The 115,343-nt window shown below is 30.5% G+C and carries 98 protein-coding genes, 10 pseudogenes and 1 riboswitch (2 of these 109 cut by a window edge); of the genes and pseudogenes, 87 read left to right on the forward strand and 21 right to left on the reverse strand.

Annotation, left to right across the window (positions count from 1 at the left end; all coding sequences use genetic code 11):
• Positions 1-843, forward strand: partial view of a sigma 54-interacting transcriptional regulator gene (locus RCG18_RS12665; RefSeq protein ID WP_308041630.1) — the 3' portion only. It extends 579 nt beyond the left edge of the window; the window shows 843 of its 1,422 coding nt (coding positions 580-1,422); its start codon lies beyond the left edge, outside the window; the stop codon is at positions 841-843.
• 89 nt (positions 844-932) lie between these two features.
• Positions 933-1,586 (forward strand): pentapeptide repeat-containing protein, encoded by a 654-nt coding sequence (locus tag RCG18_RS12670; protein ID WP_308041631.1) that lies wholly within the window; start codon positions 933-935, stop codon positions 1,584-1,586.
• A 72-nt stretch (positions 1,587-1,658) separates the two neighbouring features.
• On the opposite strand, the gene RCG18_RS12675 is transcribed toward RCG18_RS12670, so the two are convergent.
• Positions 1,659-2,228, reverse strand: a complete 570-nt coding sequence (locus RCG18_RS12675) for a flavin reductase family protein (RefSeq protein WP_308041632.1) — start codon at positions 2,226-2,228, stop codon at positions 1,659-1,661.
• Positions 2,229-2,493: 265 nt separating this feature from the next.
• Here RCG18_RS12675 and RCG18_RS12680 point away from each other — a divergent pair, with 265 nt between their 5' ends.
• Entirely contained in the window at positions 2,494-2,826 is a 333-nt protein-coding gene (locus tag RCG18_RS12680; RefSeq protein WP_308041633.1) for a cyclic-di-AMP receptor, read from the forward strand.
• A 71-nt stretch (positions 2,827-2,897) separates the two neighbouring features.
• On the opposite strand, the gene RCG18_RS12685 is transcribed toward RCG18_RS12680, so the two are convergent.
• The 5 genes and pseudogenes from RCG18_RS12685 to RCG18_RS12710 all read right to left on the reverse strand — a co-directional run bounded on the left by RCG18_RS12685 (position 2,898) and on the right by RCG18_RS12710 (position 8,914).
• Entirely contained in the window at positions 2,898-4,019 is a 1,122-nt protein-coding gene (locus RCG18_RS12685) for a Ger(x)C family spore germination protein (protein WP_308041634.1), read from the reverse strand.
• Positions 4,000-5,113: pseudogene (locus RCG18_RS12690) on the reverse strand (endospore germination permease). Before RCG18_RS12690 ends, RCG18_RS12685 begins: the two are co-directional and overlap by 20 nt.
• A gap of 95 nt (positions 5,114-5,208) precedes the next feature.
• Positions 5,209-6,348 (reverse strand): Ger(x)C family spore germination protein, encoded by a 1,140-nt coding sequence (locus RCG18_RS12700; protein WP_308041636.1) that lies wholly within the window; start codon positions 6,346-6,348, stop codon positions 5,209-5,211.
• Complete coding sequence (locus RCG18_RS12705) at positions 6,332-7,429, reverse strand: GerAB/ArcD/ProY family transporter (RefSeq protein WP_308041637.1); 1,098 nt, start codon at positions 7,427-7,429, stop codon at positions 6,332-6,334. The genes RCG18_RS12700 and RCG18_RS12705 overlap by 17 nt, the downstream gene beginning before the upstream one ends.
• A pseudogene (locus tag RCG18_RS12710) lies at positions 7,422-8,914 on the reverse strand (spore germination protein). Before RCG18_RS12710 ends, RCG18_RS12705 begins: the two are co-directional and overlap by 8 nt.
• Before the next feature lie 270 nt (positions 8,915-9,184).
• Between RCG18_RS12710 and RCG18_RS12715 the strand changes: the two are divergent.
• The 10 genes and pseudogenes from RCG18_RS12715 (at position 9,185) to RCG18_RS12760 (ending at position 22,536) form a co-directional block, all read left to right on the forward strand.
• Positions 9,185-9,943 (forward strand): SagB/ThcOx family dehydrogenase, encoded by a 759-nt coding sequence (locus RCG18_RS12715; protein WP_308041638.1) that lies wholly within the window; start codon positions 9,185-9,187, stop codon positions 9,941-9,943.
• A 123-nt stretch (positions 9,944-10,066) separates the two neighbouring features.
• Positions 10,067-10,401, forward strand: a pseudogene (locus tag RCG18_RS12720) (cyclic-di-AMP receptor).
• Positions 10,402-10,556: 155 nt separating this feature from the next.
• Positions 10,557-11,606 (forward strand): LCP family protein, encoded by a 1,050-nt coding sequence (locus RCG18_RS12725; protein WP_308041639.1) that lies wholly within the window; start codon positions 10,557-10,559, stop codon positions 11,604-11,606.
• A gap of 164 nt (positions 11,607-11,770) precedes the next feature.
• Positions 11,771-12,286 (forward strand): GNAT family N-acetyltransferase, encoded by a 516-nt coding sequence (locus tag RCG18_RS12730; RefSeq protein WP_308041640.1) that lies wholly within the window; start codon positions 11,771-11,773, stop codon positions 12,284-12,286.
• Between the two features lie 24 nt (positions 12,287-12,310).
• Positions 12,311-14,074 (forward strand): bifunctional 3'-5' exonuclease/DNA polymerase, encoded by a 1,764-nt coding sequence (locus RCG18_RS12735; RefSeq protein ID WP_308041641.1) that lies wholly within the window; start codon positions 12,311-12,313, stop codon positions 14,072-14,074.
• A 391-nt stretch (positions 14,075-14,465) separates the two neighbouring features.
• Positions 14,466-15,878, forward strand: a complete 1,413-nt coding sequence (locus RCG18_RS12740; protein ID WP_308041642.1) for an aspartate ammonia-lyase — start codon at positions 14,466-14,468, stop codon at positions 15,876-15,878.
• A gap of 18 nt (positions 15,879-15,896) precedes the next feature.
• On the forward strand, positions 15,897-17,129 hold the full coding sequence (locus RCG18_RS12745) for a malic enzyme-like NAD(P)-binding protein (RefSeq protein ID WP_308041643.1): 1,233 nt from the start codon (positions 15,897-15,899) through the stop codon (positions 17,127-17,129).
• Positions 17,130-17,234: 105 nt separating this feature from the next.
• Positions 17,235-19,331: a WG repeat-containing protein gene (locus RCG18_RS12750; protein ID WP_308041644.1), complete on the forward strand. Its 2,097-nt coding sequence runs from the start codon at positions 17,235-17,237 to the stop codon at positions 19,329-19,331.
• A gap of 222 nt (positions 19,332-19,553) precedes the next feature.
• Positions 19,554-21,123: pseudogene (locus RCG18_RS12755) on the forward strand (FAD-dependent oxidoreductase).
• A 411-nt stretch (positions 21,124-21,534) separates the two neighbouring features.
• Positions 21,535-22,536, forward strand: coding sequence for a sodium:calcium antiporter (locus RCG18_RS12760; RefSeq protein ID WP_308041645.1), 1,002 nt, complete (start codon positions 21,535-21,537; stop codon positions 22,534-22,536).
• A 111-nt stretch (positions 22,537-22,647) separates the two neighbouring features.
• On the opposite strand, the gene RCG18_RS12765 is transcribed toward RCG18_RS12760, so the two are convergent.
• Both RCG18_RS12765 and RCG18_RS12770 read right to left on the reverse strand, forming a co-directional pair.
• Entirely contained in the window at positions 22,648-22,986 is a 339-nt protein-coding gene (locus tag RCG18_RS12765; RefSeq protein WP_308041646.1) for a hypothetical protein, read from the reverse strand.
• Between the two features lie 78 nt (positions 22,987-23,064).
• Positions 23,065-23,385, reverse strand: coding sequence for a hypothetical protein (locus tag RCG18_RS12770; protein ID WP_308041647.1), 321 nt, complete (start codon positions 23,383-23,385; stop codon positions 23,065-23,067).
• Between the two features lie 375 nt (positions 23,386-23,760).
• Between RCG18_RS12770 and RCG18_RS12775 the strand changes: the two genes are divergently transcribed.
• The 3 genes from RCG18_RS12775 to RCG18_RS12785 all read left to right on the forward strand — a co-directional run bounded on the left by RCG18_RS12775 (position 23,761) and on the right by RCG18_RS12785 (position 27,290).
• Positions 23,761-25,248, forward strand: a complete 1,488-nt coding sequence (locus RCG18_RS12775) for an FTR1 family protein (protein ID WP_308041648.1) — start codon at positions 23,761-23,763, stop codon at positions 25,246-25,248.
• 42 nt (positions 25,249-25,290) lie between these two features.
• Positions 25,291-26,022, forward strand: a complete 732-nt coding sequence (locus tag RCG18_RS12780) for a hypothetical protein (protein WP_308041649.1) — start codon at positions 25,291-25,293, stop codon at positions 26,020-26,022.
• Positions 26,023-26,312: 290 nt separating this feature from the next.
• Positions 26,313-27,290, forward strand: a complete 978-nt coding sequence (locus RCG18_RS12785; protein WP_308041650.1) for a DUF1259 domain-containing protein — start codon at positions 26,313-26,315, stop codon at positions 27,288-27,290.
• Positions 27,291-27,422: 132 nt separating this feature from the next.
• Here RCG18_RS12785 and RCG18_RS12790 read toward each other — a convergent pair.
• Positions 27,423-27,730: pseudogene (locus RCG18_RS12790) on the reverse strand (HAD-IC family P-type ATPase); the annotation flags it as partial.
• Between the two features lie 322 nt (positions 27,731-28,052).
• Between RCG18_RS12790 and RCG18_RS12795 the strand changes: the two are divergent.
• The 9 genes and pseudogenes from RCG18_RS12795 (at position 28,053) to RCG18_RS12830 (ending at position 39,220) form a co-directional block, all read left to right on the forward strand.
• Positions 28,053-29,003: an ROK family protein gene (locus RCG18_RS12795; RefSeq protein ID WP_308041651.1), complete on the forward strand. Its 951-nt coding sequence runs from the start codon at positions 28,053-28,055 to the stop codon at positions 29,001-29,003.
• 138 nt (positions 29,004-29,141) lie between these two features.
• Complete coding sequence (locus tag RCG18_RS12800; RefSeq protein ID WP_308041652.1) at positions 29,142-29,672, forward strand: sigma-70 family RNA polymerase sigma factor; 531 nt, start codon at positions 29,142-29,144, stop codon at positions 29,670-29,672.
• Positions 29,673-29,683: 11 nt separating this feature from the next.
• A complete protein-coding gene (locus tag RCG18_RS12805; RefSeq protein WP_308041653.1) occupies positions 29,684-30,697 on the forward strand; it encodes a DUF4179 domain-containing protein in 1,014 nt (337 codons plus the stop codon).
• Between the two features lie 167 nt (positions 30,698-30,864).
• Entirely contained in the window at positions 30,865-31,080 is a 216-nt protein-coding gene (locus RCG18_RS12810; RefSeq protein ID WP_308041654.1) for a hypothetical protein, read from the forward strand.
• A gap of 518 nt (positions 31,081-31,598) precedes the next feature.
• A pseudogene (locus tag RCG18_RS29040) lies at positions 31,599-31,939 on the forward strand (hypothetical protein); the annotation flags it as partial.
• Positions 31,940-31,990: 51 nt separating this feature from the next.
• The gene (locus RCG18_RS12815; RefSeq protein ID WP_374119138.1) at positions 31,991-33,742 is read left to right on the forward strand and encodes a GxGYxYP domain-containing protein; all 1,752 of its coding nucleotides are present in this window, start codon (positions 31,991-31,993) and stop codon (positions 33,740-33,742) included.
• 289 nt (positions 33,743-34,031) lie between these two features.
• Positions 34,032-34,194, forward strand: a riboswitch (M-box (ykoK) riboswitch).
• 404 nt (positions 34,195-34,598) lie between these two features.
• Positions 34,599-34,904, forward strand: coding sequence for an MgtC/SapB family protein (locus RCG18_RS12820; protein ID WP_308041655.1), 306 nt, complete (start codon positions 34,599-34,601; stop codon positions 34,902-34,904).
• A gap of 390 nt (positions 34,905-35,294) precedes the next feature.
• Positions 35,295-37,831: pseudogene (locus RCG18_RS12825) on the forward strand (HAD-IC family P-type ATPase); the annotation flags it as partial.
• Positions 37,832-38,044: 213 nt separating this feature from the next.
• Complete coding sequence (locus tag RCG18_RS12830) at positions 38,045-39,220, forward strand: FtsW/RodA/SpoVE family cell cycle protein (RefSeq protein ID WP_308041656.1); 1,176 nt, start codon at positions 38,045-38,047, stop codon at positions 39,218-39,220.
• A 64-nt stretch (positions 39,221-39,284) separates the two neighbouring features.
• Here RCG18_RS12830 and RCG18_RS12835 read toward each other — a convergent pair whose 3' ends face one another.
• From RCG18_RS12835 to RCG18_RS12845, 3 genes are all read right to left on the reverse strand, one after another.
• Positions 39,285-39,842, reverse strand: a complete 558-nt coding sequence (locus RCG18_RS12835; protein ID WP_308041657.1) for a phosphatase PAP2 family protein — start codon at positions 39,840-39,842, stop codon at positions 39,285-39,287.
• Between the two features lie 242 nt (positions 39,843-40,084).
• On the reverse strand, positions 40,085-40,966 hold the full coding sequence (locus RCG18_RS12840) for a Cof-type HAD-IIB family hydrolase (RefSeq protein WP_308041658.1): 882 nt from the start codon (positions 40,964-40,966) through the stop codon (positions 40,085-40,087).
• Between the two features lie 15 nt (positions 40,967-40,981).
• Positions 40,982-41,740, reverse strand: a complete 759-nt coding sequence (locus RCG18_RS12845) for a DeoR/GlpR family DNA-binding transcription regulator (protein ID WP_308041659.1) — start codon at positions 41,738-41,740, stop codon at positions 40,982-40,984.
• A 163-nt stretch (positions 41,741-41,903) separates the two neighbouring features.
• Here RCG18_RS12845 and RCG18_RS12850 point away from each other — a divergent pair, with 163 nt between their 5' ends.
• From RCG18_RS12850 to RCG18_RS12890, 9 genes are all read left to right on the forward strand, one after another.
• Positions 41,904-42,746 carry an MBL fold metallo-hydrolase gene (locus RCG18_RS12850; protein WP_308041660.1) on the forward strand — a complete coding sequence of 281 codons (843 nt, stop codon included), beginning with the start codon at positions 41,904-41,906 and terminating at the stop codon, positions 42,744-42,746.
• 62 nt (positions 42,747-42,808) lie between these two features.
• Positions 42,809-44,518, forward strand: coding sequence for a sigma 54-interacting transcriptional regulator (locus tag RCG18_RS12855; RefSeq protein ID WP_308041661.1), 1,710 nt, complete (start codon positions 42,809-42,811; stop codon positions 44,516-44,518).
• Between the two features lie 265 nt (positions 44,519-44,783).
• On the forward strand, positions 44,784-46,490 hold the full coding sequence (locus tag RCG18_RS12860; RefSeq protein WP_308041662.1) for a urocanate hydratase: 1,707 nt from the start codon (positions 44,784-44,786) through the stop codon (positions 46,488-46,490).
• Between the two features lie 41 nt (positions 46,491-46,531).
• A complete protein-coding gene (gene hutH, locus RCG18_RS12865) occupies positions 46,532-48,061 on the forward strand; it encodes a histidine ammonia-lyase (RefSeq protein ID WP_308041663.1) in 1,530 nt (509 codons plus the stop codon).
• A gap of 90 nt (positions 48,062-48,151) precedes the next feature.
• Positions 48,152-49,420, forward strand: coding sequence for an imidazolonepropionase (hutI, locus tag RCG18_RS12870; RefSeq protein ID WP_308041664.1), 1,269 nt, complete (start codon positions 48,152-48,154; stop codon positions 49,418-49,420).
• Positions 49,398-49,985, forward strand: a complete 588-nt coding sequence (locus tag RCG18_RS12875; protein WP_308041665.1) for a cyclodeaminase/cyclohydrolase family protein — start codon at positions 49,398-49,400, stop codon at positions 49,983-49,985. Before hutI ends, RCG18_RS12875 begins: the two co-directional genes overlap by 23 nt.
• Positions 49,986-50,011: 26 nt before the next feature.
• Positions 50,012-50,899, forward strand: a complete 888-nt coding sequence (ftcD, locus tag RCG18_RS12880) for a glutamate formimidoyltransferase (RefSeq protein ID WP_308041666.1) — start codon at positions 50,012-50,014, stop codon at positions 50,897-50,899.
• 255 nt (positions 50,900-51,154) lie between these two features.
• Positions 51,155-51,460 (forward strand): hypothetical protein, encoded by a 306-nt coding sequence (locus tag RCG18_RS12885; protein WP_308041667.1) that lies wholly within the window; start codon positions 51,155-51,157, stop codon positions 51,458-51,460.
• 35 nt (positions 51,461-51,495) lie between these two features.
• Complete coding sequence (locus RCG18_RS12890; RefSeq protein WP_308041668.1) at positions 51,496-52,794, forward strand: B12-binding domain-containing radical SAM protein; 1,299 nt, start codon at positions 51,496-51,498, stop codon at positions 52,792-52,794.
• A 111-nt stretch (positions 52,795-52,905) separates the two neighbouring features.
• Here the strand turns inward: RCG18_RS12890 and RCG18_RS12895 are convergent, their stop codons facing one another.
• Positions 52,906-54,099, reverse strand: a complete 1,194-nt coding sequence (locus RCG18_RS12895) for an MFS transporter (RefSeq protein WP_308041669.1) — start codon at positions 54,097-54,099, stop codon at positions 52,906-52,908.
• Positions 54,100-54,269: 170 nt separating this feature from the next.
• Here RCG18_RS12895 and RCG18_RS12900 point away from each other — a divergent pair, with 170 nt between their 5' ends.
• From RCG18_RS12900 to RCG18_RS13025, 26 genes are all read left to right on the forward strand, one after another.
• On the forward strand, positions 54,270-54,851 hold the full coding sequence (locus tag RCG18_RS12900; RefSeq protein WP_308041670.1) for a class I SAM-dependent methyltransferase: 582 nt from the start codon (positions 54,270-54,272) through the stop codon (positions 54,849-54,851).
• A gap of 65 nt (positions 54,852-54,916) precedes the next feature.
• Positions 54,917-55,378 (forward strand): GyrI-like domain-containing protein, encoded by a 462-nt coding sequence (locus RCG18_RS12905; protein ID WP_308041671.1) that lies wholly within the window; start codon positions 54,917-54,919, stop codon positions 55,376-55,378.
• Positions 55,379-56,144: 766 nt separating this feature from the next.
• Positions 56,145-58,055 (forward strand): ribosomal protection-like ABC-F family protein, encoded by a 1,911-nt coding sequence (abc-f, locus tag RCG18_RS12910; RefSeq protein WP_308041672.1) that lies wholly within the window; start codon positions 56,145-56,147, stop codon positions 58,053-58,055.
• A 323-nt stretch (positions 58,056-58,378) separates the two neighbouring features.
• On the forward strand, positions 58,379-60,406 hold the full coding sequence (locus RCG18_RS12915; RefSeq protein WP_308041673.1) for an exo-beta-N-acetylmuramidase NamZ domain-containing protein: 2,028 nt from the start codon (positions 58,379-58,381) through the stop codon (positions 60,404-60,406).
• A gap of 29 nt (positions 60,407-60,435) precedes the next feature.
• Complete coding sequence (locus RCG18_RS12920; protein ID WP_308041674.1) at positions 60,436-60,711, forward strand: DUF4491 family protein; 276 nt, start codon at positions 60,436-60,438, stop codon at positions 60,709-60,711.
• 83 nt (positions 60,712-60,794) lie between these two features.
• Positions 60,795-61,652, forward strand: coding sequence for a DUF4037 domain-containing protein (locus tag RCG18_RS12925; protein ID WP_308041675.1), 858 nt, complete (start codon positions 60,795-60,797; stop codon positions 61,650-61,652).
• Between the two features lie 61 nt (positions 61,653-61,713).
• Entirely contained in the window at positions 61,714-62,394 is a 681-nt protein-coding gene (locus tag RCG18_RS12930) for a response regulator transcription factor (protein ID WP_308041676.1), read from the forward strand.
• Positions 62,369-63,385, forward strand: coding sequence for a sensor histidine kinase (locus tag RCG18_RS12935; protein WP_308041677.1), 1,017 nt, complete (start codon positions 62,369-62,371; stop codon positions 63,383-63,385). Before RCG18_RS12930 ends, RCG18_RS12935 begins: the two co-directional genes overlap by 26 nt.
• 69 nt (positions 63,386-63,454) lie before the next feature.
• On the forward strand, positions 63,455-64,210 hold the full coding sequence (locus tag RCG18_RS12940; RefSeq protein WP_308041678.1) for an ABC transporter ATP-binding protein: 756 nt from the start codon (positions 63,455-63,457) through the stop codon (positions 64,208-64,210).
• Positions 64,210-65,775 carry an ABC transporter permease gene (locus tag RCG18_RS12945; RefSeq protein ID WP_308041679.1) on the forward strand — a complete coding sequence of 522 codons (1,566 nt, stop codon included), beginning with the start codon at positions 64,210-64,212 and terminating at the stop codon, positions 65,773-65,775. The genes RCG18_RS12940 and RCG18_RS12945 overlap by 1 nt, the downstream gene beginning before the upstream one ends.
• Positions 65,776-65,897: 122 nt before the next feature.
• Positions 65,898-66,248, forward strand: coding sequence for an FtsX-like permease family protein (locus tag RCG18_RS12950; RefSeq protein ID WP_308041680.1), 351 nt, complete (start codon positions 65,898-65,900; stop codon positions 66,246-66,248).
• Between the two features lie 174 nt (positions 66,249-66,422).
• On the forward strand, positions 66,423-67,646 hold the full coding sequence (locus RCG18_RS12955) for a DUF438 domain-containing protein (RefSeq protein WP_308041681.1): 1,224 nt from the start codon (positions 66,423-66,425) through the stop codon (positions 67,644-67,646).
• Between the two features lie 513 nt (positions 67,647-68,159).
• Positions 68,160-68,810, forward strand: a complete 651-nt coding sequence (locus tag RCG18_RS12960; RefSeq protein ID WP_308041682.1) for a hypothetical protein — start codon at positions 68,160-68,162, stop codon at positions 68,808-68,810.
• A 97-nt stretch (positions 68,811-68,907) separates the two neighbouring features.
• Entirely contained in the window at positions 68,908-69,675 is a 768-nt protein-coding gene (locus RCG18_RS12965; protein ID WP_308041683.1) for a VanW family protein, read from the forward strand.
• Positions 69,676-69,838: 163 nt separating this feature from the next.
• Complete coding sequence (locus RCG18_RS12970; protein ID WP_308041684.1) at positions 69,839-71,923, forward strand: sigma 54-interacting transcriptional regulator; 2,085 nt, start codon at positions 69,839-69,841, stop codon at positions 71,921-71,923.
• 281 nt (positions 71,924-72,204) lie between these two features.
• Entirely contained in the window at positions 72,205-73,203 is a 999-nt protein-coding gene (dhaK, locus tag RCG18_RS12975; RefSeq protein ID WP_308041685.1) for a dihydroxyacetone kinase subunit DhaK, read from the forward strand.
• 50 nt (positions 73,204-73,253) lie between these two features.
• Positions 73,254-73,889 (forward strand): dihydroxyacetone kinase subunit DhaL, encoded by a 636-nt coding sequence (dhaL, locus tag RCG18_RS12980; protein WP_308041686.1) that lies wholly within the window; start codon positions 73,254-73,256, stop codon positions 73,887-73,889.
• Positions 73,890-73,919: 30 nt separating this feature from the next.
• Positions 73,920-74,309, forward strand: coding sequence for a dihydroxyacetone kinase phosphoryl donor subunit DhaM (dhaM, locus tag RCG18_RS12985; RefSeq protein ID WP_308041687.1), 390 nt, complete (start codon positions 73,920-73,922; stop codon positions 74,307-74,309).
• Positions 74,310-74,766: 457 nt separating this feature from the next.
• Entirely contained in the window at positions 74,767-75,666 is a 900-nt protein-coding gene (locus tag RCG18_RS12990) for a phosphatidylglycerol lysyltransferase domain-containing protein (protein WP_308042023.1), read from the forward strand.
• A 147-nt stretch (positions 75,667-75,813) separates the two neighbouring features.
• Positions 75,814-76,248, forward strand: a complete 435-nt coding sequence (locus tag RCG18_RS12995) for a MarR family transcriptional regulator (RefSeq protein ID WP_308041688.1) — start codon at positions 75,814-75,816, stop codon at positions 76,246-76,248.
• A gap of 104 nt (positions 76,249-76,352) precedes the next feature.
• The gene (locus RCG18_RS13000; RefSeq protein ID WP_308041689.1) at positions 76,353-76,640 is read left to right on the forward strand and encodes a putative quinol monooxygenase; all 288 of its coding nucleotides are present in this window, start codon (positions 76,353-76,355) and stop codon (positions 76,638-76,640) included.
• 402 nt (positions 76,641-77,042) lie between these two features.
• Complete coding sequence (locus RCG18_RS13005) at positions 77,043-77,645, forward strand: response regulator (RefSeq protein WP_308041690.1); 603 nt, start codon at positions 77,043-77,045, stop codon at positions 77,643-77,645.
• A gap of 65 nt (positions 77,646-77,710) precedes the next feature.
• Positions 77,711-78,082 carry an HD-GYP domain-containing protein gene (locus RCG18_RS13010; RefSeq protein ID WP_374119139.1) on the forward strand — a complete coding sequence of 124 codons (372 nt, stop codon included), beginning with the start codon at positions 77,711-77,713 and terminating at the stop codon, positions 78,080-78,082.
• A 55-nt stretch (positions 78,083-78,137) separates the two neighbouring features.
• Positions 78,138-79,970 (forward strand): PAS domain S-box protein, encoded by a 1,833-nt coding sequence (locus tag RCG18_RS13015; protein WP_308041691.1) that lies wholly within the window; start codon positions 78,138-78,140, stop codon positions 79,968-79,970.
• A gap of 75 nt (positions 79,971-80,045) precedes the next feature.
• Positions 80,046-81,167 (forward strand): ABC transporter substrate-binding protein, encoded by a 1,122-nt coding sequence (locus RCG18_RS13020; RefSeq protein ID WP_308041692.1) that lies wholly within the window; start codon positions 80,046-80,048, stop codon positions 81,165-81,167.
• Positions 81,164-83,506: an EAL domain-containing protein gene (locus tag RCG18_RS13025; protein ID WP_308041693.1), complete on the forward strand. Its 2,343-nt coding sequence runs from the start codon at positions 81,164-81,166 to the stop codon at positions 83,504-83,506. The genes RCG18_RS13020 and RCG18_RS13025 overlap by 4 nt, the downstream gene beginning before the upstream one ends.
• A 107-nt stretch (positions 83,507-83,613) precedes the next feature.
• Here the strand turns inward: RCG18_RS13025 and RCG18_RS13030 are convergent, their stop codons facing one another.
• Complete coding sequence (locus RCG18_RS13030; protein ID WP_308041694.1) at positions 83,614-83,970, reverse strand: RidA family protein; 357 nt, start codon at positions 83,968-83,970, stop codon at positions 83,614-83,616.
• Between the two features lie 194 nt (positions 83,971-84,164).
• Between RCG18_RS13030 and RCG18_RS13035 the strand changes: the two genes are divergently transcribed.
• Positions 84,165-84,575, forward strand: a complete 411-nt coding sequence (locus RCG18_RS13035) for a hypothetical protein (protein ID WP_308041695.1) — start codon at positions 84,165-84,167, stop codon at positions 84,573-84,575.
• A 134-nt stretch (positions 84,576-84,709) separates the two neighbouring features.
• On the opposite strand, the gene RCG18_RS13040 is transcribed toward RCG18_RS13035, so the two are convergent.
• The 3 genes and pseudogenes from RCG18_RS13040 to RCG18_RS13050 form a co-directional block, all read right to left on the reverse strand.
• Complete coding sequence (locus RCG18_RS13040; RefSeq protein ID WP_308041696.1) at positions 84,710-86,431, reverse strand: methyl-accepting chemotaxis protein; 1,722 nt, start codon at positions 86,429-86,431, stop codon at positions 84,710-84,712.
• 147 nt (positions 86,432-86,578) lie between these two features.
• On the reverse strand, positions 86,579-86,983 hold the full coding sequence (locus tag RCG18_RS13045) for a YsnF/AvaK domain-containing protein (RefSeq protein ID WP_308041697.1): 405 nt from the start codon (positions 86,981-86,983) through the stop codon (positions 86,579-86,581).
• A gap of 128 nt (positions 86,984-87,111) precedes the next feature.
• Positions 87,112-87,596: pseudogene (locus tag RCG18_RS13050) on the reverse strand (YsnF/AvaK domain-containing protein).
• Positions 87,597-87,972: 376 nt separating this feature from the next.
• On the opposite strand from RCG18_RS13050, the gene RCG18_RS13055 reads away from it, so the two are divergent.
• The 8 genes from RCG18_RS13055 to RCG18_RS13090 all read left to right on the forward strand — a co-directional run bounded on the left by RCG18_RS13055 (position 87,973) and on the right by RCG18_RS13090 (position 95,130).
• The gene (locus RCG18_RS13055; protein WP_308042025.1) at positions 87,973-88,476 is read left to right on the forward strand and encodes a nitroreductase family protein; all 504 of its coding nucleotides are present in this window, start codon (positions 87,973-87,975) and stop codon (positions 88,474-88,476) included.
• A 6-nt stretch (positions 88,477-88,482) separates the two neighbouring features.
• A complete protein-coding gene (locus tag RCG18_RS13060; protein WP_308041698.1) occupies positions 88,483-89,457 on the forward strand; it encodes a YafY family protein in 975 nt (324 codons plus the stop codon).
• A gap of 41 nt (positions 89,458-89,498) precedes the next feature.
• Positions 89,499-90,038: a nitroreductase family protein gene (locus RCG18_RS13065; RefSeq protein WP_308041699.1), complete on the forward strand. Its 540-nt coding sequence runs from the start codon at positions 89,499-89,501 to the stop codon at positions 90,036-90,038.
• 238 nt (positions 90,039-90,276) lie between these two features.
• Positions 90,277-91,320, forward strand: a complete 1,044-nt coding sequence (locus RCG18_RS13070; RefSeq protein ID WP_308041700.1) for an ABC transporter substrate-binding protein — start codon at positions 90,277-90,279, stop codon at positions 91,318-91,320.
• Positions 91,307-92,965, forward strand: coding sequence for an iron ABC transporter permease (locus RCG18_RS13075; RefSeq protein WP_308041701.1), 1,659 nt, complete (start codon positions 91,307-91,309; stop codon positions 92,963-92,965). The genes RCG18_RS13070 and RCG18_RS13075 overlap by 14 nt, the downstream gene beginning before the upstream one ends.
• Entirely contained in the window at positions 92,937-93,887 is a 951-nt protein-coding gene (locus tag RCG18_RS13080) for an ABC transporter ATP-binding protein (protein WP_308041702.1), read from the forward strand. Before RCG18_RS13075 ends, RCG18_RS13080 begins: the two co-directional genes overlap by 29 nt.
• A 234-nt stretch (positions 93,888-94,121) precedes the next feature.
• Positions 94,122-94,283: a hypothetical protein gene (locus RCG18_RS13085; protein WP_308041703.1), complete on the forward strand. Its 162-nt coding sequence runs from the start codon at positions 94,122-94,124 to the stop codon at positions 94,281-94,283.
• Between the two features lie 115 nt (positions 94,284-94,398).
• Positions 94,399-95,130: a site-specific integrase gene (locus RCG18_RS13090; RefSeq protein ID WP_308041704.1), complete on the forward strand. Its 732-nt coding sequence runs from the start codon at positions 94,399-94,401 to the stop codon at positions 95,128-95,130.
• A 708-nt stretch (positions 95,131-95,838) separates the two neighbouring features.
• Here the strand turns inward: RCG18_RS13090 and RCG18_RS13095 are convergent.
• Together RCG18_RS13095 and RCG18_RS13100 are read right to left on the reverse strand one after the other, a co-directional pair.
• Positions 95,839-96,018 (reverse strand): hypothetical protein, encoded by a 180-nt coding sequence (locus RCG18_RS13095; protein WP_308041705.1) that lies wholly within the window; start codon positions 96,016-96,018, stop codon positions 95,839-95,841.
• A 616-nt stretch (positions 96,019-96,634) separates the two neighbouring features.
• Positions 96,635-97,612: a DUF4145 domain-containing protein gene (locus RCG18_RS13100; protein WP_308041706.1), complete on the reverse strand. Its 978-nt coding sequence runs from the start codon at positions 97,610-97,612 to the stop codon at positions 96,635-96,637.
• 707 nt (positions 97,613-98,319) lie between these two features.
• Here RCG18_RS13100 and RCG18_RS13105 point away from each other — a divergent pair.
• Positions 98,320-99,381, forward strand: coding sequence for a hypothetical protein (locus RCG18_RS13105; protein WP_308041707.1), 1,062 nt, complete (start codon positions 98,320-98,322; stop codon positions 99,379-99,381).
• A 245-nt stretch (positions 99,382-99,626) separates the two neighbouring features.
• Here the strand turns inward: RCG18_RS13105 and RCG18_RS13110 are convergent, their stop codons facing one another.
• Positions 99,627-100,559: a ComEC/Rec2 family competence protein gene (locus RCG18_RS13110; protein WP_308041708.1), complete on the reverse strand. Its 933-nt coding sequence runs from the start codon at positions 100,557-100,559 to the stop codon at positions 99,627-99,629.
• 491 nt (positions 100,560-101,050) lie between these two features.
• On the opposite strand from RCG18_RS13110, the gene RCG18_RS13115 reads away from it, so the two are divergent.
• Complete coding sequence (locus RCG18_RS13115) at positions 101,051-101,254, forward strand: hypothetical protein (protein WP_308041709.1); 204 nt, start codon at positions 101,051-101,053, stop codon at positions 101,252-101,254.
• 390 nt (positions 101,255-101,644) lie between these two features.
• Here the strand turns inward: RCG18_RS13115 and RCG18_RS13120 are convergent, their stop codons facing one another.
• Positions 101,645-103,342, reverse strand: a complete 1,698-nt coding sequence (locus RCG18_RS13120; protein ID WP_308041710.1) for a hypothetical protein — start codon at positions 103,340-103,342, stop codon at positions 101,645-101,647.
• 222 nt (positions 103,343-103,564) lie between these two features.
• Between RCG18_RS13120 and RCG18_RS13125 the strand changes: the two are divergent.
• The 16 genes and pseudogenes from RCG18_RS13125 to RCG18_RS13200 form a co-directional block, all read left to right on the forward strand.
• Positions 103,565-103,720, forward strand: a pseudogene (locus RCG18_RS13125) (hypothetical protein); the annotation flags it as partial.
• Between the two features lie 392 nt (positions 103,721-104,112).
• Positions 104,113-104,502 (forward strand): annotated as a pseudogene (locus tag RCG18_RS13130) (YjdF family protein); the annotation flags it as partial.
• A 186-nt stretch (positions 104,503-104,688) separates the two neighbouring features.
• A complete protein-coding gene (locus RCG18_RS13135; RefSeq protein WP_308041711.1) occupies positions 104,689-105,330 on the forward strand; it encodes a VTT domain-containing protein in 642 nt (213 codons plus the stop codon).
• A 238-nt stretch (positions 105,331-105,568) separates the two neighbouring features.
• Positions 105,569-106,129 (forward strand): rRNA adenine N-6-methyltransferase family protein, encoded by a 561-nt coding sequence (locus RCG18_RS13140; RefSeq protein ID WP_308041712.1) that lies wholly within the window; start codon positions 105,569-105,571, stop codon positions 106,127-106,129.
• 18 nt (positions 106,130-106,147) lie between these two features.
• Complete coding sequence (locus tag RCG18_RS13145) at positions 106,148-106,834, forward strand: response regulator transcription factor (protein WP_308041713.1); 687 nt, start codon at positions 106,148-106,150, stop codon at positions 106,832-106,834.
• Positions 106,831-107,916 (forward strand): ATP-binding protein, encoded by a 1,086-nt coding sequence (locus tag RCG18_RS13150; RefSeq protein ID WP_308041714.1) that lies wholly within the window; start codon positions 106,831-106,833, stop codon positions 107,914-107,916. The genes RCG18_RS13145 and RCG18_RS13150 overlap by 4 nt, the downstream gene beginning before the upstream one ends.
• 92 nt (positions 107,917-108,008) lie before the next feature.
• Positions 108,009-108,521 (forward strand): GNAT family N-acetyltransferase, encoded by a 513-nt coding sequence (locus tag RCG18_RS13155; RefSeq protein WP_308041715.1) that lies wholly within the window; start codon positions 108,009-108,011, stop codon positions 108,519-108,521.
• 305 nt (positions 108,522-108,826) lie between these two features.
• A complete protein-coding gene (locus RCG18_RS13160) occupies positions 108,827-109,369 on the forward strand; it encodes a GNAT family protein (RefSeq protein WP_308041716.1) in 543 nt (180 codons plus the stop codon).
• A 212-nt stretch (positions 109,370-109,581) separates the two neighbouring features.
• Positions 109,582-110,637, forward strand: coding sequence for an HD-GYP domain-containing protein (locus tag RCG18_RS13165; RefSeq protein WP_308041717.1), 1,056 nt, complete (start codon positions 109,582-109,584; stop codon positions 110,635-110,637).
• A gap of 121 nt (positions 110,638-110,758) precedes the next feature.
• Entirely contained in the window at positions 110,759-111,424 is a 666-nt protein-coding gene (locus RCG18_RS13170; RefSeq protein ID WP_308041718.1) for a DUF3786 domain-containing protein, read from the forward strand.
• 96 nt (positions 111,425-111,520) lie between these two features.
• On the forward strand, positions 111,521-112,075 hold the full coding sequence (locus tag RCG18_RS13175) for a hypothetical protein (protein ID WP_308041719.1): 555 nt from the start codon (positions 111,521-111,523) through the stop codon (positions 112,073-112,075).
• A 191-nt stretch (positions 112,076-112,266) separates the two neighbouring features.
• The gene (locus RCG18_RS13180; protein WP_308041720.1) at positions 112,267-113,172 is read left to right on the forward strand and encodes an MBL fold metallo-hydrolase; all 906 of its coding nucleotides are present in this window, start codon (positions 112,267-112,269) and stop codon (positions 113,170-113,172) included.
• 30 nt (positions 113,173-113,202) lie between these two features.
• On the forward strand, positions 113,203-113,337 hold the full coding sequence (locus RCG18_RS13185) for a hypothetical protein (RefSeq protein WP_308042137.1): 135 nt from the start codon (positions 113,203-113,205) through the stop codon (positions 113,335-113,337).
• A gap of 66 nt (positions 113,338-113,403) precedes the next feature.
• Complete coding sequence (locus RCG18_RS13190; protein WP_308041721.1) at positions 113,404-113,823, forward strand: pyridoxamine 5'-phosphate oxidase family protein; 420 nt, start codon at positions 113,404-113,406, stop codon at positions 113,821-113,823.
• Between the two features lie 268 nt (positions 113,824-114,091).
• Positions 114,092-114,889 carry a lipid II flippase Amj family protein gene (locus tag RCG18_RS13195; protein ID WP_308041722.1) on the forward strand — a complete coding sequence of 266 codons (798 nt, stop codon included), beginning with the start codon at positions 114,092-114,094 and terminating at the stop codon, positions 114,887-114,889.
• A 401-nt stretch (positions 114,890-115,290) separates the two neighbouring features.
• Positions 115,291-115,343, forward strand: the 5' portion of a protein-coding gene (locus RCG18_RS13200; protein ID WP_308041723.1) for a GNAT family N-acetyltransferase. Its footprint extends 454 nt past the window's final position; only the first 53 of its 507 coding nucleotides appear in the window; it begins with the start codon at positions 115,291-115,293; its stop codon lies beyond the right edge, outside the window.

The raw sequence follows: 115,343 nt of genomic DNA on the forward strand, positions 1-115,343 counted from the left end.
TTTCACTCAGAGAATATGACCTCATTTACTCCTTTTATAAAGATTAATTGTACGGCTATACCTGACGATCTGTTGGAGTCAGAATTATTTGGACATGAAAAGGGAGCTTTTACTGGTGCGGTGTCTGCTAAAAAAGGAAAATTCGAATTAGCTGCTGGTGGAGCCATTCTTTTAGATGAAATAGGTGATATGAACTTGAGATTACAAAGCAAATTACTTAGGGTTTTAGAGGAGAAGGAATATGAGCGGATTGGAGGAACTAAGCTGCTCCCGCTAAATGCTCGAGTGATTGCTTCTACCAATCGGAACCTCAAAGAACTTTGTAGACAAGGTAAGTTTCGTGAAGATTTGTACTACAGACTAAATACAATAGAAATCAAGGTACCAGCTCTGCGAGCTAGAAAAGAAGATATTCCGCTTCTGGTTGAGCATTTTATTCGTAAAAACCAATTAGATATAACTTTCTCAGAGGATGCTTTAGAAATATTAACTGAGTATAACTGGCCTGGAAATGTACGTGAGCTGCGTAATATAATTAATCGTCTTAGTATCAATTATGACGAAAAAACCATTAGAGGAGAACATGTACTACAAGTAATTAATCATAGTTTAGATTTAACATGTGATAAAGTTAATAATACGTTGCTTCAATACCAAGATAATATTATCCCCATGGAGAGTACAATTAAAGATCAAGAAAAGAATATAATCGTAAATGCCTTAAGGCATTGCAACTATAATGTTTCTCATGCAGCTAAACAACTTAAGATTTGCCGAGCTACACTTTACAACAAAATAAAAAAATATAATATTACCTTAAATAAGGACATACGAATTCAGTAAAATAGCACTATAAGTTATGATACTATAAAAAAGAGATTATTTATTAAACAGCGTGTTACCTCAGAAAAAAGTTATAAAGGAGAGAAAAAATGGCTGAAAATAAAAATGCTACAAAGGTACTAAAGCCAAAGATTCAAAGTGATCTGCCTGAATTTAATTTAACAGGAGGCATATCCGATTATGATTCAATTTCCTCAGTATTGGTGAAGGAAAGCTTGTTGGAAGATTTTAATACAAAAGGAGTGTCTTTCGATGGAGTAATATTTAGAAATGTTAAATTTGTAAATATATCCTTTGAACAGACAGAACTTTTAGATGTAAGATTTGAAAATTGTGACCTATCTAATATTAATCTAAGTGGGTCTTCAATACATAGAGTAGAGTTTATAAACTGTAAGCTTACAGGAAGCAATTTTACAGAAGCAGCTTTTAAAAATGTTATGTTTCATCAGTGCAGTGGACAATATGCATCTTTTCGATTTGTAGATTGCAAACAAATAATCTTCAGCGGTTGTCAGCTTCCTTATATTGACTTTTATGAGAGTAAGTTTTCTAAAGTGGAATTTAAAGATACGGATATTACACGGAGTCAATTCTATAATACTAAGCTGAAAGATATAGATTTTACCAGTTGCAACATTGACGGACTTGCGGCAGGTGTAGAGGATATTCATGGCGCAATAATCTTACATACTCAGGCTCTTTCAATTGTTGGCTTACTTGGAGTTGTATTGAAAGAGTAGAAGGGGATAATCTAAATAATTTTAGTATAAAAGTATATGTGACACTAAAATTAAAGTGTCACATATATTTTTTTAAATAAAAGATCCAGAGTTATCTGACTTATATTTTTCGGTATATCTATATGTCTTATTTGCAGTATCGCCTACGTATAAAACCGGGTCAAGTAATGAGTATATTAAATGATCTTCATCATCTAATAAATCTGTAGAAATACATCTGCCTTTTATAGTTGCAAATATAGTAGTAATGCCTTTAAAATCTTCTAGTTCAGTAACATTAGTTAAGCTGCACTCTATAGAAATAGGACATTCCTTAATCATAGGTGCTTTAATTATGCTTGATTGAACTGGAGTTAAACCAGTCAATTCAAATTTTCTGCTTTTATTACCGGACAAGTATCCACAAATGTCCATTTCCTTCATAAGATCTCTATCAGGAATATTAACAACAAAGTCTTTTACTTTTTTTATTTGATTTAGCGCATAGCTGTTATTTCCAATTCCAAGGCATATCATATTTGTTAATGTAAAAGAAGATGATAGAGTTGTGATGTTAGGAACACCATTTTCATCATAATAGCTTATTAATATGACGGGAAACCCATAATATAGTTTTTTAAAATTAACACTTTTTTTCTCCATTGTTATCACCTCGTAATTAATTGTAATTTTAATCTAAAATGAAGGATGTGATATAAATCACAAAATCCATATAAAAATAAAAGTACTATAACTATGATTTTGTAGTAAATTATGACTAGCATCGAACATAGTATAAAGTAAGAGGAATTATTCCAATATTTAGAAAATTATGAGAAAGTAATACTGTAAGATGAATTTTGTAATTATAGGAGACGGGCATGACTTAAGTTTCGTAGTTAAAGCCTTATAAAGAGGAGGGAGTTATATGAAACTAATCATAGCCATTGTTCAGGACAGAGATGCCAATAAACTGGTGAAAGTATTAATTAAAGAAAATTTTAAAATGACAAAGTTGGCATCTAGTGGAGGCTTTTTAAAATCCGGGAATACTACACTTATGATAGGTATAAATGAAGAATATGTTGATAGGGTAATTTCAATAATAGGAAATACCTGTAAGACAAGAGAGGAAACATTGGTAGCATATTCTACTACAGAAGCTACAGGTATATATATGCCTTATCTTAGTGATTCTAAGGTTGAAGTAGGTGGAGCAACTATATTTACAGTAGACGTTGAAAAATATGTAAAGATTTAAAATTACCCGATTATAAGTTTTTAGGTGTACAGGGTTTTAAACCTATGCACCTATTATTTTTCTGTACTTTGTTAATAATTTCCTCTACCTTCATCATCAACTTTAACTTTAACATTTACTTCTATGATAGATTCGGTTACTACTTTATCCCAATCTATACCTTTTCCTCTTCCATATTTTCCAGCAGCAAATTTTCCTAAACCTAAAACATCAGTTTTATATTCTCCTTTAATTTTACTATTAACAAAATCCTCACAGGTTTCTTTTAAATTTTTTTCAATATCTTTTGCAACTTCTTTTAGAAGCTTTGGATCACTTTTTAAGTTTGCATATAAGGTATTGCTTACAATTGTTCCATTTAAGGATAAGTCTATAACAAATCTAAATTTATTATCTTCTTTATAGCATTTAACTTTTTTCTTAGATTCTGCATAGAAGTTTATATATTTTTTAGAGCTATCTTGTATGGTTAACATACCTTTTACTTTATTGTGCTTCAATATATTTATAATTTTAGCTTCTTCAATGTTTGTTTTTGCTATCATTTTATCAACTTTAAAAAGGGCAAGACCTGTTATTTTGATATTCTCATCTTTTAATTCTATATAAGGTAGTATGAGACTTCTTCCTTCAGCATCTATTCTTACAAGTGTATCCATAAGAGTGTAATCATGCTCAGGAAAAAAATTAAATTGTTTAGCGCTTTTTATTAGACCTTGAATAAATTCTGATGAGCTTGAATAACCTTTAACCTTATGTTTAAAAATATCCTCTGATTTTTCTTTACATATAATGACAAATGCCATATCGTTTATCTGAGGATTATTCAGTAATATATCAATCTCGTTTCTTATACCATATTCAGCATATCCTTCACTTAATAAAACAATTGATTCTAGTCCTAATAAAAAGGATTTAGGAGACCTTAATTGCCGTTTTTCTCTGGTTTCTCCTATACTTTTAGCAACACCAGTCAATACAGTACTATCTATCTTACGCTCTTGAAATAAATATGATGAAATATGAGAACTATAAGATATATCATTTTCACTTTTTTTTTCTAAGTCAATTCCCACACCAATGGGAATTTCTAAGTTTTCTACTAATTCACCCTTTGGGCCTATAAAGGAATATAAAAGAATTAAGGATATAACTAAATATAGAATAATTATTTTATTGCGTTTGTTGGTCATTTTTATCACCTTTTTTAATATATAATATTAGTGATATTATAGAAACATAGATTAAGTTAAATATTACATAAATTGGTATTGCTTTATCTATAAAGTCTCTTCTAATGGTTGGGTTACCATATAGAGAAGAAATATAAAAAAGTATGGGATATATTAAAAAGACAAAGGTTTTTCTTTTAGCCATACTTATTAATTCGCTTAAGCCATAAGTTATGGAATAATAATTATTAGCTATGCTTTTTAGCATTATAAGAGACCACAAAACCATAAATATATATCTAAAATTATTTAGTATAGGAATTTTTACAGCTTCACTTATTACAACTGTGGGCCATAAGAATTTTGGAATAATATCTACTCCTAAATAATATATAACTGCAAAAGTAAACCAAGTGTAAATAATCATTATTATAATTACACTTTTTAAAGCCGCTTTTTTAAGGCATTTACTATCTTGCAAATAAGGGTATATTAAAAACAACATTTCCATTCCACAATAAGCATAGGCTGTTTCTTTAGTAGATTTTATTATGTTTAATACTCCAGAACCAAACACAGGCATTATATTGACTATTAGGCCGTATTTTAGTACAGCTATTGGAATAAAGTAGAGCATAACAGTTAAATAAAAAATTAATTCGTTTATCTTTCCTAATGTCTTAATTCCCTTATAAGCAATAAATGCTGGTGCTAAAAATAACACTGATAAGAGTTTATAATTTGTTATAAAGGTAACCATGTATATTCTAAGGACGTTGCTTACTCCAGAGGCTATTTCTGTAGCGAGGAAACAAAAAAGATATAAATATTATATTTAAGATAGTTCCTAAAAATTTTCCAAGACATTTTTTACTTAGTTTTAATATATTGTCTTTAGGAAATTTTTTGCACATATAGTCAGCTATAAAAATCATATATATAGGATATACTGCACCTAGTATACAGGGGATCCACCCATCTTGTTTAGCATATTTTATAACGCTATTAGGCAGAGTTAATAATGATATACCCATTAGATTAGTCAGCAATGTAAATGTTAATTGCGATGGGCTTAAAAGACTATCAGTATCCTTATCCATTTTATTCCTCCACATTTTATGGACTAAATTATTTTGCTTTACAGCTATATTATGTAGTTCAGATTTAGTACTATGATTTAAATATCAGCTATAAGAAGGATAAAATTAAACTATTTCTTGGTAGGTAATTGATAATTTCCTCTACCTTCAGTATCAACCTTAACTTTAACATTTACTTCTATAATGGATTGAGGTATTACTTTATTCCAATCTATATTTTTTCCTCTTCCATATTTAGCAGCAGCTACTCTTCCTAAATCTAAAACATCAACTTTATATTCCCCTTTAATCTTATTGTTAATAAAGTTCTGGCAGGTTTCTTTTAAATTTTCTTCCATATCTTTTGTAAACTTCTTTAGAACTTTTGGATCATTTATAAGGTTTAGATACAAAGTATTGTTTACAATTGGACCATTTAGAGATAAATCTATTACAAATTTTAATTTATCATTTTCCTTATAACATTTAACTTTTCTTTTGGATTCTGCATAGTAATTTATATAGTTTTTAGAGTTATCCTGTATAGTTAGGATACCTTTGACTTTATTTTCTTTTAATATATTTATAATTTTAGCTTCTTCTATGTTAGTTTTTAACACCATTTTATCGCCTTTAAAAATAGCATAACCTGTAAGCTCAATATTTTTATCTTTTAATTCTATATAAGGCAATAAGGTATTTCTACCTTCTGCATCTACTCTTACAAATACATCCATAAGGCTACTTTGATGATCAGGGAAAAAATTAAACTGCTTGGAATTTTTTATTAGACCTTCAATAAATTCTGCGGAATTTGCATAACCTTTAATTTTATGTCTTAAAATATCTTCTGCTTTATCCTTACAGACCAATGTAAAGGCTCTATCATTAATTTGTGGATTGCTAAGTAGTATATCGATGGCAGTTCCTATACCATACTCGGCATATTGTTCACTAAATAAAAAAATTCTTTCAATTCCTAGCAAAAAGCTTTTGCTAGATTCTAACTGACGGGATTCTCTAGTTTCTCCTATGCTGCTAGCTTTACCAACCATAATTTCACTATCTACTTCTTCAGTTTCAAATAAGTATGCTGCAATAGGAGCACTATAGGTCACAGTATTTCCTACATCTGTCTTTAAGTCATATCCTATGCCAATAGGAATTTCTAAGTTTTCTACTAGCTCACCCTTTGGTCCTAAAAAAGCATACAGAAAAATTACAACTATGATTAAATATATGAAAATTTTATTGTTAAGCTTTTTGTTCATTTTTATCACCTTTTTTTATGTATAATACTAGTGATATTATAGAAACATATGCTAAATTAAAGATTACATATACTGGAACAGTTTTGCTTAAAAAGTTTGCTCTTGTGTTTGGATCACCATATTTAGAAGAAATATAAAAAAGCAAGGGATATATTAAATAAACAAAGGTTTTTCTTTTAGCTATGCTCGTTAACTGGCTCAATATATATGAAGCTGAATAATAATAGTTAGCCATAGTTTTAAGCATTATAAGAGACCATAAAACCATAAATATGTATCTAAAATTATTTATTATAGGTATCACTATAGCTTCACTCATTACAACTGTGGACCAGGCAAACTTAGGAACAATATCTACTCCTAAATAATATATAACTGAGAAAACCACCCAAGTATAAATAATCATTGTAATAAGTATGCTTTTTAAAGCGGATTTTTTTAGGTCTTTACTATTTTGTAAATATGGATATATTAAAAATAAAATTTCTATACCAGAATAAGCAAAAGCTGTTTCTTTACTGCCTTTCACTATGTTTATCAATCCTGAACCAAATACTGGCATCACATTTAAAAAGCTTCCAGATTTTAATACTGCTATCGGAATGAAGAATATTAAAATAGATAAATAAAAAATTAACTCGTTTACTCTTCCTAATGTTTTAATTCCCTTATAAGCAATAAAAGCTGGTGCTAAAAAAGCTACCAATAAAAGCTGATTATTTTTTAAAAAGGAAACCATATATATTTTAAGTACGTTGCTTATTCCAGAAGCAACTTCTGTAACCAATAAAATAAAATATGATAAAAATATTATATTTGCTATAGTTCCTAAAAATTTTCCAAGAAACTTTTTACTTAATTTTAATATGTTATTTTTAGGGAATTTCTTGCACATATAGTTAGCTATATAAGCCATATATAGAGGATATGCTGAACCTAATATACAGGATATCCATCCATCTTGCTTGGCGTATTTTACAACATCATTAGATAGATTTAATATTCCTATTCCAAGCATGCTGCCTACTAGAATTAATGTTAACTGAGATGGACTTATGAGGCTGTCAGTATCTTTATCCATTTTTCTTCCTCCTGAATTTCCACTTGAAATTACTTTGTCTAACAGGATTATTATTTGGTGTAGTTTCAGGATTATTGTTTAGCATCCAAATAGGTGCTCTTATAATAGCAGTTTTTAGATTGCTCTTTTTAAATGATAAATAAGGTACTCCATAGCTATCCAAGGAGCAAAGGTAAGCTAATAAAAAAAATATAGATACTGTTACTCCGAGCATTCCTAGCCAATTGGCCATTATTAGATTTATAAAGCCTATAAGTCTTATTGAAAGTGCCATTTCGTAGTTAGGTATTAAAAAGGTAGCTATTGTTGTAGTTCCTGCTATAAGTAGTGTAAGAGAACTTACTACTTTAGCCTTAAGTGCTGCATCGCCTATAATGATACCGCCTACGACACTTAGAGTCTGACCTATTTTACCAGGAAGTCTAAGTCCACCCTCTCTTAAGAATTCAACTATTAGATTCATTGAGAGTATCGACATAAATGGAGTTAATGCTATACCTTTTCTTGATTCAACAATGGATTTTATAAATTCCGCAGGTATTAATTCTGCATTAAATTTTATCAATGTAATATAGATAGAAGGCAGAGTTAGCACAATAAAAGCAGCCAAATACCTTATTATTCTGGTAAAGCTTGATACTATTGTTCTAAAATAATAATCTTCTACTGTTTGGAAAAACTCAAAAAAGCAGTAGGAAAAGTTACAATAAAAGGGGTTTCGTCAATTATTAATGCTATTTTTCCTTCAGCTAATTTTCCCTGTACTTTATCTGGTCTCTCTGTAGCAATAGTTTGAGGAAAAAGACTAAAAGTATGTTTCTCTATGAGTTGATCAATGATAGTAGTACCTATAGCATTATCTATGTCAATAGCATATATTCTAGTTTTTATTTCTTTTAGTAGTTCTTTATCTACTACATCGTCTATGTAAATAAGTGCTGCATCTGTCTGAGATCTTCTTCCTAAAGAGAATTTTTCTATTACCAAGTCTTTATCTTTAAGTCTTCTTTTTATTATACTTATATTTATTTCTAAGTTTTCCACAAAACTATCTCTAGGCCCTTTTATAGAGGTTTCATTTTCAGGATCAGATATGGTTCTATATACTCCTCCAATAGTATCAACCATTATAAAATTACTGCAATTCTGAATTAATATTGCACATCTGCCTCTTTGGATGTCACCTACAGCTTTATTTATATCTGTTTCAATATAGCTGTTGCTCATAGTTATGTATTTTTTGTTTAGAAAATATTCTATATTTTGTATAGCTGATAAATCTTCTTGTACATACAGCATTAGAGGTTTTAGTATATCTCTATCTATTAATTCTTTGTTGGATAATCCATTTATATAAATAATTGCCCCTTCTATAGAAGATTTTTTCCCTATGTCGAAATTTTTTATAACTAATTCATTTTTAATTCCTAATAAGTTTCTAAATTCATCTATTTTTTGTTGTAGAACATTATTGTTATCATTCATAAAGATCACCTAATACATTTTTTTTTAGTATTCCTCTAATAGCCTAAATTATTAGAGAAAGTGGAATTTATTCCAATAATCATTGTTTCTAGCATTTATTTTTCAGTTCCTTTAATTAAAATTTAAAGTACATATGCAGCATTATGCTATCTTTTTTATTTTGCACAATACTTTTGTGATATTAATCACATTTTTTTATTAACTAGTTTTATAAAATATTATTGTATAACTTGTACATAATGTTATTCTTCAAGAAGGAAGTGTGGAAAGATGAATGAAAGATTTAAAATAAACAGAGAATTTCTAAAGGCCAATTTTCAAGTTTTAGACGATATTAAAACTGATATACAAAAAGGTATTCCTGGTATTTCACCTCAAAAGAAATATGATAAAGCTTTAAAAGCTATAGAATTGCCAGAAGTAAAGAAAGACATAATTTCAAAAAACAATGTATTTGATTGCTTAAAAGATAGAAGGAGTGTAAGAAAATATTCTTGCGAAAACCTAACTTTAGAGGAACTTTCATTTTTACTTTGGGCTACTCAAGGAGTGCATAAGATTATAGGCAATGGGCCGGCTTCGCTGAGAACTGTTCCTTCTGGAGGAGCTTCACACACATTTGAAACATATTTATTTATAAATAGAGTGGATTCTCTAGAACAAGGTGTTTATAGGTATCTTCCTTTTGAACATAAACTTATATTTATAGATAAACTTAATGATATGGAAAATAAAGTTAATCTAGCTACGCCAAGACAACCTTTTGTTCCTAATTTTGCATCAAAAGGAGCTGTAATTTTTGCCTGGAGTTCTATACCTTATAGAGCGGAATGGAAATTTGATATTACTGCTCATAAAAAAATATTGATAGATATAGGTCATGTTTGTCAAAATCTTTATATAGCTTGTGAAGCAATAAAATGTGGAACCTGTGCTATTGGAATCTATAATCAAGAATTTATAGATAAAATGCTAGGTTTGGATGGAGAAAATGAATTTGTAATTTATATGGCTTCAGTTGGAAAATAGAAAACCTTGAAATTTTTCATAAATCAATATATAATTATTATAATATTCAGAAAGTTTTTAGCATTTATAGGTAAATTAAGAGTCTGTTATCACCAAATCTCAAATTTAAAGGAGATGGTTTGAATGAAGTTAATTATTGCAATTGTTCAGTATAAAGATTCTAGCGGACTAGTAAATGCATTAACTGAAAAGCATTTTAGGGTTACAAAACTTGCATCAACAGGAGGATTTTTGAGATCAGGAAACGTTACTCTTTTAGTAGGAGTTGAAGAAGAAAAAGTAGACAATGTTATAGAAATAATAAAAGATACTTGCAAAAAAGGGAAACGACTGTAATATCTCCTTATCCAGTAGCAGAAACGACAGGTATGTACATTCCTTACACTTATGAAATTGAAGTGGAAGTGGGAGGAGCAACTATATTTGTTGTTGATGTAGATAACTTTATCAAAGTTTAATTTTTATAAGCATATTAAGTAATATTCCACCAATTAGCCATAAGCATGACTATTGGTGGTTTTTTGTTGAAAAAAAGTGGTCTAAATTGTTAAAATAAATTTTTTTAAGGATACAAATAATAAAAGTATCAAAATGGTACTAGGAGCTGAAAACTATGGGGAGAAATGAGAAAGGTAGAGGAATAATTAAAAGAATACTACTTTGCATCTTAGTTATCATATTTATTTCAGGAATAAGCTTTATATATTATATAAATAAGCAGCTCAATAATGTCACAATAACTCCATTACCAAAAACAGATACAGAATTAGGTATCAAACCTAAATTAAGTGAAAACAGAGCAAGTGAAAATGAAACAATACAAGGTGAAGTAAAGCAAGAAGATAATATATTGAATATCGCACTTTTCGGAATAGACAGTAGAAACTCTAAAGTTGATATACCTCATTCAGATTGCATAATTGTAGCCACTGTAGATAATAAACATAATAAAATAAAGTTATCTTCCGTAATGAGAGACACATATGTAGAAGTTAAAGATCATAGTAAGACAAAAATTACAGAAGCTTACTTTTATGGTGGTCCAAAGTTGGCAGTTAGAACTCTTAATGAAAATTTTAATCTAGATATTAAAGATTATGTAGCAGTAGACTTTGCTGGGCTTGCAAATATTGTTGATAGTTTAGGCGGAATAACTGTTGATATAAAAGAATATGAAATAAGAGAGATTAATAAGTGGATAGCAGAATTAGCAGAATTACAGCATGTAAGATATACACCTATTTATAGATCAGGAGCTCAAAAACTAAATGGAATTCAAGCTGTTGCCTACTGTAGAATAAGGAAAGTTGGAGATGGAGATTTTGAACGTACTAGCAGACAGAGAATAGTCTTAAGTGAAATTTTAAATAAGCTTAAAAACATGGACATTACAAAATACCCTTATATAGCAGCAGAGATTTTGCCTTATGTTGAAACTAGTATATCTAAATCTAATATTATCACACTAGGTGGTAAGATTATGGTGTCTGGTATTTCAAATTTGGATCAGCAGAGATTCCCTGTTGATGGTTACTGCAAAGGAGAGATTATAAATAAAATATGGTACCTGGTACCTGAACCTGATATAGATACTCTTTCAGAACAAATTCATAGATATATATACGATGATGTAAAACCTGTTCCAAAAGAACCACTGTTTTAAGCATAGTAGTTTAGGAAGTAGTTAATAGCTACTTCTATTTTTTTGAAGATGCCTTAAGTAGAGAGTTAACTTGACATTATAAAATTCGAATGAGATATTAATTATAAAATGGATAAATTATAATATTCATATTTTATAAGTGTGTAATTTGGGGAGGGTTTGAAATGAGTGATTTTAAGGATTGTGAGATTTGTACTGAAAGACTTTATATGAGGAAGTTAAGGGCTGATGACATCGATAGCTATTATGAAATTATGAAAAAAGATGAAGTTGGTATGTGGTTGGCAACTTCTAGAGGAAAAACTTATGATGAAACAAAACTATTAATTGAAAAATTTTCAAGGCATTGGACAGAAAAGGGATATGGAGTATTTGCGGTTATAGATAAGAACTCAGAAGAATTAATGGGACATTGTGGTTTGAATTTTCTCAGTGAAACATCAGAGGTTGAAGTATTGTATGCTTTTGATCCTAAATTTTGGGGAAATGGATACGCAACAGAAGCTGCTACCAAGGTTCTTGAATATGGATTTAAAGAAGCTAAGTTAAATAGGATAATAGCATTAGCAAAACCTGATAATATAAGATCAAGAAGAGTAATAGAAAAGATCGGACTTAAACTTATTGGAATAAAAGAATACTTTGGATTAAAATGTGCATGTTACGAGGTAAATAGATAAAGTAAAAAAGATTGGATGTATTTTATGAATATAGATTTAGAAAATAGCGCTGAATATTTATATATAGATGATGATGATAAGCTTAAAAGATATATTTCTATAGTACAAGACTCTAAGATTATGGCAGTGGATGTTGAAACCACAGGTCTTGATCCTATAAAGGAGAAAATAAGACTTTTGCAAATTGCTGTTCCTAATAAACCTTCACTGATTATTGATATATGGAAAATATCTAAAGATGTCCATTCTTTAATTAGAAAAGTGCTTTCAAATAGTTCGATAAAGGTGCTTCAAAATGCTAAGTTTGACTTAAAGTTTTTGACTAAGGCAGGTATGTCAATAAAAGGACAGTTATTTGATACATATATTGGGGCAAGGTTATTAGAATCTTTTGATAGGCTAGAAAAATATTCATTGGACAGCCTTGTATGGCATTATCTTAAGATAAATCTTTCAAAGGAACAGCAAAGAAGTGATTGGAGTAAGGAACTTTCACCTTTACAGCTTGAGTATGCTGCGAAGGATGCACTTATACTTTTACCTTTAAGGGAAGCTTTAATAAAAAGACTTAGAGAAGAGAGATTAATAGAGGTTGCAAAGATTGAATTTGATTGCATATATGCAGTAGCAGAAATGGAACTAAGTGGGGTTTTATTTGACAAAGAAAAATGTGAAAAGTTAAATAATCAATTAGAGAAAATAAGAGATAAATATGCAGAATATCTAAAGGAATGTTTTAGTGGAACTGCCCAGCAAATCAGTATATTTGGTTACAAAGATATTAATGAGATAAATTTGGATAGTCATAAGCAGGTACTAAAATGCTTAAACAATCTTGGGATAAATGTAAAAAATACATCAAAGGATGAACTTGCTAATCTATCAAGAGAATATCCTGTTGTACAGGCATTAATGGAATATAGAAAGGCAGCTAAACTAATTCAGACCTTTACAGTGAGTTTAATAGAGCAAATCAATCCTATAACGAGAAGGATACATTCGAATTACTACCAAATGGGAACTTCTACGGGGAGGTTTTCTTGTGGTAATCCAAATTTGCAGCAAATTCCAAGAGACAAAAGATTTAGAGATTGTTTTATAGCAAGTAAAAACTGCAAGTTGGTTATTGCAGATTATTCACAAATAGAACTTAGAGTAATTGCTGAAATATCAAGGGATGAGACAATGATAAATGCTTTTAGAAATAATCAGGATTTGCATAGATTAACTGCATCTCTTCTTTTAAATAAAGCTTTTGATAAAGTTACTAAGGAGGAAAGGCAGTCAGCTAAAGCGGTTAATTTTGGGCTTGTTTATGCCATGGGAGCAAAAGGTCTTCAAGCTTATTCATTAACTAATTATGGAGTAGAAATGACAGAGAAACAAGCAGAAACTTTCAGAAATAAATTTTTTAAAGTCTATAAAGGTGTTGCAAAGTGGCATGAAAGTGTTAAGAGAAGAAGTTCTAAAGAAAGCTGTACTTTGTGTGGAAGAAGAGTATTGTGGAAAGAGAATTTAGGAGCAGCAGCACTTAATACTCCTGTACAAGGAACAGCTGCAGATATAGTTAAAAATGCTTTGGGAATTCTTGTAAAAGAATTAGAAGAAACGGAAGCAAAAATAATAGGAACTGTTCATGATGAAATAATTTTAGAAGCTCCTGAAGCAAAGGCAGAAAAAGTAGCGGATATTCTAAAGTCCACTATGGAGAAGGCAGGAGAAAAATATGTGAAACAAGTTCCGCTAATGGCAGAGGTTTTCATCGGGAGCAGCTGGGCAGAAAAGTAACTTTTTAGGAAGAAGCTTATAATATAGATATTAAATGAAATAGATATTAATTGAAAATAAACAAATAATTACATAATTTGAAATATAATTATTTAAATATAAATATTTACTTTGGAGATGAATTATAAAAAATTATTCAAATGTTTATAGATTGCAAAGATAAAAATGATGGTAAAAGGGGTTTGCCATCATTTTTATGTTTTTTGAATTGAATCAAACTTAAAAGAAAACTTGCAAAAATACATCCTAAAACAAAAAAATGTAGGAAATTATGCAAAATCTATTGCATTTATTTTATGCTGGTAATATAATAAAGAAAATAAATGATTTGATTCATTTTGCAGAAAAAAACTACACACAAAGAAATTTTTATTTCAATGGGGGGAAAATTATGAATTTTAGAATTGAAAGTGATTCGATAGGTACTAAGGAGGTTCCAAAGGAAGCCTACTATGGTGTACAAACGTTAAGAGCGGCAGAGAATTTTAAAATAACAAGACTTAAAATGCATGAGGATTTTATTAAAAGTCTTGCACAAATAAAAAAAGCATCCGCTACAACTAATTGTGAAATCGGTTTACTAGAAAAAAATATAGAAAGAGCAATTGTACAAGCATGTAATGAGATAATATGTGGCAAACTACATGAAGAGTTTATTATAGATCCTATTCAAGGAGGAGCAGGTACATCTGCTAATATGAATGCTAATGAAGTAATCTCTAATAGAGCTATAGAAATTTTAGGTGGCGAAAAGGGAGATTACAGTATTGTGCATCCTAATGACCATGTAAACATGGGGCAGTCAACTAATGATGTTATCCCAACAGCGGGTAAAATGACTATATTAAAGCTTATTCCAAAAGCACTAAAGCAATTAAAGAGATTATATGATGCTCTACAAGAAAAAGCTATAGAATTTGATGATATTATAAAAATGGGAAGGACTCAAATGCAGGACGCAGTACCTATAAGATTGGGTCAAGAATTTAAAGCATATAGTTCGGTAATAAAAAGAGATATATTAAGACTTGAAAAAGTACAGGAAGAAGTAAGAGTTGTAAATATGGGAGGTACTGCAGTAGGAACAGGAATAAATGCAGATGAGCAGTATCTAAGTAAAATAGTATGTAATTTATCTAATGTTGCAGAGATGGAGCTAAAACAGGCTGAAGATTTAATAGATGCAACACAAAACTTAGATGGTTTTGTAGCAGTATCTGCAGCTGTTAAAACTTGTGCTGTTAACTTATCAAAGATTTCAAATGACTTAAGACTTATGTCATCAGGACCAAGAACAGGTTTTGGTGAAATAAATCTTCCTCCAAAACAAAATGGTTCTTCAATAATGCCAGGTAAAATTAACCCTGTAATACCTGAAGTAATGAGTCAAGTAGCATTCAATATAATAGGAAATGATATAACAATAACTATGGCTGCAGAAGCTGGACAATTAGAATTAAATGCATTTGAACCGGTTATCTTCTACAATTTATTTGAGTCTATAGAAACATTAGGTAATGGTGTAGAAACTTTTGTTGATAACTGTATTTGTGGAATAACTGCAAATAGAGAAAGATGTAAGAGCCTAGTAGAGAATAGTGTAGGTATTATTACTGCCATATGCCCACACGTAGGATATAAAAAAGCAGCAGGAGTAGCAAAAACAGCTATAAAAACTGGTGAATCAGTAAGAGAGCTTATATTAAAACAAGGACTTTTGAAAGAAGCTGAACTTAATGATATACTAGATACTGTAGCAATGACAGAGCCTGGCATATCAGGGAAACAGATGCTAGTTAAATAATACTTAGGAGGTTTACAAATGAGCGATTTAAGAGAAAGAGCATTAAAATTTCACAAAGACAATGAAGGTAAGATTGCACTACACTGCAAAGTACCAGTAAAAAACAAAGAAGATTTAACTATGGCATACACTCCAGGTGTTGCAGAACCATGCCTAGAAATCAACAAAAATTTTGATACAATCTATGATTACACTTCAAAAGGAAACTGGGTAGCTGTAGTAACAAATGGTACAGCAGTATTAGGTCTTGGAGATATAGGAGCAGGAGCAGGTCTTCCAGTTATGGAAGGTAAAGCAGTTTTATTTAAGGCTTTTGGTGGAGTAGACGCTTTTCCAATATGCTTAGATACAAAAGATGTAGATAAGATAGTTGAGACAGTAAAGCTTATGGAGCCAACTTTTGGAGGAATAAACTTAGAAGATATAAAAGGTCCAGAGTGTTTTGAAATTGAGAAAAAACTTAAAGAAGTTAGTAATATACCAATATTCCATGATGATCAACATGGAACAGCTGTAGTATCAACGGCTTGTTTAATAAATGCATTAAAACTTACTAATAAGAAGTTTGAAGATATAAGAGTAGTTGTTAATGGAGCAGGTGCAGCAGGAATAGCTATAACTAAACTTTTATTAAAAATGGGTGCAAAAGATATAATTCTTTGTGATACTAAAGGAGCTATCTACAAGGGAAGAACAGCTGGTATGAATGAGTACAAAGAAGAAATAGCAGGAATAACAAATCCTAACTTATTACAAGGAGACCTTGCTAATGTACTAAAGGGAGCAGACGTATTTTTAGGAGTATCTGTTGCTAATTGCGTAACTCAGGAAATGGTAAAATCCATGAATAAGGATGCAATAATAATGGCAATGGCAAATCCAAATCCAGAAATACTTCCACACTTAGCTGTAGAAGCTGGAGCAAAAGTAGTATGTACAGGAAGATCAGACTTCCCAAATCAAGTTAATAACGTCGTTGCATTCCCAGGAATATTCAGAGGAGCTCTAGATGTTCAAGCAAAAGATATAAATGATGAAATGAAAATGGCTGCAGCTTATGCAATAGCAGAACTTGTAAGCGAAGAAGAATTAAATGCTGAGTATGTTATACCTCAAGCTTTTGATTTAAGAATAGCACCAAAAGTAGCTGCATACGTGGCAAAAGCAGCTATAGATACGGGAGTTGCTAGAAGAACTGATGTTACACCAGAAATGGTTGCAGAGCACACAAAAAAATTATTAGGAATTTAAACTATGCAAATCCGCAGAACTAGATAATAGTTCTGCGTTTTTTTTGCACTTATATTGATTTTTTATCATAAAATATATAGATATCGATAATACGGAGTGAGTTTTGTGAATTCAAAAAATTCAAAGATAGAAAAGTTTTTTTCTATACTTTTACCTCTAGGAGCAGAGATTATCACATATTTAAAACAATCAGTAAGACTTGGAGATTTGGATGGAGACGGTAGACTTGAGGCTGTAGTAGCATATAAGTTTATGGGAAAACAGTATTTAGGAGTCTTCAAAAAACGAGGTTACAATTGGTATAACCTTGGACATATTCCAGGTAAAAGTCATGATATATATGATTTTTATTTAGAGGATTATACTGGTGATGGGAGAAAGGATATTGTTGTAAAATGGAAACTAGATAATGAATGGTGTGAGCTAAATATATGGACATGGAGCAATGGAATCTTAATAAAAATTGTGAAGGAAAGAAAACCGATAAATTCCTTAAGAAAAAAAATAGAACTATATCCAGCATCCCGTCGAGAATTAGAAGGAGTAAAATATGGATATATCGATTCAAGCGGAAAATTAATAATTCCAATTAAATTCGATAATGCAGAAGACTTTCAAGAAAATGGATTAGCTATCATAAGAATAGGTGACAAAGAGGGAATAATAGATGAAAATGGTAATTATGTTATACAGCCTAAATACTCATATATAAATGGATTTAAAGAAGGAAGAGCTATTGCTACAGAAGATCAAAAATACAAGGTTATCGATGAAAGTGGGAAAGAGTTATTTGAAAGTGATACTTATATAGGTGAGTTTAGTAATGGGAGGGCACCTTTTGCAGTAGTACCACAAGATGGCCTATGGAGGTATGGATATATTAATCTACAGGGAAAAGTAGTAGTTCCTCCACAGTTTTTATCTGCTGAAAGCTTTAATAATGGGAAAGCATTAGTACAAATAGACGATAAAAAATATGCAATTATTGATTTAAGAGGAAATGTTTTAAATACCTTCCCTTATGAGGTTGTAGGTGATATGAATGAAGGAAGGTTATTTTTTAAAGAAAAGTTGAATGGAAAGTTTGGATTAATGGATGAAAATGGAAAGGTAATAGTTGCGCCTAAGTATGAAACTGCAGAAAGGTTTAGGAATGGAACTGCCATAGTAGGCGAAGGCGAAGACGGCTTAATAAAATTTGGTGTAATTGACAAGAATGGAAACTACATTATTGATCCTAAATATCATGATATTCAGTTTTTAGGAGAAGATAGACTTGCTGTTGGAATTCCTATTATTGGTGAAGCAGCCTACCTACCATCTAAGTATGCAATTTCAGATAGCAAAGGCAATGTTTTAACGGACTTCATATATTATGGCGTATCAGAATATATGAATACATTAGCATCTGCTTATGATGATAAGTATACTTATTTTATCGACAAACAGGGAAAAAGAGTAGATAGCTTGCCAAAGGTTGAGGGTTCGGGAACATTAACTATGTTAGATAATATAATTCGAGCTAATGTAGACTCTAGGATTTCATACTATGATAAATCAGGTAAGCTTACCTGGAGTCAAAATACTGAAGTTCCACTTGAAAATGGCTATGTTGTAAAGGAGAAAAAATATAAACCGAATAGAAACTATATTGTATATTATCCTCAGCTTGGAGGAGTTAAGGACAAAAATAAAGAGAAAATGATAAATGAAAAGTTAGGTCAGTTATCTCAATTAAAAGACGTAGGTAGCGGTGAACTAGAATACTCGTATACTGGAGATTTTAACATCACCTTTTTTAAAAAAGATTTATTAGTATTAGAGCTTTTCGGGTATAATTATCCTTTTGGTGCAGCTCACGGTATGCCTAGCAGAGCTTTTGCACATATTAATTTGAAAAATGGAAGCTTTTATGATCTAAAGGATTTATTTAAAAAGAATAGTGACTATGTGAAGATACTAAGCGATATAATTAAGAAACAGATAGACGATAAGGGAGAACAATTAGGAGTTTGGAAAGATCAGTACAAAGGAATTAAACCAGATCAACCATTCTATGTGACTGAAGATGCTCTGCATATTTATTTTGAGCCTTATGAAATTGCCCCATATGCATCAGGTTTTGTTACCTTTGATATTCCTTTTGCTGAAATCATGGATATAGTAGATACAAAGGGAGCCTTTTGGAGAGCCTTTCATTAGCTCTTAATGTATTCAACCAGAAAGATTAGCTAATAGTCTTAAATATGTCCTTCAACTAGCTAAATAAACTTTAATATTACTCCTTGGAGGCATTTTACATACAGTGTCTGTAGTTAGAATAGTATTATGCCTTCTAAGGAATACATATTTTTGTGAGATTAGTAAAAAATAAAATATATGCTTTAATAATACATTTGCAAAAGGTGTGTAAGGAGGCTTATGATGGAAGATTTGAGAATACATAATTTAAATGTTTTTTCTAGTGTTCATGAACCGTACTGGATTGCATCAACAAGTAAAACAGATTATCCTGCATTAAAAGAGGATATAAGTGTTGATGTTGCTATAGTTGGTGGAGGTATAGTAGGAATAACTACTGCATTTCTTTTAAAAGAAAAAGGTTTAAAGGTGGCTGTATTAGAGGCTAATAGGATTGCTCATGGTACTACAGGACATACAACTGCCAAAATAACTTCACAGCACGGTTTAATTTACGACAAGATAATATCTAAATTTGGAAAAGAAAAGGCGAGACAGTATGCAGATGCTAATGAATCCGCTATTCATTTTATTGCAAATTTAGTGAAAGAAAGAAATATTGATTGCGACTTTTGTTGGCGTCCTGCCTATGTATATACTCAATCTGAGGAATATATAGATAAAATTGAAGAAGAGGTAAAAGCAGCTTCGAGCTTAGGGATAAAGGCAAGTTATCAGGAAAATATTTCACTGCCTTTTAAAATAAAAGCTGCTATCAAGTTTGATAATCAAGCTCAATTTCACCCATTAAAATACATACTTTCGTTAGCTAAGGAAATACCAGGGAATGGCAGTCATATTTTTGAATTTACTAAAGTTGTAGATATTGAAGATGAAGAAAGATGTGCAGCAGTAACAAGTACCGGGAATAAGGTGACTGCATCTAAGATTATTATTGCATCGCACTTCCCATGCTACGATGGGCGTGGAATGTATTTTGCAAGGATGTATGCTGAGAAGTCATATGTACTTGGAGTTAAAGTTAAAGATAAGTTTCCAGAAGGCATGTTTATAACAGCCGAAGAGCCAGGCCGTTCTCTACGTTCTCAAAAGTATGATGATGGCGAAATTATACTAGTTGGGGGCGAACATCATAAGACAGGAAGTGAAAAGCAAACTAACGTACACTATGAAAACTTAGGGAAATTTGCAAATGAAACATTCCACTTACAAGAAATATTATTTAGATGGTCTACGCAAGACTGCACGACTGTAGATAGCGTTCCTTATGTTGGTTATCTTACATCTAATACATCTAATATATTAGTAGCAACAGGCTTTGCTAAGTGGGGAATGACAAATAGCGCTGCATCAGCAAGGATATTGATGGAGTTGATTACAGAGGGAGAAAGTCCTTGGGCATCTGTATATAATCCATCTAGGTTTGATATAGCTGCTTCAGGAGCAAAATTAGTATCTACAAATTTAGATGTAGCAGAAAAACTTTTGGGTGGTAAGATCACTCCAGCTCCAAGTGACGTAGAGATTAAAAATGGTGAAGCCAAAGTAATTAATGTGGAAGGAGAGAAGGTAGGAAGCTTATCGCGATGAACAGGGGCAGTTACATATAGTTGATATAACCTGTACTCATTTAGGTTGTGAATTAGTATGGAATGAAGCTGAAAAAACTTGGGATTGCCCTTGCCATGGCTCGAGATTTAGCTATGAAGGTGAAAATATTGAGGGTCCTGCCTTTAATCCTTTGAAACATTTAGGTGAAGGTAAAAATATAAAAGATCCAAATATATTTTAACTATTCTCTTTCTAATGGCGTTGTTAGCTCTAGTATATTATAAGGCATCGATAGCAATGTCGATGCTTAACGTTTTTTAGCCAAGTATAGAAATAATTACAAATTTTTATTATCTGCTCTATGATGATGGCGCTTACGGGTACCGCCTAGATTTTGGTTAAGGTCTTGGTTATAGTTTCTATATATTAATATAATTTAATCTTATTTAAGGAGTTAGAATGATTATTGACATCACAAAATGAATTTAGTATGGTAATATATAAATGTATATTTACAAAAGGGAGTAGTTTGATAGATGTTGTCAACATATTGGTGATAAACCTGGCAATGTCCGCAAAAATGCGAAACGAGACTTTTGGCGTATTTTTAATACGCCAAAGGTCTTTTATTTTTGTCTAAGGAGGAGAAAAAATGATAATAACGATTTTAGTCATGATTGCTGCAGCACTTTTAATTTATTTTAGCTGCGAACTATTTGTAAATGGAATTGAATGGGTAGGTAAAGCTTTTAATATTTCTCAAAGTGCAGTAGGTTCAATTTTAGCAGCTTTTGGTACAGCTTTACCTGAAAGTATTGTAACATTTATAGCTGTTGTTTTTGGAGCAAATTCAAGTCAAAAGGATATCGGTGTTGGTGCGGCTTTAGGTGGACCACTTGTTTTAAGTACAATTGCCTATGCTGTTGTTGGTATTAGCATAGTTATCTTTAGCGGTAAGAGAAAATCTGGTAGTTGTATTAATGTTGATGGTGAGAAGTTAGCAAGAGATCAAGTTTGGTTTATGGGTATTTTCGTGTTTAAAATTGGATTAGGTCTTATAGCTTTTGCAATAAAGCCTTGGCTAGGACTTTTATTTCTATTAGCTTATGGAGTTTACTTTTATAAAGAAATGAATACTGATATAGTGGAGATTGCTGAAGAACTTGAACCATTGAAATTTAGCCCCAAAAGTTCAAATCCTAAGAAATCATTGATTTTAGTTCAAACTATATTGTCACTTATATTTATTTTTATTGGCTCACAAATGTTTGTACATAATTTGGGGACCTTAAGTATTTCGCTTGGAATGGCCCCTCATATGGTTTCTTTATTATTGAGTCCAGTTGCAACAGAATTACCGGAAACATTAAATGCGCTTATATGGGTAAGACAGGGTAAAGAGAACTTGGCTCTTTCTAATATCAGTGGGTCTATGATGATTCAAGCTACAGTGCCGAGTGCACTAGGTATTATTTTTACTCCTTGGATGCTTGATAAATCTCTTATGATTGCGGCAATTATAACTTTTATAGCTATTTTATTAATATGGGCAACTTTAAAAAGAAGTTGCTTATCAGCTAAAAGATTATCATTTAATGCTGTATTATATATTATCTTCATTATAGGAATACTTTACATAAAAGGTGGAGTATAATCTGAGTTTTGTTTGTAAATCTCTTATATTATAAAATAATTAAAGCCTATATTCTAAAGATAGAATATAGGCTTATTTAAGAGCATTATTATTTTTGATATGCTAAAGTAATTATAATGCAAATTTTCTTGGAAACTGTTTAACAATACCCTTTGCCATCACATCAGCCATTTTTAGAGCCTGTTTCTCTATTTCATCGTATAATTTGATACCTTCTGCATAATTTCCTGTAAGTATGGCAACCGCTTCAGATTTAGTTAGAGCCAAATGTTCATGTAACATTGTTTTCCAATCTTCTTGGGACCAATAAGGATTGATACTAGCAAGGAAAGCAGCGATTTCATCTGCATTGGCATACCACCTTTTCTCAGCAGTTGCTGCTGCTTCCTTATTACCAGCTTTGGCAGCCTTAACTAGTTCAGCAGCTATGACAAGATGATCTGTAAACAAATCACTAAATTTTGAAGCAATTCTATTCCAGTAGAAAGGCTTTAAGGCTCTCGCAAAATCTATAGGATTTCGAAGAAGTCACTTGGTAACAAGATCTACATCTGGTAAGCTTGCTATTATGCTTATTATGGTCATACTTGTCCACGCAATATGTTGCTCCCAAAGCATACGTAGGGCATTTGTTAAATCTACTTCTGATTTGCTGATTTTCGTAGGAGCGTGGAAGTACTTTTGACGGTAATCTCCATATTCAGAATATATGCAATTAAGATTAGCTCCTGGATTTACTGTGGTAGTCGGATAAATAGTAGAATATCCTTCTTCTAGTAATCTTGGTGCATTATATGGTTGAAAAGTACAAAAAAATTTTCTTATTGCACATAACATTTTTATCATCATTTAATAATATTTACACCTTTATAGTATGTTCATGTGAACAAGAAAGTTCCATAATTATAAAGATCTTTTGAGGCATATATGAAACTTTTTATAAAATAATTATATGCTCAAATGCAAGTTTGTGGCTTTTTAATCTCACATAAAATCCACACAAATTAATGTTATAGTAAAGTAATATTATTTAAAAGACTTTATTATTGTATTAAAAATAAAAAAAAAATTGTTAATTTTAACATATTGATATTTAAAAAAAATTAATATATAATAATTTTGTCGAATAAATGATAATAATTTTCAGTTTCAAATGATATATGTTTTCAATCCTTTAAATTGAAAATTATTATTAAATAGAATTAAAGAAAGAGGTAATTAAAGTTGAAAAAAATATTTACATTCTTTTTGCTTGTTATGCTTACTATATCCATCTTGCCTAGTACAGTTTTTGCAGCTAGTGCTGAAGAGGATTTAAGTAAAGCAAATCAGGCTGTGTTAAAAGCGATTGACTTAGTTCAATCTGGTGATATGGAAAAGGCCAAAGAATCTTATAATAATTTTCAAGAGGGTTGGAGAGATTTTGAGGATGGAGTAAAGACTGAATCAAAAGAAGCTTATGGAAGCATCGAAGATAAAATGGGCATGGTTACATTTTTATTTTCCCAAAATCCAATTCAAAAGGATAAATTGATACAAGCTCTTAAAGATTTAGATGCTGTAAATAAGGACTTTGCTTCAGGAAAGTTTAAAAATAGTGAAAATAATAAAAAAGATTCAAAAGATAATAAACAGAGCAGTACTACAATTGGAGATTTAGTGGTGCTCTTAGAAAAAGCAAAATCTCAAATAGATAATGGAGATACAGCAGCAGCTTTAAAAACTATGAATAACTTTAGCTCTTCGTGGTTAGATGTTGAAGGTGTGGTTCTTACTAAGTCTAAAAAGGTATATGATGATGCCGAGAAAGACATGGTTAGTGTTAAAGCATACCTTTCAACTAATCCAGTGCAAACTGATAATGCTTTAAAGGCAATTAATAAAATGCATACATATTTATCACCACTTGTAGGCGGAAATTCTTATTCAATGATCGATGTTATTACTATAATACTTCGTGAAGGTTTAGAAGCACTACTTGTAGTAATAGCACTGCTTGGCTATCTAAATAGGGCAGGTCATGAGGACAAGAAAGGCTGGATATATGGAGGAGTTGGTATAGGCTTTGCTGTAAGTATAGTGCTAGCGGTGATTGTAAAAGTCTTATTCTCATCTGGTACCTTTGGAAATAACAATTTTCTAATTTCAGGTTGGACTGGGGTATTTGCTGCAGTTATGCTTATGTATGTTAGTTACTGGCTACATAGTAAATCTAGTGTTAAGGCATGGCAAAGTTATGTCAATGATAAAGGGTCTCAAGCCATAGCTACTGGTAGTTTATTCTCTTTAGGATTATTAGCCTTCTTAGCAGTATTTAGAGAAGGAACAGAAACAGTTTTATTTTATATCGGTATGGCCTCATCAATTAAGTTATCAGACTTACTTATTGGTATTGCAATAGGTATGGCTATATTAGTCATTATAGCTTTACTTATTTTAAAGGTTGGTTTACGTATTCCAATGAGACCATTCTTTATGGTGTCAAGTTTATTAGTTTTCTACTTAGGATTAAAGTTCACTGGCATGGGAGTAAATGGACTACAATTAGCAGGACTATTACCTGCAACCTCTAGTAATATGATTCCAAGCATAAGTTGGATTGGGATGTATCCAACTTGGGAAGGCTTTATCCCACAGTTAATTCTAATTATAGTTGCAATTGTAATGGTTATATTAAATCATACAAGTTCAAAAGGCTTAAAAGTTAATTAAGATAAAAATTAAATGTTTTAATGTTTAGGAGGAAAGAATATAATGATGAATTTTAAAAAATTATTTATGGTAAGTTCTCTAGGTATAGTACTAACTTTTGCAGGATGTGGCACACAAAAAACTGAACAAGCTGCAAATTCAGCGCAAAATCAAACTAAACAGGAGGCTCCTGCAGAAAAACAAAAAACTCTTACTATTCAAGAGGGAAGCAATAACATGAAAGAAGTTATTAAGCAAATGAAAACAGAGCTTAATAATAAGGAAGAAGATAAAGTTATGAAAACTTCTGAAGGCTTAGAAGGAAACTGGAAGATATTTGAGGATAATGTTAAGGAAAAGTACTTTACTTTATATGAAAAAGTAGAGGATCCATTACACACTATAACTGCAGCAGTAAAAGTAAAACCACTTGATGTGAATGTTATGAATACTGCAATGGAAAACTTGGACAAACAGCTAGATCAAGTAAAATTAGCAGACTTAACTACAACTGGTATTCAAAATATGAGAGATGTTTCAAAAAAGATGAAGGAACAGCTAGCTAATAAAGAAGAAGATAATGCTATTAAAACTTCTGAAGGATTAGAGGGAAATTGGAAGCAATTCGAGGATAACATTAAAGCAAAATCTCCAGCACTATATGAAAAGATAGAAGAGCCATTACATACTATAACTGCAGCAATGAAAGTAAAGCCACTTGATACTAAGACATTAAATACTAATATTGATAATTTAGATAAGCAGCTAGAGCAATTACAAAAATTACAGTTCTAATGATACAGCTATATGTCCTGATACTATAGGATATATAGCTATTTTTTGATTCTATATGTAGCAAAAAATGAGAAGGGCTTAATTTAGAATAATCGCTAAACTATTATGTTAGTTATATAGGATCTCCATAAATGATACAATGGGATTAAAGAGGATAGATAGCTTTGTTTATGATGATGTGTCATCATTAAATGTTTAGTTATTCATTTTCAATGATTCTCAGTAGCTATTTAATAAGGTAATGAATAGAATAATAAAGGAGATTCATTAATTATTAGGAGAGAAGCTTTATGATAACTTATAAAGTTCAACATGGTGATACACTATATACTATAGCGCATCGTTTCGGAATTTGTGTTAGAATGCTTGAATTGTCCAACAATATATTTTGTCCGCATCAAATATTTGAAGGGCAAGAACTATTAGTTCCAATTGCAATATCAAATAAGGATTTAAATTTCAGAAACCATAGAGCAGAATATGATTTAGAAACCATAAAAAAGATTTTTTCTCAGGAAGGTACTATTTCGGGAGGAGTTCTTAAATTTACTTTTCCACGTTTTGATTTAAAGGTTAAAATAGATGGCATTATAATAGAACCTGATCTAGCACTGACCTCTTGGGTAGCCTTTAATCAATTAGGAAATCACAGCATGATGATGGGAGACCTTGTTTTACTGGAAAATGAAGTAGGTCCTGTTATGTCAAGCCTAATGGAAAATGGAATTGAAGTAACAGGGCTTCATAATCATCTACTGCATGAATCACCACGAATTATGTATCTGCACATTAAAGGAGAAGGAGATCCAATTAAACTTGCTCAAAGTGTAAGAAATGCACTTTCTTTAACAACAACTCCCTTTAACATAAAAAAACAACAACCTCCATCTCAAGTTGATTGGAGGACAATTGAAGATATTTTAGGACGCAAAGGTTCCCATAAAGGTAAGGTTCTGCAGCTATCAGTTCCAAGAACTACAATAATTTCAGAGGATGGTCATCAGTTATCTCCTGCCATGGGAATATCACATGCCGTCAATTTTCAATCAGTAGGACGGAACGTTGCTACCACAGGTGATTTTGTTTTATTAGCAAATGAAGTCAATCCAGTTATAAGGATCTTAAAGAAGAATAATATTGCTGTAACTGCTATTCACAATCATATGCTTACCGAAGTTCCTCGATTATTCTTCATGCATTTTTGGGCAGTTGACAGACCAGAAAAATTAGCACAAGCATTTAAGTCTGTTCTTGATTTAGCGAAATAACTAGGAACCGAAAGCCTCTTTTTATGATAATAAGTACAATAATATACGGTTAAGCAGTTGAAACTTAATAAAAACAAGATAGAGCATTTTTTCTCTACCTTGTTTTTCTACTTTTATATAATAATAAAGTTTTTATTTGTTTTTAAAATTCAATAGTAATGCAGAATTTATAATAACCGCAACTGAGCCGACATTGTGAACTAAAGCACTCAGTATTGGATTTAAGATACCTCCCATTGCAACGCCTACGTATGCTTTTTTAATGCAGGCGCATCGTTAATACCATCGCCAACCATGCAAATCATTTTATTTTCATTTTGATATTTCTCAATTGTCAACATATTATCTTCAGGCAAGCATTCTGAGTGAAAATTAGTAATACCAACGCTCTTAGCAATATGAGAAGCTGCTTGTGGGTTATCATTAGTTAGCTTGAGTGTTATGTACAGTTCTAGGTTAAACTTCTGACTGGTTGCGCTGTAGTGATCGCCAGACGTATAGTAGTGGCAAGTGTTAATACACATTTGATTTTGTTATTAGGTTTATTCATTACTGTAATGGAATACATCAGAATCTTCAATATAAGTGATGACTGTGAATCTTACGGTGTTTTTATATTGCACTTCAAAGATATTATGAATTGAAGTTATGAATCTTATAAGAAGGATATTCAAAATAACTTATAGAATTATTAAAGAAAAGTATATATTGAATAAAACAATATCTAATAGTAAAAGATTTTAAGGTTATAGGAGAGATTGTATGGAAAAGAAATATGTTATAGGAGTTGACTTAGGAGGAACAAAAATCAGCACTGCTCTTGCAGAATTAAATGGAAATATACTTAGTGAATATACTATTCCTACAAATGCTGCAGGAGGAGAACAGGAAGTATTAAGAAGAATACTTTCTGCTATTGAAAAAGTATTAGAGATTGGAAATAAGAAAGTTGACGAAATAAAGTCCATAGGAATTGGATCACCTGGACCTTTAGACTCTAAAAAAGGAATAATACTAGAAACTCCAAATCTACCATTTGAAAATTTTCACCTTGTTAAGCCTATAGAAGAAAGATTTAAAATACCTACTTATTTGGAGAATGATGCTAACGCAGCGGCTATAGGTGAATTCATGTTTGGAGCGGGCAAAAATACAAAAAATATGGTTTATATTACCGTAAGTACTGGTATTGGTGCAGGTGCTATTGTAGATGGAAGAATCTACCGAGGTAATACCTGTAATGCATTGGAATTAGGGCATACTACTATATTGCCTGAGGGACCAAGATGTAACTGTGGCAACTATGGTTGTTTAGAAGCACTGGCATCAGGTACAGCTATTGCGAGAATAGCAAATGAAAAGCTTAAAGCTGGAGCGGAAAGTTCACTAAAGAGCTACGAAGTTGTAACCTCTTATGAGGTATTTGAAGAAGCAAGAAAAGGTGACAAGCTATCATCTGATATAATAGATAAAAGCCTTGAATACTTAGGTATAGGAGTATCAAATATAATTACTATTATGGACCCTGAAATAGTGGTGCTAGGAGGGGGAGTATCTTTAGCGGGAGAAATAGTTTTTGATAAGGTGAATGAAGTAATTAATAAAAGGTGCTTTAAAGTATTAAGAGAAAATTGTAGAGTTGTTCCTGCAGCTTTAGTAAAGCAATCTGGAGTAATAGGAGCTGTTGCTCTAGCTATTATGGAAAGCCAATAGTTCAATTATATAAAATTGCCCCTGCATTAGTTAGGAGCAATTTTTTTTATATTTATGTGAACATTTATTGTTTCTTATCCATCTAATAAGTGTAAAAAAATTCCTTAGCTAAGGTAAATATACAAAATAGGAGGGAATATGGTGGAAGTGGTTTCAGCGGTGAAAGATAGCGGAGACAGAATGCAGGATATAAAACTGGCTAAAAAAGGTGACAAGGCAGCTTTTGTAAGAATAATTGAAGAAAATAAAGCATCTATGTATAGAGTTGCAATAAGCATTTTAAATAATGAGCAGGATGTAGAGGATGCCTTTCAAAATACTATAATAAAGGCTTATGAGGGTATTGGCAGTTTAAAGAAAAACCAATATTTTAAAACATGGCTTATAAGAATTTTAATAAACGAGTGTAATGCTATTCTTAGAAGCAATAAAAAAATAGTGCATGTAGAAGAATTTGATGATAAGGCTTCAAATGATTTCTCTAACCTAGAACTTACAAATGCAGTTAACTCTCTGGATGAAGACTTAAGAGTTGTAACAACTTTGTTTTATTTTGAGGATATACCTCAAAAGGATATAGCTAACATTCTAAGTATTCCTGAGGGGACGGTACGTTCTAGACTTTCAAGAGCAAGAAACAAACTTTATGAAATGCTAAAAGAAAGATAGGAGGGTCATACATGGATAAAGATTTATTATTTGATGATATTTTAAAGGAAAAAGCAAATAACGAAAAGCTTGTATTACCAGAAAAACTGGACTTCAAAATAAAAGACACTCTAAACAATTTGCCTGAAAAAAATAAGAAAAAAGGTAAATTTATAAAAAAGGTTGGAATTGCTGCTGCAATTGTATTGGCATGTGGAGTTGGTGTCAGTGTAGGTTTTCCTGCTTTTGCACGCAACCTTCCAGTAGTAAGCTCCGTATTTCAATACTTAAGCGAAAAGAATATTATTGATAAAGATTATGTAAGATATAGCGCTGATTTAAACATGAGCAAAAGTTACAATGGAATAACTATTACTATTAACAGCATAGTTTATGATGGTATAGATTTAAGTATTGGTTATACTGTTGAAAGTGAAGACGAAATTAAAGAAACACCTGTTATTATAGGACCGAATATAAAAATTAATGGTAAAACAGTTGGTTTTGGAGGTGGAGGCACTGGGGAATTTAAGGACAAAAAAACATATGTTGGAGTGCGAACTGTTGACATGGCAATGGATTATTTGCCTAAAGAAGTCACTAAGCATATAGTAGGAGGAAATGTAAAAGTTCCTGAGGAATTTATTATGGACTTTAATATAGGAGAGCTTTCACAAAATATGAAGGGAAAGTGGGATTTTAAATTTAAGGTTTCTACTGAAAAAATAAAGAGCAATGTAAAATCAATAAAACCTAATGCAGATTGGTCATCTGTAAGACAAGGTTTAAAAGTAAATGAGGTTATAATAACGCCAATAAATACAGTCTTAAGAACTGAGGCAAAAAATAGCGATAACGCAGGTGATGGAGGATATATTGTATTTGATGATAAAGAAAGACAACTTGAAAGTAAATCTAGAAGTGGCATTAGTTCAGCGGAAACTAATACTTATTATTCGCAAGTCTTGTTTAGAAATGTATATGAAGACAGTAAAACATTAACTTTTATACCTTATGTATATACAAAGGAACTTTCAAAAAGCTAAAGGATAAAACTACAAGTAGTTTCGAATTAGATTCTAAAGAAATTCCTTTAAATCTAAACGACTGTACTATTTTACAGGAAGGCAAATTAGGAGATTACAAGGTAACGCAAATTGAGTTTTTAAAGGATAGAACATTAATTCATTATGAATGCAGCAAGCTTCTTCATATGCTGTCTCCTTACGGAATAAGCATAGTTGATAGTTATGGCAAAAGATATAATTTAGATGAGAATTTGGCAAAAGAAATAGATCCGGTAGCGCATAAATATATAGGGGAGTTACCTGCTATGAATAAAAATATGCAGTATAAGCTAAAGGCTAGAGACTATGAAAAGTTGTATGAAGTCAGAGAAGATGCAAAGTTCACTATTGAAATTAAATAGAGTTTTAATAAATATAGGATTTCTAGGTTAAAAGTTAACTTACACCCTGAGATATGCACCAAAACAGTATGCGTTGAGAGGTTCAATTTATAAGTGAAGAATTTAAAAAAGTATTTTAAGCCTGTATAGAAATAGGGTTACTATCTTATAATATGCTTAAAATTTAATTTTACCTTATACGAAAGAAGGAGTTATAATTGTACAAAAAATTGAAAATATTTGAACCTATTTTATTAACGCTACTAATAACTATTTTTTCATTTTCTGTAGTAAGTAAAAATATTGAAGCTAAGGCTTCTGATCCAAGTAATGTAAATCTTGTTTTGGATTCTTTAACCTACAACAATATTCTTCCAAAAAACTTTCGTAAGGCTTCGGATTTAACTATTATAAAAGATAATAAAAACTTAAATCTTAATGGTCTAGGCAATTTAAATATCTCTGGAAGTCAACAATTTTCTGAACACAACCTTCCTCTTTTAATAAATGCTATAGGGACCTCATTACCTATAACAGTGGTGGATTTAAGGCAAGAATCCCACGGGTTTATTAACGGACTTGCAGTTAGTTGGGCAGATTCAAAAAACAACGCTAATGCAGGTTTAACTAGAAAAAAGGTTTTATTAGATGAATCCAATAGACTAAAAAGTATTAAATTGAATGTACCTATAAGTTTTTATAATCATCCTGAAGAAATTATAGTTCCAACAAAAGTTCAAGATGAAAATGAGCTTGTTAGATCTAAATCTTTAGATTATAACCGAATAACCGTTAGAGATGGTGGAATACCTTCTGATGCGATGGTTGATTACTTTGTAGAATTCGTAAAAACTCAGCCAAAAATTCTTGGTTACATTTTCATTGCAAACAAGGGATAGGAAGAACTAGCACTTTTATGATTATGTATGACATGATGAAAAATTATAAGGAAGTTAGTGCGGATGATATTATAAAAAGACAATTAGCATTAGCAAACTTTAAAGAAAGTACTACCCAATCTTTTTATAATAACGAAAGAATGGATTTTTTGAAAAAATTTTATGATTATTGCAAAACAAATGGCGATTCTTTCAATATAAAGTGGAGTGAATGGAAGAAAGCCACTGTTAGCAGATCAGTAGTTTTCCCTGCTGGTTACACATTAAATAGAAACTCCAGCTATATAAAGAATCCAGTGACCCCTACGTTTTTATATATTGTTTTGCAAGACTCAATGAACACTAGTGAAAGAACAATGGTAGCTAGCCTTCAAGGGCTAGTTAATGGCCATTGTTCTTCTCAAATATATACACTTAAATCCTCTCAGCCTGATTATAAAATATGGCTAGAAGATTTAAAAAGTAATTATAAAGTTTCTTATAAAATTCTCTCAGATCCCTGGCAATTATTAAATATATATAAGGATTATATAGAGGGATATGTACTTTATAGCAATAAAACACCAAGAAATCCTTCAATTAATAATGCCTCTTCTCTTGCAGCTTTAAATAAAGCTATAGTTATTGACGAAGCTATAGAAGCTAGAGTGAGGAAAAATGGTATAACAAAAATTAAAGGGGATTGTAGGAATACAGATGAAAGCTGGGCCTATAATAATTTATGGAATAAGGGATTAAACCACTCAACAGTAATTCAACTTTCTCCTGACAAAGCTGCTCCATTAAGAGATTATGCCATAATGACTAAGTCATTAGTATTTTATGAAGACAGTATTGACAAAACAACTCTTCGAGATAAGATATTTTCGTCTATGGAGGATAACTCTATTTGTTTAGGCTGGGGACCAGATGAGTTTATCAATGTAAGCACAGCCTCAAAATATGGTGTAAGCGTAGTTGCCGCAGATTTGTCCTATAATTTAACAACATTAAGTTCTTTTCCCTCCACACCTATACTTAAGAAATCACCATTATCAATTCCTAAAGAAAAAAATGTTCATTATGTGACTTTCATAATGTCTGATGGAGATAATCAACAGTGGAACCTTGGCACTAACTATGGCTCTGATAAGTGGTTTGGTTATCCTAATAGATATAAGCTTGATTTAGGTTGGTCTATGAGCCCATCTTTATATTATTTAGCTCCCACTGTTTTTAATTTATATTATAAGAGTATAAATAATGAGAAGGATAATGATAACTTTATTGTATCACCTTCTGGAAATGGATACATGTATCCAAGTAAATTTGATAAAAATAAATTAAATACATATATTAATACATTAAATGATTATATGCAAAAAGTAGATGAAAAATATGTGGCAATTATAGATGACTCAGCTTTTAATAATATTGATCTTTGGAATAAGTTTACTAAAAAATCAAATATCCAGGGATTATTTTATCTTGATTATCATAGACATGATAAATTTCAAGGAGAAATTTTATGGTCTAATAATAAGCCTATAGTATCTTGTAGAGATTTGCTTTGGAATAATCTTGAGAATGAAGAGGAGTTAGTGAAGAAAATTAATGATAGGGTCAATTCAGGTCAAGTAAATGTAAACAACCTTGAAGCCTATACTTTTGTTTATGTTCATGTTTGGAGTAAGGGTGTTAGTAATGTTGAAGAGGTTGTAAGTAAGCTAAAGCAAAATCATAATGTAAGAATAGTTCCTCCTGAAATATTTATGGAATTAATAAAGACAAATATTAAACATTAGATAATAGTAAATTCTTTAAGTTAGATATTTTATTACAAAATATATTGACATTCTAATGGTGGTAAAGTTTATAATAAAATCCAATAAGTAATATAATTTCTATCTACCGTATAGAGAATGAGGAAGAAGATTTTAATCCTAACAATAATGATGTAGAAGTATATGATCCTATAGATAGTTATATATGATTTTCTAATAGCATTTTAGAATGATTTAAATATTTTTGATAGAAATATAAATAAAGTGTTGACAATTTTATAAGATGAGAATAATATAATACTGTAATTAAATAAAACCTCGGTAGGTGAGGTTACTACAAGGATACGGATTGCTGCCGTAAAAGGGTGGAAACATTCTGAACTGGTTAGCAGGTTTTGCCGAACAAAGAAGGCTTAACCTAATGCAATTTCATTGCCTTGCAGAGCCAAAACTTGAAACGAGAAAGTGTTGTTTGTAATGCCTTCGTCATGTTCAAGTTTTGACGAGGTTTTTTTTATTTTTAATAAATTTTTCGGAGGTGAAGGGAATGGATGCTGGCAGTAGTATGTGCAGTGGAAAGAGTATATGTAATTTAAGACAATCTAATTATGCCTTAAGGCTGCGTTCATTCTTTTCGTAATCTAGTCTAAGGTGTAATATTTCTCTCAAACTACAGTTTTTATACCAGAGTGTCTTATCTTGTATATACTCCAAATCAAATATGCAATTCTTTTTTGATTCCACTACCGGACTATTAGTCATCAAATGTGAGTGTTTTTAGGTTGTTTTTAAATTAAGATTAATACAACCTTTATTAATCATGCACTTAAAAAAGATTATGTTTTTGAAGAATAGAAAAAAGTAAAAAATAACAAATATGGATTTTATTTTAAAAATTATAACAGGTGTAGGGTTTTTAGGTGGAGGAGTTATATTGAGAGAGGGATTTAATGTAAGAGGATTAAATACTGCTGCTGTTGGAGTACTTATAAGCGGAGGATACATTCTTTTTGGAGTAGCTGGTGCATTGACAATATTACTATCTAACATAGTTTTACGCCCTATAGCTAGAAAAATGTATAATTTAGAACCTAATGTTATTGATGAGGAATGTATTTATGAGATTAGCATTAAATGTGCAGAGAAGGAAGAGTTTCATATAAGTTTTTTATGCTTTAAATAAGCCTTTTGGCTTAATATAAATTATTTTATTAAGAAAGATGAGGTGGTAGTAATGGACACGGGAAGTAGTATGGGCATAGAACCTGATGGGCAGAGTATTAAGCTAATAAGTGTTTTAAGAATATTCCTATGTTTATTCTTATCACCAATTCATACTAAATAGTTTTAATTATTAAATTAGTTTAATTTAAATACTTTTGTCCTGTTTTATGCCTTTTATTCCCAAATTATCTGAAATTAAAAATCTTAGGAGGTTAGAGGTATGAAAAAGAAAACAGAACAAAATGTTGTTAATGAAGCTTTAATAAATGAGAACCTTATTAAAGTAAGTGGAATGAAATTAGAAAATTTATTAGAAGAAATGAATACGGCTTTAAATGGCCATAGTGAGATGAAAGCAGCAGAGTTGATTGTGAAATATGGTGAAAATATAATTTCTCACGAAAAGCCTGAATCAGTTTTTAGAAGACTTTTTAATGCTTTTGTAAATCCTTTTACTGTTGTGCTTTTCGTACTTGCAATGATATCTTTATTTACAGATGTAATTTTGGCTGATCCAGGTGATAGAGATTTTACAACAGTAATAGTCATCACAACTATGGTAGCTATTAGTGGATTTTTACGTTTTATACAAGAAACTCGTTCAAATAATTCTGCTGAAAAGTTAAAATCTATGGTTAAAATAACTGCTACAGTTGAGAGAGAGGGTAAAAAGGAAATTGAACTTTCAGAGATTGTGCCAGGTGATATAGTATATTTAGCTGCTGGAGATATGATACCTGCAGATGTTAGAATAATTTCTTCAAAGGATTTATTTGTTAGTCAATCTGCACTAACTGGAGAAAGTGAGCCAGTGGAGAAGTATGGTACAGAAGCAAAACAAAATACTAAAAATCCATTAGAACTTTCAAATCTTGCTTTTATGGGTAGTAATGTCATAAGTGGTTCAGCAACCTGTGTTGTTTTAGCAACAGGAGATTATACTTTTTTGGATCTATGGCAAAAACAATTACAGTTAAAAAGGTTGTTACAAGCTTTGAAAAGGGTGTGAATTCTGTATCTTGGGTATTAATTAGATTTATGATGTGTATGGTGCCTGTTGTATTTTTTGCTAATGGATTTACAAAAGGTAATTGGTTTGAAGCTTTCTTATTTGCATTGTCTGTTGCAGTAGGATTAACTCCAGAAATGTTACCTATGATTGTAACAACTAACCTTGCAAAAGGTGCAGTGCAGATGGCAAAGAAAAAGACAGTTGTAAAAAGTCTTAACTCAATACAAAATTTTGGAGCTATGGACATTCTTTGTACTGATAAAACAGGTACGCTTACGCAAGACAAGGTTGTTTTAGAGTATCATCTTGATATTCATGGTAATGAAGATGCAAGAGTCCTTCGTCATGCATTTTTAAATAGTTTCTATCAAACAGGACTTAAAAATCTTATGGATGTGGCAATACTAGAACATGCTAAAGAAGAAGCTTACTATGAATTAGAAAGCAAATATGTTAAGGTAGACGAAATTCCATTTGATTTTGATAGAAGAAGAATGAGTGTTGTTATAAAAGATAAGCAAAATAAAACTCAGCTTATTACTAAAGGTGCTGTTGAGGAGATGTTAAAAATATCTTCATATGCAGAATATAACGGTAAGGTTGAGGCATTAACAGATGAAATAAGAAATGAAATCTTATTTACTGTGGAACAGTTAAATAGTAAAGGTATGCGTGTAATAGTAGTTGCACAGAAAACTAATCCATCTGTAGAAGGAGTTTTCTCAGTGGCAGATGAAGCAGAGATGGTACTTATGGGATACCTTGCTTTCCTTGATCCACCAAAAGAAACTACAATGTCAGCTATTAGAGCACTTAATGAATATGGCGTTGCAGTAAAAGTTTTAACAGGCGATAATGACGCAGTTACAAGATGCATTTGTAATCAAGTTGGAATGAAGGTTGATAATCTTCTGCTTGGTTCTGATATTGATGAAATGGATGATGATTTATTGTCAGTAGAAGTTGAGAAAACAAGCGTTTTTGCAAAGCTTAGCCCTCAGCAAAAAACTAGAATAGTTAGAATTCTTCGTGAAAATGGACACACTGTTGGTTTTATGGGGGATGGTATTAATGATGCTGCAGCAATGCGTGAAGCTGATGTAGGAATTTCAGTCGACACAGCTGTTGATATTGCAAAAGAATCTGCAGATATAATTCTACTTCAAAAAGACCTTATGGTGCTTGAAGCTGGAGTAATTGAAGGAAGAAGAACTTTTGGAAATATAATTAAATATATTAAAATGACTGCAAGTTCTAATTTTGGTAATATGTTTTCCGTTGTTGCAGCAAGTGCATTTTTACCGTTTTTACCAATGCTACCAATTCAAATTTTAGTTCTTAATTTAATTTATGATATATCTTGTATCTCAATTCCATGGGACAATATGGATGAAGAGTATTTAAAGAAGCCTAGAAAATGGGATGCTTCTTCAATTGGAAAATTTATGATGTGGATTGGACCTACAAGTTCAGTTTTTGATATAACAACCTATATTCTTATGTTCTTTGTAATTTGTCCAGCTGTTTGTGGCGGCGCTTATGGAGCACCAGGTGTTGACAACGCTTTATTTGTTTCTTTATTTAACGCAGGATGGTTTGTTGAAAGCTTATGGTCTCAAACACTTGTTATTCATATGATACGTACACCGAAAATTCCATTTATTCAAAGCAGGGCATCATTTCCAGTGCTGCTAGTTACAACAATTGCAATTGCAATAGGAACAATACTTCCGTACACTGTTTTTGGAAAAACCCTTGGAATGTCTGCAATGCCAAATATCTATTTCACATGGCTAATAGGCACAATCTTATGCTATATGTTACTTGCAACATTCTTAAAAACTATGTTTATAAAACGCTATGGTGAATTATTATAAGGAGGCAGAAAAAATGATAATAATTAACTCTGGGATTATCTAAAGAAGAGTATTAGGTTTGATATAATTGTGTATAAGTAACCCCCTTTATTTAAGGGGGAGTACTTATACGCAAAACTCATAATTTAAAAAATTTAAAGTATTAAAAGCAGGTATTAAGTAAGGTGGTGAGTATTTCTGAATTCCCAAAGTAGTAGAGATGAGAAGAAGATGCTGCGATATACATATATTCTGTGTTTTGTATGCTTTTTAAATCTTTCCATACTCAAACAGCCCTTTGATAAAGGTGCTATGGTAATGGCAGCAGTTATATGTGTGCTAATAGGATATTCTTATTTCATTATTAGAAAGTTCTTCTGTGATGGAGATAAGTATATATTTATTTTTTCTAGTATATTATCAATTTTAGGAATGGTTGTATTATATAGAATAAATATGTCATACTCAATTAAGCAGATAATTTGGTTTGCAGTAGGTGTAACAGAATTTATTTTAATAGTTGTTCTTTTACCGGACTTGAAAGATTTTAGTAAGTATAAATATCATTATTGTGTCATAACATTATTTTTTATGGCTATGGCAACATTCTTTGGTACAGAAATAAATGGTTCAAAAAACTGGATTGTAATACACGGATATAGTTTTCAGCCTTCAGAGTTTGGAAAACTATTTTTAGTAATATACTTAGCTGCTGAATTAAAAGATTATAAATGCTTTAAAGATTTGATAAGACCATGTATTGTGGTAGGGATATGCATAGGTTTTATGTTGCTTCAAAAATCCCTTGGATTTGCTCTTATTATATTTTTTATATCAATTACTATGATTTTTATAGCAACTTCAAAATTAAAATATATACTAGTTTCTTTTATACTTTTTGCAATAGGATGTGTAATAAGTTACAAATTGTTTGCGCACGTAAGAGTAAGAGTACTGATTTGGAAAGATCCTTGGCCTTATGCGAATACCATAAGTTATCAGGTTGTCCAATCAATGATTTCTATCGCTTCTGGAGGACTTACAGGGGTAGGCCTTGGTCTTGGACATCCTGAATTTGTACCAATTAATTATACAGATTTTATTTTTTCTATAATCTGTGAAGAGCTTGGAATATTAACGGGGTTTGCAATAATAATAATTAACTTCTTATTATTTTATCGATGCATGAGGGTTGCTGTGTATGAGGAAGATAAATTTTTAAGACTATTGGTAGTAGGATATAGTGCAATGATAGCATCACAGATATTAGTTATAATAGGCGGTGTCATAAACGCTATTCCTCTTACAGGAATTACTCTTCCTTTGGTAAGCTATGGAGGAAGTTCAATATTAAGCATTTTCTTTTCATTAGGGATAATTCAAAAAATATCAGAAGGTGTAAGATAGAGGTGGGTATTAGGCAGTTTTCTTCAAACTGCCTAATACTCATTCTTTATTTGTAATCAATATACTAACAAGTAACATCCTTTGTTTTGAGTTCTAATAATTTCTTTATAAGCTTTGATTCTATAAAATTTGTGTATAAAATATTGCTTATAAATGAAATTGTAAATCCACCAATAACATCAAGAGGATAATGATGGCCAACATATATTCTTGAAAAACCAACAAAAATAGATAGAAGAATTAAGATTATTCCCAAACTCTTAATTCTTTTGTTTATTCCTAAGGCTATAGTCATTACACCAATTGAGTGGCTACTTGGAAACGAAGAAGTAGGCTTATGTGGTATTAATAAATTTACATTATTATTAACAAAAGGCCTAGGGAAATAATGAATAACTCCAATTATGTAACTTATTATAAAGTTACATATTAACAGAAGAATTGTAGATGAGACAATGTACTTAAGTTTTGGAATTTTCATTTTTACTCCAAGAATGTACAGACCACATAATATTAATGCAAAAAATATAGGTACATATTGAGAGAAAATAATCATTATTTTATCTAAGATTAAATGCTTGGTGGCTAAATTATTTATTATTCTAAATAGTTCCAGATTCATATACATATATACTCCCAATTCTTTCTTTTGTTATGATTTCAATATGTTTTATGTATAAATAGTTTATATGTTATTATAGAAAAAAACAATAGATAATAAGGAATACACACAGACCTATTAAAAGTATTTACCGTGCCGAAAGAATGTTAATATATTCGGTCATGTAAGTTAAGGCTCTGCCTTGAAATACTATATAGGCCTGTGTGTATTAGTTATATAATCCCACCGTTACGCCCAAATGGTTACGCCGGAGTGGATTCAGCTTTTAATTTATTCATAAATTTATGAATAAAATGAGCTACTCCATTAAGATCATTTGACACTGAAATATGACTGCATATAGTTTTTATATCATCCTTGGCATTTCCCATTGCAACGCTTATTCCGGCTTTCTTAAACATAGATATATCATTATAATTGTCACCGATTGCCGCAATATCTTTTAATGGAATGCCTAAGTAATTGGCTAGATATTCTAAAGAATTACCTTTAGAGGCATCTTTATTAATCATTTCAAAGTTATATTCTGATGAGACCACCATAGATAAATTCTTATATTTGCTATAGTGATCTCTTCCATACTGAAGCCTGTTCTTATCAAAAGAAACAGCAGTTATGCTGCAAAAATCTAAGTCTGAATTTAAAATATCATCTTTGCAATTTATAAGTTTAATACCTTCTTGAGAGAATATTAAGCTTGTCATATCATTGATGATATTCATAGGAAGAGAAGGATCATTTGTTTTTGCTATTTTAAAGTCTTTTTCAAGTATTGTTTTAGTGTCATATCTCAAAAATAAATTCCTATCTGTGCATATTTCAAAAAAATATTCTTTTTTATAAAGCCAATTTAGTACATATTCAAGGGATTCCTTATCTATAGTAGAAGATTTTAATTTTTTTCCTTCCTTAGAAAATACTAAAGCACCATTATTTGAAATTATATGGGCATTAATGTTTGCCTTTTTACATATGTGAATTGCATCAGAGTAGGTTCTACCTGTTGCAATTGCTATTTCTATTCCTTTTTGCTGAGCTAATTTTAAAGCCTCTATATTTTCTTTACTTACTTCATGATTTGAGTTTAAAAGAGTTCCATCTAAATCTGTTGCAATAAGTTTCATTACACACACCTCACATTACTCAACTACAATTAAATTTACATTATTTTTATCTAAAATTTTCATAAATTCTTCATCAGGATATTGATCAGTAATTATTAAATCTATTTGCGAAAGATCGCACACTTTAAAACTTGCAGTTTTGTTAAACTTTTTATGATCTGCTAAAACTATAGACTCTTTAGACTGCTCTACCATTTTTCGCATAACTGCAGCATCCTCATCGTCGCCAACGGCAATTCCATTAGAGGATATAGCCAGTGCGCCTAAAAAGGCTTTATCAGCAAAAAAATATGACAACATGTTTAAAGTAGCATTTCCATATAAGTATCTATGTTCATTGTTTAACTTTCCTCCGAGTAAAAAGGTGTTAACCTTAGATTTTTTGGAGAGTATATCTGCTACATTTATTGAGCTCGTAATTATATTACATTCCTTATCTTCTAATAGCTCAGCACAAGCTTGAACTGTTGTTGAAGTATCTAAAATTACAGTATCTCTTTCTTTAATGAGAGAAGCGCTCAGCTTGGCAATTTTATGCTTTTCTTCCACATCAAATAGAAGTCTTTCGGAATAGCTTTTTATCTCTTCATTTAGTACTGGAAGTATTGCCCCACCGTGAGTTCTAATAATAGCACCTTGCTTTTCTAAGTTAACTAAATCTCTACGAGCAGTATCTCTTGAAACATCATATAACTTGCATATTTCTTCTACACTTATTCTTTTATTTTTACTTAAATAATCTAGTATTAGCTGCATTCTCTCTTCTTGATACACGTAAATCACCTCTGAAATTATAATACTGTATAAGTAAATTGTAATGATTTATAAGTAATTTGTCAATAGTTCATAAGTATATGTAAGTAAATATAAGTTATTTGAATTTTGTTAAATCTTGTAATATGATTAAGTTAAATATATTAATATGAGGGTGAAGTGTATGAAAATAACTGTACTTATAGAAAATACTAAAGGTGAATTAGAAAATCTGATTAATGAACATGGGCTGTCTTTATATATAGAAAAAGGTAATAAACATATACTATTTGACACTGGTAAAACTGATAATTTTATAGACAATGCACAGAAGCTAGGAATTAACTTAGAAGATATAGACGCTGTGGTTCTTTCACATGGACATGCTGACCACGGAGGAGGGCTCCTATCTTTTCTAAAAATAAACGACAGAGCAAAGGTATATATGAAAAGGAAAGTTTTTGGAGACTATTACTCAGGAAATATACTTTTTAAGAAAAGTATCGGAATAAATAAAGAAGTATTTGAAAAGTACTTCAGTAGGATAGAATATGTTGATAACTTTACTGAAATAATGGAGGATGTTTTTATCATCACAGATATACAGAGAAAGCATAAGATTCCTGAAGGTAACAAATATCTGTTTGTAAAAGAAGGAAATAAAATAGTTAATGATAAATTTGAACATGAATTAATTATGGTTATAAAAGAAAATGAGGAAATATGTGTGTTTAGCGGATGTTCTCATAATGGAGCTGTGAATATGATAGAAGCTGTTAATAGGTTATTTTTAGGGACAAATATTAAAGCACTTATAGGAGGGTTTCATTTAGCTAAAATACCAGCGATGGATATCTTTAGTACATCGCAGGATGAGATTGATTTAATAATTAATAAAATTATCAATGAAAAGATAGAAAAAGTATATACCGGACACTGTACAGGAGAGAAAGCATATAACAAATTAAAACAGGGTTTAGGAGATAAAATTGAATATATTAGAACAGGAAGTGAAATTCAGATTTAGAATATAGATAAACTAATTTGCACTCTTAGTTTGTTTAATATTTTTATTGGGGGAAAAGTAACATGGACATAAAAACTATTGGGGATATTATTTCGGAATATGTTAATGGAATAATCATATTGGACAAAGAAGGAAAGATTATATGGAGTGATGATTTATATAAAGAAATTTCTTATGAAAAAGAAATTTTAGGGAAAAAGTTTAGTGATGTATTTTCAGTAGATTTAAATCAAGTAAAAAATATTATAATTAATAATTTGTCAGGAAAAAAGTATAAAATGCAATGCAGAAATATCAAGGAAAATGAAGAAGAATATACACTGGTTATTATAGATGAAATAACTGACTTTAATAATAAGGATACGAAAATATATTGCCTAGAGAAAATAATAGATAGTATTAATGACGGAATCATTATAAGCAATTATGAAGGTCGTATTGTTCTATATAATAAATCACAGGAAAAATTAGAAGAATTGAATTCAAAGGAGGTAGTTGGTAAATTTCTTTGGGAAGGTTATCAATCCAAGCCGGAGCTCTCGGAACATCAGAAGGTATTTAAGACTAATACTCCAATAATAGATAAATATCAGGCGCATTCATATAAGGGCGGTATAGCAAAATATGTTTCTTATAGCACATATCCTATTGTCAAAGATGGGGAAACCATAGCTGTATATTCTGTTTGCAAAAATGAAAGTAGTTTACAGGCATTGCTTCACGAAACACTTGAGTTAAAACGTAAATTATACAGTAAATCTAAATACAATGAAAAAAATTATCAACAGAATGGTACACAATATGTATTTACAGATATCATTGGTGATAGTAGCATTATGGTTAATTTGATAAAGGAAAGCCAGGCTATGGCTTTGGTTAATAGTCCTATATTAATTGTAGGGGAAACCGGTACCGGAAAAGAAGTATTTGCTCAAAGCATACATAATTTTAGCAAAAGTAATAAAGAGGCCTTTGTTGATATTAATTGTTCTGCTATACCAGAAAATTTATTGGAAAGTATATTGTTTGGTACTGTAAAAGGTGCATATACAGGAGCTGTAGATCAGGCAGGTCTGTTTGAAGAAGCTAGGCAGGGAACATTATTTTTAGATGAAATTAACTCTATGCCCATTTTAATGCAATCAAAACTATTAAGAGTATTGCAGGAAAAAAAGGTTAGAAGGGTAGGTGGTATAAATTCCATACCAATTTCCTGTAGAATCATTAGTGCTGTAAATGAAGATCCTCAAAAAGCAATTAAAGAGGGCAAATTGAGACAAGATCTTTACTATAGGCTTGCAGGTGTTAGTTTGTATATTCCTCCTCTTAAAGAAAGAAAAGAGGATATAGTAGCTACAATAAAATTTTTTATCAACAAATACAATAAAATGCTTAATAAAAATATTAAATCAATGTCAGAAGAACTTAAAGAAGTAATGCTGGATTATAAATGGCCTGGTAATGTAAGAGAACTGGAACATGCCATAGAGAATATAATGATTAGAGCGACAGATAATCAAACTGAATTAAAAATATTAGATATTCCTCATTATATTCGAGAGGATATGATTGGTTCAATATCTATAGATAAAATTCAAAAAAGTAAACATGGATTACCAGATATACTAAGGAGCATTGAAAAAGAATTAATATTGGAAAGCTTGAAGAAAAGCAATTGGAATATAAGCAGAGCAACAAAGGATTTAGGAATAATAAGACAAAGCCTTGAGTATAGAATGAAAAAACTAAAAATAGAAAAGCCAAAAGAATAGTAAAATATAATTATTAAAATGTGCATAAAATTTAGATAATAATATAAAAATTAGTACATTGAATTTGCTAGCTTAAAGTGGTTTATTGCATAAATTTTATGCAATAAAATGAAACAAAGATATCCAATGAACTTTTTGTATATTTAGAAAAAACTAAGATTATAAAGCCTTTGAGTCAATAGGCTTTATTTTTTTGCGCAAAATATTTTCTGGCATGAAGGTTGCTTATATTACGATGTATAAGGAATTAAAGGGGGATTTATTAATGAAACCAGAAATACTTTATTCAGTAAAAGCTCAAAGAGGATCAGAACTTCGCTGTAAGGGATGGAAGCAGGAAACAGTTCTTAGAATGCTTGAGAACAATATGGAAAATGCAGAGATTCCAGAATTGCTTGTTATATATGGTGGCAATGGAAAGTGTGCACGTAACTGGGAATCCTATCATGCTATTGTTAAGTCTCTTAAGGAATTAGAAGATAATGAAACACTAGTGATTCAATCTGGTATGCCTGTAGCAATTTTTAAGACTCATAAGCTAGCCCCTAGAGTTGTCATGGCAACAACAAATATTATGAAAGCAGACTGGCCAACTTTTTATGACTTACAGGATAAGAATCTTACCATGTTTGCACAGTATACAGCAGCTCCTTGGGAATATATAGGAACACAGGGGGTTATACAGGGAACTTTTGAAACTCTGTCAGCTATTGCCATAAAGAGGTTTAACAATAGCCTAGTAGGCAGAATTTATCTTACAGCAGGAGCAGGGGGAATGGGTGGCAATCAGAGCTGGGCAATGAAAATGCACGGTGGAGTTGCTATTGTAGTAGATGCAGATGAAAGAGTAATAAGAAGACGTATAGCAAAAGGCTATATGGATAAGATTGTTTATACCTTTGATGAAGCTAGAAAAATGGCAGAGGAAGCTGCAGCTAAGAAAGAGCCATTGGCAGTTGCAGTAGTAGGCAACGCAGCGGACATATACTGGGAAGCCTACGAGAAAGGGTTTATGCCAGATATTATAAGTGAAATGTGCCCATGTCATGATCCGATCTCCTACATACCATCAGGGTATGCTGGAGAACAGGCAGATGAATATAGAGTTAAAGACAGAAATGCATATTTACAGGATGCAAGAGATACTATGAAACGTCAATTAAGAGCAATGATTGCATTTTCTAAGAAGGGTGTAGAAGTATTTGAGTATGGAACAAGTATAAGAAAAGAGTGTATGGATGCTGGAATGCCTAGAGAAGAAGCATTACAGATACCAGGCTTTGTATCTGCATATATAAGACCATTATTCTGTGAAGGTAGAGGGCCTTTTAGATGGACCTGTATATCAGGAGATTCAGAAGACTTAAAGAGAACAGATGATTTAGCACTTGAAATATGCAAAGGCGATCCATTAGTAGAAAGATGGATAAATCTTGCTCGTAAAAGCCTACCAATAGAGGGATTACCAGCAAGAATATGTTATATGGGATTTGGGCAAAGGAGAAAATTTGGTTTAGCAGTTAATGAGTTAATTAAAAAGGGTGAACTAAAGGGACCAGTAGCATTTTCAAGGGATAATCTTGACTCTGGCTCAATTGTAAATCCAACCTTTGAATCGGAAAATATGAAGGATGGTGGAGATTTAATATCTGACTGGCCATATTTAAATGGATTGTTAAATTGCGCAGGTATGTGTGATTTGATTGCTATACAGGCAAACTACTCAATGGGTGAAGCTGTTCATACTGGGGTAACTATGATTGCAGATGGAACTGAAGAAGCAGATTTTAGACTAGATGTATGCTTAACTGTTGACTCTGGAATAGGTGTAGTAAGACATGCACAAGCAGGCTATGAAACAGCAAAGGTTGTAGCTAATGGTGAAGGAAAGCTTACAGAGGATAGCATAAAGATCCCACTATGGTGGACACCAACAGCTACTTTTGGCCCAGAAGGAAAAGCATCACGCTAAAAAACTTAAAATATATAGCAGCATGAAGGGGGAGGAGTGTAATGAATAATTTTATGATAATAGATGGAAATAGCCTTACTATTGAAGAGGTGGTTAAAGTTGCAAGAGAAGATGTAAAGATAAAACTTTCAGAACAAGCTAAGGAAAGTATTATTACATCGAGGAAGACTGTTGAAAAGCTAATAGACAAAGGCCAAGTAATATACGGAATCAATACTGGTTTTGGTAAATTTAGTGAGGTAGCTATATCACCTAAAGAACTTGAGCAATTACAGAAAAATTTGATTTATTCCGATGCAGTTGGTGCAGGGAATAATTTCTCTATAGAAGTAACTAGAGCAATCATGCTTCTTAGAATCAATGCCCTTGCTAAAGGGCATTCAGGAATAAGACTTGAAACCGTTGAAACATTAATAAATATGTTAAACAGCAGAGTACATCCATTAATCAGAGAACAGGGTTCAGTAGGAGCAAGCGGGGATTTATGTCCGCTTGCTCACATGGTACTTGTTATGCTAGGTGAAGGTAATGCAGAATATAATGGCACAATCATGAGTGGAAAAGATGCTATGGATATGGCTAAAATTCCTATAGTTAGTTTAGTAGCAAAAGAAGGTTTAGCACTTATCAATGGAACCTGTGCTATGACTGCAGTTGCCGCCTTAGCTGTCCATGATGCTTATGTTTTATTGAAAAGTGCAGATGTCGTGGCAGCACTATCTATTGAAGCTTTAGAAGGTATTGTCGATGCTTTTGATGAAAAAATTCATAAAGTTAGACCTCATAAAGGACAGATTCTTTCAGCGCAAAATCTACGAAACCTTTTACAGAAGAGTAAGCTTACAACAAGGCAGGGAGAAAAAAGAGTTCAAGATGCCTATGCTTTGAGATGTATACCACAAATACATGGCGCAAGTCGTCCAGCAATGGAGTATGTAAAAGCAGTTGTGGAAATAGAGATAAATTCCGCAACGGACAATCCATTAATTTTCTCAGAAGAGAAAGAAGTTATTTCTGGCGGGAATTTTCATGGACAGCCTGTTGCAATAGCTATGGATGCTTTGGGAATTGCAGTAGCAGAGCTTGCGGATGTTTCTGAAAGAAGAATTGAGAGGTTGCTAAATCCAGCATTAAATGATTTACCTGCATTTTTAACACCAGTTGCAGGGATAAATGATGGTTATATGGTAGCACAGTATGCGGCGGCATCTCTTGTATCAGAAAATAAAATACTTGCCCATCCAGCTTCTGTTGATTCTATACCTACCTGTGCTAATCAAGAAGATCACGTAAGCTTTGGAACCATTGGTGCTAGAAAGGCAAGTCAAATAATTAAACATACTCAGAGAGTTCTTGCCACAGAGCTCGTATGTGCAGCTCAAGGCGCTGACTTTAAGGGCAAAGATAAGCTTGGAAAGGGCACTGCGGCAGCATATGCAGTCGTGAGAAAAAAAGTTGATTTTTTAGAAAATGATAGAATACTTTATTTGGAGATTGATGATAGTCAGGAAATTATTAAATCAGAAGAATTGCTAAAGGAAGTTGAAAAAGTGATTGGCAAAGTAGAATAATTTTTTAAAATATAGAGATCCAAATATGAATATCTGTGGTTAAGCCAAATATCGAAGTTGTTTGCCTATATATTGTGCTGGGAGGAAAGAATGTTGGAGGATAAAAAAAGTAAAATTAAGATTGATTTGTTAATAAAAGATTGTACTCAGCTTTTAACTTGTAGAAAAAATTCTGAGGATTTAATTGGACTTATGGAAAATGGTTATGTTGCAGTTTCAGGAGAAAGCATTGTTTCGGTAGGAAATAAAGAAGAGGTTATGGATGCTGTTGATTCTAGTGAGGCTGACATTATAGATGGTAAAGGAAAAGTAGTTCTTCCAGGCTTTGTAGATTCTCATACACATCTTATATTTGGAGGGTCAAGATCTAAGGAATATTCTGCAAGGATGTTAACGGATGATCTTGAAATTCTTAAAGCATTAGGCATAAAAACTGGAATCATGGCAACTGTTGAAATGACAAGAAAATCCTCTGAGGAGGCATTATATAGTGCAGCAGCAGCTAGAATTAATCGTATGCTTCAATCAGGTATAACCACCGTTGAAAGCAAAAGTGGATATGGGTTATCTACCATTTCAGAGATTAAAATATTAGAAATAAATAAAAAATTAAATAAAAGCATGAAAATAGATGTAATCTCAACGTTTTTAGGAGCACATGGGTGGCCGGAGGATATTTCAAAGACAAAGTACATTGAGATATTACTTAAGGATATGATTCCGTATGTTGCAGAGGAGAAACTTGCACAATTTTGTGATGTTTGGTGTGATGATGGCCATTATGCAGCAAAAGAGTGCAAAACAATTCTTAAAGCTGCTAAGGATTATGGGTTAGAACCTAAAATTCATACCGATGCTTATTCATATATTGGAGGATCAGATTTGGCAGCAGAGATGAAAATGGTATCAGCTGATCATTTAAACTACACTCCAAGAAATGTAGTAAAAAAGTTGGCGGAAAAAGGTGTACCAGGGGTTTTGCTTCCTGGAATAGATTTTGCCGTAAACCATCCTAAACCCTTTGAAGCACGGCCTATGATAGAAGAGAATTTAACAATAGCGTTAGCAACCAATTGCTGCCCAGGATGTTATATAGAATCTATGCAATTTATTATAGCTTTAGCATGCCGTCAGCATAAAATGAGTGTACAGGAAGCAATAGCGGCGGCAACTTTGGGAGGAGCCTTTGCTCTTGGACTTAATAAAGATAGAGGATCTTTGGAGGTAGGTAAGCTTGCTGATATTCAGATATGGGATACTTCTCAGTATGAAGATGTAGCATATCATATTGGTGGCAACCTCGTTGAGAAGGTTATAAAAAGAGGTAAGATTGTTATTGATAAAGGTAGGAATAAATAATATGTGTAATTTTCAGACTCTTAATCAAATAATTGATTCTAAGGACTTTACAACTGGCGGTGGTTCAGCGTCAGCCATGGCCGGTGCTATGGCAGCAGGACTAGTAGCTATGGTGGCGAGACTATCGTTAAATAAACAATATGGTCTATCAGATGATGAGTATGACGCAATAATAGAAGAAGCAGACAAAATTGCAAAAGAGCTAGAACTTGGAGCTAAGTTAGATGCAGAAGCATACAAGTTGATTAAGGCAGCTTATATAATTCCTAAAGATACAGAAAGCGATAAGAAAAGAAGAAGTAAGGCTATAGAAAAAGCAGGGATTGAAGCTGCTACAGTTCCTATGGAGAACGCAATTAAATGTAAAAAAATATATGAATTTTGTCTCATACTAAAGGGAAAATCTAATCCCAATGCAGTTTCAGATCTAATGACAGCGGAGGGGCTAAGTAAAACTGGAATTGAAGGTTGTATTCTAAACATTGAAGCAAATCTTCCTCTAATAAAGGATGAAAATATAATAACCAAATTTAAGAAAGAAGTAGTTGAATTGAGACAAGTTTAGCATGTGTGAAAGGAGATAAATTTAACATGAGAGTATTGTTGAGTGAAGTCAATATCAGCGAAGGTAGAAATGATGAAGTAATTGAAAAAGTTAAGTCTGCCCTCTTAATAAATAATGATGTTAAAATGATTGATTTTAATTCAGATAGAGATCATAATCGATCAGTTTTTACCTATATAGGAGAACCGGAAGCGGTTTTAGAAGCCACAAAAAGATTAGCAGATAAAGCCATTGAATTGATTGATATGACAAAGCACAAAGGAAGTCATCCAAGAATGGGTGCTGTAGATGTTGTGCCTTTTGTTCCTGTAGAAGGTATAGAAATTCCAGAGGCTGTTGAAATAGCAAGAGAATTTGGAAAGTATATAGGGAGCAAGGGAGTGCCGGTTTATTTTTATGAGGATGCGGCAGTTGAGCCGAATAGAAAAAGCTTAGTTGATATAAGAAAAGGTGAGTATGAAGGCTTGGCAGAAAAAATGAAAAAAGCAGAGTGGATACCTGACGAAGGGCCAAAAGAATTTGTACCTAAGAGTGGAGCTTTAGTTACAGGAGTTAGGTTTCCGCTGATAGCCTTCAATGTAAATTTAAGAACTAATGAACTTGAAATTGCTAATCAAATTGCAAAGGCAGTTAGAAATATAAGTGGGGGTTTTAGATTTGTTAGAGCCATTGGACTGCACATTACAGAAAAAGATATGGTTCAGGTTTCAATGAATTTCATTAACTATAGCAAAACACCTATTCCAAGAGTTATGGAAGCAATTCGATGTGAAGCAGCACGATATGGTATTTTGATATCAAGTGCAGAACTTGTTGGACCAGTTCCATTGCTGGCACTTGAAGAAGTTGTAAGACATTATTTACAGGTACATGATTTTTCTATAAAGCAAATTATAGAAACAAACTTAATATGATAAAGCATAGGGAAAGCACCTCTGTCTAATATGAATAGAGGTGCTTTGTTTTTAGGTTAAGTAATGTTAAAATATACATTATGGGTAAAAAATGGATTTAACAAATGAATTTTAAGAAAGACCAAAGTATATTAAAGGGAAGGTGAATTACGATAAAAAAGATGGTGATAACTGGTACATAGTAGACAAATATGAACCAGCTTAAAGTATACTTAAAATTGTTAAAAGCTATGACGATATAGGGAGGTATCATAAATGGAAAATGAGAATTCACTCAGAGGTGTTGTTGCAAATGTAATTGGTGGTATTTCTTTAGGAATATCTTTAATTATAATTGTACTTATATTGAACTGGTTCTTTAAAATAACACCATACCAAAAGCTAGAAGGTATGCCTTTACTTATAACACCCTTTATAACTCCAATAGGTTTTATTATGGGAGTAATATCATTAAAAATATCACGTAATACATTTGGCAAGTGGGGCGTAATTAGTAACGTTATATTATTTATACTGCCCTTTTTATACTGGTATTTGGGGACTCTAATTTTTGGACCTTAATCTATGATTAAATAAGATTTAATAGGAGCTACATGATGAAGAAAAACATTTTAATGATTACACCAGAAAACAAAGAAATCAATAACTTTAGAAAAAAACAATATAATAATTTTATTCAAATTACTATGCCATATTTAGCAGCGTTTATTGATGAATCAAAATATAACATTACTTTAATTGATGAGTACAATCAGGATATAGAATATGATAGCAATTATGATTTAGTTGTTATAACTGTAAATACACCAAATGCAATACATTGTTATAATATTTCTCAAAAATTTAAAGAACAAGGTGTAAAAGTAGTTATGGGAGGACCACATGTAACTTTGTTACCAAATGAGGCCATAGAGCATTGTGATTATATTATAGTTGGAGAAGCTGAAGAAACTTGGCCTCAGTTTCTTAATGATTTTTATAACAATTGTGCAAAGAAGCAGTATATCTGTGAAGACGCACCTTCTTTGAAAGGGATTCCTATACCGAGAAGGGACCTTGTTAAAGGTAGATATTTTACAAAAGGAGCAGTTTTTGCTACTAGAGGTTGCCCTTATAAATGCAGCTATTGTAATTTAAAACAAATATATTGTGACTCCTTTAGAACTCGTCCTATAAATGAAGTGATAGAAGATATAAAAAGCATTAAAAGTAAATACTTTGTATTTTGGGATGATAACTTCTTTGGTGATATAGAGTATGCTAAAAAACTAATGATTGAACTTGCAAAATTGAAAAAGAAATGGGCTGCACAAGTTACATTGGAACGATGTCAAGATGAGGAGCTTTTAAGAATTGCAAAAAAATCAGGATGCATATATTTCTTTGTTGGATTGGAGTCCTTTTCGCAAGATGGACTTGCAAGTGTTAATAAGGGAATAAATAATGTGAGTAAATACAAGAGCATAATAAATCTATTACATAAAAATGGAATATCAATACAAGCAGGGATAATATTCGGCTTAGATACAGATAAAAAAGATATATTTGAAAAGACACTTAATGCCTGTAATGAGCTAGGAATAGATGGCGCTACAGTAAGTATATTAACTCCCTTACCAAGAACTCCTATATATGAACAAATGAAAAATGAGGGAAGACTAATAAGTAATAAATGGACATACTATAATGGTAAAACACGAGTAGCATTTAAACCTAAAACTATGACTGCGGGAGAATTATATGATGGTTATATGTGGTTTAGGAAAGAATTCTATTCTATAAAGTCTATTTTTAAAAGAATGTCAGTTTCCAAAACAAATCTGTTATACAATTTTATAGTGAATTTAGGATATAAAATGTCCATATTGGATACTAATAAAAAGTGTTATAAGTAATTATAATGGGCACTTTGAGGCTATTACTGATAATCATTTTGATGCAAAATATGAAAAGAAATAGAGTATTCTGTTTATAGGAATACTCTATTTAATAGAACATAATTGTTATTATGCTTTAACTTGAACTTGTTTTATTTTTAGTAAATCTACCCTTGGCTTTGGTAAAATAAAGGCAATTGTAGTTGCTATTACAGGTAAAATTGTTAAACATGTCAATGCCTGTCTAATTCCATAATTATCTGAAATCCAGCCTAGAAACGGAGCTGCTACCCCTCCTATACTTACAGCTAGACCTAAGGTAACTCCAGAAGCCAGCCCCATATGATTAGGTAAGTACTTTTGCCCTAATACTACCATAGGGCTAAAAGGTGCAAAAAGTGTTAAACCTATTGGTATCAAAAGTATCATAGATGTCAAAACAGTATGAACGTTAACGAATATAATTAATAGTGGTATCAAAATACCAAAGCCTACCTTTACAACATTTCTTTGACCATAGTGATCTGCCAAGCGTCCAGCTATGAGAGTACCTATAGCGCCCATAACAAGTAAAATAGTTAATGCTGTACTTCCCGTTGTTTTAGTTTGATTCAAAACATGTATAAAATATAATGGGAGAAAAGTATTTAGACCAAAGAAGGTTATAGAACGACAGGTGATTGGTCCTAAAAGCTTTAAAAAAGAATTCCATTCATCTTTAACTTCCTCAGAGGTTACAGTTCTTCTTGTCATTTTAGAAGATTCTTCTTTTTCCTTCTGTAATAAATATGGAATCCGAATCATGAAAATAATACTTACAATTAGCACTGGAACAATTAAAAATATGCTTCCTTTTAAACCAAAGATTAATAAAAGAGGTGTAGTAAGTATTGGACCTAATGCAAAGCCCACGTTTCCACCTGCTGTAAATATGCTAACACCAGTTGCCTTTTTTTCTCCAGATACGTTGTTAGCTAATTGAGCACCTCTGGGATGAAATGCGGCTATACCTATACCGCTAATAGCAACTGCAGTGAAAATAAGCCAATAATTTGAGGCATAGCCAGCAGCAGCCAGTCCTAGGCCTGCTAAAAGCATTCCAAGAGGCATTATCCAGGGAGTTGAAATTTTATCTGCAAAATAACCAAACAATGGTTGTACAATTGATGAACTGAAATTTGCTGCAAATATCAAGCTAGCAGCAGCTGCATAACTAAGATGTCGTCCACTTATCAAGAATGGAAGCATAGCAGGAAGTGCACCTTGGTTTATGTCTGTTACCAAATGTCCTGCACATAATAAACCTATATTTCCACGTTTCATAGTATCACTCCTTGAGTAGTTATAAATTCCTATACCATTATAACAAAGAAAGAATCATTTAAAAAACCTGGGAATATAGGCATAGGCGCCGTATAATATATTTAATAAGCAGCATTTAAAATAGGGTTGCAATTCTATATATTTTTGTAAAAACAAGGAGAGAATATCGCATGGATATTAGAAATCAAAAGGAATATTTTAATAACACTTATGAGAGATGGAAAGAAATATCTAATGAAAAGGATAATATTATAAACAAGACTGTAAATGCATTAGGAATATCAAAAGGAGACTCAGTACTGGACGTGGCATCAGGAGTAGGTGTATTGTATACAGCTTTGAAATACAAACAACTAAGCAATTATGTTGCTTTAGATATATCGGAAAAAATGCTAGAGGAACTAAAAACTTTATACCCTAAAGCAAAAACTATATGTGCTGATTTTGACAAAGAGGTGGAACTAGAAGAAAAGTTTGATTATATTATAATATTTAATAGTATTCCTCATTTTGCAAATTTAGATATAGTATTTTCTAATGCAAATAAGCATTTAAAAAATGGAGGAACTTTTGCAATAGTTCATACACGAACTCGAGAAGGACTAAAAGAGCATCATAAAAAAATAGGATTTAATTTAGGAAGAGAAGCAATTCCAAATGATGATATTTTGGATAAGCTTGTGAAAAAATACGACTTTGGAGAAAGTGTTATAGAAGATGATGATTTTTTCTACTTTAGTTGTATAAGATAGCAAATATGACATACTGATGTCATATAGCCTTATGTATAATTAAAGAAAAGCATGAGGTGATTGTGATGAATTATGAAATAGTAAGCTTGGAGAAAAAGGTAGTAGTTGGATTAATGAAAAAAACTACAAATAGTAACAATCAAGCGGTTACAGATATTGGATTGTTGTGGCAAGACTTTTTAGGCAGCGGTGTTTATTCAAAAATTAAGAATAAGACAAATTATAAAACAATAGGTTTATACACTGATTATGAAGGAGATTTTACTAAGCCTTATAAATTCTATGCTTGTTGCGAAGTAGATGAAGCTGAGGAGATTGTAGCGTCTCTTGAAAAAAAGGTAATCGAGGCTGGGAAATATGCAAAGTTTATTATTAATGGACATGTCAAAAATGCAGTAGGTGAATTTTGGTCGAAGCTTTGGAAAATGAATTTGGATAGAAAATATACTAGCGATTTTGAAGAGTATCAAAATATTTCAGATGATATGAATAATCAGGAAATACATGTTTATATTTCAATAAATTAAGCTTATATTGTAGGAGAGTGTCTGCTAGCGCCATTTAAGGTGTTACAGAGGCTTTATCCGATGTCTATCGCCACTAACACCCCAACGCACTCTGTGAAAGCGATTCACACCAAATCAAAGATTTGAGTTCTCTGCTTTTCTTAAAGTTGGGGATAAGTGGCGCTACGACCCTGGATAACGGCTTCTAAGCTTCAGATGGAGTTTAAAACTCCACCTGAAGCCAAGAATCCTGTTTATACCTTTTCAGTATTGATAAAAAATCTAAGTAAGAGAAAGAAGTTCAAAAAAATAGTGGTAATATGTTACTAAATTAGTTATAATAATATATGAATTTAAATTTACTTAAGGAGGGTCTAGTATGAAATGCATGATATACAGTAGTTCATCTGTAAAAAATGGAAATATGTTTTTTTACGGGAGAAGTGCGTCCTTTTTTAGAAAAACTGTATGTATAAAATCATGCTTAATTAAATGCTAGGATCTCTTATATTTTAGCACGGATTATAGCTCTATGGTTTTATACTATAGAGCTTTTCTTATTAATAAAATAAACTTTAGTTTTTTGCCAGCCAATATGGTAATAAAATTAAAGTTTTTGGATGTACACTCCTATAAGCCAGTAAATCAAAGTTGATGATTTATGTGGCTTATTTGTTTTTTGTAAAAATATTTTAATAGGAGTTATAACAATGAAAAATAGCATTAAATATTCTTATAATATTTAAGCTTAAAAATATAAATTAAACAATTAAGGAGGATGAAAATTATGATAGCATTAGCTCTAAATAATATTAAAAAATACTACGGAGGAACTCAAATTATTGATAATATGAACTTTGAAGTTCATGAGGGGGAAAAGGTTGGTATAGTTGGCAAAAATGGTTGCGGGAAAAGTACCATATTAAAGCTTATTATGGGGCTTGAAGCAGAGTACAGCGGCAATATTATTATAAAAAAAGATTCTAAACTAGGATATGTAGACCAGCTGCCAAGCTATAATGAAGATTTTAAGGTTATTGATGTGTTAAACCTAGCCTTCAATACTGAAAATGAAATTCTAAAAAACATGAAAAAGCTAGAAGATATAATGGCAAATCTCAAAGAAAATGAATTGGATAAAACCCTTAAAAATTATAATGACCTTCAACAAAGCTATGAACAGATAGGAGGCTATGAAACAGATGAAAGGTTAAGCAAGATTTGTATTGGACTTAATATAACTGAAGACTTTAAACAAAGAAACTTCAGCACGTTAAGTGGAGGTGAAAAAACCACTGTACTCCTTGCTAAGGTACTGCTTCAAAAGTCTGATATTCTACTACTGGATGAGCCTTCTAACCACCTTGATTTAAAATCAATAGAATGGCTTGAAGATTTTCTAAAGAACTATAAAGGTGCTGTTCTTATAGTATCTCATGACAGGTATTTTTTAGATAGAGTAGTAACTAAAATAATTGAAGTTGAAAATATGAAAAGTAAAAGCTATTTAGGAGGTTACTCTCAATATCTAGAACAAAAAGAAAAAGATATTGAACTTCAACTTGAAGCCTATAATGTTCAGCAGAAAAAAATTAATGCTATGGAAAAGTCTATTAAAGATTTAAGAGATTGGGGAATGAAAGGAGATAATGAAAAGTTCTTTAAAAGAGCTGAAAACATTAGAAAGAGATTAGAAAAGATAGAAAAGGTAGATAGACCTAAACTTGAGAATCGCAGCATGAATTTAAATATTAATATAGGTCAGCGTTCAGGAAAAGACATAATTAAGTTAGAGGATGGATTTAAAAGTTTTAAAAACAAAGTTATTCTAAAAGATGCTAATCTTCATTTTAGATATGGAGAAAAGCTGGCTTTAATAGGCAGTAATGGTTGTGGAAAATCTACGCTGTTAAAATTATTGTTAAAAGCTTTAAATCCTCAAGAGGAGTATGAAGACTATGTATTAGATAGTGGAAAAGTACAAATTGGTACTTCTCTAGAAATTGGATACCTACCTCAAAATGTGGTATTTAGCAATGAAGAATTCTCAATATTAGAATGTTTTAGAGAAGATATAGAACTACCTGAAGGCAAAGCTAGGGAGTACCTTGCAAAGTTTTTGTTCTTCGGTGAAAATGTATTTAAAAAAGTCAAAAATCTTTCAGGTGGAGAGAGAAGTCGTCTGTTGCTTTCAAAGCTCATGTTTAGAAAAGTTAACACTCTTATTTTAGATGAGCCAACAAATCATTTAGATATTGTATCTAGAGAGGTTCTTGAAGATACATTAAAAGAATTTAAAGGAAGCATTTTATTTGTCTCTCATGATAGGTATTTTATAAATACAATCTGTAGTAGAATAGTTGAACTTAAAGACGGGGTACTGACTTCCTATGAAGGAAATTATGAATACTACAAGTTAAAAAGTAATATAGAGCCCAAAAATGAAAAGTTAACTGTAAAAAAGACTGAAGATAGGAAAATATATAATAAAAAAATAAAGAACAAGGAAAAAACTAATGAAAAGAAAGCTGTTGTTATTGAAGAGAGAATTCAGGAATTGGAAAGTAAAATCAATCTAATTGAAAAGGAAATGGGGAGTTGTAATGAATATTCTAGACTTAATGAACTTCATATCTTAAAGGAAGACATTAATTTAGAAATTGAAGACCTAATGGAACAGTGGATGCAAATTTTATAAAACAATTTATTAAGTAAGATTGATAAAAAGTTTTTAAATCTACCTTAAGCTTTGGAAACATATTCCTCCATGTAAATTGAGCAATAAAGCTCAATATCTATAGTAAAAAGTTGTAAAATTATTTATAATTAGAATAGCTATGGAAATTTCACCTATAAATTACTAAAGTAACAAAATTATAAATTACATGGGGGAATATTTTTATGAAAAAGCTGTCTTGAAAGATTTTTTCAAGGTATATAATTTTATGAAAGTGAGAGTATAGGATGTTAAAAAGGAAATATTTATTTTTTGTAAGTTTTTTAGCAAGTACTTTATTTTGTATGTCAGTTAAGGTATCTGCTGCAATGGTTCAAAACAGATTTGGAGGTGTTGACAGATATGCTACCAGCATCAGTATATGCGAAAATAACTGGGATAAATCTGACTATGTAATTTTAGCTTCAGGAGAAGGCTTTGCAGATGCTCTTTGCGCTGCACCTTTAGCAAAAAAATATAATGCACCAGTTATATTGACAAATGGAAAGATTTTAAGTGGAGATATAGAAAAACAGTTAGCTAGATTAAATGTGAAGCAGGTATTTATAATAGGTGGTACTGGAGTTGTATCAACGAATATAGAAAAACAGTTAGATACTATGAAAATAGGACATGAGAGAATAGCTGGCAATGATAGGTATGATACTAGCTTAAAGGTTGCACAAATTATAGGAAATGATAAAGGGATAGTTTTGGCATCAGGTGAGAACTTTGCAGATGCATTATCAATAGCACCTATAGCTGCTGTTAAGGGAATGCCTATATTATTAACTAGTAAAAATAATTTACTTCAAGGTGCAAAGCAATATATACAAAATAGCAGCCAAAAGTGTTATATTGTTGGTGGTGTAGGCGTAATCAGCAATAGTACTACTGATTACATTACTGATTACATTACTGATTACAAGAGATTAGGCGGCATGGATAGATATGAAACTAATCAAAAAATAATTGATGAATTTTCCAGTGATATAAACTTTAGCAGTATCTATGTAAGTTCAGGGGAAGGTTTTGCAGATGCATTATCTGGTTCAGCAGCGGCGGCAAAAACAAACTCACCTTTAATACTTACAAATGGTAAGTCTTCAATTACAAAAACTCAATTTTATTCTAAAATTTCTTCAGAAAGTGAGTTTAGGGTATTAGGAGGAGAAGCAGTTGTGTCAAATGAAGCTGTAGAAAATTTATTGATTGATAAAGTAGAAAGTAATTTTAAACTTGGAGATGATTTATTAATAAATAAATACAGTAATTTAATAAAAGGTAAAAACATTGGACTTGTTACCAATCAAACAGGGGTAAACAGTAGGGAGATAAGTACTATTGATATATTAGCAAATTACGGTGAAGCTAAGCTTACAGCTCTCTTTGCACCAGAGCATGGGATTGATGGAAAAGCTAAAGCTGGAGATTATGTGAAATCATACATTGATGAAAGATTAAGGATTCCCGTATATAGTCTTTATGGAGATACAAGGATGCCTACAGAAGAAATGCTATCTAAGGTAGATGTTTTAGTGTTTGATATACAAGATATAGGAGCACGTTCTTATACTTTTATGTCTACATTAAATTATTGTATGAAAGCAGCAGCTAAGTATAATAAAGAAATTGTTGTCTTAGATAGACCTAATCCATTGGGAGGAGAAATTTTAGATGGTCCAGTGCTAGAAGATAAATTTAAGAGTTTTGTAGGAGTAGATAATATGCCAATGACTCATGGTATGACTGCAGGGGAGTTAGCTCAATTTTTTAATAGAAACATAATGGCCAAGCTTACGGTGGTACCTATGGAAGGATATAATAGAAGTATGATATTTCAAGACACTGGATTAAGCTGGATACAAAGTTCTCCCTATATACCAAACATAGAATCTGTTTTTTGTTATTCATCTACTGGGCTTGGTGAGGGAACTACAGTATACCAAGATGACTATTTTACATGGGTTGGAGGAAAAGGTATTAACTCTGAAAAATTTGCAGAGCTTTTAAACACAGCTAATTTATCTGGAGTTAAATTTAAAGCAGCTTCACGAAATGGCTTTGGTGGAGTAAAGCTTGAAATTACAGATTATCATACATTCAATCCTGCAAGAACAGGAATATATGTATTAGCTTATGCTCACTCCTTAAACAATTTTCAAGTTCCTAAAAGTGCAGATACAATTAATATGTTTGATAAAATAATGGGTACTGATAAAATTGGACAATACCTAGAAATGGGCTATACTCCTCAGCAAATTGAAGCAGAATATGAATCAGGACTTGAGCAATTTAAAGCTGAAAGAAGGAAATATTTGTTATATAATTAATTTAATATAAAAATGATAGAGGTGGTATTTTGAATTTTAAGGGTGTTACTATAGGATTAATTTCTTTTTTAATAATAGGAATCTTTCATCCTATTGTAATTAAAGCAGAGTACTATTTTAGTAAAAAGATTTGGCCGGTATTCTTAATTGTTGGTATAGTATTTATATTTTTATCTATGAGTATAAATGCACAAATATTATCAGCTATACTAGGTATCACGGGGTTTTCATGCCTTTGGAGTATTCACGAAATTTTTGAACAAGAGAAAAGAGTACAAAAAGGTTGGTATCCAAAGAAAGAGTAAAAATATACTTTATAATTTAATTATAGGTTTGAATTGAAGAATATCAAGAGATATCTGCAATTAGTTTTATAGGGGGGATTGTTATGTCTAAAAAAGTAATAAGTGAAGAGTGTAGGTCAAGAATTAAATTGGCAGAGGAAATTGTAAGCAAGTGTCCCGTAGAATACGGAAAAGAAATTATTATCACTGGATCTGTTTCAAGAGGCCTTGCAGATGAGAATTCTGATATTGAAATTGAATTTTTAGTTGATAATTTGATGTCAGAATGTGATATGGTCAATTGGATTAAAGAAATTGGAGGAGCAGAGGTACATCCTTATGGTGCACCAATAGGGGATGGTTCTGTATGGATAATATTCAAATATAAAGATTGTTGGATTGAAGCTGGTTGGCAAAAAATTGATACTATGAGAGATAACATAAAATTTATTTTAGCAGGTGAAGTTTATACCCATGATAAGATTATTTTAGCCTCAACATATAAAAACGCAATTTTTATAAGAAAAAATGGAATACTGAGCAATTTACAAGAAGATTTAAGTTTTTATCCAGATGATCTTCAACAAAAGATTATAATGAATACTATTAGTCCTTGGACTATAGATTTAGGCTTAAATGTTAGAAGAGTATTAGCTAAGAGAGAGGATAAAATACCACTGCTTGAGAGAATGATAGCAGACGTTCACAGGGTATTAAGGATTTTATATGCAATAAATAAACAATGGGAACCAGACTGGAAGTGGACAAAACATATAGTTAAGGATTTAGATATAAAGCCTGAAAGCTTAATTGAAAGAATAGATTCTATTATATGCATAAAAGATAGTGAAGAAAGCTTAAAGGCTTGCTTTAATCTAATATATGATACTCTATCTCTTATACCAGAGAATGTAGACTCCAAAGATATAATTAGAAAAATTATGAACAATATTAATAGATAGCGAAGCTGGAATTACTTCAAAAGTGAGGGGTTGTTGGAAAACAATCCCTAGAGGAGTTTTTATGAATAATATTTTATTAATAGAAGATGATATAAAATTGCAAAAATACATAACAGAATATTTAAGTGCATATGACTACAGTATTTTTACCATTGACAATTATGATTGTGTCATAGAGAGGGTAGAAGAGATAAGTCCTAGACTTATTATTCTGGACATTAATTTGCCCAAGTTTGATGGGTTTTATTTTCTTAAGTTAATAAGGGGAAAATGCAATATTCCTGTTATTATCCTTTCTGCAAGAAGTGAGGAAGGAGAGCAAATTAGAGGGATGAATCTTGGGGCTGATGATTATATAACTAAACCATTTAGTATAGGAATATTGCTGGCCAAAATTAATGCATTACTTAGAAGAGTGGGTGAATATGATGAAACAGCTGGCTTAACACAAGGTAATTTAATTTTAGTTGATGATAGCATGAATCTTAAATATAAGGAGAAAACATTAGAATTAAGCAAAAATGAATATAGAATTTTAAAGATACTTATTAAAAATAGTGGCAAAATAGTTACTCGAGAGGAATTATTAGAAACTTTATGGGATGATACTACATTTGTTGATGATAACACTTTAACAGTAAATATAACTAGAGTTAAAAAGAGGCTTAGTGATTTAGGGCTTGAGAATATTATTGTAACTAAAAGAGGAATAGGCTATGTATTTAATAGAATTGATGACTGATGTATTAAAAAATAAGAGTAGAGTAATTATAGCATATACTATAAATACCAGCATATTAATAATTTTTTACAATCTTTTATTAGATGCCAAGGAATTTTTATACCCTATTGTTATAAGCGCATTTGTATTATTCATATATCTTTTTATTGAGATGTTAAAATACAAAAATTTTGTTAGTAGTCTTAAAGAAGCAAAGGTGAGTCCTGATTATCAGTCTAAAAGCATGAATTTACAAGAAAAAATTATATTTGATACTATTAAGAATATACACGATGGATACACCAATAAGCTTTATGGAATGTACTTCCAGCAAAGGGACAAAGATACTTTGTTTTCACAATTCATACATAACATGAAGACTTCTGTAACAATTATTGATTTAGCCTCACAGAAAAGACCTTTGGAAATTAAAAACACCAATTATTTACAAGACATAAGAGAAGAGAACGATAAATTAAAAATTAATCTTGAGCAGTGCTTGAATGTTTTAAGGTTAGAAGATTTTTCTAAGGATTATGTACCAGAGAAGGTTAATTTAATAAAATTAGTTAATGATGTAATTAATGCTAAGAAGAGAGATTTTATATATAGGCGAGTTTACCCTAAGGTATATATAGATGCAGATATAGAAGTTTACACAGATAAAAAATGGTGTTCTTACATGATAGATCAGATTTTATCTAATTCTATAAAGTATTCTGCAAGCCATGAAAACAAAAAAATTTACATAACTTCTAAGACAGAAGAAAATAGTATAACTCTAAGTATAAGGGATGAAGGTATAGGCATAGACTTAGAGGATATACCAAGAGTTTTTGAAGCCTTTTTTACAGGAAATAACGGAAGAGAATATAAAAATGCAACTGGCATTGGATTATATATGGTAAAACTTATTTCTGAAAAGTTAGGGCATAGGGTGCATATAAACTCAAAAAAGGTAAAGGTACCGAAGTTGAAATTATATACCTTTCAAAAATGTAAGGTAATGTAAGGCAAATGCATTTGTTAAAATGTATTTGCCTTTTATACTAAAAGCATAGAAAAGAAGGAGGGTAAATGAATGGAGATACTCAAGGTAAATAATTTAACAAAGATATACAATGCTTATAAGGGAGCAAAAGAATTAGTTGCTTTAGACGGAATCAGCCTAAGTGTAAACAAAGGTGATTTTGTTGGAATAATGGGACCAAGTGGAAGTGGAAAAACTACTCTTTTGAATATTCTTTCAGGAGTGGACAAAAGCACTTCAGGAACAGTTATTATTGATAATAAAGATATAAGTAAAATGAGTAAAGACCAATTATCCTTATTTAGAAGAAAGAATATAGGATATATTTTTCAAGACTTTAATCTTTTAGATAGCTTAACTATAAAGGAAAACATAGCACTGCCGCTTATATTGGATAAAATAGCACCAAGGATAATTGAGAAAAAAGTAAAGAAGCTTATGGAAGATTTCAATATTGGTGATTTAATAGAAAAATATCCTTATCATATATCTGGTGGACAAAAGCAAAGGGCTGCAGCGGCTAGAGCTTTGGTTAATAATCCTGCTGTAATATATGCAGATGAACCAACAGGGAACCTGGATTCAAAATCATCGGATAGTATTATGAACACCATAGCAAAGATGAATGAGGAAATGAATAGTACAGTTTTTATGGTAACTCATGATCCTTTTGCAGCCTCTTTTTGTAAGAGAATTATATTTATAAAGGATGGCAGGATTAAATTAGAAATAACATCTGCTGGAGATAGAAAGAAATTTTTTGATAAGATATTAGAGATACAAAGCTTTATAGGAGGGGAGGAATAATGACTTTTTCTTCTATAATATTTAAAAGCCTAAAGCACAATTTAAAGAAATATATTTCATTCTTTTTCGTTAACACCTTTATTGTGGCCATACTTTTTATGTACGGTAGTTTAATGTTTAATAATATTATAATAAAGGAAATAGGAAAAAGTATTATATTTGAAAATATGAAAATGGCATTTATCGGTATAGCAGCATTTTCAATAATCTTTATATCATATACAAACATTTCTTTTGTTAAATATAGAGGGAAGGAATTTGGAGTTTATTTAACTTTAGGAATGACAACTAGGGATTTGAGAAAAATGACTTTACTTGAAAATATAGTAATAGTGATAACTTCATTATTTGCAGGAATTATAACAGGATTAGTTTTCTCAAGACTATTTTATATGATTGTTAGCAAGATATTGATGATAGAAAAATCAATTTATCAAATAAGCTATAAAACATTTTTATTGAGTTCAGGTGTATTTTTAGTAATTTTTATAATCAATACAATTTTAACTAACATTTATATATGTAAGCTATCGATTATTGAGGTTATAAAGTCCGTTTCTAAAAAGGAAATAGGCAAATCGAGATTAACCCTTGGTACATTAGCATTAATTATATTTTTGTTATCACTATACTTTTTACCTAAAACTCTTTTCAAACAAACCTTTAATGGAAATGATAATATGGTTATTTTTTTTGCAGTAGTCATAATAATTTGTCCTTATTTTATAATAGGTACTTTTATAGTTTTGTTTAAAAATGTGATAAAGTTATTTCCAAAGTTATACAATAATAATCTGTTAATTTTAGCAAATCTTTCTCACAGATTCTCGGCATATAAAACAGTGTTATATATAGTATCGCTGCTAGTTAGTGGAGCCATATTTTTTATTGGTTTTACTTATAACTTATATAGTTCAGCAGAGGATCAAATTAATGAAACTCATCCTTATGAAATTATGTTTGTAGAAGAAAACAATTATAATAATATTTCATCTGGAGAGGTGGAAAATCTAATAAAAGCAAATGGAGGAAAGCTTGAAAAGTACTCAATTTTAGAATATATGCACCTTCCAGAGTATATGGTTATAGATGGTGAAGTAGAATTTTGGGATGACAAAGCTTCTATAATTAGTGAAAGTAATTATAACAAGCATATGAATACAAAAATAGATGTAAAATCTGGAGAATTAGTTCAGGTAAATGTCATCAAAGAAAGGATGGCAAACCCTCATAAAAATAATGATGTAATATTTACCTTTGATGATGCGAAAAAAGTTGAAGAAAGAAGTAAAATATTTGATAAAGAATTTAAAGTGTCAAAAGAAAAATTCTTTAAGACTGTAGATAAAGATAATTTGCTTATAGCACCTGGAGGCAAAAAGGAATATATAAGTGCACCGTTCACTAATGATTATGCTACTAACATATATTATACAGGAAGTGCATTTATTATAGATGATAATGATTATATAAGGATTAAAAATAAGATGAGCGGTAGTAGTATATCGAAAAATCACTTAATTAACCTAAAAAAGGGTGATAAAAAAAGATATTTAATGCTTTAGTAAGTGATTTAGAAAAGGTTAACAAACAGAATAGAAAATCCACTGTAAAAGATTACAGACCAATATTTAAAGAAGAAATATTAAAAGCGTCTCTAAAAGAAAATGGGTCTTTCTTCTTTTCAATGATGTTTCTAGGATTAATCTTTTTAATATCATCAGGAGTAGTGCTTTACTATAAAGTATTAACTGATATAGAAGAGGAGCGTAAAAGAATTGAAAGTATAAGTAAAATTGGAATGACAAATAAGGAAATACAAAATACTTTATTAGGTGAGTTAAGAACTATATTCTTTGTTCCTATAATACTAGGGGGAGGATTAGGATTATATTATCTTTCTGTTATGTTTAGTAACTCATCCTTAATGTATCTTTTAGTAAAGAAATCAATTATATTAGTATTAATTTATGTTGTATTACAAGTAATGTTTTATTTTATCTGTAGACGAAGATATATAAATGAGGTGCTTAAATAACTTTATGCAAATATTATTATACTCTAGTAGTTTAATTAAAACTCTAATTAAACCATCGATGCACGAAAATAGCATTTTAGAAAAGAAGAACAGAGAATATTTAGTTAAGTATAAGCAGATAATAACTGTATATGCTTAATACAAGCGTTGGAATTAGAGGAGGATAGTAGTGATATGAGCGACATAATTAATAACAGGGAGTATAGACAGAAAGTGTTAAAGGAATTAATTAATGAGCTTCACAATGGTAAGAATGCTGAGGAAGTTCAGGAAAGGTTTCATGATCTGGTTCATAATATATCCACAAAAGAGATATCAGAGATGGAAGCTGCTTTAATTAAAGAAGGAATGCCCGTTGAGGAGATTCAAAGATTATGTGATGTCCATGCTGCTGTATTTAAAGGATCGATAGAAGAAATACACCATCCTGATAAGTCACCTGGACATCCTATTCATACATTTAAGCTAGAAAACGAGGCTGTTAGGGAATATATTTATGAAAATATAAAAAAGAATTTAGAAGACTTTAAAGAAAATGATAATAATGATAATAGATATAAACTCATTGAAAACTTTAATATGTTGTGGGATTTAGATAAGCACTACAGCAGAAAAGAAAATTTGTTATTTCCCTATTTAGAAAAGTACGGAGTTACTGCGCCACCAAAGGTTATGTGGGGAGTAGATGATGAGATAAGGGCAAGCATAAAAGAAGTAAAATCTATGCTTCAAAATGATTCAAACAATAAGGAAAACATTATCTCTAAAATAGATGAAGTTACAAATAAAATACAGGAAATGTTCTTTAAAGAGGAGAATATTCTTTTCCCTCTTAGCCTTGATAGTTTAACTGAAGACGAGTGGTATGAAATTGAATCAGATAGCGATAGTATAGGTTACTGCCTAACTGGTCCAGCAGATAAATGGAAACCTGTCAGAGCTGATGTGGAAGCTAGAGAACAGGAAAAAAAGCTTGCGGGTGAAGATTCAGAGGGATATATAAAATTTGATACTGGAATATTAAAGGCTAAAGAAATAAGCGCAATTTTTGATCACCTACCTGTAGATATAACTTTTGTTGATAAGGATGGCGTTGTCAAATATTTTTCTAATAGCAAAGAAAGAATATTCATTAGAACCAAGGCTGTAATCGGACGAAAGGTTCAAAACTGTCATCCACCAGCTAGCGTGCATGTAGTTGAACAAGTAGCTGAAGACCTTAGAACTGGTAAGAAGGAACACGAAGACTTTTGGATTAAGATGGGAGATTTATATATACTCATAAGATACTTTGCTGTAAGAGATGATAACGGTGAATTTCTTGGAATACTTGAAGTTAGCCAAAATATTAAACCAATACAAGAAATTACAGGAGAAAAGAGATTAATATCTGATTAGTGATATATTTATAAATGATAGAATTCAAAAGAAAATCTCTAAAAATATAAAACAATATATAGTACAATTGTGTCTTAATTATAAAAATAAGCCGGTTAGGATGATAATCATCTTACCGGCTTTTGATATTGTATAATCTTGCCTTTCTATTAAGATGAATAGGTTATAATTTCATATATGCGCATATGCTTTGATTACAGTTATATAATAATCTATTCTGTAAGATAAGAGTCAATAAAAATTTCAAAATATATTTAAGGACTACATTGATATTTCTATGTTAAAATTATAATTAATTAGCATTATGTGGATAAAGGAAAAGTTAAGAAAGTATACATTTTTTCTGTTTTGAAAAAGCGCTATATGCTATCGAAAACAATCACAGGCAGTGATAAAAATGTTGAATTTTTTAATGGCAATATAAGCAGCTTGGTTAAAAAATTAGATTAATATTAATTCATAATATTTTGGAGTTTTTTATTAGGTTAACTTAACAATTGAAGGAGTGATAAGGTGAATAATGTTTTACGCAAAAATGGAAGAAGTATTATATATTTATTATTTATAACTATATTTATGTTATTTTTACCCTCTTGCAGCAAAGAGTATAAGGATGGAGAGAAAGAGCATAAGGATGGAACAATTGTTAGAGCTAATCTTACAGATAAAGAACAGCAATTGATAAGAGGGTTTGGTGCAGCTGAACAATTTGTTTTTGACGTAAACCTTCAGAATAAAGATATAAATTGGGTTGAATGTTGGGTTGATTATTACGAAAATGGAAAATTTAAAAATAAAATTTTAGGATCTGGTACACAAATAAATTTTAAGAATGAACCATTAGGTACGCTTATATTTTCTATACAAAGTGGTTTGACAAAAAGAGAAGAAGAAAAATGGATACTTTCTTATAGTTCAAAAGGAGGATCAGGAACAGGAAGTATGGTTATAACAAAACCTAAAATATATACAAGCTCTTCCTTTTCAGCAAGGGAAAAAGGTGAGATTGTTATTGGGGAACCAGTAAATTTAGCTTTTATTGTTGAAGGAGATAATGTTTCAAGTACTCCTATAGATATATTTAATAGAAGCAGTATTTCTGCTGAGGAATTGGCGAAATATGATAGTGTTTATATTTTTAGGTGTAAGTTTATTCATAAATAATTTTTCATGGAGGTTTGTTGAAGTTACTTTAAAAGTAGCTTCTTTTTTGTGTATTATATTCAAAACATAAGCAAATATTATCTCTAGAGGTGATAAAATGCGGAAAAATAAATTGATTTTGTTATTTTCAATTTTAATTTTAATTATATGTTTTTCTATAGGATGCAAAACAAATAAATCAGCTCCAAAGAGCAGTACTAACACTCCAAATAGTAATAGTGAGCAGGTGAAAAAAGGCAGCGAATCACAAGAAAAGAAACAAGCACCACCTTCAAAAGCTGAATTGATTCCAGAGCCTAAAGCTAGCATAGAATCCAAATCTGCTCCAGAACCTAAGCCTGCTCCGGAACCTAAACCTACTCCAGAGCCTAAGTCTGCTCCAAGGCCAGAACAGCCTAGAATACAAGATAGCGAAAATAAGGTATTAACTACTTTTAGTACAACAATTTTAGATAGTGATGAAAATAGAGTTAATAATATAAGACTTGCATCTCAAAAAATAAATGGATTCGTACTTAATCCAGGGGAAACTTTTTCCTTTAATAGAGTTGTTGGAAAGAGAGAATATAGTAAAGGGTATAAAAAAGCCAAAATTTTGATAAATGGAGAAGCAAATGAAGATGTTGGAGGAGGAATATGTCAGCTAAGCAGTACTGTATATAACGCTGCAGTAAAATCTGGTATGAAAATTATAGAAAGGCATACTCACAGTGGTGAGGTTGGATATATCCCAAGAGGACAGGATGCTGCAGTAAGTTATGGATATAAAGACTTAAAATTCAAAAATGTTAATAGCTATCCTGTAAAGTTTATAGTAAGTATAAAAAACGGTAAGGTATATGTTTCTACAATTAAGGCTATGTAGATATAATTAAATAAATCATACAGAGGTCAAAAGAGAGAAATATACTGTAAAGGCATCTCTCTCTTTTCCTATGAGGATTGAATTTAAATATTTGGATAGTGTAAGGTGTAACATGTATAATATTAACATAAAAACTGTTAAAGGAACGAGGTAAGAGTTCATTATGTTTGCAAAACAATCTGTAATAATTAAACATGAAAAAGGATTGCATGCCAGGGTTATTGCAATGGTAGTTCACAAAGCTAGTGAAATACAAAAAAAATATAATGTAGAACTATTTATTACATATAAAGATAGAAACAAAATACCTGCTACAAGTGTTATGCCTTTAGTGCTTTTAAAAGTAAAAAGAAATGAAGAAGTAATTGTTGAGGCTTATGGTGAAAGGGTGGAAGCAGCAGTTAATGAATTATGTAATTTTCTTCAAGGTGACTTTGATATTTCTGATAAAAATGAAATAAATCAAATAGATAACATAATAAATACTAACACTATAACCTGGGAACAGGTTTTTGAGAGCATGGCTAATGGAATAGTGGTTAGTGATGAGAATGATGTAATAACTGTTCTTAATCCAGCAGCAGAAAATATCTTAGGAATAAACGCTTTAGAGGCAATTGGCAAAAAGGTTTACCATGTGATACCTAACTCTAGGTTGCATATTGTAAATAAAACTAAAAAAGCAGAGCTTATGTGTAAGCAATTAATAGGAGATTCATTAATATTAACTAATAGAACACCTATTTTAATTGATGGACAATCTAAAGGGGCGGTAGCAAGTTTTGAAGATATTTCTAATTTTGAAAAAATAACAGGAGAACTTAAGGAAGTAAAGGAGTTAAAAGAAAGACTACAGCTTATATTGGAATCTGTTCAAGATGGTATATGTGTAATAAGTAATGAAGGAGTAATAACTTATGTAAATCCAGCTTACTTAAAAATTCTAAATGAAGAGGAAAAAGATTTAATAAATAAGAATGTAAAAGATATATCCCCTATGGGGGCTAGAAAAAAAGTATTAGATACAGGTAGGTTTATAACAGGAGCAATAAGTTATAAGAAAAATGGAGTCACTATTGTATCAAATATCAGTCCAATAATCATTGATGGCGAAATGAGCGGTGCAGTTTCTGTTGTAAAGAATATAACTGAAGTTCAAGGTCTTTATGAGAAACTAAGCAAAGTATCTGCAAAGGCAGAATATTTAGAAGAACAGCTTTTAAGAACGAGGAAGCCTCATAGAGCTTTTGAAAAATTTAAAGGTAAAAGCGGTAAGGTGCTAGATGCTTTAGCAGTAGCTACTAAAGCAGCTCAAAGTAATTCTACAGTTTTAATAAGAGGGGAAAGCGGTACTGGTAAAGAATTAATTGCTGAGGGTATTCATTTTTCAAGCAAAAGGACTTCAGGGCCGTTTATAAGAATAAATTGTGCTGCAATTCCAGCTAATTTGTTGGAAAGTGAGTTGTTTGGACATGAAAAAGGGGCTTTTACTGGAGCTATAAAAAGAAAGTTAGGTAAATTTGAATTAGCACAAAATGGCACCATTTTTTTAGATGAAATAGGAGAATTGGACAAAAGTGTTCAAGCAAAAATTTTAAGAGTAATACAAAGTAGGGAGCTGCAAAGGTTAGGCGGAGAGGAAACTATAAAAGTCAATGTGAGAATTATAGCTGCTACTCACAGAGATTTAGAGCAAATGGTTAAAGGTGGAGACTTTAGAGAAGATCTATACTATAGGTTAAATGTAATACCGATAATTATTTCACCTCTCAGAGAAAGAAAAGAAGATATAGCTTTATTGGTGGAACACTTCATTGAAAAGTTGAAAGGTGAAGAGAATATAAAAGGTATAAGTAAGGATGCTATGGATGTACTTGTTAGCTATAAGTGGCCGGGAAATGTTAGAGAGTTAGAGAATCTGATAGAAAGAATTGTTGCTCTCACTGATAATGAGTACATAGAGGTAGAGGATTTGCCATCATACATAAAGGAAGAAGATGCGCCTAAAGATGAAAAAGAAAAAACAGTGGAAGTAGAATGCTTAAATACTAACACCATATTAAATAGCATAAAGGAGAATGAAGAAATACTACCTTTAGCGGAGTATGAAAAGATCGTCATAGAAAAAGCGCTAAAAAAATATGGCAGCTATAATGCTGCAGGGAAAGCTTTAGGTATTACACATAAAACTGTAGCGGCAAAGGCAAAATTGTATGGAATTGAAAAAGTTGTGCTTTGGTTAAAATGAACATGTTGGTAATAAGTATCAATAATTAACTAAAGTATCAGTTAAGACATCTGAAAGAAAATAACAAGTCAAAGATGTGACGGATATTTTGTGTCAGACAAGGAGGCAGGTTCCGCAGACGCAGTATGACGCAAAATAGACCAGCATACTGACTAGTTATTTTCTTGAAGATGTCTAGTATAGGTATTTTAAAACGTTTTCTTTTGGCATAGATTTTGCTAATTCAAATAAGTACAAAGTAATAGATAATAAAATAAATTAAAATTTTGGAGGAATATATTATGAAAAAATTGATAAACGATCCTAATTTAGTAGTAGAGGATATGATAAAAGGAATGATAGCGGCTCACCCAGAATATTTAAAAAAGAGTGATGCTGGAAACATATTAATAAGAAAAGATTCGCCGGTGAAAGGTAAAGTTGCCTTAGTAAGTGGAGGAGGAAGTGGGCATGAGCCAGCACATGCAGGGTATGTAGGAAAAGGAATGTTAGACGCTGCAGTAGCAGGTTCTGTATTTACATCTCCAACTCCAGACCAAGTTTATGAGGCAGTTAAAGCTGTTGATGGTGGAGAGGGAGTACTTTTAATAGTAAAGAATTATAGCGGAGACATAATGAATTTTGATATGGCAAAAGATATGGCTGATATGGATGGAATAAAGGTAGAAAGCGTAGTAGTAAATGATGATGTAGCTGTTGAAAATAGCACATATACAGCTGGAAGACGTGGAATTGCAGGAACAGTTTTTGTACACAAAATAGCTGGAGCAAAAGCAGAACAGGGTGCAAGTTTAACAGAGGTAAAGAGAGTTGCTGAAAAGGTAGTAGAGAATGTACGTAGTATGGGAATGGCATTAAGCTCATGTATAGTTCCAGCAGCAGGAAAGGCAAACTTTATATTATCAGAAAATGAAGTAGAGATAGGTATGGGAATACATGGTGAACCAGGAACTCATAGAGAAACTATAAAAACATCAGACGAAATAACAGAGCATTTAGTTACTAAAATATTAGAGGATATGCCAGTGGAAAAAGGGACTGAAGTTGCAGTTATGATTAATGGATTATCAGGAACTCCATTGATGGAGCTCTATATAGTTAATAAAAAAGTAAGTGAAATGTTAAGTGAAAGAGAAATTAAAATTCATAAAACTTTTGTAGGAGAATTTATGACTTCATTAGAAATGGCAGGCTGTTCAGTAACTATATTGAAATTAGATGATGAGTTAAAAACATTAATAAATGAGAAAGCAGATACTCCTGCATTAAAGGTATATTAATTATTAAAGAAATACTAGTATATCTATGAAAATTTAAGGAGAGATATGATATGAGCATAAATGGAGTGCAGTTAATACAAATATTAAATAAAATTAGCGAAGTTATGGATGAAAATAAAGCATATTTAACAGAGTTGGATGCCGCTATTGGTGATGGTGATCACGGACTAAACATGAGCAAGGGCTTTACAGCTGTAAAGGAAAAGCTAAAGGATGATAATGGAAGTAATATAGGAGATACTCTAAAGAAAACTGGCATGGCATTAGTATCTAATGTAGGTGGAGCATCAGGTCCTTTATATGGAACAGCCTTTATGAAAGCTGCAACTCCAGTAATTGGCAAAGAAAGAGTTGATATAAATGATTTTATAAAGATGCTAGAAGAAGCATTAGCAGGAATTAAGATGAGGGGAAAAGGTGAGCTAAGAGACAAGACTATGATAGATGCTATAGAGCCAGCATTGGAAGCGTTGAAGAGTTCCGTAGTTTCTGGATTGAGTCCAATAGAAGCTTTAGAAAAAGCTAAAAGTGCTGCTTTTGAGGGTGTTGAAAATACTAAAAAAATCATTGCAAAGAAAGGAAGAGCAAGTTATTTAGGAGAAAGAAGTATAGGACATCAAGATGCAGGAGCTACTTCAAGTTATCTAATATTAAATACAGTTTATGAAGAAGTCAGCAAAATGTAAATACATTATAAAAGAATTGAGGTATGGAATATGGTAGGAATAGTAATTGTATCACATAGCAGTAAGATTGCAGAAGGAATAAAAGAATTAGTAAGCCAAATGGCGATAGGGGGTAAAATAGCTACTGCTGGAGGAACTACTGACGGAAGATTAGGCACGGATGTAGACAAGATTCTTGATGCTATAAATGAAGTTTATTCTGAGGATGGAGTGCTTATACTTTTTGATTTAGGTAGTGCATATATGAATGCAGAAATGGCTATAGAATGTCTAGATGAATATATGAAGAATAAGGTGGAAATAGTTGATACAGCATTAATAGAAGGAGCATTAACCGCCTCTGTTGAAGCTAGTATAGGAAAGAATAGAGAGGAAATAAAAGAATCCTTAAAGCCAATGTGTATTGGGAAAATGCCTTAAATCTTAAAGAGAAATTCAAAAGAGAGAAATATACTATAAAGATATTTCTCTCTTTTTTCTGTTATGGTTGCTTTAAAAAGTATCTATATTCAATAGAACTTGCTAGCCTTATATCTATTATCGGTAAATATGATAACTTTAGGCATCTGAAAGAAAATAGACTAGTATACTGACTAGTTATTTTTTTGAAGATGTCTTAACCTAAGTTAGAGAAGAAGTTTCTTTAAGCATATGAAATTGGGAAAAATATATTGACAATAGGGAAAATAAGGGTTATCATTAATTCGTACTCGGACGAACTAAATTTGATATATATATAAATAATAGTTTAAAATCAAAACACTATATAAAAGTAATTAATAATGGGTAAGGTCTTAAAAGAAATATAAGAAAAAATAATATATTATATAATGGTTATTGGGTATAAAAGTGTGAAAATAAATTGAGAAAGGTTGATATAATGGATTTTAAAAAGCTTGCATTAGAAGATAAACAGTTATTTTATAAATATTTAAATCCGTATAAATTCTTAAGTTGTGAATACTCATTTACTACTTTATATATTTGGAAAGATGCCTGTGATATTCAGTATGCAATATATAAGGATTCACTGATTATAAAGAAAAAAGATTTTGAAGGAAATTATTACTTCATGCAACCTTTAGGGTATAAAGAAGAAGATTTAAAGGAATTATTAAAATATTTATTACAATACCAAAGAGAAAATAATATGAAGTATATATTTAAAGATTTAGAAGAAGATTTTGCGGAAAAAATAAAAAGTATTTATAAAGAAGAACAAGATATTTGTATTAAAGAGGATAGAGATAACTTTGATTATTTATATGAAGCTGATAAACTAATAAAACTTTCAGGGAAGAAACTTCATGGTAAAAAAAATCATTATAATTCTTTTGTTAAGGAATATGATTATGAAGTAAAAGAAATTACTAATAATAAGATTATTGATGATGTAATAAATGCTGCAGAAAAATGGTTTAGAGAAAATAATAATAATGATAAGATGCTTTATTACGAAACTGCAGCTATAAAAGAAATTGTTCAAAATATGAATTTATTCAATTTAAAAGGAATAGCTGTCTATGTAGATAACCAGGTAGTAGCCTTCAGTTTAGGAGAAAAACTTAATGATAAGTTGGCAGTTATTCATATAGAAAAAGGTGATATGAATTATAAAGGGGTTTATAGTTTTATTAATAAAACCTTTATAGATATGTGCTTTAGTGATGTAAAAATAATAAATAGAGAGCAGGACTTAGGTATAGAGGGACTTAGAAAAGCCAAACTTTCTTATTATCCTTTTAAGTTAGAGAAGAAGTTTATCCTTAGCTACTAATGAATGTTTTTGAGTAACTCATTCATAGAAAGAATTTTATAGTTATAGACAAAAGAAAAAGAATTTCTAAAACTATAATGAGAAAATTGACATAGAATTTTATAAGTGATAATATTAATTTGTTTATTAAGGAATAGGAGTTAAAAAATGAAACATAAATGTATTATTGGAAAAATAGATAAAATGTGTTCAATATCTGATAGATACATGTCTAAAAGAATAAAGGAAGAAGATTTGCCTATATTAAGAAATCATATCTCCTTATTCTATATACTTCCTGAGGATGGAACATCATTGTTGTTTAATGAAATAGCAAATGCATGGGAGATTTCAAAATCATCCTTATCAGATATTGTTGCTAAATATGAAAACCAAGGCTTGATAAAAAAGTGCTGCTGTTTTGAAGATAAGAGAAGTGTATACATCAGTTTAACTCCGAAAGCCATATATATAAAAGAAAAGCTAGATGAAATTGAAAATGAATTTTTAGATTTATTACTAAAAAATTTTGATAAAAATGAACGTAATATATTTGAGGATAATATTAATAAGGCTTTACATAATATTGAAAAATTACTTTAATGGTATTTTTAAATAGTAAAAGTTCATTAGCGAACGAAGGAAAATATTTTGCAAAACTAATACATATTACAAAATATTTTAATTAAAAGAGGGGGATTTGTAAAATGATAAAAGTTGTAGCAAAAAAGCTTGTTAATGAAGGCAAGGTAGAGGAAGTCATAAAATTATATGAGGAACTAGTAAGAGAAACAAGAAAAGAAGAAGGATGCATAAAGTATGAGCTATATCAAGATGAAAAAGATCCTAGAGTACTAGCTGTAATTGAAGAGTGGGAAAGTAAAGACGTATTAGAGAGACATATGAACTCAGAGCATTTTACTAGAATAGTTCCAATGATAGGTGAACTAGCTGAAAAGAAAAAGGATATGAATATATACAATAAGTTAATTTAATAGTATTAAACGGTAGTTAGAATTTAACTGCCGTTTATTTTTTTATTCTTCAAATAATTAAGTTTATATCAAAATCTGTTTTTAGGTATCTATCAAGTGATTCTTAGGTTCAGATGGAGTTTGCTTATAAGGATGACTTTCTCCATCTGAACCGTAGAAGAACTTATCCAGGCGCGTAGCAGTGCTTATCCCCCACTTTGATAGAAGATGGGGGTGTTAGCAATGGTAGCGATCGGATAAATTCTGTTAATAAGTAATTTTATAACCTGTGGTAAATTTAATCCAATGTTGTTTATAGTTATAGGATATTCCAATTATTTCGATGTGAAGGAATAATACGGTAATAGTCATTGTAATAATATAGGCAAAGTAATAAAATAAAACTAAAAAGAGGTGATCGAAATGGATGAAGATATAAAAAAATCAGTTATTATGATAGTTGATGATGTTTCTGAAAACTTAATGCTGCTTGCAAATATAATGAAGAACCAAGGTTACAAGATAAAAGCATTGCCTAACGGAAAAATGGCAGTAGAAGCAGCTTTAAATAATCCTCCGGATCTTATTTTACTTGATGTTATGATGCCAGATATAGATGGTTACGAAGTCTGTAAAATTCTAAAAAAAGATAAAAGATTTGAAAGCATACCTGTAATATTTGTAAGCGCTTTATCAGATTCCTTTGATAAAGTTAAAGCTTTTGAAGTAGGTGGTGTTGATTATGTGTCCAAGCCTTTTGATTCAAGAGAAATTGGAGCTAGAGTAAAAGCTCATTTAACTATAAGATATTTGCAAAAGAAGATAGAAAGATACAATTCTGAATTGGAAAGAGTTGTATCAGAACAGGTAAAGGAAATTTCCAAAGGGCATTTATCAATAATTGCAGCTATGACAAAGCTTGCAGAAGCAAGAGATGATGATACTGGAAGACACATTGAAAGAACTCAAAATTTTTGTAAAATAATTGCAGAAGAACTGCAAAAAAAGATGAATTTAAAAATATAATTGACGATAACTTTATTATTAATATCTTTAACTCCTCTCCACTACATGATATAGGGAAAATAGCAATACCTGATAGAATTCTCTTAAAGCCTGGTAAGTTAACTCCAGAAGAATTTGAAATAATGAAAACTCATGCAGAAATTGGAAGAGATTACTTAAAGGATGCTTATAATAAATTAACTAAAAACAGTTTTTTAAAAATGGGAACTGAGATTGCTGGTGGACATCACGAAAAATGGGATGGTAGTGGATATCCGATGGGGATTGGTGGAACTGATATACCATTAAGCGCAAGGATTATGGCGGTAGCAGATGTATATGATGCTTTACGTTCTAAGAGAGTTTACAAGAACTCTTTTTCACATGAAAAAAGTGTGAAAATTATATTAGAAGGTAGAGGTAAACATTTTGATCCCATTATTATAGAGGCCTTTTGAATGTGGAAAAAGAGTTTAATAAAATAAGAGGAAATATGGGAGATATATAATAAAAATGAGTGAGAGTATAAGGGACGAAGCAAAAGAAAGAGGATTATTTAAAAAAGAAAAATCATATAAAAGCAATATTATATTTGAAGATGAGAAAAAAAGAGAAAAGGTAGTTAAAGAAAGTGAAAAGTTTTATAAAAGTATATTTGAACTATCAGGAGTAGGTATTGCAGAGGTATCACCGGATGGAATATTTTTAATGATTAATAAGCCTTTTTGCAAAATCACCGGATACAGTGAAGAAGAGTTAAAAGAAAAATCTTTTAAGGATATTACTTATCCAGAAGATATAGATGCAGATTTAAATTATATAAATGATCTTCTTACAGGTAAAATCAATGGCTACAACATAGAGAAAAGATATATACGTAAGGATGGTTCTATTATATGGGTTAACATAACTGTTTCTTTAGTTCGTGATAATGATAAAAATCCTAAATATTTTGTAAGTGTCGTCAATGATATAACTGGCAATAAGAAAAATGAATTAGAGTTAAAAAAGCAAGCTCAAGCAGTATTTTATTGTCCTGTAAGTATAGTAGTTACAGATAAGAATGGAATTATTGAGTATGTAAATCCTGCCTTTGAAATAATATCTGGTTATAAAAAAGAAGAAGCTTTAGGTAAAAATCCAAAGATTCAAAGTTCTGGTGAAGGAACTAGAGAGTTCTATAAAAACCTATGGGGTACCATTTTGAAAGGTGAAATATGGAAAGGAACTTTTAAAAATAAGAAAAAAAATGGAGAAATATATTGGGAAGAATCTTCAATCTCACCGATTATCAATTCACAGGGAAAAATAACGCACTTTGTAGCTGTTAAAGAAGATATAACTAAAAGAAAACTCATAGAAGAAGAGCTAATAAAGTCTAAAATAGAAGCAGAAAGTGCTAATAGAGCAAAAAGTGCTTTTCTTGCAAATATGAGTCACGAAATAAGAACACCTTTAAATGCTATTCTTGGTTTTTCAGGATTATTATTAAGTGACAACAATTTATCAGGGGAGCAAAAGAGAAAGGTTGAAACTATAAATCGTACTGGTGAGCATTTATTAAAAATGATAAATGAGATACTTGAAATCTCAAAGATAGAAGCGGGTAAAGCTTCTATAAATCTAAGTGAATTTAATATGTATATGTTAATAAAAGATTTGAGAAATATATTCTATTTGAAAGCTAAGGACAAGAACATCTATTTGAATTTTTTTATTGATGATGATGTTCCAGAGCTCATAATTACTGATGAACTAAAGCTTCGACAAGTATTGATTAATTTAATTGGAAATGCCATAAAATTTACAGACAAAGGCAGCGTATCTGTAGTAATAAATAGTAAGAATGAACAGAACAATAGCTTATTATACGTAGCGGTGAAAGACACTGGCATAGGTATAGCAATGGAAAATCAGGATAAAATTTTTGATGATTTTACTCAAGTATATGACACAAAATACTCTAAAGGTGGCACTGGTTTAGGGCTAACTATAACAAAAGAATTTGTTGAACTTTTAGAGGGAAGCATTACTTTAAAAAGTACATATGGAAAAGGTTCAGAGTTTAGCTTTTTTATACCAGTTACTATTGCAAGTAACTGTAAAGAGAAAAGTTATATAAAGCTTGGACAAAATGAAAATAATGATATTCCATCTAATGAAAAAGAAGCATGCTCTTTAGATAAAGAAACTAAGTTAAGATTAAAAGAAGCAATATTAGATGGAGATGTTGATGACATAAATGAACTAATAAGCAATATAAATGAAGTTAACATCAAAGAAATTGAAAACCTAAAGAAATTGGCAGCGGAGTTTAAATATGAAAAGATTCTTGAGCTATTGTAATTTGTGCAGTGCAGTGAGTAATTACATTTTACAGGTTTCGTATATATATGTTATGTAGAAAGGAGGGCTGTGATTATGACTAAACGAATTTGTTTAGCTATAATAAGTATCATAATTCTAGTTTCTAGTTTAACCGGTTGCAGCAATAAGTCTATTAAAATAGGATATGCAGGTGGACTTACAGGCAGAAACTCGGAACTAGGCGTAAATGGAATGTATGGTGCGACTCTTGCTGTTGAAGAAATCAATGAAAGTGGTGGAATTAATGGCAGAAAGTTAGAGTTAGTATCAAAGGACGATAAGAATGATAAGAATACAGCGCTTCAAGTTGATAAAGATTTAGTAAAAGAAGGCTGCACAGCAATTATTGGACATATGACAAGCTCCATGTCAGAATTAACAGTTCCTTATATTAATGAAAGTAAAATACTAATGATTAGCCCTACTATAGCAGTAGATGGGCTTTCTAACAAAGATGATTATTTTATTAGAATGATTCCAGAAAATAAGCAACAGGCGGACTCTATTGCAAAAACAATGATTAATAAAAATATTTCTAAGGTTGCAATATTATATGAAGAAGATAATAGAGCATTTACAGAGAGCTGGAAGAATGATTTTGAAGCTATGTATGAAAAGTTAAATGGTCGAGTTTCCTATGCTGCACAGTTCAGCATTAATAAACAAGATCAATTTTCTTATTTTATAAGAGAGATAGTTTCTTCAGGGGCACAGGGGATTTTAATTTTAGGGTCTGCAGATGAGGTTGCTCTTTGGTGTCAGAAGATAAAAAAAGAAGATGTAAAATTGCAGATATTTATTCCAACATGGGCTATGACAAATGATTTGCTAGAGCAAGGAGGCCAAACAGTAGAAGGAGCTTATGGCGTAAATTTTGTTGACTATAACTCTAATTCTGAAGATTACTTAAGATTTAAGAAAAGATATGTAGACAAGTTTGGAAGTCAACCTACATTTTCATCAATATTTTCTTATGAAGCTATAAAAGTACTAGCAGATGCAATAAAAAACTCTCCTAATTTAAAATCGGATACATTAAAATCTGGAATTATTAAAAAATCAAGATATAAAGGCATTCAGGGAGAAATTTATATTAATGCTTATGGAGATGCAGAACGGACAAACTACATTTATCATATTATAAATGGCAAATTTACTAAGGTGGTAGAAAAATGAAAATTAAGAAAAGGAAACGATTGTGGCTCTCAATAGTTGAAGGCAATCTTATAGCTATTGTGTTTCCTATTATGCTTTTGGGATATTTTATTAGCTTAAATATAATAAATTATTTTTACAATGATACTGTAGAGAAAAATTCTATTATAGTAAATACTTTTACAAGCTATATGGATAAGACTTTAGATGAACCACTTGAGATACTTAAGAATATAGAGTTAATGTTAAAAGATAATGGTGGAAATTATAAAAATATTACTTTAGAAAAGATAGATGCTAGTCATTATTTTTTTCAAAGAATTGAAATTATAAATAATAAAGGCAAAGTAGTATATGCTACTCCATTAACGACAAACACTATAGGGGAGGATAGATTTGGACAAGATTTTTTTAAATATGTGAATAAAAATAATAAAGTATATTGGTCCCAACCGAGCATTTCCATAGTTACAAATCAGCCAACTATTACATTAGCCTTATCAAGTGAAGATAAGATAATTGTTGGTTACTTAAACTTGAATAGAATAAGAGAACTATCAGGTGATTTTATCAAGGATTTTGGCAATAAAGTAACAGTTGCAATAACAGATGAACATGGTATTTTTATTTCAAACAAAAATCCTAATTTGGCTAATGAAAGAAAGTTGGAGCCAAATTTTGATGAAATTAAGGATATGATTGCAAAACATATTAATCATGCTACTTTAAATTATAATGGCAATAAGATCTTTGTAAATATCTCCAGAATAAAGTTAACTGGATGGTATGTTATAGTGTATGAACCTTCAAATGAGGTGTATCTAGTAGTTAAAAATTTAATTTTATTATTGATTGTTTTGCTAATAGTGTGCCTAGTTATTTCTACAATTCTTACTTTTGTAAGGGCAAATGAAATTGTTTATGCTATTAAAGAGTTGAATGATCAAACAAAGAGAATTGCATCAGGAGAATACTATGATAATATTGGAAAGCAAAGCTATAGTGAATTTGATGAATTAATTGATAACTTTAATCTTATGTCCAAAGAGATTAAAGAAAGAGATAGTAAGTTAAAGAAAATAGCATACACAGATAATTTAACGGGACTTCCCAATAGAGCATTTATGTTTAAAGAACTTAAAAGACTAGTGAAGGAAAATCCAAATAGTTATCTAGGCATTATATACTTTGATATGGATAACTTTAAAAGAATAAATGATACTTATGGACATCTATTAGGTGATGAACTGTTATATCAATTTAGTAAAAGGCTTGAAAAAAATATTTCATGCGATAACATTTTTATACGTTTAGGTGGAGATGAATTTATTTTAGTTGTTCCTGACAACAGAAGTAAGGAAAAAATAAATTTATGCATAAAAAAAATTATGGAAAGTGTTGTTGAGCCTTTTGAATGTATGGGTAAACTTATTAATATTACAGTAAGTATAGGTATTGGGATTTATCCGGAAAATGGAATTAGAATTTCTGAACTAATACAGTGTGCTGATACGGCAATGTATGCAGCTAAGGAAGATGGTAAAAACACATATAGATTTTTTGATTCAAAAATGAAGAATAAACTTCAAAAAGAAGTGAACATAGAGCAAGCACTAAGAAAAGCATTATTAAATAATGAATTTATGCTTTTGTTCCAGCCGCAGGTTAATATGAGCAAACAAATAAGAGGTTTTGAAGCATTAGTAAGGTGGAATAGCAAGGATATTGGTAAGGTAAGTCCTTTGGATTTTATATTTATTGCCGAGGAAAATGGAATGATTATCGAAATAGGAAAGTGGATTTTAAAAACATCTTGTGAATTTATTAAGATAGTAAATGAAAAGCACAAATGTGATTTTATTGTCTCAGTAAACATTTCTCCAATTGAATTAAAAGATTCAAATTTTTTTAATACAGTAACTAATATAATAAACTCCACTAAAATTAAGCCGGAGTGGTTAGAAATTGAAATAACTGAAAATGTTATGATTGATTCATTAGAAGAAGTACTTATTAAGCTAAAACAAATTAAAGAATTAAAAATCAAAATTTCTCTTGATGATTTTGGTACTGGATTTTCTTCATTATCATATTTAGGTAAGTTACCAGCTGACACACTTAAAATTGATAAAGGATTTATTAAGGATATAAGTAGTAACATACACAATCAAAAAATGGTAGAATCGATTATTGCAATGTCTCATAAACTTGGTATTAATGTTGTTGCAGAAGGTATTGAAGAGGAAGCTCAGTTTCAGATTCTAAAGAAAATGGATTGTGATAATATACAAGGATATTATATAAAGAAGCCAAGTTCTTTTAAGGATATATTAGATTTTATTAATGAGAAGAATATCTAGAAGTGATTTCAAGAGATTAGGTGTAAGCTAAAATCCTAATTTATCTATATATGGAGCATACATATATTTGATTTACACAAATATATGTATGCTCTTTGATTTATTGCTTAATCAACAGCTGCAACAATCAATATTTCCACTAATTCTTCAGGATTAGTAGCGGCTCCTTGGATGCAGGCTCTAGCTGGAGCACATCCTTCTGGAACCCAGTTATCCCAAACTTCATTCATTTCATTAAACGTGCTAATATCCTTAAGGTAGATTGTGGCAGAGAGGATTTTGCTCTTGTCACTGCCCACACTTGCTAAAAGCTCGTCGATTTTCTCTAAAGTTGTTCTCGTTTGTTCAGCAACGTCTGGAACAAGCTCCTTTGCAACTTGTCCGCAAAAATAAACGACTCCGTTATGAATAACCGCTCTGCTCCATCTTTTATTTGTTTCATATCTTTTTATAGCCATAATCATTTCCTCCTAGGTTTTAAAAATATCTAAATCTTGCTAGATACTTATTATAACACAATTCCATGTCCTTTAGAAACAAGCAGGATGATATATAAACAGAAAAATAGATTTAAAAAGATTATGTGTAAGCTAAAATTCTAATTATTAAATCAATAATTAGATATGCTTTGGGGGATATTAACAATGAGGTGGTGGCGATGTTCAAAAGATTAATTATTAGTCTAATTATCATAGTATCCCTTTCAACAAATGTTCATGCTGAAGTACATAAAAATATTGAAATCTTCAATATAAATCAGGGTAAGGTGGAGAGAATTGTTCAACCAAATTCTAAGATTCAGGAAACAGTTGTAAGCTATCTTCAAGGAATAGATGGATTGTACAGTAAATTTAATCCAATTCCAGATAGAGGATATGCAGTTAGAATTCCTTTGAATCCTTCTGTAAAAATAGAAGGCAGATGGTTAAATGCTCTTGTAGATGAGGTTATTATTATGTTTCCAGAAAATGAACAATCATTTTTAATGGTTTTTGAAGATGGCGTCAGATTGCTGTGCTTTGAATTTAAAGGTGATAGAAATATCTTATTGAAGGAACTTGCACTTTAACAGTACATATATAGATAAACAACTTCAGTAATTGACTTAATCATAGGTATTCATAGGGGCACATTTGACAGTACAAAAGAGGTACCCCTATAAATACCGATAACAAGTCAAGCACCTAAGTTGGATATCTATACTTACGTTTTAAACTTATTTATCAACTCTTCTAAAGAAGTTGAGATATTCTTTAGATTAATAACTGCGTCAGATATTTGTTCTATAGAAGAGGCTTCTTCTTGAACAGAAGCAGAGATTTCCTCCGTTGCAGAAGCAGATTGTTCTGCTATTGCAGATATTTCACTAATGGCAACTACAACTTTATTTTTGTTTTCATCGATATTGAAGATATTTTGTATTAGTAAACTAATTTGAGATATTATATCTTCAATGGCAGTATCAATTGATTCAAAAGCTTTTTCTGTTTCTTTAGATGCATTTGTGGTTTTAGATATTACCTGGCTTGTCTCAATCATTTGATTTTCTACTATAGCAACTTCACTTCTAACTTCATTAACGATTTCTTCAATTTCTTTAGTTGAAAGTGCAGTTTCATTAGCAAGCTTTCTTATTTCATCTGAAACTACTGCAAAACCTCTCCCTTGTTCACCAGCTCTAGCGGCTTCTATTGCAGCATTTAAAGATAAAAGATTTATTTGACTAGTAATTGATTTAATTGTATCTGTTATTTTGCCTATAGATTCTGATTTACTAGATAATAATTTAATTTGGTGTGCTATTTTTTCACTCACCATAATGTTATCATTTACAACTTCTTTTAATCTATGCACACATTCTAAGCCTTCTTTATTAGCGCTAGATGTTATATTGATACAATTTTTCATTATATCTGTACTAGTTGCTACTTTGTCAATTTCCTCTGATAACTTATTTAGTTTCTCTGAACCATTTTGAACATTATTAGCCAGTTCAGTAGAGCCTTGGGCAATTTCGTTGGTAGCCTTTGCTACACCCTCTAATACTTGAGCAGTGTCACTAATTATAGTGGATATGCTTTCAGCATTTTCAACTGTTTCTTTTGAGCTTTGCTTAATGTTGTTTATCAAAGCTCTTAATTCCGATCTCATTTTCGTTAATATCCCTAGCATTAATGAGATATCATCTTGACTCTTATAATTCTTAAATTTTTCATAAGCCTCTTGATCATAAATTAAATCATATCCTCCTGTTTTATTTAACAGATTGTTGGCTATTTTTAAACGTTTAGCTATTCCAGTACCTATTACATAAGAAACTATAACACTTAAAAGAATTATTATTGTAAGTGTTGATATAAGAATTAATTTAGCTCTATTATATACTACTTCGTTTAAACTATATGCTTGTTGAGCTCTATCTTGGTTAAATTTAATAAGATCCATTTCTGCTCTGCTAAGCTTATTGTATTCAACTAATCCATTTCCAACAGTTAATGTTTCTGCCTCTTTGGTATATCCGGCATTACTTAGTTCAAGGATTTTATTGTGTATATTAAGATATGCCTCCCATTCATTTTTAACCTCATTGTATAACCTAATATCTTCATCTAATACAGCAGTTTTTTTATACTCTTCTAATTTATTATTAATTATACTTTTATAATTTTCCATGCTTTTTTCCACATCTGCTTTATTATTAATGCCGCTGGTTAGTATATGCTTGTACTCTCTACCTCTTAAATCTGCAGCTGCTGAAGTTATTGCATATGCTGTATCCAGTCCCTTAAACCATACTACATTAATTTCATTAGATTTGTCTTTTACTGATTTAATTGCAAATATAGAATATACACCTAAGGTAAGAGTTAAAATAATAATTATCCCAAAGGATAAAAAGAGTTTACCTTTGACTGATACTTTCAATTTTACTACCTCCGTTTTGTTATCTTGTGTATATAGCTGTGTTTATGCAGTATATAATATGCACTTAATTTATCTATTGTTACAAAATATAAAAAGAGTCACTTTAGAGTGTGACCCATGATTAAGTATTTGTATATAATATGTGAATTATGAATGTTTTTCAGATCCATTATAAATGATTGCAGCATCACCAGTAGTTTCAACATGTAATTTTTCTTTCTTTAATGTTTCTTCAATAGGTTTAATATCTTGGTATTGACGTTTAAAAATCTTTACATCTTCTAAAATTGTTGAATGTTTGACAATCTCGATACGGTCTTCACTAATTGGTATTCTTATAGCTTCAACAGTTCCATCCGCATCTTTTTTTTCAATGACAAGTTCTTTGCGGTTGACAGGTACAGTAATATTTTTCTCCTCTGTTAAAACTTCTTCGTGTATGTTTACTTCTCCGGTTTGTATCCATTTTTTTGCAATATCCAATTTCTCCTCATGTAGTTGAATATTTGTGTTAGAAATTCCATTATTATTAGATGATAATTTGTTTGACATATTAATCCCTCCAAAGTTATCTTTTGAAGAATTTATATTATAAGTTAAGAAATTAATATATTTTTTAAACACCTTTCAAATCATTTTTGCGATTTGAAAGGTGTTCTTGTGCCTAGTCTTATTGTTTTTTACTGCATATTATTATCACTATTAGATACTATGTTAGGGTTACCTTCTGTATCAATACGAGCTTCTTCTCTTTTTAAGGTTTCTTCTACTTTTTTGTTTCCTCAACTTCACGCTTATGAGCTGAAACTTCTCCTGTTACTACTGTATGTTTGCCAACTTCAACTTTTTCTTCACTTACAGGAATATGAATGCTCTCCGTTGAGCCAATAGGTGAGTCAGTGGCTTCATTATTAATAGATCTTCTTTCAATAACAACTTCTTCATGAGTAACTGGAATATCAACTGTTTTTTGTTCTTCTACAACGTCTTTGCTTAAAATTACTTCGCCTGCCTGCACCTTATTTTTACTGATATCTAACTGCTCTTGGCGAAGACTAAGTTTTTCATTTTCAGCATTTTCTGTTTTATTCTCTGTTTTATTCTCAGTTTTGTTGTTATTGTTATCTTTATCTTCATCGCCCCAAATTCCAAATATATTAGCCATAGTTACCTCCAATAAACATAAAATTTTATTTACGTTGCTATGTTTCCCTTTTTAGGCGAAAGTTATCCAATATAAATATTTACAATAAAGTTTGAATTTGCTATTGAAAAATTTGCAGATAAGTATTTTGAATAATATTGTAAAAAGTAAAATTATTCAGTATTCTAAAAGATAATATAATAAAAATGTTTACTAACTGATTAAAAATTAAAGAACTAACAATTTACAAAATATAAATATTAATAGTAGCATAGTAACACTGACAGGTTTGTGTCAGTATTACTATGTTACTATTAATATAAGCTAGTTAAGACAGTAAATGGTTACGAGTTATTCGTAACTTAAAAGAAATATGAGGAGGTCTATTATGGATACTATGCAAGCAATTTTAGAAAGAAGAAGTATAAGGAAATATGAAGAAAAGGAAGTTTCTGATGAATTGATAAAGGAACTTTTAAGAGCTGCAATGGCTGCTCCTTCATCAAATAACATGCAACCTTGGGAGTTCTTAGTGATAAGAAGCAAAGAGCAGATGAATAAAATAATCGAAGAAAAGCAAGCTGCAGTTCCACTTAAAGGTGCTTCAGTAGCTATAGCAGTTTGTGCAGATTTAAATGTTTATAAAGAAAGCCCTAACCTTTGGGTTCAGGATTGTTCCGCTGCAACTCAGAATATACTACTAGCTGCTCATTCAAAAGGACTCGGTGCAGTTTGGATCAGTATATACCCTGTAGAGCCAAGAACTAAAAATGTTCAAGATATATTAGGACTGCCAGAAGAAATAATTCCTGTTTCCATTATATCCATCGGCTATCCTGCAGAAAAAAAAGCACTAGCAAGTAGATATAATGAAGCAAAAGTACATTTTCATACATGGTGATTTGATATGCAGAAAATAGAACGATTAATGGCTATAATTTTAGCCTTAAAGAACAAGAAAAAAATGACTGCAAAAGAGTTGTCAGAAACTTTTGAAGTTGATATTAGGACTATTTACAGAGATATGCAGGCTCTAAGCGAAATCAATGTGCCTGTGGTATCTTATCCAGGCAGTGAAGGAGGCTATGAACTATTAGATGATTATTTCATACCACCAATAATGTTTAATAAGGATGAAGTTTTTGCTCTGCTTCTAGCTAAAAAAATAGTGGATATAATTAATATTCCAGGTTATGCTGCTTTTGCTAATTCTGCATTTTTAAAGATTGAGAATATTGTAAATGAATGTTTTAAAAAAGATTTTGAGGATGTTCAAAAGAAAATAGTTTTTGATATAAAATCTAATGATATTAATATTGAAAATTCTTATGTCTTTGATGTTGTAAAAAGAGCACTTAAATATAACTTTAAAATAAAGGTAAGTTATGATGAGGGTATATCCCCAAATTTAGTGGAGCAGATAATAAGACCTTATGGAATTGTATTTGAAGATGGCATATGGTATATTGTTGCATTCTCAGAGTTAAGTAATTCAAAAGTTCATTTAAATATTGAAAAAATAAAGAAGATCTGCTTATTAAATGAAGTATTTGACTCTCCAGAAGATTTTGATATGCAAAATTATTATAGTAGCTGTTGCTTTAGAAGTGCCTATGAAAGTGAAGATAGTATACTCATAAAATTAAAAATACAAAAAGATTTATACCCTAGCATAAAAGATTATGTATTTTTTAAATATGGTGAAGTTAAACAAGAGGATGACAGCTACATGATTGATGTAAAAACGACTAAGCCGGATTTTTATATATCTCTTGCCTTTAGATTTTTTAGGAGCATGGAAATTATAGAACCCTTATGGGTTCGAGAAAAATTTAAAGACGAACTAAGGAAATTAAATAAAACTTATGAAATTAAATATTAATATTTAAATATAAAATTACAAAATCATAGGAGGTTAATATTATGATTAAAGAAATTGAAACCCGTAGAAGTATAAGAAAATATAGTAATAAACCAGTAGAAGATGAAAAAATTCTTCAGTTAATTGAAAGTGCAAGAATTGCCCCATCGGGTAGCAATACGCAACCTTGGCATTTTATTATAGTCAAATCAGAGTCGACTAGACAAAAATTAGGAAAGGCGTCTCACGATCAAAAATGGATGAGCACTGCTCCAATTCACATCGTATGTGTGGCAGATATACGTGCAAGAATAAAGGATGATGTAGAAATAGCACTAGATGAAAATAGTCCAGAGCCAGAGCTTAAGCTTATAATCAGAGATGCAACCATTGCAATAGAACATGTAGTGCTTGAAGCTGAAAATTTAGGATTAGGTACTTGCTGGGTTGCGTGGTTTGTCCAAGAAGATATCAGACCAATATTAAATATACCTTCGGACAAATATGTAGTAGGTATTATTCCTGTAGGATATGCAGACGAAACACCAAAAGCCCGCCCACGTAAGAAATTTGAAGATATTATACACTATGAAAATTGGTAAAGCAAAATCCTTATCAGTTAAGAGTAGCCTAGGTTAAAATGTCTTTGTATAGAAAGTAGAGGCAGTTTCAAAAAATATGGATATCTATAGAAAAATGTAATAGTATTTTTATTGTCTATCAATTTTTTTAATAAAAACTGAAGTTTGTCCCAATTATGGTATAATGTACTCGTAAATGGGACAATTTACAATTATTTTAAATTTAGGTTGATTGTTTTTATTAAGAAAGGAGATATTCATGAAAAAATTTAAGATTTTAACTTTTATATTAGCTTTGTTTATATCAGTTAGCCTAATAGGTTGTGGAAATAGTAAACAAGCAACTCCAGTTCAGAATGATACCACCAAAACTTTGAAAATTGTTGCTACTAGCGCGGATTATAAGCCTCTTTTTGAAAAATTTACAAAGGAAACAGGAGTAAAGGTAGAATTCCTTTCAATGTCTTCTGGAGAAGTTATTTCAAGAATTAAGGCTGAAGGTGGAAAGCCAATGGCTGATGTCTGGTTTGGTGGTGGTATAGATGCTTTCATGCAAGCTAAGGATGAGGGGCTTTTAGAAAAGGTTGATTTTGCTGCTGCTAAAGATATTAAATCTGAATATAAGGATAAAGATAACTATTGGTTTACTAAGGGCGTTACAGTTGTAGGTTTTCTTGTAAATGAAGACGTCTTAAAAGATAAGAATTTACCGGAGCCAAAATCATGGAAGGATTTAACCAATCCTATATACAAAGGTGAAATATTAATGTCCAATCCTGCTATTTCGGGAACTAATTATGGAGTTGTAAATGGTATATTACAAACGAAAGGTGAGGTTGAAGGTTGGAAATATTTCGAGGAATTAAATAAAAATATAAATTATTATTCCAAGAGAGGCGGAGACCCAAGTACTAAAACTATAGCTGGTGAAGTAGCTATTGGAATTGTTCCAGCTGATAAACAGCTGGAAAAACTTGAAAAAGAAAAGAACGTAAGGGTAATATACCCTGAAGACGGTATTCCATGGGTTCCGGAAGGAGTTGCAGCATTCAAAAATTCTCAAAACTTAACAGGTGCAAAACAATTTGTTGAATGGATTTACAAGGATGAAAACCTTAAGGAAATTGCAAAAATAGATAAAAAGGATACGGTAAAATTAGTAAAACCTAACCTTCAAGGGGTTGAGTTGACATTCCCTACAGATAATCTATTTAAACAGGATGTTTCTCTATTTGGTAAAAATAGAAAAGTCATTTTAGACAAATGGAGCAAAATGGTTGGAGATAAAAATGAAAAGAATTAAATTCAGGGTATCTATTTTAGATACCCTTATTATAACTCTTGTCGTTTTATCTGTACTGATATTTATACTTTATCCAGTATCTACAGTAGTATATAAAAGCTTTTTTCCAAAGGGTAATTTTACGCTGGAGTTTTATAATAATTTAATACATAGCAATAAAAAGCTTATATTTAATAGTTTATTTATATCAAGTTTCTCAACAGTTTTTTCAACATTAATTGCTATATCTGTAGCTATTTATACAAGCTTTTCAAAGCCACTATTAAAAAAGATAATCGTATTTGTTTTGTTGTTATCAATGATTTCACCACCCTTTGTTTCTTCATTGGCTTACATACAGCTATTTGGTAGAAGAGGGCTTGTCACATATTATTTTTTGAGGCTGCAGATAAATCCATATGGATGGCAGGGAATTGTTATGATGCAAAGCTTATCTATGGCAGCATTGAATTCCTTAATGCTCATTGCAACTATTAAAGGAATAGATAAAAGTTTGTTAAGTGCCTCTTTAGACCTAGGTGCGAATATTAATTACACAGTAAAAAAAGTGTTAATACCACTAATGAAGCCAGGTATCATAGTATGTGCTCTTTTATCCTTTGTGAGATGTTTATCTGATTTTGGAACACCTATTATCATAGGAGGTAATTTTAATGTATTGGCATCAGAAATATATCTTAAAATAATTGGGTATGCAGATTTAGAGTATGCTTCTACTATGAATGTACTTCTTTTAATTCCCTCCTTACTTTTGTTTATGGTTTACAGATTTTATATGAAAAAGTCTAACTCCTACTCAGTAACAAGCAGTAAACAAACCTCTGTAGAAGACTTTAGGTTATCGAAGGAAATTGGTACTTTGTTAGCTGCTATATCATTACTATTTTTATCACTAATGATAATACAATATATGGCTATTCTGGTATCTGGATTTTCAAAATATAGCTTTGGCAAATTCTACTGGACCCTAGATCATATTAAAGACCTTAGTATGTATAACTATTCCAGTTTCTTAAGAAGTATAGCTTATGCCTTTATTGCAGGGATATTAGGAAGCCTTCTTGGAGGATTGATTGCTTATTATACTGAACGAAGAAGAATTTTTGGCATGAAATTTATAGACTTTATTACTACTTTACCATATATAATTCCTGGAACATTTTTTGGAATAGGTTATGTACTTGCATTTAATGATTATCCATTAATGCTTACAGGTACAGCTTCGATTGTAGTGCTAAACTGTATTTTCAAGCAATTACCTATGACGACAAAGTTGAGTGCAGCTTCCCTTTTGCAAATTAATAAAGATATAGAAAACTCAGCAAAGGATTTAGGGGCAAAAAATGTTTTTGTCATAAAGGATATAATAATTCCAAGCCTAAAACCTGCCTTTTTAGTAGGATTTATAAATAATTTTACTGCTACTATGACCACTATTGGTGCTGTAATATTTCTAATTTATCCAGGACAAAAGATAGCTACATTTGAATTGTTTGATGCAGTAACTTCTGGCAATTATGGAGAAGCCTCACTAATAGCCACAATTATTATTTTTATAACTCTAACTGTAAATATTTTATTTTCAAAACTAGTAATAGGAGGTAATGTTATAGCAAATGTATCTACAATTAAAGAAACTAACTAAAATTTTTAACAATGTTAAGGTTGTAAATAATCTATCTTTGTCAATAAAAAAAGGGGAGTTATTGTGCTTACTGGGACCTTCTGGCTGCGGAAAGACTACTACTTTAAAAATGATTGGAGGCCTTATAAAAAGCACAGCAGGACAGATTATAATAGATGGTGAGGATATAACTTGTCTGCCTCCTGAACTTAGACCAGTATCAACAGTATTTCAATCCTATGCTCTTTTTCCTCATATGAACGTTTTGGATAATGTTATTTATGGTTTGAAGTTTCAGGGGTATAAGAAAAAGGAAGCTATTGCAAAAGGTGAAGAATACCTTAATATAGTTGAATTATTTGAGTATAGAAAAAGCAAAATACATGAATTAAGTGGTGGTCAACAACAGCGAGTAGCCTTGGCTCGCTCTTTAATTACTAATCCTAAAGTGTTATTACTAGATGAGCCCTTAAGTAATCTGGATGCAAAGCTAAGGGTAAAAATGAGAAATGATATAAAAAAGATTCAAGATAAATTCAAAACTACCATGATTTTTGTAACACATGATCAAGAAGAAGCACTTTCCATTGGAGATGAGATAGCAATAATGAATGACGGCTTGTTAGAGCAGATAGGTTCGCCAGAAGATGTATATAACAACCCTAGCAGCAGCTTTGTGTTAAACTTTTTAGGGAATGCAAATATAATCTACTTAGATTCGCACAAAAGAAACTATGTGAGACCAGAAAATGTATTAATTAATAGAAATCATGGGGACTATAAAGGAAAAGTAATACAAAAAAATTATATGGGGTTTTACACTATATATTTAGTAGAAACAGATATAGGAATAATTTCTGTCAATGTACAAAATGGAAGTAATGAAAAATATAGTGTTGAAGACCGTGTGTATCTAAGCTTTGTTAGTATAAAAGATATATAAATATCTTATGCTTAACAAGCTTGATTATATGATATAATGTAAATAAAAATTTAGTAGCTTTGAGATAAAAACACGATTCGGTTGGTAGTCCGAATGCGGATAAGTCCGTCAGTAACCTGCCCTCCTGGGGTTGTCCCTTCTCTATTTAAGCTAAATAACAGGAGGATAAAAATGATTAAACTTACAGTTTTTTCGCACCTATATAAAGTAGTCCGAGCGGTATAAATTAAGGTGATGTCCGATACGTACTGTAATACTTTAAGAGGTGATACAAATGGCGAAAATGCTGAAGTTAACAGAAAAAGTCAGTCCGATATTGGAGGACAGAGAGCAGAAAAAGGAATATTTCACGCTACTAGATTTCATCAACAAGCAGGAAGAATTTCTGGTGTATAAGAGGTCGCAAAACCTTGCGCCACGCACTATGTACGATTATGAGAAAAACTTCCAATGGCTAAATTCCTATATTACAGATACGTATGCGGACTTGTCAGTCCGATACGATATAACTTTGATTAGAGCCTACATTTCTTACATGTTGGAAATGGTTGCTAGCAGTACGGTAAATATAAGATTGCGTGCTATCAAAGTGTATCTACAGTTTTTGGAAGATGAAAGATATGTGACAGAAAAGATAAACCATAGGATAAAAAAAGTAAAAGAAATACAAAAAGAAAAACAACCATTGAACACCAGCGATGTTAAGAAACTTTTGAAAGCAATAAATTTAAAGACCTACGCAGGCTTACGAGATTACTGCATGGTACTGATAATGTTATCGGTAGGTGTTCGTATTAATGAATTATGCAATGTTAAGATGACAGATATAGATTTAAAGGAAGGATGTATAATAATTAGAAGTGAAACCGCCAAGAGCAGAAAGCAGAGGGTAGTTCCGTTGAACAGTAAAATCACTGTATATCTAAAGAAGTTAATAGATATTGCTAGGGGTGTTAATTCTGAGTATGTCTTTTTATCCAGCATAACATATGATAGGATTAGTACCTCACAAGCTAAAAGTAGGTTTATTAATCTGGGGAAAAAGGCGAATTTAGATAAAAGTTCAAGTGTTCACAAACTAAGGCATACCGCTATTACTAATATGGTAAAGAACGGTGTAAATCCACTGGATGTTAAGAGTATAGCTGGGCATTCAGAATTGAAGGTAACGATGATTTACTATCATAACAGTCTACAGGATTTGCATAAAGCAATACGAAAGGATACCTTATCAGATTTATAATAAAACTACATTTAAAAGTACAGATATAGAGGGCAGTTTGATTACTGCTCTTTTGTGTTATCACACGATACTTTTTATCCACGAAGGTTGGAAATAGTGTAGAGATTTTGCTATAGAAGAAGATATGTTTGAAGCTATGGAATCAAGCCTAAAAATAAATTTAGTGCAGGTGTAGTATTTTGTTATTAAAGGATAAAATCAGAAATAAATTTATAACTATTAGGAAATTAAAATTTTATACAAGTATAATTTATAATAAATATTATAATATTCTTCTTAAAACAGCCCTATAATACATAAAAGTTATATTAGAATTGATGTGTGCATTAGTATAAGCATTATATCCATAGGTGTAGTATTTTTTAGTTTAATATTATTTAAATGCTAATGTGTGGTGTTTTAAGGCAGGTTTTAATTACAAAGCATTATTTTATTAATACAGATTTAAATTAAATACAGGGCTTGTACAGAAATTATAGAGGGTATTGCGTTAGGCTATAAAGTATTCGGAAATTAATAAATAAACATAATATACTAATAAGAAAAGAGTAGAGTAGTAAGTGCAAAAAATAATGATTGGGTTGATATTACTTGGTGTAATGAATATTATATATGAGAGTATGCTAATAATCATAATTGAATTTAGAAGTACTTAAAACGTTAATAATGAAATAAAACCAATAAAAAAAGAGGGCGTCCCCTCCTTTTTTATTGGTTTCTTGTGAATATAAGGTAAAAGATAGTCATGCAAATTAATGCAAACATATCTTTGTTACAGGATGCAATTATCGGTTGCACCCATTCACATAACCTTACTCCAAAAGCACCTAATATAAACATTAGGACCCCAATAATTTTTTTCTTCGCCAATCTTTTTTTCCAGTTCATAATTAATACCTCCTATATCGGACTTACATGAATCTTGATGAAACAATGCCAAAGGAGAATAATATGAACTGAGACTGGCCTTTGCTGTACTTAATCATGCTTAAAACGTCTACCGAACTTAAGCACTTTAACGTACTGTGAGACAATTAACAAATAAATATATAAACAAATATAGGGAAGTAAATATTACAAACTGGTCGTTTACTTGGCGAAATAAACGGTTATCGAAAATTAACGTAAAGCAATATTAATGTTTAGTTGTGTTTTCGAATTTTTTTAAAAGTTCCATTTATTCACTCCCTTTTTAAATAAAAAATTTTATTGTCTCACATAATAAGTATACCATTAATACAAGAAAATGTTAATAGTTAATACTAATGATATATGTCTATGGTTTTTCAAGGTTCTTTCTGGGTTAGAGGTGAATAAATTATGAAATATGTAATTTCTTATAATGTATTTTAAACTATAATAAAATCCAAATTTTATAAAACAAGCTACTTCAAAGTTATATAAATATTAGAAGTAGCTTATAGCCATTTAGATAAAAACTAAATAAAATGATAAATGTATTATTAATCCAGTTAACCTCATTAGAAAACTGGATTTTTGTGGTTTATTTCATATTAGGTTTACCCAGTGATTGTAATTTTGCATTTAAAATTGATTTATATTCTTGAATCCTTTTTGGCTGAACGAATGCAAAATCAAAAAGGAGTTTAAGAATTTCTATAATCCATTCAACTTCTCCGGTTTCAACTTCAACTATTTCACCAGTGCTTGTACTCTTTAATGGGTGGGCAGCAAAATTACCAATATTTCTTATTGCATCTACTGATTGTGATAGATATGATGGTATATTAGGTTTTTTTATAAATTCTTCAATTTCTTTTGATAAATTGTTTTTATTTATATTAAATTTTTCATGTAGGATTTCTTGTAATAATCTTCTTGACATTGCAGCACTAGATTTAGGGCTTAAGTGCATAATTCTAACGGCTTCTAAAAAATTATTTTTGTAATTTAGAGGAACTTCATCGGGAACTATATGTATCCTTGATGAAGGATACTCACCTATTTTTTCGATTAATAGTTTATCATCATCGGTAAAGTTATTTTCAAATGTAAGTTTAAAATAATATCTTTGAGGATGTCCACAATGAGTACATTCTAGTTCTTTATGAAAAAAAGTGAATTTTTCTATTAGTAAATTTAATCTATCAATCATTTCATATTTTGGATTAGGTATGTTATCATTTTCATAGTCTAGACAATAATCTGGAATTTCTTGAATATATATATTTTTTAATTTATTATCAATATCAATTGACATCATTTTCAAAGATAATTCTTTTTGACATTTTGGACAAAAACCGATGATATTATTACTAGCTTCCATAAATTTGATTAAATGTTCAAAGTCATCGGAATATAGGGTATTGTGCATAGTTATCTCAAACTCTCCACGTTCATCAAATTCGGAAGTTTCGTATTGTGTATCCCTAAAGCTCTTATAATTAATATTTATGCTTTGATGTAATTTTAACGAAAAAAGCAAATCCTCAAGGCAGTAATCTTTGAAATTTTTAGACATAATGCAATTTTCCTCCACATTAATTTTAAATTATTATAGGCATTTTATTACATTATATCATAAATTAGATTTATTTTTACATAAAATGAGAATTTTATGTATAGGTAAAATATCTTCTCTATAAGAACCAAAAGAGTTTATACTTAATAAATTCCAAGAATAATATGTGAGAATAAAAATTGCTATAAAAAATATAACATTAAGAATAAGAGATGGATTGTTATCCTGTTTTCTGCTTTTAATGTTATATTTTTTTATGCTAATTATTATAGATAAGCAATTCTATAACATATATAGTGTTGAAGAATTGTATGTAAGTTTGAGATAAACAAAGAGAGAATTTAATAATGTAAAAAAATATCTAAAATGAGCTGAAATTGGTCTATATGGTTTAAGATTGCATGTTGTAAGGATAATGATTTGATGATATTTTATATCTTAATAAGTGATAATAATTATGATATTTTAAGGTATTCTTAGTATTAACATGTATGAAAATGGAGGTTGATAAATATGATGGTGAGTAAACAAGGATATTTTCTTTATATGAAATGAAATTATAATACTCCGACATATAACGAATAAAGGAAGAGCAGCAGCAGCTTCTGTTGATAGTGTTGAGTTTAAAGCGTATGTTTCGCATCTTTAACAATATTTTATATAAAATTAAATTGATAAAATAATACATTTATAAAAGGAGAAAATGAATGAAAAATTCAAATGAGGCAAAAACAACTTCACAATATACCTTGGTTACATCTATTATAGGAGCTGTTCTAGTTTACTTGTTGATATTAATATTAAACTTACTTAAAAGTCAATCATTTGGAGTAGTAACTGAAATTTTTCCAAAATCAGAGGTACTTATTAATCTAATATTACTGACTTTGATTGTATACATTATTATAAGTTTGATTCAAGTTGTAGTATTTATATGGCAGTATGCATTAAATATATACGATGAGAAGAAGTTTGGTGATAGTTTAGTAAGCTATAGTTTTTTAACAACTTTGCAGGTAATATTCTCAAGTTTAGTGGTAACTGTTGTTATGGCTATAGCATCAATAGTTGGGGATTTTACGGATTTGCCCCTTTTTGTACCTGCTATTATATGCGGGCTTATAGCATTTGGGTTTTATTACTTAAAAAAGAGATTTTCATTTTTAAGTAAAAGTGCACTTTTTCTTTTGGTTACGGGAACTGTCTTTATGTTCTTAATTAACATTGGATATAGCAAATTGATGGACATGCCTAGACTTGTTTTGCCAAAAGATAAATATTCATTTAGCGAAAATATTGCGTTGTGTGAATTGGATGGTAAGTATTCGAAAATTTCCAAAGCAAACATATTAAATCTTCAAAAAGATTATCAGCCTATTGATGTGGTAGTATACAAAACTGATAACAAAACATATTTAAAAATAGATTTAACGTCTCATTTTATGGTTGAAGGAGAGTATAATTTAATGGTTACGGTAGATAACAAGAATATAATGAAGAAATTTGTGTATGTGTATGATGGTGGCAAAAATGAATTGCCATTATATGTTAGCAGATATATAGAACAAATTAGGTCTGAATTAAAAAGTAAAATTGGTGATAATCCAATTGTTGAAGAGGAATTGAGTATGCTTACTAATGCTTATATTAATAATGATAAAAAACAAGTAGATAAATGTAACCTGGAATTAAAGAAAATTATTAAGGATAGAACTAACAGAATATTAGATTATATGTATAATGACCCAATAATTGGATTTAAAAAGTAATGGATGATATAACAAGACTATAAATCAGTCTAATAGAATAAAGTTTAAAGAGGATAAATTAAGATTAAGTTATTCACAAAAAAATAATTTTTTTTATTAAAATTAGAATTTTATCTGGACAAGTTTTAATATTTGTAGTGTATATAAGTATAGATATTGTTCACTTAGTTCATAAAAATTAGTTGCTATAATATAAATATAGCCCAATTAATTTAACTACTGGGCTATATTTATATTAAGAATTATTAATTATCAGTTTTATTTGTTTTACTTGGTTTTCCAGGCTTATAATCTCCAGATTTAACGTTAAAACTAATATTTTTGCCATCAGAAGTACAAATTATATTTCCACTCTCATCTGTTCTGTAAAGAGGAATATGCTTCTTTTCTAGTTTCTTCATAGTTACATCATGCGGATGACCATAATCGTTATCTTTACCGCATGACACTACAGCGTATTTAGGGTTAACTTTATCTAAAAACTCAGCACTCGTTGAAGAGAAGCTTCCATGATGTCCTAACTTTAAAACATCTGCTGATACATCCAATCCTTTTGATAATATTTCCTTCTCAGACAAGTTTTCTGCATCTCCTGTAAATAAAAATTTATTGCTTCCATAAGTTAACTTAATAACTATAGAATAATCATTAATGTTCTGATATTTAGAACTATTCGGAGCTAGTATTTCGCAATTAGCATCTCCTAATTTAAAAGTTGAACCAACTATAGGAGTAGTAATTTTTAAGTTCTTAGCTTTTAAAGCGTTAATTACATCAGCGAATGTCTTAGTTGTAGTTGTTACTTTAGGCATATACACTGTTCCAATATCAAAATTCTTAATTACTGCATCAAGACCTCCAATATGGTCTTCATGAGGATGAGTACCTACTATGTAATCCAAATGTTTAATATCTTGTTTATTTAAGTAGTCTACCATTAATTTTTCATCTTCATTGGTTCCTGCGTCAATTAGCATATGGTGTGTACCTTGTTGAATTAAAATTCCATCACCTTGTCCTACATTAATGTAATGAACTTTTAACTGACCACTGGGCACAGTTGTTGTAGAAGTACTTTGGTTATTAGTAGTATTTGTAGTTTGTGTGTTTCCACAACCAGTAATAATAAAAATAGCAATTGTAAATATTGATAGTAAGTAGACAATTCGTTTTTTCATATTTAGGTCTCCTTTTTTTAAAGTTATGTATATAAACATAATTATAAATACCATAGAGAGTATTCATAATTAATGATTGCAACAAAATTCTTATGATTTGAACTAGATATTTTACAATTGGTTATTATCATTCATATAAATTATATACGAACCTATGTTCTGTGTAAATACTAGATTTATTTCATAAGTATACATATGTTATCAACAATTAGTAAAAATCGTAATAAAACAGTAAAAAGTTAAACGAATTTCTCTGTATTTGTAAAATTTATATTTGAAACAAATAGAATAGAAATTTTATCTATAAAATGTTCTTTGTAAATGCTCTAGTTTTATAGAGAATAAAATAACTAATTGAGATAATTAATATTAAAAAAAGTTGTAACTTATTAGATACAACTTTTTTTAATATTAGAATTATTTCTTTACAAAAAGCCAATGAATTAAAGGAACTTTTTGAAAGTTTAGGCGCTATAATGAAGGTTACTTCCATGAGTGAGGGGCAGGACAGGTTGGTCTATGAGACAAATAACAGTAAAGTTAAAAATTCAATCAAATGTCCTAATTGTAAATCGCCTAATGTAAAGAAGATAAGTGGATTAAGTAAAGCTGGTTCTGTAGCACTATTTGGTATTTTTGCTTTGGGTAAGGTTAGTAAAACATATGAATGCAACAGCTGTGGTTATAGGTGGTAAGTCTTATTAATAAATTTATGTACATACATAAGTTCTATTTTTTAAAGCATCTATTTTATTAGTAGGTGCTTTTTTAATGCAATTAGTATGAATATCAGCTAAATATTTAGTAAAACACAAGATTATTGAATTCAATAAAATCGAAATTTTATGTATCTTTACAACTAAATCTAGAGTACAGGATAATATGCTAAGAACTTTATTAATATATAAATAAGAGATATTAAATAAATTTACAGATTTATATGTAGTTATACATCAAGTTCTTGATGCTAGCTAATGAATCTAGCATATGAAAAACTATTTAAGGATTATTAGAATAAATAAAATTTAAATTGCAAGTGAGTAACAGAAAAATCCTAGAGAAACAACTCTTTAGGATTTATATTTCTATGTATTTTTTACATATATATTAGCTTGTTTCAAGATTGGAGTCTTGATATTAATAGAAAGCTTATCTCCTTTTTTAGCAGTAGTGACTACTTTACCATCAACCATCATTTCATCTACATTTATTTTAAAATAATCGTTTCCATTTTCAATTATTAGTTCATCACCAATATTTATATTATCAGCTTCTAAATAAAAACAAGATATTTTATGATTATCAAATTGATGTTGTATTTTACCAATGAACTGCCAAGGTGCGGGTAAAGCATTAAATAAACCTTTAGTATGAAGACCAGTATCTATATCGTTAAAGGTAATCAACCCTCCTTGAAGTAGACGTACTGATTTATAAAGCTCCCAAGTAGAAACAAGGGTATAGCTATCACCATTTGCATCAGATATTTGTTGTTCCGTAAATGCAGGATAAGGTCTTTCAAGTGGAGCTTTCAATTTATGGTGATTAACAATTAAAATACCATGTATATCTGTTCTGTTTTCATTTCGCATGTTTCTACTTGTATACTTAACTAGAGCTTGGCAATCATCTTCTGTTGGGTTACCATTATGCCCCTTTATTTCTACTACCGTAAATTGTCCATTATCTAATACTCTCAAATCTTCCTGTCTATTGCCTTCAACTAAATCATCAACATTAACAACACTTTTATAACCAATATATTCTAGAGTTTTTTTTACGTTATCTACTAGGAAATCATCATATCCATCTGAGGTTAATAAATTGGTTAAAAACTCATATTCGGATTTTTTATTAACAATCTCTTTTTCAAGTTCTTTTAGTTTTTGTTCATATTCTTTTATTAGATTTTCTTTATTTTCATTTAATTTATTTACCTCTGGTAATATGTATTCTTCAGTATCTATCCAGCTATTTTTTACGAAGTTAGGAAACAGTTCTGGTTTTAATAATGGAAGAAATTCATTTATTAAATTCTTGATAGGCTTATATAAATCTTTAAATTGAGGTAAAACGATTAAATATCCGTAGTTGTTTTTTGAACCATACATTTTTAATAAGGCAATTATTTCGTTAAAACTATTTTTACATATTATTGATGAACTGTCTGTATTATATGCAGTAAAAGTGCAGTGGTACGAAACTTCATCTTCACAATTGGAGAATATAGTTCTGTATAACTTTTCAGTTTCATTTCTAAAATATATTTCTTTACCACTTACACAATTAGTAGGTTTAATAATGTTATCTGGTATCCAATCATAATTGGATATTTCTATAGTTTTTTTATATTCTACTTGTCCAAATTCGTAATTCACAGGATAATATATTGCTGTATCTAATTTATCAGCAAAAACAATTAATATATTACCATTATCTAAAAACTTATTAAAATTATCCCTATGTATTCTTGAAGACAAATATCTAGGATTAAATATGCTACTTCCATTAGGCATGATAAAACCTTGGTGGTCACCATTATTTGGATTGGATTGAAGCGGATTTACACCATAAGAGTCACCCTCTTTCATATCTACAATTATAATATCTTTTTCTGTTAAGTAAGGTAAAGAATGATTTGAACCACATTCAAAAGACTTATCTTCCCTATACCTCTTACCAAAAGTACCAGTAGCAATATTGAATCCGTCACTAGTGAGATTTTTTTCTGTATAGTTATCAACGTCAACTAATAAAATCTTTGGAAGTTCATATTTACACATAATAAATCACCTCAAAACAATATATAAATTACTATATTATACCAAAATATTTCGTAAAACTATAATATACATGTAGAAATTCCATAATAAATGTTGACCAAATAAATAATGAAATTTATAATAAATACTTTTTATAATATTTCGAAAGGATTTCCAAAGTAGCTTCGAAGGTATGCTACAAAATATATCGAAAGATACTACTATTGCAGGTGTTGAAAATATTCACCAGACGGAATGACTTCAGATTGAGCTAAGATACCATATGAAGTATTAGATAAAGTTTCAAGAAGAATTGTTAACGGAGTTCAGGGAGTAAATAGAATAGTTTACGATATAACTTCAAATACATCAGTAATTATTGAGAGTAAAAGCTGTTAAATATTATTAAAGAAGGCAAATAAAATTGCCTTTTTTTATTATGAAACGAATAATGGAATAAACAATTTATGAAAGTGGGTGTATTATACGCTGTAAAATAAATTGTAGGAGGTTATTTGTGAATATACCAATAATTTTAAATGTTTTCTGTTATGGCTTCTGCAACTTACTTATAGTATAATGGATATAACAGTAAAATCGTATGCACCGATACTGCTTATTTTAATAAAGGTGCTTTAAACCGTTGAAAATACTATATAGCTTTGAGATAAAAACACGATTCGGTTGGTAGTCCGAATGCGGATAAATCCGTCAGTAACCTGCCCTCCTGGGGTTGTCCCTTCTCTATTTAAGCTTAATAACAGGAGGATAAAAATGATTAAACTTACAGTTTTTTTGATGATCCATTTTGGGTAGGAGTTTTTGAAAGGCTTGAGGAAGATAAGCTTGAAATTTGCAGAATAGTTTTTGGGCAGGAGCCTAAAGATAATGAAATATATGAGTTTATCTTAAAAAACTTTTATAAACTTCAATTTAGCAATTCCATATCAGTTGATGTAAAAGTAGAAACTAAAGTTAATCCTAAAAGAATGCAAAGAAAAGTTAAACGAGCTTTACAGGACAAAGGTATTGGAACGAAGGCACAGCAGGCATTAAAGCTTGATTGTGAAACTAGAAAAATTGAACGCAAAATGTTATCAAAGGAAAAACGTGAGAGAGAAGAAGAAATTAAATTTCAAAAGAAACAAGAAAAGAAAAAGCAGAAGAAAAAAGGCCATTAATAAAGTGAAAAACACTTAGGGAGTAAAACATCCTTAGGTGTTTTTCTCTTTTAATCTAATATATATCGCTGAAATCTTATGAGGAAATTATAAATTTCTTAATAAATCTTAAGATTTATTTGTACAGATATTTAAGAATTCACATCTACAATAGTAATTAGAAATTACATGTGAGGTGAATTTGATATGAAAAAAATTAGTAAGTTTTTAGTAATAGCAGTTTGGGCCACATTGATATATATTTTTTATAAACTTAATCTATTGAATGGGAATATGGGTAATTTAAATAAGTTTCTTGACAGTTTTGGCAGCTATAAAGTAATACTATTTATTACGTTATCTACTATACGGGTAGCCGCTTTAATCCCTAGTGTAGCATTCATGATTTTGGGTGGTATTATGTTTAATCCGCTAGAAGCTTTTGCTCTTACCTTAGTTTCAGTTATACTTAGTGAAAGTATTATATATGTAGCATCAAAGGCTCTAGTTAGCTCAAGTATTCAAAGATATTTAGTTAACAAATATCCTAAACTATATAACCTATTACTTAAAAATAGTACGAGAATTTTAGCAATTGGTATATTGTGTCCATTAGCTCCCTCCGATGTAGCTTGTTTTTTAGCTAGTTCTGCAGGGTTAAACTATAGAAAGTTTATCCTCACAGTGGTACTAGCAAATATGCCACTGATGTTATTGTATAGTTTTCTTGGAGGCAGTATTTTATCTCCTAACAATAACACCATAGTAACTGGGATAATTATTTTAATTATAACTATATACTCAATGTGGCTATGGAATAAGGAGCAAAAACAATATAAATCAATCTAGATAAAAGGTCCAAATTTTGGATCTTTTTATTAATTTATAGAAACATTAGAAAAACTTTAAATAAATTTAAGAATTCTTAAGGAATTTTCTAATGGAAATTTAATATTTGTACTTTATACTAAGCCTGTAAGTGAGTTTAAACAGATAGGCAGTTATAAATTGTTTATCTGCTAAAGAATACAGGAGGCATAACAATTTGTAATTGTTATGTACCCCAAAGGAATACGGGAGGGTTATTATGAAATGGGTAAAATTTTTGATAGAGTATGTTAAGTCACCAAGAACTGTAGGAGCTGTAGCACCTAGTTCAGAAAAGCTTGCGGATAGAATGGTTAATGACATAGACTTTAAAAATGCAAAATGTATTGTGGAATATGGTCCAGGTACGGGAGTTTTTACAGACAAGCTTGTAAAGAATAAAGGAAAAAACACAATATTAATATTGCTTGAATATAACCAAGAATTTTGTAAAGAACTAAAGAAGAAGTATAATAAGTATGATAATATATTAATAATAAATGATTCAGCACAAAATATAGATAAATACCTGAGAGAATATGATATTGAAAAAGTAGACTATGTAGTTTCAGGATTACCTTTTGCAAGCTTGCCTAAAGATGTATCTAGTGAAATATTGAAGAAAACAAGAACTGTATTAAGAAATGGTGGATTGTTTATTACATTTCAGTATACTTTACTAAAGAAAGAGTATATTGCCAGTTATTTTAAGGATATAGATTATGAAAGGGTTCTACTTAATGTTCCACCAGCATATGTCTTAAAGTGCCAAAATGTTTAATTTGAAAGGGGTCTGATTATGCCTAATAAAATACTTATAGTAGATGATGACGAAGAAATAAGAAAGGTTATAAGTATATATTTGGAGAATGAAGGCTTTGAAATATATAAAGCGGAAAATGGGCAAGAAGCACTAAAAATAATTGAGGAAAATGAAGTAGATTTGGTGCTTCTAGATATAATGATGCCTGGAATGAATGGTTTAGAAGTATGTATGAAAATTAGAGAAAGTAGTGTTATGCCAATAATATTTTTATCAGCAAAATCTGAAGATATGGATAAAATCCAAGGCTTGACTTCTGGTGCAGATGATTATATTACAAAACCTTTTAGCGCAATGGAACTTATAGCTAGAATTAAGTCTAATCTTAGAAGATATAAAAAATATACTGCTGCTGCACAAGTGCGTAAGAATGTTATCGAAATTGGCAACTTGACTATAAACACAGATTCCAGACAAGTATTTATTGGGGACAAAGAAGCTAGGCTTACTCCAAAAGAGTTTGATATTTTAGAGCTTTTAGCGAGGAATAAAGGAATAGTTTTCAGTATAGAAAAGATTTATGAAAGAGTATGGGGAGAGGAGTTTTATAAATCCGATGGTACGGTTATGGTCCATATAACAAAGATAAGGGAAAAAATAGAGGAAGATCCCAAAAAGCCTATTTATATTAAAACGGTTTGGGGTGTCGGATATAAGATATGAAAAGATTAACAGTAACAAAAAGCTTAAGTATCAATCTTTTAATTAAAATAGCATTTTGTTTTTCACTTTCATTTGCTGCTGTAATCTTGTTTGCTAGCTATATTTCTAAAACTTATATATATAGTAACAGAAATAATTTGAATCCTTTTATGTATAATATGATACTTCTTGGAGTTTTCATGACAGGTATTATAGTATTTATCATAAGTTTTCTAATAGTCACAAAGAATGAAATAAAATATATCAAATATATTTCGGAAAATGTTGAAATAGTTGCCAATAAGGAATTAGGCTCTACTTTAAAAGTTGCAGGCAATGACGAGCTAGCGGAACTTAGTAGAAATATAAACTCTATGTCTAGACAATTAAAAGAAAAGTTTGAACGTGAAAGAGAAATAGAAAATACTAAGACAGAATTAATAACCAATGTTTCTCATGATTTACGAACGCCGCTTACTGCTATTATAGGCTATTTAGACTTTTTGAAAAACGAAAAATTTAAAAATGAGGAAGAGGAAAAAGAGTATTTAAACTCTGCTTATAATTTATCTATTAAGCTAAAAAGGCTTATAGATGAACTATTTGAATATACAAAGCTATCAAGTAATGAAGTTCAATTAGAATTTGTGAATGTGAATATATGTGCTATTTTGAACCAACTTTTAGGTGAATATGGTACTATATTAGAGAAAAAAGAGTTAAGGATTATAAATAATGTGCCCGATAATAATATAAATGTAAAAATAGATATTGAAAAGATCGTTAGAGTATTTGAAAATATATTGAATAATGCGGAGAAATATAGTTATAAACCTTCGGATATTGTGGTAAATGTAGAAAAGGAAGAAGGGCATGTTATAATATCTTTTTCCAATAGAGGTGAGCATATTCCTCAAGAAAAGATAGATAAGATGTTTGAAAGGTTTTATAGAATTGACCCTTCACGCTCTAATAATGTGCCCGGATCTGGATTAGGATTAGCTATATCTAAAAAAATAATTGAATTACATAATGGATACATATGGGCTGAAAGTAATGGAGATATAATTACTTTCAAAGTTAAATTGCAATCAAATGAGTAGAGATAATAGGCAATAATATTCTCAAGGAATTAATGAGGATAAATAAATGGCACAGCGTGTAGAAACTAAAAGAGTTAATTGGAGAAGAAGGTATGGATATCGATATAAGAATATTAGATAAAAATGAAAGAGCACCTTATGATTTGCTTTTATTAGCGGACCCATCAGAAGAAGCAGTTAGAGATTATATAACTCGAGGGATCTGCTATATAGCTTGTTATAAAGAACAAATTGTTGGAGAATATGTTCTAATAAAAACAAGACCTTTAACAATGGAGCTTGTAAATATTGCAGTAGATGAAAAATACCAAGGGAAAGGTATAGGTAAAAAACTTATACTACATGCAATAAATAAAGCAAAACAGGACAATATAAAAGTTTTAGAGGTAGGAACAGGAAATTCAAGTATAGATCAATTAGCATTATATCAAAAATGTGGATTTCGCATTACTGGAATAGATAGAGATTTTTTTAAAATTCACTATAACAAAAAAATTATAGAAAACGGTATTGAATGCACAGACATGATTAGATTAAGTATTGAATTACTTGAAAAAGAAAAAGTAGAAGAAAAAAAGATCACTAGTAAAGTGAAAAACACCTAGGGAATAAAATATCCTTAGGTGTTTTTTTATTTTTAAACTACAATTCTTTTTAGCAAAGTATCCATATTGGAAATCATATCTTAAAAAGTTGTAAAATATATGTAATGAAATAAAATAATGTACGTATTAACATATGAATTACTTAGCTAAGTAAAAAAGTTAAATAGCTAAATATAGTGTTAAGAAGTACTCTTTAGCAATCTGTTTATCAGTCATTATTGATAATTGTAATATTAAAAATATATGTCCATTTTTTACAAAATTTGATATAATGAAATTTAAAATATAAAAAGGGGTTATGGATTATGTTTAAACATATTATTGACAAGGAATTAGAACTAAAACTTTTGGATAACTGTGATAGGGATGAACTATTTGCATTAATAGATTCTAACAGACCTCACCTAAAGCAGTGGCTTCCTTGGGTAGATGGAACTAAGAGCAACGAGGACTTAAAGGGCTTTATAGATTCAACTAAACAGCAGTACATAAACAACAATGGATTTCAATTATCTATATGGTATAAGGGGAAGATAGCAGGTGTAATTGGGTTCCATAGTGTTAATTGGTCAAATAAATCTACAAGCATTGGTTACTGGCTTGGAAAAGAATTTGAAGGAAAGGGTATTATGACAAGAGCATGTACAGTTTTTGTAGATTATGCATTCAAGGAGTTGAAACTAAATAGAGTAGAAATTAGATGTGCTGAAAATAACTATAAGAGCAGAGCTATTCCAGAGAGACTAGGATTTAAAAATGAAGGAACATTAAGGGAATCTGAATGGCTATATGATCATTTTGTTAGCCATATTGTTTATGGTATGCTTAAAGATGAATGGAAGTTTTAATATTTATATTCTTGTTAAAGATGAAGATATAGATAACGCTGTAGAGGCACTACTTAATGAAAGATATGAAGTTATAAAATAAATGTGATGCAGAGCTTAGTAATGAGAATTAATTTTGGTTGAAGGATATTAAAGATTGTTGTGGAATATACATAGAATAACATATTCTGAATATTAACGCTATTCATAACTTTTAAGGAGGGATGGTAAATATGGATAGAAGAAAAGTATTCCTGACAGTCAACGAATTAAAGCCAAAGATGATAATTGCAGAGGAAATTAAATCTAATGGTTTAGTTTTATTAAACGAGGGAACTAAACTGACTGAAACTATAATTAATAGATTACAGGAAATATATTTTTATAGTAGAATTGCGGTGTATAGTGACCAAGAGGAAGTACTTGAATTCTATAAAAACAAGACTGTAGAAGAAATAGAAGAAAGTTTTAATGATCTTTCAATTGATGTAAAAGAGATACTGAGTAATATAGAAAATACCATAAAAACTAATTTTCAAGAAATAGAGGAATTTGCTCGAAAAATTAAAGATGAGTTAAGATCAACAAGGTCTGTTATAAAAAATATAATACTTGTAGGTAGTGGAGAAGATGCTATATATAGACACTCTGTAAATGTAACAGCTTTAAGTGCTGTTCTGGGAAAATGGCTTGGCTTCAGTGAAAATGATATAAATTTATTAAGCCATGCTGCAATTTTACACGATTTTGGGAAAACAAAAATAAACAGTGAAATATTAAATAAAGTTACAACTTTAACTAAAGAGGATTGGAAGAAAATAAAGTTCCATCCAGGTTTAGTATATAATTATTTAAAGGATGTACCTTCCTTAGATACCTCTATACTTTATGGAGTACTTATGCATCATGAAAGATTAGATGGCAGCGGATATCCATTAGGAATTAAAGAAGATAGAATTCACCCCTTTGCCAAAATAATTGCAATTGCAGATACCTTTGATGCAATTAACTCCAACAGAATATATAGAAAGAGCCAAGGGCCTTTTGAAGCACTGGCAACACTTCAAAAAGAAAGCTTAGGAAAATTAGACTATGTGTATTGCAAAGTATTTATAGAACATGTAATAAATTTTCTTATGGGAGAAAGTGTTTTATTGAATACAAATAAGATATGTACTGTAATAGGAGTTAACGTAAATGATATTTCACGTCCGCTCTTAGTAGATGGAACAGACTTCATAGATTTGGAACAACGAAAGGACATTTATATAAAAAAACTGATAATATAGTTGTATGTGTATAGATATGAGCTGATGATATTTCCTAAATCATTGGCTCTTTTTATATAGAAGTATGTAAAATTATGGTTTATAATCTATATATAGATTAAACAATAAGGGGGATATTTTTATGAGGGAAAGTAAAATAAATAATTACAATCTTTGCTATGAAAATTTATGTACAGAATTTCACAAATATAATCCAGAAGAAATTGCTAGGAGAAGTGGTGCTTACTACGATTCTGAAAAACAACAACTTACTTTAATTTATTTCAATAGAGAATATTTTATTTCTTATCCAAAGGGAACTGTTACATTAAAAGATGATGCACAAGAAAGTTTCTCTAAAGGTGATAATAGAAAGATAATTGATAAAACGATAATTCTCAGCTATCTTTATCGATGTACTAAGAGCAATTTAGCAAACAAATGGGTACCCTTCAGAGAATTGGAGGGAGTTGGTCATGCTTATGACGGCTTTGCTCTTCAGGGGATAAATAAATTAGCAAAGTTTTTTGGAAACAAAGGAGAGCTTTTTTTAAAAACCGGTCTTAAACTAGGCGGAAAAAAATTCACCTCTGGAGATGTAGGCTTAGAAATTAACATATTACCTAATGTTCCTATGGCCTTTATTTTATGGCTAGCAGATGACGAATTTGAAGCAGAAGCTGCTATTCTTTATGATTATTCAGCTACGAAAGAACTTCATGTAGAAGACTTAGCTGGATTATGTTCTATGGCAGCTGATGAGTTAATTGGAGCCGCTAAGAAAATACTTGAAATGGAGGAGTTATAAACAAATATGAATTCAGAAGAAAATTATAAATTATATTTAAATTTATTATAAGGAGTAATTTATGAAAAGAAGGTGACTTTTATTGTTTTTACAATAATGATTATTTTATTATTTTTAGTGGTTAAATTTAATCATGATGCGAAAACAATAAAAGAAGCAATTACCACTCCTGGGTCAAAACCAATAAGTATTATCTATGAAGAAAAAACGGATAAAGGAAGCATAGTATTCTTTAGTCATTTAGGAGAGGATAGTTTATCAACTGCTTTTGTAAAAAAAGGTATAGGTGGTTATAAGACTATTTATAGTGGTGTTGAAGGAGATATAAAATATGTATCAAATAAATTTGGAGTATCTCATCAGTACTTTCCTAACATAGAGAAGACTTCGCTTCCAATATACTTTGGAGTAATTGGAAATCAAGACATTGCTCAAGTAAAAGTTGTAGAAAAGAAAAGAAATATTGAAGCGCAAGCAAAAATTATTAATGCTACCAACATAAGAATATGGCTTGTATTTATGAGTAAATTTGAGGGTTCAGACTTTGAAATTATTGGGCTTTCAGCAGATGGTAAGGAGTTAACCAAAATAGACGGTAATATTTCACCCTATTATGCAGAACAGAAACCATTTAAAAGTCCTTATAAATAATTGCTATAATTAAGTTTAAAATATTTTTATATGACGAATTATCAATAAATCATATGCTGCATAGGTTACATATAGTCTATTTACATGATGAGTAAATAGACTATATGTATAAGCATATACACTAGATATAGAAAGGAAGTGAGCATTTAGTGTTTTTGTGTACTTGTAGTACACCTCACTAAAGATAATACATGGAGATAAAAAAGATAAAAGGAAATACATTTTGTATTGATACTGGAATGACATATATACCTTTTTATAAAATTAATGATGAAGAAATTATTATGTTGGATTCGGGTTGGGCAAAAGGAGAAAGAAAAGGAATAGATGAGCTTTTAAAAATAAACAACTTTAAAGTAGTTGGCATAATATGCAGCCATGCTCATATAGACCATATAGGAAATAACACATATTTAAAGGAAAAATATAACTGTGTTATTGCTATGCCAGCCTATGAAGCCTTTGTTTGCAGTTCTACAGTAAATCTGAAGCTTTATTACAGCAGTCAAACATTATCTGAGGTTACAGAGCATTTTGGACATATGGTTTGTGAAACAGATATTAAGATCTTGCCGAATCAAGATCAAATATATGTGTGCGGTATTAAATTTAAAATTCTTCATACTCCGGGACACAGCCCTGCCCATATATGCATTACTACTCCTGACGATGTTGCATATTTAGGAGATGCTCTCATAAGCTATGAAGTTATGGAAGGGGCTAAAATGCCTTACGCTTATATATTGAGAGAGGATTTAAAAAGTAAGACAAAGCTTTACGATTTAAAATGCAGTAAATACATAGTAGCACACAAAGGTATGTATGATGATATTATAAAACTTATAAACGATAATATAGAGTTTTATAAAAATAGAGCGGCAAGAGTATATGATGTTATAGATGGAACTATGACAATGGAAGATATTTTTAAGGCTGTTATTAAAAAATTCAATATTCATGTAAACAACAGATATAGATATACGGTCATAGAGAGAATGTTAAGGTCTTATGTTGAATATTTGAATGAAATAGGCGCTATAGAATTAAATATAGATGATGGATTTCTTAAATATTCAAAAGCTTTTAGATTAAAGTAAAGAATAGTTACATTTTGTGAGGTGAATGGATTGAAAATAAGAGAAGAATACACATGTCCATTAGAACTGACACATGATATTACAATTATGCAGCATATAGGCATTGAACTAATGAAGGAAAATGGAATGGAAGATGTACTAAAGGCAAAAGGCTTTATTGATTAGTTAACTTTTTAGTTAATTTCTCTATATAAGCTTATAAAATAAGTAGATGCACAAAGGGGGATAAATATGAGAAATGCAGAGAGAACCATAGGGAATTTAATTGATAAGGCAGGTGTTTCTTTTATTGGATCTATAGATGGTGAAGGATTTCCCAATATGAAAGCCATGTTGCAGCCGCGAAAAAGAGAAGGAATTAAGCATATTTATTTTACTACCAATACTTCGTCTATGAGAGTAAGTCAATACAGAGAAGAGTCAAAAGCAAGTGTGTATTTTTTTGATAAACGTTTTTTTAGAGGTGTTATGTTAAAAGGTACTATGGAGGTTCTTGAAGATAGTGAATCTAAAGAAATGATTTGGCATGAAGGTGATACAATGTACTATCCTTTAGGGGTAACTGATCCTGATTATTGTGTTTTAAAATTCACAGCACATAGTGGACGATTTTATAGTAATTTTAAATCAGAAAATTTTGATGTGAGATAAAATCCAGTTCAAATAAATTTGATATTATCGCATAACAAAAAACTAAAGCTAGAATTTTAGTTCTTATGAATTTAAAGTTTTAGCTTAATTTGTTTTGTGTGAAGTAATGTTATGTTAAAATTATAGTTAATATGAGATTTTAACTTTACTTAGCAATTAGTAATTAGGAGGAGAATGAAATTTGTATGCTTATTAGTAACAGTTGAAGATATGGATGTTTGAAGAAAAATACCTGATTTGAGGACATAGATTACAAAGGAGAAATTAAATGATTTTAGAGGTAAGTTTGTTAGAAAAATTAATTTTTCTAACAATAATTATTCATATAATTGATACTTTAGCTTATTCCGTTAGATTAAACTCTGTAAAAAGTGGGAACTTTGCATTATCACTTTCATTATTTAATCTGATAGTGTTAATTTCAAGAACAGCTAATATGCTTCAAGGGCCATTAATTGGAACAATGATTGATGACAGTATAAATATTAAATATAATCCCATTAATGAGGTTAGATATGTTATTTTAGCAACAACAGTTGGAACATTAATAGGTATTGCACTTATACCTACATTTTTAAGGGTATTCTCAAAGTTAGTTTCAGAGCTTGAGGAAACCGGCTCTATACCTAGTTTAGTTGTGCAATCTTTAAGTATAGCTAATATAAAACGTGTTGCAAAGAATGCAGTAATGCCGCGAAAAAATATGATTAGTGACTTAAGATACAAAAATATACCTAAGAAACTATTATTATTGAATGCATTAATTACAGGTATATATACAGTTGGAGTATTAGCTGCGTATTATGCATCAATTTATGCTCCGGGTAAGAGATTAGCTATAGCAGCATCATCGGGAATGATTAATGGGATTGCAAGCATATTATTAACTATTTTTATTGATCCTAAAGCAGCAATAATAACAGATGAAGCATTTAGAGGAAAAAGAGAATATGGGGATGTAAAAACCTTAGTTATAATGCTAATAGGAACAAAGCTAATAGGAACATTGATAGGGCAGTTATTGCTAATTCCCTCTGCAAAATTTATAGTTCATTTCTACAAATAAAAGAATATATACGTAAAAGGAGATGTAGCAGCGTGTATTTAGTTAGTTCATGTCTAGCTTAGATTTTCGAAGATTTAATTTACAAAATACCGAATTATTCAGAAGTGAATTTTTCGGTATTTTTAGTTACAAATAAATGAAGATAATTTATTTACTAAGTAAGACATATAGGATTATTTTAGTAGAAAAGATAGAATAAAAGCATTTGCTGTGCTAGTAAAATAATTTTAATAACATAGTTGAATATTCAACTATATTATGTTATTATAAATATAATCTAGTTGAAAGTTCAACCTTATTTGTGAGAGGTGATGATAGGCTAAAGATTTTGGTATCTATATTTTAGGAGAAGATGTTAAAAATAACTGGAAAGAAATAAAGAATTTTTAGGAGTGATTATTATGATGAGAAAAGCAGTTATAGCGGATATAAAAAATGTTATGGAAATTATAAA

It is taken from the genome of Clostridium sp. OS1-26 (assembly GCF_030915445.1).
In the GTDB taxonomy this organism is placed as follows: domain Bacteria; phylum Bacillota; class Clostridia; order Clostridiales; family Clostridiaceae; genus Clostridium_AM.

Bases quoted from the DNA above. Each gene is read 5' to 3' on its own strand.
- RCG18_RS13170 (WP_308041718.1), top strand. From the start codon at position 110,759: ATGAGGGAAAGTAAAATAAATAATTACAATCTTTGCTATGAAAATTTA.
- RCG18_RS13120 (WP_308041710.1), bottom strand. From the start codon at position 103,342: ATGTGTAAATATGAACTTCCAAAGATTTTATTAGTTGACGTTGATAAC.
- RCG18_RS12780 (WP_308041649.1), top strand. From the start codon at position 25,291: ATGATGAATTTTAAAAAATTATTTATGGTAAGTTCTCTAGGTATAGTA.
- RCG18_RS12860 (WP_308041662.1), top strand. From the start codon at position 44,784: ATGAAACCAGAAATACTTTATTCAGTAAAAGCTCAAAGAGGATCAGAA.
- RCG18_RS13100 (WP_308041706.1), bottom strand. From the start codon at position 97,612: ATGTCTAAAAATTTCAAAGATTACTGCCTTGAGGATTTGCTTTTTTCG.
- RCG18_RS13150 (WP_308041714.1), top strand. From the start codon at position 106,831: ATGAAAAGATTAACAGTAACAAAAAGCTTAAGTATCAATCTTTTAATT.
- RCG18_RS12940 (WP_308041678.1), top strand. From the start codon at position 63,455: ATGGAGATACTCAAGGTAAATAATTTAACAAAGATATACAATGCTTAT.
- RCG18_RS13145 (WP_308041713.1), top strand. From the start codon at position 106,148: ATGCCTAATAAAATACTTATAGTAGATGATGACGAAGAAATAAGAAAG.
- RCG18_RS13055 (WP_308042025.1), top strand. From the start codon at position 87,973: ATGCAAGCAATTTTAGAAAGAAGAAGTATAAGGAAATATGAAGAAAAG.
- RCG18_RS12785 (WP_308041650.1), top strand. From the start codon at position 26,313: ATGATAACTTATAAAGTTCAACATGGTGATACACTATATACTATAGCG.
- RCG18_RS13000 (WP_308041689.1), top strand. From the start codon at position 76,353: ATGATAAAAGTTGTAGCAAAAAAGCTTGTTAATGAAGGCAAGGTAGAG.
- RCG18_RS12950 (WP_308041680.1), top strand. From the start codon at position 65,898: ATGATGTTTCTAGGATTAATCTTTTTAATATCATCAGGAGTAGTGCTT.
- RCG18_RS13165 (WP_308041717.1), top strand. From the start codon at position 109,582: ATGGATAGAAGAAAAGTATTCCTGACAGTCAACGAATTAAAGCCAAAG.
- RCG18_RS13140 (WP_308041712.1), top strand. From the start codon at position 105,569: ATGAAATGGGTAAAATTTTTGATAGAGTATGTTAAGTCACCAAGAACT.
- RCG18_RS13025 (WP_308041693.1), top strand. From the start codon at position 81,164: ATGAAAATTAAGAAAAGGAAACGATTGTGGCTCTCAATAGTTGAAGGC.
- dhaK (WP_308041685.1), top strand. From the start codon at position 72,205: ATGAAAAAATTGATAAACGATCCTAATTTAGTAGTAGAGGATATGATA.
- RCG18_RS12715 (WP_308041638.1), top strand. From the start codon at position 9,185: ATGAATGAAAGATTTAAAATAAACAGAGAATTTCTAAAGGCCAATTTT.
- RCG18_RS12955 (WP_308041681.1), top strand. From the start codon at position 66,423: ATGAGCGACATAATTAATAACAGGGAGTATAGACAGAAAGTGTTAAAG.
- RCG18_RS13015 (WP_308041691.1), top strand. From the start codon at position 78,138: ATGAGTGAGAGTATAAGGGACGAAGCAAAAGAAAGAGGATTATTTAAA.
- RCG18_RS12760 (WP_308041645.1), top strand. From the start codon at position 21,535: ATGATAATAACGATTTTAGTCATGATTGCTGCAGCACTTTTAATTTAT.
- RCG18_RS13005 (WP_308041690.1), top strand. From the start codon at position 77,043: ATGGATGAAGATATAAAAAAATCAGTTATTATGATAGTTGATGATGTT.
- RCG18_RS13190 (WP_308041721.1), top strand. From the start codon at position 113,404: ATGAGAAATGCAGAGAGAACCATAGGGAATTTAATTGATAAGGCAGGT.
- RCG18_RS12965 (WP_308041683.1), top strand. From the start codon at position 68,908: ATGCGGAAAAATAAATTGATTTTGTTATTTTCAATTTTAATTTTAATT.
- dhaM (WP_308041687.1), top strand. From the start codon at position 73,920: ATGGTAGGAATAGTAATTGTATCACATAGCAGTAAGATTGCAGAAGGA.
- dhaL (WP_308041686.1), top strand. From the start codon at position 73,254: ATGAGCATAAATGGAGTGCAGTTAATACAAATATTAAATAAAATTAGC.
- RCG18_RS12995 (WP_308041688.1), top strand. From the start codon at position 75,814: ATGAAACATAAATGTATTATTGGAAAAATAGATAAAATGTGTTCAATA.
- RCG18_RS12895 (WP_308041669.1), bottom strand. From the start codon at position 54,099: ATGAAACGTGGAAATATAGGTTTATTATGTGCAGGACATTTGGTAACA.
- RCG18_RS13175 (WP_308041719.1), top strand. From the start codon at position 111,521: ATGATTATTTTATTATTTTTAGTGGTTAAATTTAATCATGATGCGAAA.
- hutH (WP_308041663.1), top strand. From the start codon at position 46,532: ATGAATAATTTTATGATAATAGATGGAAATAGCCTTACTATTGAAGAG.
- RCG18_RS12885 (WP_308041667.1), top strand. From the start codon at position 51,155: ATGGAAAATGAGAATTCACTCAGAGGTGTTGTTGCAAATGTAATTGGT.
- RCG18_RS12970 (WP_308041684.1), top strand. From the start codon at position 69,839: ATGTTTGCAAAACAATCTGTAATAATTAAACATGAAAAAGGATTGCAT.
- RCG18_RS12925 (WP_308041675.1), top strand. From the start codon at position 60,795: ATGTCTAAAAAAGTAATAAGTGAAGAGTGTAGGTCAAGAATTAAATTG.
- RCG18_RS12820 (WP_308041655.1), top strand. From the start codon at position 34,599: ATGGATTTTATTTTAAAAATTATAACAGGTGTAGGGTTTTTAGGTGGA.
- RCG18_RS12900 (WP_308041670.1), top strand. From the start codon at position 54,270: ATGGATATTAGAAATCAAAAGGAATATTTTAATAACACTTATGAGAGA.
- RCG18_RS12930 (WP_308041676.1), top strand. From the start codon at position 61,714: ATGAATAATATTTTATTAATAGAAGATGATATAAAATTGCAAAAATAC.
- hutI (WP_308041664.1), top strand. From the start codon at position 48,152: ATGTTGGAGGATAAAAAAAGTAAAATTAAGATTGATTTGTTAATAAAA.
- RCG18_RS13045 (WP_308041697.1), bottom strand. From the start codon at position 86,983: ATGTCAAACAAATTATCATCTAATAATAATGGAATTTCTAACACAAAT.
- RCG18_RS13035 (WP_308041695.1), top strand. From the start codon at position 84,165: ATGTTCAAAAGATTAATTATTAGTCTAATTATCATAGTATCCCTTTCA.
- RCG18_RS12890 (WP_308041668.1), top strand. From the start codon at position 51,496: ATGAAGAAAAACATTTTAATGATTACACCAGAAAACAAAGAAATCAAT.
- RCG18_RS12935 (WP_308041677.1), top strand. From the start codon at position 62,369: ATGTATTTAATAGAATTGATGACTGATGTATTAAAAAATAAGAGTAGA.
- RCG18_RS12835 (WP_308041657.1), bottom strand. From the start codon at position 39,842: ATGAATCTGGAACTATTTAGAATAATAAATAATTTAGCCACCAAGCAT.
- RCG18_RS12705 (WP_308041637.1), bottom strand. From the start codon at position 7,429: ATGGATAAAGATACTGACAGCCTCATAAGTCCATCTCAGTTAACATTA.
- RCG18_RS12680 (WP_308041633.1), top strand. From the start codon at position 2,494: ATGAAACTAATCATAGCCATTGTTCAGGACAGAGATGCCAATAAACTG.
- RCG18_RS13065 (WP_308041699.1), top strand. From the start codon at position 89,499: ATGATTAAAGAAATTGAAACCCGTAGAAGTATAAGAAAATATAGTAAT.
- RCG18_RS12800 (WP_308041652.1), top strand. From the start codon at position 29,142: ATGGTGGAAGTGGTTTCAGCGGTGAAAGATAGCGGAGACAGAATGCAG.
- RCG18_RS13135 (WP_308041711.1), top strand. From the start codon at position 104,689: ATGAAAAAAATTAGTAAGTTTTTAGTAATAGCAGTTTGGGCCACATTG.
- RCG18_RS12675 (WP_308041632.1), bottom strand. From the start codon at position 2,228: ATGGAGAAAAAAAGTGTTAATTTTAAAAAACTATATTATGGGTTTCCC.
- RCG18_RS13075 (WP_308041701.1), top strand. From the start codon at position 91,307: ATGAAAAGAATTAAATTCAGGGTATCTATTTTAGATACCCTTATTATA.
- RCG18_RS12700 (WP_308041636.1), bottom strand. From the start codon at position 6,348: ATGAACAAAAAGCTTAACAATAAAATTTTCATATATTTAATCATAGTT.
- RCG18_RS12815 (WP_374119138.1), top strand. From the start codon at position 31,991: ATGATGAAAAATTATAAGGAAGTTAGTGCGGATGATATTATAAAAAGA.
- RCG18_RS13115 (WP_308041709.1), top strand. From the start codon at position 101,051: ATGAGTGAGGGGCAGGACAGGTTGGTCTATGAGACAAATAACAGTAAA.
- RCG18_RS13110 (WP_308041708.1), bottom strand. From the start codon at position 100,559: ATGAAAAAACGAATTGTCTACTTACTATCAATATTTACAATTGCTATT.
- RCG18_RS12805 (WP_308041653.1), top strand. From the start codon at position 29,684: ATGGATAAAGATTTATTATTTGATGATATTTTAAAGGAAAAAGCAAAT.
- RCG18_RS12670 (WP_308041631.1), top strand. From the start codon at position 933: ATGGCTGAAAATAAAAATGCTACAAAGGTACTAAAGCCAAAGATTCAA.
- RCG18_RS13180 (WP_308041720.1), top strand. From the start codon at position 112,267: ATGGAGATAAAAAAGATAAAAGGAAATACATTTTGTATTGATACTGGA.
- RCG18_RS12735 (WP_308041641.1), top strand. From the start codon at position 12,311: ATGAATATAGATTTAGAAAATAGCGCTGAATATTTATATATAGATGAT.
- RCG18_RS12905 (WP_308041671.1), top strand. From the start codon at position 54,917: ATGAATTATGAAATAGTAAGCTTGGAGAAAAAGGTAGTAGTTGGATTA.
- RCG18_RS12915 (WP_308041673.1), top strand. From the start codon at position 58,379: ATGTCAGTTAAGGTATCTGCTGCAATGGTTCAAAACAGATTTGGAGGT.
- RCG18_RS12725 (WP_308041639.1), top strand. From the start codon at position 10,557: ATGGGGAGAAATGAGAAAGGTAGAGGAATAATTAAAAGAATACTACTT.
- RCG18_RS13070 (WP_308041700.1), top strand. From the start codon at position 90,277: ATGAAAAAATTTAAGATTTTAACTTTTATATTAGCTTTGTTTATATCA.
- RCG18_RS13095 (WP_308041705.1), bottom strand. From the start codon at position 96,018: ATGAACTGGAAAAAAAGATTGGCGAAGAAAAAAATTATTGGGGTCCTA.
- RCG18_RS12810 (WP_308041654.1), top strand. From the start codon at position 30,865: ATGCTGTCTCCTTACGGAATAAGCATAGTTGATAGTTATGGCAAAAGA.
- RCG18_RS12730 (WP_308041640.1), top strand. From the start codon at position 11,771: ATGAGTGATTTTAAGGATTGTGAGATTTGTACTGAAAGACTTTATATG.
- RCG18_RS13105 (WP_308041707.1), top strand. From the start codon at position 98,320: ATGAAAAATTCAAATGAGGCAAAAACAACTTCACAATATACCTTGGTT.
- RCG18_RS13155 (WP_308041715.1), top strand. From the start codon at position 108,009: ATGGATATCGATATAAGAATATTAGATAAAAATGAAAGAGCACCTTAT.
- RCG18_RS13030 (WP_308041694.1), bottom strand. From the start codon at position 83,970: ATGATTATGGCTATAAAAAGATATGAAACAAATAAAAGATGGAGCAGA.
- RCG18_RS12795 (WP_308041651.1), top strand. From the start codon at position 28,053: ATGGAAAAGAAATATGTTATAGGAGTTGACTTAGGAGGAACAAAAATC.
- RCG18_RS12770 (WP_308041647.1), bottom strand. From the start codon at position 23,385: ATGATGATAAAAATGTTATGTGCAATAAGAAAATTTTTTTGTACTTTT.
- RCG18_RS12745 (WP_308041643.1), top strand. From the start codon at position 15,897: ATGAGCGATTTAAGAGAAAGAGCATTAAAATTTCACAAAGACAATGAA.
- RCG18_RS13195 (WP_308041722.1), top strand. From the start codon at position 114,092: ATGATTTTAGAGGTAAGTTTGTTAGAAAAATTAATTTTTCTAACAATA.
- RCG18_RS13020 (WP_308041692.1), top strand. From the start codon at position 80,046: ATGACTAAACGAATTTGTTTAGCTATAATAAGTATCATAATTCTAGTT.
- RCG18_RS12830 (WP_308041656.1), top strand. From the start codon at position 38,045: ATGCTGCGATATACATATATTCTGTGTTTTGTATGCTTTTTAAATCTT.
- RCG18_RS12840 (WP_308041658.1), bottom strand. From the start codon at position 40,966: ATGAAACTTATTGCAACAGATTTAGATGGAACTCTTTTAAACTCAAAT.
- RCG18_RS13085 (WP_308041703.1), top strand. From the start codon at position 94,122: ATGTCCGATACGTACTGTAATACTTTAAGAGGTGATACAAATGGCGAA.
- abc-f (WP_308041672.1), top strand. From the start codon at position 56,145: ATGATAGCATTAGCTCTAAATAATATTAAAAAATACTACGGAGGAACT.
- RCG18_RS13080 (WP_308041702.1), top strand. From the start codon at position 92,937: ATGTATCTACAATTAAAGAAACTAACTAAAATTTTTAACAATGTTAAG.
- RCG18_RS13160 (WP_308041716.1), top strand. From the start codon at position 108,827: ATGTTTAAACATATTATTGACAAGGAATTAGAACTAAAACTTTTGGAT.
- ftcD (WP_308041666.1), top strand. From the start codon at position 50,012: ATGAGAGTATTGTTGAGTGAAGTCAATATCAGCGAAGGTAGAAATGAT.
- RCG18_RS12855 (WP_308041661.1), top strand. From the start codon at position 42,809: ATGGACATAAAAACTATTGGGGATATTATTTCGGAATATGTTAATGGA.
- RCG18_RS12850 (WP_308041660.1), top strand. From the start codon at position 41,904: ATGAAAATAACTGTACTTATAGAAAATACTAAAGGTGAATTAGAAAAT.
- RCG18_RS12740 (WP_308041642.1), top strand. From the start codon at position 14,466: ATGAATTTTAGAATTGAAAGTGATTCGATAGGTACTAAGGAGGTTCCA.
- RCG18_RS12685 (WP_308041634.1), bottom strand. From the start codon at position 4,019: ATGACCAACAAACGCAATAAAATAATTATTCTATATTTAGTTATATCC.
- RCG18_RS12945 (WP_308041679.1), top strand. From the start codon at position 64,210: ATGACTTTTTCTTCTATAATATTTAAAAGCCTAAAGCACAATTTAAAG.
- RCG18_RS13060 (WP_308041698.1), top strand. From the start codon at position 88,483: ATGCAGAAAATAGAACGATTAATGGCTATAATTTTAGCCTTAAAGAAC.